General features: G+C 33.2%; 87 protein-coding genes (2 of these 87 only partly in view). 43 read left to right on the top strand and 44 right to left on the bottom strand.

Translation table 11 applies throughout. The features are described 5' to 3' along the window. The 14 genes in view from D1818_RS23300 to D1818_RS23240 are tightly spaced (at most 47 nt apart) and all read right to left on the bottom strand, a layout consistent with a single transcriptional unit that may run on beyond the window. A protein-coding gene (locus D1818_RS23300) for a hypothetical protein (protein WP_118462386.1) crosses the window boundary here: on the bottom strand, positions 1-3491 show its 5' portion. The gene continues 250 nt to the left of window position 1, outside the view; only the first 3491 of its 3741 coding nucleotides appear in the window; its start codon is at positions 3489-3491; the stop codon falls past the left edge of the window. 10 nt (positions 3492-3501) lie between these two features. After that, on the bottom strand, positions 3502-8220 hold the full coding sequence (locus D1818_RS23295) for a hypothetical protein (RefSeq protein WP_118462384.1): 4719 nt from the start codon (positions 8218-8220) through the stop codon (positions 3502-3504). 13 nt (positions 8221-8233) lie between these two features. After that, on the bottom strand, positions 8234-11485 hold the full coding sequence (locus D1818_RS23290; protein ID WP_118462382.1) for a baseplate J/gp47 family protein: 3252 nt from the start codon (positions 11483-11485) through the stop codon (positions 8234-8236). Further along, positions 11482-11916 carry a GPW/gp25 family protein gene (locus D1818_RS23285; protein ID WP_233558581.1) on the bottom strand — a complete coding sequence of 145 codons (435 nt, stop codon included), beginning with the start codon at positions 11914-11916 and terminating at the stop codon, positions 11482-11484. The genes D1818_RS23290 and D1818_RS23285 overlap by 4 nt, the downstream gene beginning before the upstream one ends. A 3-nt stretch (positions 11917-11919) precedes the next feature. After that, a complete protein-coding gene (locus tag D1818_RS23280; protein ID WP_118464063.1) occupies positions 11920-12198 on the bottom strand; it encodes a PAAR domain-containing protein in 279 nt (92 codons plus the stop codon). 5 nt (positions 12199-12203) lie between these two features. Further along, entirely contained in the window at positions 12204-13955 is a 1752-nt protein-coding gene (gene vgrG / locus D1818_RS23275) for a type VI secretion system tip protein VgrG (protein ID WP_118462380.1), read from the bottom strand. Next, complete coding sequence (locus tag D1818_RS23270) at positions 13956-14666, bottom strand: LysM peptidoglycan-binding domain-containing protein (protein ID WP_118462378.1); 711 nt, start codon at positions 14664-14666, stop codon at positions 13956-13958. Further along, on the bottom strand, positions 14666-14836 hold the full coding sequence (locus D1818_RS25545; protein ID WP_158596964.1) for a DUF5908 family protein: 171 nt from the start codon (positions 14834-14836) through the stop codon (positions 14666-14668). The genes D1818_RS23270 and D1818_RS25545 overlap by 1 nt, the downstream gene beginning before the upstream one ends. Before the next feature lie 11 nt (positions 14837-14847). After that, positions 14848-15297 (bottom strand): phage tail protein, encoded by a 450-nt coding sequence (locus tag D1818_RS23265; RefSeq protein WP_118462376.1) that lies wholly within the window; start codon positions 15295-15297, stop codon positions 14848-14850. Positions 15298-15302: 5 nt separating this feature from the next. Next, positions 15303-15737: a phage tail protein gene (locus tag D1818_RS23260; protein WP_233558580.1), complete on the bottom strand. Its 435-nt coding sequence runs from the start codon at positions 15735-15737 to the stop codon at positions 15303-15305. Between the two features lie 47 nt (positions 15738-15784). Beyond that, the gene (locus D1818_RS23255) at positions 15785-17218 is read right to left on the bottom strand and encodes a phage tail sheath C-terminal domain-containing protein (protein ID WP_118462374.1); all 1434 of its coding nucleotides are present in this window, start codon (positions 17216-17218) and stop codon (positions 15785-15787) included. 25 nt (positions 17219-17243) lie between these two features. Continuing rightward, positions 17244-19091, bottom strand: a complete 1848-nt coding sequence (locus D1818_RS23250; protein ID WP_118462372.1) for a phage tail sheath C-terminal domain-containing protein — start codon at positions 19089-19091, stop codon at positions 17244-17246. Positions 19092-19105: 14 nt separating this feature from the next. Continuing rightward, complete coding sequence (locus tag D1818_RS23245) at positions 19106-20242, bottom strand: hypothetical protein (RefSeq protein WP_118462370.1); 1137 nt, start codon at positions 20240-20242, stop codon at positions 19106-19108. Further along, positions 20239-20847: a DUF4255 domain-containing protein gene (locus D1818_RS23240; protein WP_118462368.1), complete on the bottom strand. Its 609-nt coding sequence runs from the start codon at positions 20845-20847 to the stop codon at positions 20239-20241. The genes D1818_RS23245 and D1818_RS23240 overlap by 4 nt, the downstream gene beginning before the upstream one ends. A gap of 462 nt (positions 20848-21309) precedes the next feature. Between D1818_RS23240 and D1818_RS23235 the strand changes: the two genes are divergently transcribed. Beyond that, positions 21310-21879, top strand: a complete 570-nt coding sequence (locus tag D1818_RS23235; RefSeq protein WP_118462366.1) for a toxin-antitoxin system YwqK family antitoxin — start codon at positions 21310-21312, stop codon at positions 21877-21879. 24 nt (positions 21880-21903) lie between these two features. After that, positions 21904-22254, top strand: coding sequence for a hypothetical protein (locus D1818_RS23230; RefSeq protein ID WP_118462364.1), 351 nt, complete (start codon positions 21904-21906; stop codon positions 22252-22254). Positions 22255-22568: 314 nt separating this feature from the next. Here the strand turns inward: D1818_RS23230 and D1818_RS23225 are convergent, their stop codons facing one another. Both D1818_RS23225 and D1818_RS23220 read right to left on the bottom strand, forming a co-directional pair. Further along, positions 22569-24107 (bottom strand): YifB family Mg chelatase-like AAA ATPase, encoded by a 1539-nt coding sequence (locus tag D1818_RS23225; protein ID WP_118462362.1) that lies wholly within the window; start codon positions 24105-24107, stop codon positions 22569-22571. Between the two features lie 608 nt (positions 24108-24715). Continuing rightward, positions 24716-26047: an aspartate kinase gene (locus D1818_RS23220; RefSeq protein ID WP_118462359.1), complete on the bottom strand. Its 1332-nt coding sequence runs from the start codon at positions 26045-26047 to the stop codon at positions 24716-24718. Between the two features lie 104 nt (positions 26048-26151). Between D1818_RS23220 and D1818_RS23215 the strand changes: the two genes are divergently transcribed. Continuing rightward, complete coding sequence (locus D1818_RS23215; protein ID WP_118462357.1) at positions 26152-26796, top strand: hypothetical protein; 645 nt, start codon at positions 26152-26154, stop codon at positions 26794-26796. 63 nt (positions 26797-26859) lie between these two features. Here the strand turns inward: D1818_RS23215 and D1818_RS23210 are convergent, their stop codons facing one another. The 4 genes from D1818_RS23210 to D1818_RS23195 form a co-directional block, all read right to left on the bottom strand. Further along, complete coding sequence (locus tag D1818_RS23210) at positions 26860-28932, bottom strand: M13 family metallopeptidase (RefSeq protein ID WP_118464057.1); 2073 nt, start codon at positions 28930-28932, stop codon at positions 26860-26862. A 316-nt stretch (positions 28933-29248) separates the two neighbouring features. Further along, positions 29249-29704: an RES family NAD+ phosphorylase gene (locus D1818_RS23205; RefSeq protein ID WP_118462355.1), complete on the bottom strand. Its 456-nt coding sequence runs from the start codon at positions 29702-29704 to the stop codon at positions 29249-29251. After that, entirely contained in the window at positions 29704-30156 is a 453-nt protein-coding gene (locus D1818_RS23200) for an antitoxin Xre-like helix-turn-helix domain-containing protein (RefSeq protein WP_118462353.1), read from the bottom strand. Before D1818_RS23200 ends, D1818_RS23205 begins: the two co-directional genes overlap by 1 nt. Positions 30157-30208: 52 nt before the next feature. Beyond that, positions 30209-32533: a hypothetical protein gene (locus D1818_RS23195; RefSeq protein ID WP_118462350.1), complete on the bottom strand. Its 2325-nt coding sequence runs from the start codon at positions 32531-32533 to the stop codon at positions 30209-30211. A 357-nt stretch (positions 32534-32890) separates the two neighbouring features. Here D1818_RS23195 and D1818_RS23190 point away from each other — a divergent pair, with 357 nt between their 5' ends. The 11 genes from D1818_RS23190 to D1818_RS23140 all read left to right on the top strand — a co-directional run bounded on the left by D1818_RS23190 (position 32891) and on the right by D1818_RS23140 (position 43166). Continuing rightward, entirely contained in the window at positions 32891-33424 is a 534-nt protein-coding gene (locus D1818_RS23190) for a hypothetical protein (RefSeq protein ID WP_118462348.1), read from the top strand. 146 nt (positions 33425-33570) lie between these two features. Continuing rightward, entirely contained in the window at positions 33571-34746 is a 1176-nt protein-coding gene (gene glp / locus D1818_RS23185) for a gephyrin-like molybdotransferase Glp (RefSeq protein ID WP_118462346.1), read from the top strand. A 141-nt stretch (positions 34747-34887) separates the two neighbouring features. Next, positions 34888-35220, top strand: coding sequence for a winged helix-turn-helix domain-containing protein (locus tag D1818_RS23180; protein ID WP_118462343.1), 333 nt, complete (start codon positions 34888-34890; stop codon positions 35218-35220). After that, complete coding sequence (locus tag D1818_RS23175; RefSeq protein ID WP_118462341.1) at positions 35217-35789, top strand: molybdenum cofactor guanylyltransferase; 573 nt, start codon at positions 35217-35219, stop codon at positions 35787-35789. The genes D1818_RS23180 and D1818_RS23175 overlap by 4 nt, the downstream gene beginning before the upstream one ends. Continuing rightward, positions 35780-36019 (top strand): MoaD/ThiS family protein, encoded by a 240-nt coding sequence (locus D1818_RS23170; RefSeq protein ID WP_118462339.1) that lies wholly within the window; start codon positions 35780-35782, stop codon positions 36017-36019. The genes D1818_RS23175 and D1818_RS23170 overlap by 10 nt, the downstream gene beginning before the upstream one ends. An 11-nt stretch (positions 36020-36030) precedes the next feature. Beyond that, a complete protein-coding gene (locus D1818_RS23165; RefSeq protein ID WP_118462337.1) occupies positions 36031-36471 on the top strand; it encodes a molybdenum cofactor biosynthesis protein MoaE in 441 nt (146 codons plus the stop codon). Between the two features lie 64 nt (positions 36472-36535). Then, entirely contained in the window at positions 36536-37450 is a 915-nt protein-coding gene (gene moaCB, locus D1818_RS23160) for a bifunctional molybdenum cofactor biosynthesis protein MoaC/MoaB (protein WP_118462335.1), read from the top strand. 32 nt (positions 37451-37482) lie between these two features. Next, positions 37483-38469 (top strand): GTP 3',8-cyclase MoaA, encoded by a 987-nt coding sequence (gene moaA / locus D1818_RS23155; protein WP_118462333.1) that lies wholly within the window; start codon positions 37483-37485, stop codon positions 38467-38469. 127 nt (positions 38470-38596) lie between these two features. After that, entirely contained in the window at positions 38597-40000 is a 1404-nt protein-coding gene (locus D1818_RS23150; protein ID WP_118462331.1) for an ATP-binding protein, read from the top strand. A 232-nt stretch (positions 40001-40232) separates the two neighbouring features. Beyond that, complete coding sequence (locus tag D1818_RS23145) at positions 40233-41540, top strand: carboxypeptidase-like regulatory domain-containing protein (RefSeq protein ID WP_118462329.1); 1308 nt, start codon at positions 40233-40235, stop codon at positions 41538-41540. A gap of 174 nt (positions 41541-41714) precedes the next feature. Then, positions 41715-43166 (top strand): S41 family peptidase, encoded by a 1452-nt coding sequence (locus D1818_RS23140; protein ID WP_118462327.1) that lies wholly within the window; start codon positions 41715-41717, stop codon positions 43164-43166. Between the two features lie 3 nt (positions 43167-43169). On the opposite strand, the gene D1818_RS23135 is transcribed toward D1818_RS23140, so the two are convergent. Then, positions 43170-43643, bottom strand: coding sequence for a hypothetical protein (locus D1818_RS23135; RefSeq protein WP_118462325.1), 474 nt, complete (start codon positions 43641-43643; stop codon positions 43170-43172). A 218-nt stretch (positions 43644-43861) separates the two neighbouring features. Here D1818_RS23135 and D1818_RS23130 point away from each other — a divergent pair, with 218 nt between their 5' ends. Beyond that, entirely contained in the window at positions 43862-44380 is a 519-nt protein-coding gene (locus tag D1818_RS23130) for a lipocalin family protein (protein WP_118462323.1), read from the top strand. Positions 44381-44403: 23 nt separating this feature from the next. Here the strand turns inward: D1818_RS23130 and D1818_RS23125 are convergent, their stop codons facing one another. Continuing rightward, on the bottom strand, positions 44404-45840 hold the full coding sequence (locus tag D1818_RS23125) for a rubredoxin (RefSeq protein WP_118462321.1): 1437 nt from the start codon (positions 45838-45840) through the stop codon (positions 44404-44406). Positions 45841-45842: 2 nt separating this feature from the next. Next, entirely contained in the window at positions 45843-49361 is a 3519-nt protein-coding gene (locus tag D1818_RS23120) for a nitrate reductase (protein ID WP_118462319.1), read from the bottom strand. 583 nt (positions 49362-49944) lie between these two features. Here D1818_RS23120 and D1818_RS23115 point away from each other — a divergent pair. The 8 genes from D1818_RS23115 (at position 49945) to D1818_RS23080 (ending at position 57190) form a co-directional block, all read left to right on the top strand. Beyond that, positions 49945-50373, top strand: coding sequence for a globin family protein (locus D1818_RS23115; RefSeq protein WP_118462317.1), 429 nt, complete (start codon positions 49945-49947; stop codon positions 50371-50373). Positions 50374-50411: 38 nt separating this feature from the next. Then, positions 50412-51278 carry a DUF3365 domain-containing protein gene (locus D1818_RS23110; protein WP_118462315.1) on the top strand — a complete coding sequence of 289 codons (867 nt, stop codon included), beginning with the start codon at positions 50412-50414 and terminating at the stop codon, positions 51276-51278. 20 nt (positions 51279-51298) lie between these two features. Beyond that, positions 51299-51778 carry a hypothetical protein gene (locus D1818_RS23105; protein WP_118462312.1) on the top strand — a complete coding sequence of 160 codons (480 nt, stop codon included), beginning with the start codon at positions 51299-51301 and terminating at the stop codon, positions 51776-51778. A gap of 13 nt (positions 51779-51791) precedes the next feature. Continuing rightward, entirely contained in the window at positions 51792-52832 is a 1041-nt protein-coding gene (locus D1818_RS23100) for a ferredoxin--NADP reductase (protein WP_118462310.1), read from the top strand. A 6-nt stretch (positions 52833-52838) separates the two neighbouring features. Further along, positions 52839-53558, top strand: coding sequence for a cytochrome c3 family protein (locus tag D1818_RS23095; protein WP_118462308.1), 720 nt, complete (start codon positions 52839-52841; stop codon positions 53556-53558). A gap of 32 nt (positions 53559-53590) precedes the next feature. Beyond that, on the top strand, positions 53591-53959 hold the full coding sequence (locus D1818_RS23090; protein ID WP_118462305.1) for a hypothetical protein: 369 nt from the start codon (positions 53591-53593) through the stop codon (positions 53957-53959). 70 nt (positions 53960-54029) lie between these two features. Then, positions 54030-55415 (top strand): cytochrome c biogenesis protein ResB, encoded by a 1386-nt coding sequence (locus D1818_RS23085; RefSeq protein ID WP_233558608.1) that lies wholly within the window; start codon positions 54030-54032, stop codon positions 55413-55415. Then, positions 55412-57190 (top strand): cytochrome c biogenesis protein, encoded by a 1779-nt coding sequence (locus D1818_RS23080; protein ID WP_233558609.1) that lies wholly within the window; start codon positions 55412-55414, stop codon positions 57188-57190. The genes D1818_RS23085 and D1818_RS23080 overlap by 4 nt, the downstream gene beginning before the upstream one ends. Positions 57191-57487: 297 nt before the next feature. Here the strand turns inward: D1818_RS23080 and D1818_RS23075 are convergent, their stop codons facing one another. The 7 genes from D1818_RS23075 to D1818_RS23045 form a co-directional block, all read right to left on the bottom strand. Next, complete coding sequence (locus D1818_RS23075) at positions 57488-57814, bottom strand: hypothetical protein (RefSeq protein ID WP_118462301.1); 327 nt, start codon at positions 57812-57814, stop codon at positions 57488-57490. An 89-nt stretch (positions 57815-57903) separates the two neighbouring features. Continuing rightward, on the bottom strand, positions 57904-58233 hold the full coding sequence (locus tag D1818_RS23070; protein ID WP_118462298.1) for a hypothetical protein: 330 nt from the start codon (positions 58231-58233) through the stop codon (positions 57904-57906). 561 nt (positions 58234-58794) lie between these two features. Next, positions 58795-59619: an ABC transporter ATP-binding protein gene (locus D1818_RS23065; RefSeq protein ID WP_118462296.1), complete on the bottom strand. Its 825-nt coding sequence runs from the start codon at positions 59617-59619 to the stop codon at positions 58795-58797. Between the two features lie 11 nt (positions 59620-59630). Continuing rightward, positions 59631-60494 carry an ABC transporter ATP-binding protein gene (locus D1818_RS23060; protein WP_199726294.1) on the bottom strand — a complete coding sequence of 288 codons (864 nt, stop codon included), beginning with the start codon at positions 60492-60494 and terminating at the stop codon, positions 59631-59633. Positions 60495-60504: 10 nt separating this feature from the next. Further along, positions 60505-61602 (bottom strand): ABC transporter permease, encoded by a 1098-nt coding sequence (locus D1818_RS23055; protein WP_118462292.1) that lies wholly within the window; start codon positions 61600-61602, stop codon positions 60505-60507. Between the two features lie 123 nt (positions 61603-61725). Beyond that, a complete protein-coding gene (locus D1818_RS23050; protein WP_118462290.1) occupies positions 61726-63132 on the bottom strand; it encodes a CmpA/NrtA family ABC transporter substrate-binding protein in 1407 nt (468 codons plus the stop codon). Positions 63133-63591: 459 nt separating this feature from the next. After that, positions 63592-64992 (bottom strand): MFS transporter, encoded by a 1401-nt coding sequence (locus D1818_RS23045; protein WP_118462288.1) that lies wholly within the window; start codon positions 64990-64992, stop codon positions 63592-63594. A gap of 438 nt (positions 64993-65430) precedes the next feature. Here D1818_RS23045 and D1818_RS23040 point away from each other — a divergent pair, with 438 nt between their 5' ends. Then, positions 65431-66264 (top strand): type IV pili methyl-accepting chemotaxis transducer N-terminal domain-containing protein, encoded by an 834-nt coding sequence (locus tag D1818_RS23040; protein WP_118462286.1) that lies wholly within the window; start codon positions 65431-65433, stop codon positions 66262-66264. Positions 66265-66278: 14 nt separating this feature from the next. Here D1818_RS23040 and D1818_RS23035 read toward each other — a convergent pair whose 3' ends face one another. Further along, positions 66279-66965, bottom strand: a complete 687-nt coding sequence (locus D1818_RS23035) for a response regulator transcription factor (protein ID WP_118462284.1) — start codon at positions 66963-66965, stop codon at positions 66279-66281. A gap of 250 nt (positions 66966-67215) precedes the next feature. On the opposite strand from D1818_RS23035, the gene D1818_RS23030 reads away from it, so the two are divergent. The 6 genes from D1818_RS23030 (at position 67216) to D1818_RS23005 (ending at position 74519) form a co-directional block, all read left to right on the top strand. Then, positions 67216-68550 carry an alginate export family protein gene (locus tag D1818_RS23030; RefSeq protein ID WP_118462282.1) on the top strand — a complete coding sequence of 445 codons (1335 nt, stop codon included), beginning with the start codon at positions 67216-67218 and terminating at the stop codon, positions 68548-68550. Positions 68551-68709: 159 nt separating this feature from the next. Next, positions 68710-71229, top strand: a complete 2520-nt coding sequence (gene nirB, locus D1818_RS23025; protein WP_118462280.1) for a nitrite reductase large subunit NirB — start codon at positions 68710-68712, stop codon at positions 71227-71229. Positions 71230-71255: 26 nt separating this feature from the next. Next, a complete protein-coding gene (gene nirD / locus D1818_RS23020) occupies positions 71256-71633 on the top strand; it encodes a nitrite reductase small subunit NirD (protein ID WP_118462277.1) in 378 nt (125 codons plus the stop codon). Between the two features lie 56 nt (positions 71634-71689). Then, entirely contained in the window at positions 71690-72274 is a 585-nt protein-coding gene (locus D1818_RS23015) for a DUF4202 domain-containing protein (RefSeq protein WP_118462274.1), read from the top strand. Between the two features lie 10 nt (positions 72275-72284). Further along, the gene (locus D1818_RS23010) at positions 72285-74096 is read left to right on the top strand and encodes an ATP-binding protein (RefSeq protein ID WP_158596936.1); all 1812 of its coding nucleotides are present in this window, start codon (positions 72285-72287) and stop codon (positions 74094-74096) included. A 48-nt stretch (positions 74097-74144) separates the two neighbouring features. Then, positions 74145-74519 carry a hypothetical protein gene (locus tag D1818_RS23005; protein ID WP_118462270.1) on the top strand — a complete coding sequence of 125 codons (375 nt, stop codon included), beginning with the start codon at positions 74145-74147 and terminating at the stop codon, positions 74517-74519. A gap of 29 nt (positions 74520-74548) precedes the next feature. On the opposite strand, the gene D1818_RS23000 is transcribed toward D1818_RS23005, so the two are convergent. The 3 genes from D1818_RS23000 to pfkA all read right to left on the bottom strand — a co-directional run bounded on the left by D1818_RS23000 (position 74549) and on the right by pfkA (position 77541). After that, the gene (locus tag D1818_RS23000) at positions 74549-75418 is read right to left on the bottom strand and encodes a BadF/BadG/BcrA/BcrD ATPase family protein (RefSeq protein ID WP_118462268.1); all 870 of its coding nucleotides are present in this window, start codon (positions 75416-75418) and stop codon (positions 74549-74551) included. A 90-nt stretch (positions 75419-75508) separates the two neighbouring features. Then, positions 75509-76510 (bottom strand): type I glyceraldehyde-3-phosphate dehydrogenase, encoded by a 1002-nt coding sequence (gap, locus tag D1818_RS22995; RefSeq protein ID WP_118462266.1) that lies wholly within the window; start codon positions 76508-76510, stop codon positions 75509-75511. A gap of 44 nt (positions 76511-76554) precedes the next feature. Beyond that, positions 76555-77541 carry a 6-phosphofructokinase gene (gene pfkA / locus D1818_RS22990; RefSeq protein WP_118462264.1) on the bottom strand — a complete coding sequence of 329 codons (987 nt, stop codon included), beginning with the start codon at positions 77539-77541 and terminating at the stop codon, positions 76555-76557. Between the two features lie 304 nt (positions 77542-77845). On the opposite strand from pfkA, the gene D1818_RS22985 reads away from it, so the two are divergent. Then, on the top strand, positions 77846-81037 hold the full coding sequence (locus D1818_RS22985) for an Ig-like domain-containing protein (RefSeq protein WP_118462262.1): 3192 nt from the start codon (positions 77846-77848) through the stop codon (positions 81035-81037). Between the two features lie 87 nt (positions 81038-81124). Here the strand turns inward: D1818_RS22985 and D1818_RS22980 are convergent, their stop codons facing one another. The 6 genes from D1818_RS22980 to D1818_RS22955 all read right to left on the bottom strand — a co-directional run bounded on the left by D1818_RS22980 (position 81125) and on the right by D1818_RS22955 (position 90061). Next, positions 81125-82510 carry an alpha-amylase family glycosyl hydrolase gene (locus D1818_RS22980; protein ID WP_118462260.1) on the bottom strand — a complete coding sequence of 462 codons (1386 nt, stop codon included), beginning with the start codon at positions 82508-82510 and terminating at the stop codon, positions 81125-81127. A gap of 23 nt (positions 82511-82533) precedes the next feature. Next, on the bottom strand, positions 82534-84396 hold the full coding sequence (locus D1818_RS22975) for a glycoside hydrolase family 13 protein (RefSeq protein WP_118462258.1): 1863 nt from the start codon (positions 84394-84396) through the stop codon (positions 82534-82536). A gap of 92 nt (positions 84397-84488) precedes the next feature. Further along, positions 84489-86795, bottom strand: a complete 2307-nt coding sequence (locus tag D1818_RS22970; RefSeq protein WP_118462256.1) for a glycoside hydrolase family 65 protein — start codon at positions 86793-86795, stop codon at positions 84489-84491. Positions 86796-86881: 86 nt separating this feature from the next. Then, positions 86882-87547: a beta-phosphoglucomutase gene (gene pgmB / locus D1818_RS22965; protein ID WP_118462254.1), complete on the bottom strand. Its 666-nt coding sequence runs from the start codon at positions 87545-87547 to the stop codon at positions 86882-86884. Between the two features lie 4 nt (positions 87548-87551). Then, positions 87552-88907 carry an MFS transporter gene (locus D1818_RS22960; RefSeq protein ID WP_118462252.1) on the bottom strand — a complete coding sequence of 452 codons (1356 nt, stop codon included), beginning with the start codon at positions 88905-88907 and terminating at the stop codon, positions 87552-87554. Positions 88908-89038: 131 nt separating this feature from the next. Further along, the gene (locus D1818_RS22955) at positions 89039-90061 is read right to left on the bottom strand and encodes a LacI family DNA-binding transcriptional regulator (protein WP_118462250.1); all 1023 of its coding nucleotides are present in this window, start codon (positions 90059-90061) and stop codon (positions 89039-89041) included. A gap of 225 nt (positions 90062-90286) precedes the next feature. On the opposite strand from D1818_RS22955, the gene D1818_RS22950 reads away from it, so the two are divergent. From D1818_RS22950 to D1818_RS22895, 12 genes are all read left to right on the top strand, one after another. Then, complete coding sequence (locus tag D1818_RS22950) at positions 90287-93223, top strand: SusC/RagA family TonB-linked outer membrane protein (RefSeq protein WP_118462248.1); 2937 nt, start codon at positions 90287-90289, stop codon at positions 93221-93223. Positions 93224-93227: 4 nt separating this feature from the next. After that, complete coding sequence (locus D1818_RS22945; protein ID WP_118462245.1) at positions 93228-94841, top strand: RagB/SusD family nutrient uptake outer membrane protein; 1614 nt, start codon at positions 93228-93230, stop codon at positions 94839-94841. A 39-nt stretch (positions 94842-94880) separates the two neighbouring features. After that, positions 94881-96095 carry a SusE domain-containing protein gene (locus tag D1818_RS22940; RefSeq protein ID WP_118462243.1) on the top strand — a complete coding sequence of 405 codons (1215 nt, stop codon included), beginning with the start codon at positions 94881-94883 and terminating at the stop codon, positions 96093-96095. Between the two features lie 66 nt (positions 96096-96161). Next, positions 96162-98948 carry an alpha-amylase family glycosyl hydrolase gene (locus tag D1818_RS22935; protein ID WP_233558538.1) on the top strand — a complete coding sequence of 929 codons (2787 nt, stop codon included), beginning with the start codon at positions 96162-96164 and terminating at the stop codon, positions 98946-98948. Between the two features lie 207 nt (positions 98949-99155). Beyond that, positions 99156-99803: a DapH/DapD/GlmU-related protein gene (locus tag D1818_RS22930; RefSeq protein WP_118462239.1), complete on the top strand. Its 648-nt coding sequence runs from the start codon at positions 99156-99158 to the stop codon at positions 99801-99803. A 146-nt stretch (positions 99804-99949) separates the two neighbouring features. Then, the gene (locus tag D1818_RS22925; protein WP_118462237.1) at positions 99950-100183 is read left to right on the top strand and encodes a hypothetical protein; all 234 of its coding nucleotides are present in this window, start codon (positions 99950-99952) and stop codon (positions 100181-100183) included. Positions 100184-100277: 94 nt separating this feature from the next. Beyond that, complete coding sequence (locus D1818_RS22920) at positions 100278-101555, top strand: DUF6734 family protein (protein WP_118462235.1); 1278 nt, start codon at positions 100278-100280, stop codon at positions 101553-101555. A 493-nt stretch (positions 101556-102048) separates the two neighbouring features. Beyond that, complete coding sequence (locus tag D1818_RS22915; RefSeq protein WP_118462233.1) at positions 102049-102270, top strand: hypothetical protein; 222 nt, start codon at positions 102049-102051, stop codon at positions 102268-102270. A gap of 19 nt (positions 102271-102289) precedes the next feature. Next, positions 102290-103573 carry a DUF6734 family protein gene (locus D1818_RS22910; protein WP_118462231.1) on the top strand — a complete coding sequence of 428 codons (1284 nt, stop codon included), beginning with the start codon at positions 102290-102292 and terminating at the stop codon, positions 103571-103573. A 50-nt stretch (positions 103574-103623) separates the two neighbouring features. Further along, positions 103624-105213, top strand: coding sequence for a vitamin K epoxide reductase family protein (locus D1818_RS22905; RefSeq protein ID WP_118462229.1), 1590 nt, complete (start codon positions 103624-103626; stop codon positions 105211-105213). 8 nt (positions 105214-105221) lie between these two features. Beyond that, positions 105222-107426, top strand: a complete 2205-nt coding sequence (locus tag D1818_RS22900; RefSeq protein WP_118462226.1) for a peptidase domain-containing ABC transporter — start codon at positions 105222-105224, stop codon at positions 107424-107426. 76 nt (positions 107427-107502) lie between these two features. Further along, a complete protein-coding gene (locus D1818_RS22895; protein WP_118462224.1) occupies positions 107503-108801 on the top strand; it encodes an HlyD family secretion protein in 1299 nt (432 codons plus the stop codon). A gap of 2 nt (positions 108802-108803) precedes the next feature. On the opposite strand, the gene D1818_RS22890 is transcribed toward D1818_RS22895, so the two are convergent. From D1818_RS22890 to D1818_RS22875, 4 genes are all read right to left on the bottom strand, one after another. Further along, positions 108804-110780: a tetratricopeptide repeat-containing sensor histidine kinase gene (locus tag D1818_RS22890; protein WP_118462222.1), complete on the bottom strand. Its 1977-nt coding sequence runs from the start codon at positions 110778-110780 to the stop codon at positions 108804-108806. A gap of 207 nt (positions 110781-110987) precedes the next feature. Continuing rightward, positions 110988-112856: a DUF885 family protein gene (locus D1818_RS22885; protein ID WP_118462220.1), complete on the bottom strand. Its 1869-nt coding sequence runs from the start codon at positions 112854-112856 to the stop codon at positions 110988-110990. A 31-nt stretch (positions 112857-112887) separates the two neighbouring features. Continuing rightward, entirely contained in the window at positions 112888-114792 is a 1905-nt protein-coding gene (locus D1818_RS22880; protein WP_118462218.1) for a CocE/NonD family hydrolase, read from the bottom strand. A gap of 177 nt (positions 114793-114969) precedes the next feature. After that, positions 114970-115343, bottom strand: the 3' portion of a protein-coding gene (locus D1818_RS22875) for a spondin domain-containing protein (RefSeq protein WP_118462216.1). The gene runs 1999 nt beyond the window's last position; the window shows 374 of its 2373 coding nt (coding positions 2000-2373); its start codon lies beyond the right edge, outside the window; the stop codon is at positions 114970-114972.

Below are 115343 nucleotides of genomic sequence, written 5' to 3'. Positions count from 1 at the left end.
GCTAACTTTATTTCTGCCAATAAACTATCTCTGGTCTTAGAGAAAACTGTATTCATTTTAGTAACAGTTAGACTACTATCCTTGGAGAACATAGAAAGTGTTTCTTCTACTTTAATTAAAGAAGATCGACGATCTCCTTCTTTCTCTATTAGTCCTTTTATCTTTTCTTTATTAGCAAGATCAGTTGTTCTAAAATCATTTATCAAGTTGATAGTGCTTTCGGCATTAACATCTGCCTCAATAACAGTAATAAAATCTGTAAAAATTGGCGTAAAGATTATAATTGGAACTAACTCTACAGTAACAAATGGAATATTGTTATTAATAGTTACCGGAATTGTCTTAGGAAAATATCCATTAGCAAAAACGGTAATATCATGTGTCCCATTCGGAAGAACATTAGATAATGTAGTAATCGAAAAATCGCCATTCCCTATAGAGGATGTTTTAAGATCTGGAAATTTATCGAATGCTATTGTAGCTTCTGCAATCCCAATCAAAACACCATCTGATCTGGTAATAACTCTTCCTGTTACTCCAACTTTTATTCCTTGCGTTCTAATTTCTATTATAGGAACTAAAATAGTGATCACAGAGGAGTCAATTACTTCACCGGTTTGTTGATGAATAATTTCATAGGTAAATTCGTCTATTAAATAAGCATCTTCAGAACTGTTTGCTGCGGCTGCAACTTTATTTATATCAACAACATAGTTTAGATATTGAATATTTACATTTGTGTTTAAATCAGAAGGAGTATATTCTATGGTTGCATCACCATATTTTGCCTCAGCTGTAAGATTTACCTTATACCGATCTACTTCATACACCTCATGAAACAATTTTTCTTTTACAATATTATATTCAAAAAACTCTATACCATTAGTAGGATCAGTATCAACTTGTCGTATTGGCACTGTTTCGATAATCGGAGGAGCAAAAGGATCTAATTGAGCAGGTTTCGTATCTATCTGATCACAAGGAGAACAACACAGATATGGTAGTTGAAAATCGCCTAATACCTTACCTAAATTTTCTTTATCTATCTGATCGATTTGTCTTATAATCTCACTGCTAACTTCTTGCTTTTCTAGATACGCTTCTATTTTAGGAAGTATAGACTCTCTATACTTATCCGAGAATTCTGTTTGGTATAGTAATATAAATGTCTGCCCTTGAGGGGTTCCTGCTTTATGTACAGTACCAGGATTTTGTTTTATGAAATTTGAAAACTCATTTGATTCATTATACGTATCAATTTTAACCTTTAGTGTATTATATAAAATACGAATATCTATATATGGAAAAATTGCAAGATTTCTTATAAGTCCGTGCAACTGACAAAACAATAAAAAATACGTATTTAACTGAACATTTACTTGACCTCTTTGATATCTTGTACTTAATAGTTTTAGTATTTCTACATATATGTTTAAAGGACATTTATACAGTTCGAGCCATTTTTCAAAATCAAATGATTGAAAGTCTTCAGGTGTGTTTTCTCTCAATTGAATCATACAATTTTCTAATTCCTGAAAAAGACCTGAAATGGTCTGTCTACCCACTGCTACTGAAACCAAGTTTAGGTTTTCAGACACTCTATTTATATTTTCTCGTTTATTTAAAGAAGAGGTTTTATGCAATACTTCTTCGACTACCATGGACCAATTATCCCTATTAACTTTGGCGCTAAAATTTTTAATTGTATTCAAATCATCCTTTGAGAAAGCTGCTCTTCTAGCTTGAGTAGTTTCGGCAGCATCATTAGTCGTTACAAGACTATCTCCATTGGTTGCTGCAAACCTGGAAATGTCGGTTAGTTTAGATAAACCAACCAGGCAATAAATAAATTTATTTCTCCAGATTTCATAAATAGGTTGTAAATCATTGTAAATACAATTTGGTCGAATTTTATAGTCTTCTTCTAATACATCTCCAATATGAACAACTCGTACATCGTAAGACAAGTTTTTAAGTCTTTTTATTTTTTGAGTAAAACTATATGCATTACTAATCTCTTTACCTAAAAGCCCTTCAATCCTTAAAAAATTAAATTGATCTATATCAAAATCTAAAGGAGTGGTCAACGGAGTAATATAGGACTCCTGAATCTTATTGTTATCATAAGATACATTGAGAGCATTATTCTCTTTGTCTTCTATCTGACACTGTTTATAGTTCCTTTCATAACTCCATTCTAGTTCAAGGTTTTCTAATTTCTCAAATGTACTTTTGCTTTTGGAATCATAATAAAATGGAATGCTTCTTAATGATAGTTTTGATTTCTTTTCGCAACTTGGCGTAACCTTCATTTCCAATTTCTCTGCATTCGACAATTTCTCAAAAGAGAACTTTTCTAACATTAATACTATTCTTTTATGTAATGAAATTGTCTTGGCTAATAAATAATTTTGATGATTATAGATAGGCGGTTGCGTAAAACTGTGCCTATAAATATCTATTTCACATTTATCTCTTTGCTCTGCAATTGCTTTACCTAACATTAAATGACGAGGAAACCTTGTCATATCCGGACAACACTGTAGCATCAAATCATATGCACAATCTTTAAATTCTTTATATGCTAAAATAAGATCCTTAAAAAAATCGTATAGGTATTGCATTCCCCTCCAGACAGGTTTGAAACCTCCGTCAAAATATTCCTCAAACATTTTATAAACATCTTGTATGATGGATGATTCAAATGGATTCTCATCATAAACATCTTTTAAAATTGGTTCGTAAACCACATAGGTTTCATTTAATAATTTACCCAATTCTGGGCCAATTTCATCTATAGCTTTTCTATAGGAATTGGCAAGTGGTAAATAATGTAAGGTATTTATGTTATCAAAAAATACTCTGGGCAGACTTATATCTTTGAGGTTATATTTTTCAATAAATAAATCATCTTGTCTACCTCCGTTTGATCGTTTGTTTACTTTATCAAGATCAGTAACATTTATTAATAGTTTTCTTAAAGTAAATATCCTATCCATACCCAATTCGTCACAACTCTTTCCCAAACAAGATTTTAGGTCTTTATCCAGGCATTCCAGAAATAACAGAACTACTTTATCTTTTAAAAATTCTTCTGTAAGAGGTACTAATATATCTTGCTCATCAGTTTCGGCATTAGCTGTAAGTAATTCATGAAGCTCAATATCTTGCACAAATAATTCATCCTGAAATGGCGTATATACTATATCATTAGGTAATGTATATGGACGATATTGAACGGTGGTACAGGATCTTGATTCTGGACACAGTTTTATTAAAAAACCTTCAGAACTAATACCAATTCCTTCTTTAATAGTTATACCTTCTGTACTTACGTCCAGATCCAGTCCGCAGGCGATTCCCATACCTATTAAGCAAGAACGAGTAAGTCTAGTTTGCTCATCAAGATATTTATTTAATTGATTAAGTTGCCCACTGGTGAGTACCTGGTTGTCTTCGAAAATTGGATAGTTGTTTATTAGAATACTCATGATTTTATTTTTAGGTTCCTAAGACGGAATTATTTAATATAATAGCGCTTTCTAGTGATTCATCTTCATCACAACTATGTAAAGTACCGGTTGGGTATATATTTCTACTAGCTGTTAACGCTTCTATAAATTCGTTTAATGCAATGGATAAATTAGGTTTATTCCATATTGGTTTATTGATTTCAAAAAGCCATGCTTTATATTTTTGTTCAAAAGTTTCCATTTGTTCACAATTGATCCAACATATATTAAGCATCACATGAGCTGGAGCTTCTAGTCTGATTGTTTTCTCTATAAATTTTCTAAAATCTAGATTTATAAAACGATCCGCCCAATACGGTATAATAACTGTGGCAATACAAGAATAAACATCACTTAACTGGCAAGATTTGCAGTCCTGATCTAAATAAACAGGTAATAAATCATCTTGTACCCATTGTAATTTGGACATCAATCTTATATCATAATTGAGATCATTTTCTTTAATCGTTTTAACAATAAAAGTCCCATCATTTTCTTTGTTTTCAGGATTTTTAACGATCACCTCATCCCCCACTTTGATTGCTAATACTTGTGCATCGCTTACGGTTATAGTATTCGTTACAGGCTTGATTTTCACAAGATCTATTTGGCTACCATATCTTACGGATCCATTGTCGAATGGAAGGTTTGGCAAATTAAACTTCAAATCTTCGTTTAAGTGAATTCTTGATTTCCCTGCTTGTGTTGTGATCTTTTTAATTGTAAACTCTTGACCGTTATAAGGTCCTTCTTCGACATGTATAGTATCTCCAATAATTTCTGCTTTAATATTATCTGAAACTAATATGGTATTGTTATCAGAATTAGCACTTAGGATTTCAGTTCGTTTCGGAAAAACTAATTGAGCAGAACTACCTCCTAAAGACACCAAATGTCTTGGCGCTAAATCAACAAACAACTCTTCATTAATCCTTGGTCTAAGTAAGGTATGTTCTATTAAATGCATACCTTCTTTTTTGATGAACTTATCTGTAACAAAATCAATTAATTGCTGAATGGCTTTTTCATCTTCTCCTCCTTTTACGGTTACTACATTAAGATTAACGGCAATCATTTCGAAAATATGCTGGTCTACAATTTCTCCATCTGTTTCATCAGTAGGAATAGGTTCCCAAAATCTTAATATCGTTTTCCCTCCATCATTATCAATACTTCTTATTGTATATAAACCATCATTACTTGTAGAATTTCTTATTTCGAATATATCATTCACTAAAAAATTAGTACTAATATCCGAAGTGGCTTTTACCCATCTTTTTTCTACATTTATTTCCTGAATATCAAAAGTTTCTTCCCAAATAGCTTTCCCATCAAATATTGGAGAAGGTATATTATTAGTTAATTCAAGTTCGATATTGGGACCTTTAGCTTCTGCATTGTTAATGGTATAATTTCCATCATTAGCGGTAGATTCAATTATCTGAAGGGTGTTAGCACTACTAGTCTTAATTTGATCTGCCAATATTACATTGAAGTTTTCAGCAACACTACTACCTATCACTTGTCCTTTCGAACTACATAATTGAAAACGATATGGAGTTAGGTTTACATCCAATAGATACTGACGTCTGTCTATAGCGTTATATATAATCTCCCAAAATAATTTTTGGATTTTAGCCTCTCCTTTTTTTAGTACTTGTTCTTCTGTTAATGGCAGTGTTTCGGTTTCCTCCAATACAATTTCTTCGGTAATTTCGCCTTCCAGGATTTTGAATTCATCCGTAAATTGAAACGCTTTGGAATACATCACATACTTAAAGGTATATGTTGGTAAATCCGGAGCAACCGGTGTAATGTCAGCAGCTAACTCATAAGTGAAGTAATTCTTAAACGGACAAGACAAATTCTTTCTATTCGACTCGTGGTTATCAAAATACTCTCTTTTTAAAACTTTAATTAGTTCAAGAATTGCGGTATCGGCATCTCCTCCTATTATATCGGAATTATAATCGACTTTTGAACTAACAGCTAATATTTCGTCTTCACAAATTAATCGAAAAGAAAAATCACCGGTTTCTTCTACAATTGTTTCATAATTACTTCTACATAAACCAGTCATTATGATACGCTCCAGTAATTCTTTTACCTCAATATCACTTTCTAGATTGTCTTTTTGTACGAGTAACGGAACACTTAAATCATCCTGTATTGTAAAACCCGCTATCACAGGATCAATTAAAAAGTTATCACTAAAATTAAGAGTCGAAACTTCTCTCTCTTCCATTCCTGTTAAAAACGAAACACGTTGTTCTACTCCTGAAACATTGTGGATATGCCACTGATAGCAATCTTGTAAATAATTAAATCCTTTTCCTCTTTCTGCACTAATAGCTGGATAGCGATCTAAAAATTGCAGTTTATCTTCAATAAGATCTAGTCCTGCTTTTTCTTTATCAATCTTATGAGCGAGTATTGCATAATCGGTAAAAGTTTCTGCAAATCTGCCTAACAAATGATCTAAAAATTTATTTCTTCTTTGTATGTAAAGGCTCTCATCCTCCACTATTTTTTTTAGACTTACTAAATGTCCCGCCTGATCAACATATAATTCTGAACCGTTAGGAATTACATCATACAATACTTTTGAAAAATACGTATGATCAATTTTGTATTCTCCAAATTCATTTTTCTCTCCATTCATAGAAAAGAGATCCTTCACCATATTTAATTGCGCTAATTCATTAGCAATCAATTGATCAAAAAAGGTAAGAAAGCCTTTTAGTTGTTTTACTTTTCCTTCGCGTTCAGCTTTTTTCAATCCTTCTAAAGAAGATAAATCTGGAATACCAGAAGAACCTACTCCATAGATATCCGGAAACTCTTCCTGTAATGAGACATAGTTTTCGATATCTTTAAATTCTCCTAATGGCGGATCAATATTCATTTTAGGATACCGAATTTTTTGTGGTCTATCGGTTGCTTCAAGTGCTTCAATTAATGTATTAACCTCATCATCATCAGCCAAAAATGGCAATTGGTCTTTATAGTAAGTGATCTTTGAGTCACTTAAATTCAATCTAGGAACGTACTTATACTTCCAGGCAAGTTCTAAGCACCATTTTACACTTTTTTCATCAATACCATCATCATTATCTTGTGGTCTATTAGCTATCTGTATATTACGTACAGCTTTAACTCCTTTGATATCCATGATAATTCTGATCAAATCAGAAACATGAATAACTTTAGTAAGTTGTGCAGCTTCGAGCTCTTTCTCATCAATAAACCCATGTTTTAATTTGGGACCTTCAAAAATTTCATCAACTGTTTTACAAAGGTTTTCATCTATTCTCCCTACAAATAAGATAGTATCTTCTGAGAAAGTAGCTGAAGTGATTTCTTCGTCTATATGAATATCCGTAAAAGCAGGATTAAGATCATTTTCTTTTATACACTTAACCGTATATTCTCCAGAAATAGTTTCATCACCCGAAATAGAAACAGTGTCTTCACTACCTACATCTTCAATTAACTTCGTATTTATTGTTATTATTTTTTCTCCTAGACTGATTGCTTCAATAGTATATTTGTTTTCAATAGCACACTTATTCAGCATTTCGTCTAAGGTGTAGAAATATACTGTGGGAGAAAGAAAATTAGAAATTGCATAAAAAATTGCAGCTTCAGTCTCTTCTACATCTGCTTGATTATCCAGTTCTATATCAGTACACAGAATAATATCTTCAACTTTTAACGCACTAAAACGGAAAAAATCGTCACATAAGTTTCTGTTTTTGTGTAATTGAGTTTTTACCTCTTCTACTATTTGATGAATAATAGTAATCTTCTCTACATATTTTACAATTAACCCTTCAATAGGATCATACATAAAATTGTTTATTTGAGTGATCAGATTTGCTAAATCCGGAACAGGTTTAGAATTCGCATTTTCTACAAGAATTACTCTTTTGTCATTGGATACGTCATAATTAAAATCATAACTGTCTGCTACATTCAAAAATTTTAGAGTAACATCACTCACAGAATCACGTACTTCATCATAATTAGACCAATCAATATCATCATCCCAATTTGGAAATGTAATCTCGATCGCAATTTTCAATCCTTGTAACTCTTCTAACGCAGGGAATTCATATAAAACAAAATCTCCTTCGATTGTATTTTCATTTAAATCTCCATACTTTTCATTTTTATCAAACTCTAATAACACATCGTATAGCGTTTTTACATAAAACATATCTTCTTCAGAAGAATTGGGCACTGGAGATAGACTCAATTCACTTTTCTTCTTGTTTACATAGATCGCATGTTCTGCATCTGGAGACTTATCTATCCAAGCATTTTTTACGCCATAGTATTGTACTTCTTCTTCTGTATCATCTACTATTTCTACGTCTATCATAATCTCCCGAAAATCATTAAAAGTCACGGGGCAAACAGGTAATATTTCGCAAGCAGTATAGAAGTTCTTAATATCATAATAATCTGGACTCCCTAGTTTCTGTGCTAGAATATCTTTTATATCATAGTTGATTCTATATCCGATATCTGTTAACATATAGCTTAGCACTTCTAAAATGGTAATTCCAGGATCATGTGTATTATAATCTGTCCATAATGTACCCGCCAGCTCCTGAATACGTTGAATTCCTAATTCTCGCAACGTTTCATATTGCATGCTCTTTAAAACAGGTAATTGTTTCGATATGGTTTGTGATTCATTCATTCAAACATTATTTTTAGCAATTATCAATAGCTGTCAACTCTTCTGTACTTAATATGATATTATCATCGCATTTACACTGATCAGCTTCACTCGCAGCAATTTCTTCTATAGTATGGGTTCTTGCAGAACCAATAATGGATACAGAGGTTTGTGCTAAGGCTTCATCTACTTCCTTGATAGATATATTAGATTCGTCATTTATGATGTGAAACATTTTAAAACACGTTACATAATCTACATAGGATCTTTCTTCTACAAAGTTTAGAATCACGGATTTGTGTATCCTCCCACCAAAAACAATATCAGTGGCACAGTCAGAAGCCCAGGGAGAAAGAAAATGTTTAATTTCTTCTCTTAGTTTAGATGTATAATAGCCCGCATCAATACCTTTATTAAATTTCACTTTAAAATCTACTTTTATTTCTTCATAAATTGGATTCTTAACATGCAGTATCACGCAAGGAAGTTTTATCTTGTCTATAAAAGATGTAATCTCACTAAGTTGATCTAAACTAGCTAATGGACGTAATGGATCAACTGCATTTTTATTTTGAACATTAGCAATTACAACTACAGAAACATGTCCAGGTGCAGTCTCACTATAATCTGTTATGGTGCCATCAAAACTTGTATGATTAACACATTTTACTTTATAAACTTTTGGAAATTTTTCTAAGATTAAATGTTCATAATCCCAGATAGTTATAGCTCTATTTTTATGTCGTAAACGTTCACTAACTCGTGTATAAAATGCTTTCTCCTTTTCTGGAGGTTTACCATCAGACGAAGCATAAGGTTGCTCTATTTTTTTTACAGAGGCATCTGCGTTTAAAAGCTTAGAAATGGTTCCAGCTTCTAATGCATTCTCAAGAAATTTTGGATCATTATGCTGATCTACAAAAGAAGCGCTAATTGCCTGTGCTTTTATATCAATAATATCACAAACTGCATCAGAATCTTTAGCTACACTAGCCTTTAGCCAATATAAATCTGGAGATAACCGAGAATTACCAATCGAAATATTACGTTGAATATCTAGTTTAATAATTCCGGAAGTGAGTAAACCATTTGTACCATCACTCAATAAAGTATATTGGTCAAACGGTAACCAATTATTCTCTGATAAATAATGCCATGTTACTTCTTGCTTTTCTTTTTTGGGGTTTGCGCTTCCCTCAGCTACCTGAATTAATAGTGAAAGTGTTTGTGGAGGATTTAAATTATCAATACCTATAAACAAACTTCCTTCTTCTTCTATTAAGGAAAATATAGTGTTGGAAGCTTTCGTTCTATCTACCTCATAATTTCCAAAAGGTTCCAGGTGAAAAAATTGCTCAACAATATCATTCTCTTCTGTATTAGTGGTAGTACTATTAAGATTAAAAGATACAGAAGACTTATAATAAATTGATAAATTTTCTATCATTGGAAGATATGGCGCATTCGGAAGTGCAGCATCTGCTGATGGATTTTCCTTAGCAAGTTCAATAGCTTGAGCCGAAAAGTCTTTTGGAAAGGTTTTATTACCAAAATCAACTTCGCGAAGAGCAAATCGAATAAACCCTTTATCAAGATTATTATCATATTCTTGAGCTAAAGGCATATCTACATCTCTTTCTAAATTAGAAAATGAGGAACTACTTAATGCCATTTTACTCTGTTCTGTGGCCGTAGGAAGTGTCGTATCGGTATCTATCGGAGACCCGTCCGAATTTCTGAACAAGTATCTCCAATTAAATACATTATTCCATTTTTTTTGATCTAAAACCGCCGTATTGATTGTGAAAGCTGCATTTTTTCTTAGGTTAGCTGGAGAATACTTCTTATAATAATCCACAAAACCACCCGCATCTATGGGTAAATCAATCCATTGATGTTTTAGAGTAATATAACTCAAGTTTTTTTGAAATATCTCCCAACTCCCGATGTAAAATTTACTACCAACACGAGGTTGACTTCCAAAAATAGGCATCGGTTTAGATACATCTAAAATACTATCATCATTCTGAACGATTAGGTTTTGAATACCCGGTATATTATCTGTTTCTCCATCAATTTCTACAGTAAGATTTATAGTATCTACTGAAACGTTAATTAGATCTTTATAGAGGGATTCTTCTGTGGGATCTTCTGAGTTGATCAGTAACTTGAGAACAGGCCATTTAGTACTGATATTTTCTTCAAAAACTTCATTATCATAGGCTAAAACAGCGGGTTGATCTACTTTTAAATGCGTTGTAATTTGCATTTTCCAAACCCCATCAATAAATTTTATTACCGCCTTATCACTTGGTAAAAATGTTGTTTCAATCCATTCTTCTTCCCCGGATAACAATATCAGAATCTTGTTCTGGATATTTATTTCTTTATTTTTATCACCATTAAAATCTATGGATACATCTAAATCAATTTTTCTTTGTCCTTCTGCCAAAAACAAAATTGGGCTGGCAATGGCGAAACCAATTTCACCTTGTTTGCGATCGGCAATTTTTAATCCTGTAGGATCATCTTCATTGTTGATAAATGAAGGGCGTCCAAAAACTCTCCAATCTTTTTCTTCAGTTTGTATTTCCTCACCAAGACCATCCGCAGAGTTTGCAATTGGTGAACTATAGACGCTATGATTCGTTTTTGGATATTTTGTTTCACTTGCCCATTGGTCTTCTAAATTTGTAAACCGAGCTTTAATCTCTACTACCTGTGCCTTATTTATTACAGTATCTTCATTAAGTTTATAAGTTACATTTACTCCTGTATTATCTTTTCCTGCCTTTAAAGGAGTTCCTGCTTTTAGCAAATGACTCTCTATGTGTTTAGCTAATTCGAAAATAATAGAAATCTTATCTGACTCTGCAGCTTTCTCTTCTAATTGTAATACTTCTTTATAATAAAAATCCAGATGTCTCTCTGTGATCGTATTTATGTCATCCTGAACCACTTTAAACATGTATAAGAAACCAAAGAAAAGTGCTAAATGTGGTTTTGTGAATTGGTCAATTTTCAATTGTTCCAAATATGTTTCTAACGAAAAAGAGGCCCAGTCTTCGTCTGTGATTTTAAAGAAATCTGCCCAGTGACTATCAATTGAATTCGCGTCATCATAAAATCGAATTTCTTCTCCAAAGGTGTGAACAAATTCCATCAGATCTTTCATACTTCTTTCATCGACTGCAACATAAGATGGAAGCAACGTATTTAACGTTCGTTGCTGCTGGCTAGTGCCGTCTCTTCTCAATGGGTTACTATGTAAACAGTTTTCGCTCATTTTATAATGTTTGTTCCTTCATTTATGTAGAATGGAAATACCAAATTGGATCTGGTATTACTAGAAATAATAGTATAATCAATAGATACTTTTAAAGTGCCATTTAACGATTCCTGAACAGCTTCAACTTTATCTACAAAAACTCTTGGTTCATGTATTAAAATTGACTTCTTAATTTCTTCTGATATATACGTGGCTGTATTTGTATCAAGGGGTTCAAAAATCAGAGTTCTAACGCTTGTACCATAACTAGGTCGCAAAAGTCTACTTCCTCTAATCGTGGTTAACAGAATAATGAGACTTTCTTTTATGTCTTCTTCATGCTGTACCAGTGACACACTATTATTACCTCTGGTAAACTGAACAGGAAATTTCCATCCTCTTCCAAGAAATCCTTTATTATCAATTGTATTGTTATTTTCTTTAGTCATAATTTATCCTATTAAAACTGTTGGCTCTCCGACCACTGCAGAAGCTCCACAGATACATGTATCACCAACTCTAATTGCAGGCTTACCTCCCAGTAAAACTGTTGTACTTCCCATAGGAAAAGGAGACACTGTAGGTTGATGTGAAACTGGTGGTAGTACACAAGCGTGATTATCACCAAGCACGGCAGCTGGCATACCACCTATTAATACTGTAGGTTCTCCAGGACCGATAATGGTTCCTCCATGATTGGTAGTGTCTAATATTCTTGCTGCTGCTGCCATAATCATTAATTTATTTGAACTATTGAACCTTTTATTACTGTTGAAGCACTTGAGGATACTTCTGCTCCAGAAGATCCTTCTGCTTTAAAAGCTGATTGTGCTTTAATATTTATATTAGCTCCTTCGATATTAACATCTCCACTTGCTTTTATATTTACATCTCCTTTACTATCTAATAAAATTCCGTCACCATCCAGTGTCACTTTATGACCATTTTCGTCCTCGATCTGAATAGCAGCTTCGTCTTCGGAGAGTAAAACTTTATTGCCATTTGGGGTTTCTAAAAGAATGTGATTTTTACCATCATCAAAAACTAATTTCATTTCACTTCTGGTAACAATTCCTTTTTCATCATTCTCTTCTGTTGCCTCAAAGGGAGCGGGGTTAGCACTGCTATGTACCATTCCTATTATTATTGGATTTCTGGGATCATCGTTCAAGAAACCAACGATAACCTCATCATCAATTTCAGGCAGAAAGAAACTTCCTCTATTCTCGCTGGCATCCAGAGTTGCTATCCTCGCCCACGTTCCTTCATCTTCTGTGCTAATTAGTGGTAGTTTTATTTTGATTCGATTTTCTCCCAAAGGGTCGTCATGAATAGCACTCACTTTGGCTATATGCAAACCACTAATAGCAGGTAATAATGATGAAGATGGGATTGCCTGTACATCGTCATAACATTCAGTTAAAAACTTCTGACTTAATCCTATCTGTAAATGCGTATTCCAATTGGAAGCAAAAGAATGGCTTACACTTGCCACGAAAGCTGTTCCGTTAAAACGCTCTCCTAAGCCATCTATAGTAATCAGGTTTCCTGGTTTAATTTGATTATTTCCTAAAATTTTGACTCTTCCTATAATTTTTGACAATTGACTCCTAAGCATTCTTGCATTTGTCCAAGATTGAAGTTCTTCGGGGTTTAACAAACCTGTATGCTGAAAATTTAAAGGATCTAACCCTATAGTATCTGAAAGATCTGAAGATGTTATATTTCCTAATTCCGTTATATCTTGAGGTTTATTACTACTTGTTATTACCTCTTGATTACTAATATCCCAAGATCTCGTTTCAATTGTCGAGAACTGATTTCTCGCATCCATTTCGAAATCAAATTCTAAAATATTGTGACCATATGCTAAGCTTGCTACCGGTTCTTGAGCATAATCAGGAGCACTTGTTTTTATAGTAGCATCATCGACCATAATAAGATGCCCATTTGCTTCTGCGCGTGTAACTAAAAAATCCCAATCCGAACAATAATATTGGACCATCTGTTCTTGTGTATTAGTAGTTGCTTCTATTTCTATAGATAGATCACTATAATCTCCTAAAATTGTTTCTATCATTTCACTATCGGTAACCTCAGAAAAATATCTGTTTTTCCTCCCTATAGTGGTTTTTATTGCAAGGTCTTTGGCTTCAATTATTAATAATGAGTTGGCATTTGTTCCCAGTGTTTTAATTCCATGTTTTATAATAATCCCTTTAAAAACAGTTTCTTCATCTCCTTGATATCCCATTTTAATTTCCATTTCATTTCCGGGAATTAGGATGTCCTCATTACTGGATGTAAAATCTGCCGCAGCCACACTACCATCAAGTAGTTCTATGTGAGCTGTTGGAATCTTATTGATCGCTTTAGTGGTAGCTATACTTCTTACAGTAAACGCTCCCTCTAACTCAGTTCCATCTACTAAGATTCTATACGTCGCTAACTCAGTACCCTGTGGAGTATTTAGATCAATTAATGCCATTTAATTATTTTGTTTTTCGACAGGAGGTAATATTATTTCTTGTCCTGGTTTAATGTTTCTAAAATTCAATAAGTTATTTGCTTTAGCTATCTGGATATAATAGGATGGATCGCCATATACTTTATTAGCAATTAAAGGAAGGGTTTCTCCAGCCTTTACAATATGCACTTTAGTTAAATCAGATGAAAACAGCTTACTGAGTGCTGCTCTAAGTATTCTAAATTCGTGTCCAATAAATGTTGCGGTGACTGTTGCCCTTAAGGGTCTTCCTACAGAACTAAACAAAGTATAGTTTACCTGGGCACTTTTTAATTTACAATTAAAAATGAATGTCCCCCAAACCAAAGTCAAAACTCTTGGTTTGTGTTCTTCGGGATCCGGATTCATCAATTCTAAAAACAACTCTATTTCCAGGTCGACTCCTCCAATAGCTTTTGCTACTTCTCCATTTATTGAATTTATCGACGTTCCTGTAGCATCAAAAAAGAATTCGAAAGTTACTTCACCACTTTGATTACTATGATAACTCTGTTCCTGACCATTGTCTCCCGGTACACATTGTGATTGATAATTTACTGAAACGTTTTTAGAGAATTTTTCTGGGTTATACATCACAGGATATGGTATCGGAATACCCTTCGGCAATCCATTATCATCTGCATGAAAAGAAAAGATCATCATCTTTAATAATATGCCATCTAATAATCCCATTATCTCTCGTTTTTATTTTTTATCATTCGTAACACTTCATCTAACTGTACTTGATTACTCTCTGAAGGTGAAGGAGCAGAACAATCTTCACTAGAGGAGTTATTTCCTTCAGGTTCATTTTGATTATCAATAGTAGTTCTAATGATTAATACTTTTATCTCGACCGGCATAATGATTCTATTTAACTTGCTTCTAATCTTCTAAAATATTGAAAGCTCAATTCGATCGTTTCAATAACAATTTCGTTTTGTTGTGCATTAAAACTGGATACAGACCATTTTACTGGATAGGCTTTCACAAAGCTCCAAGATTCTAATGGTTCATGGTCTGCATTTAGCAGAGTGACCATTACATCTTTAGGGTCGAATGAAAAGGACTCAACTGCATCTTTAAACCATGCTATTAGTTTTGATCCTATTAATAGACCTCTTTTTAGAATAAGCTTCTCATAAGTAACTCGATCTGCTAACCTGTGAACGAATCGATTTTCTCCTCCTTCATTATAGGTGAATTCACCAACACTCGCATTTAATCCAGATACTTCCTGAAAACGAATATCAATTCCGTCTGAAGTAATTCCATCAATATCAACACGGAAATGAAAACCGACTGGTGGATAATAATCAGCCATAATTTCTATACAAATTCTACATTAAGACCTTCATGACATAACTCTATAGTTTCTACGGATACTTCATTGCCTGTAGAATTAAGAGATGGACCTTCTACTTTACACGGCCACGCCGATTTTATTTTCCAAACAGTAACTGGTTCGTGATCTTCGTTTAATAAGCTTACTGTAATATCTCTTCTATCAATAGAATTAAGAGAAACTGTATTAAGCCATTGAAAGAATTCGTTATCATCTCTAAACATTCCTCTTTTTAGCGTAATGTTAGAGAATTGTGGTATACCTGGCATTTTTGTTACTTGATATTCTGCTGCATTACCTTCTCTATAATCTATAGATTGTAATTCTACAGTTAAACCAGATACTTCTGTAAATCCAATACGTGTTCCGCCCCATTCTACCTGAAAATGAAAAACCGAAACGGGATAGTTAATTGCCATAATATGTATTTTTTAAAAGTTAATTTTATATGATTATTTTATATGAATTAAGATTCTTGAAGTTTATGAGAAAACTTAAGGATGATGAACTCTGCGGGTCTAACTGCAGCTAAACCAATCTCTACATTCATTCTTCCTTCTAAAATATCTTGTGCAGTCATAGTTTCTCCTAAACCTACTCTCACAAAAAATGCTTGTTCTGGCTTTGCTCCAGCTAGTGCACCATCTCGCCATAGTCCAGTAAGGAAATTTTCGATCATAGCTTTTGTTCGTACCCAGGTTAATTTACTATTGGGTTCAAAAACCACAAATTCTGTTGCTTTCTTAATAGATTCTTCTACAAAAATGTATAATCTTCTTACGGGAACATATCGCCATTCATTGTCATTACCTGCTAATGTTCTAGCGCCCCAAATCAGAATACCTTTACCCGAAAAAGCCCGGATCGCATTAATAGATTTACCAGTAGACGGATCGACATTAAGGTTATCCTGCATTTCATTAGTAACCATTACTGTAGGTGCTAATACAGAGTTCAATCCTACATTTGCCGGTGCTTTCCAAACACCTCTATCTGCATCTACCCTTGCATATGCCCCTGCCACTGCTGGAGAAGCCGGAAGATCTACATACACTTTTCCTATTTCTGCGATAATAGATCGGTATACACTAGGGTTAGTGGTATTTATAGTATCAATATCTACTGCATTAAATGCTGGAGCTGGTGGGGCTGTACCACCACTATTAGTATGTGTCACTGTTACTGTAGCATTGTCATAACCATAATTTAAAGTAGTCTTTAATTCTGGACCATAGCTCGCTCCATACTTTAGATTATTCATACCTAATTCAGAACGGTAATTTAACACATCTGCATTATCCGTAATATCTCCATTAAAATCAGCAATCGTGAATCGGTCTTGTACTTTAGCACAAGATGTTAATGCAGCTACTACTACCGAACCATAATCACTTTGATTCGTAAATTTACTAGCCTCTGGGAAAAGTATTAAAGTGGGTTCATCCACTTTTTCGATAGCCAAGATACCACCTGTTAGACCTCCAGCTATAGAACTCATAGAGCCATCACCCACTTCTAAAGGATCACTATCACTCCCTACTGAAACAATATAACACGGTCCTCCTCCATTAGCAAAATATAGGCTTAAGCTATGATAAAGAATATAATCAGATGCTGTTGCCGTTGCACTGTACTCTCTGGTCAATAAATCATCATCTACATTATAAGTATCTACAATCGAAACTGCGATTGCATCATTTTTTGCTCCTCCGAATAATTCTACGTATTCTAACATAGAAGTTATTCTTTGAGGTTTAAATTTTAGATCAACTCCATCTTCATCAGCGGTCAATTTGGTATAACCGATAAATGCGGGTATAGCGGTTGCAACTGGTGCAACGGAGGCTGGTAGTGTTGAAATTTCTTCTATATAGACTCCTGGTGTATTATATGTTGGCATAACGTATATTTTTAAAGATTATGTATTATGATTCTTGTAACTTATGTGAGAATTTAAGAATGATAAACTCTGCAGGACGCACAGCTGCAACTCCTATTTCAACATTCATTCTCCCTTCTAATATATCTAGTGCTGTCATCGTTTCTCCAAGGCCTATTTTCACAAAAAAAGCTTGTTCTGGTTTCGCACCTGCTAACGCTCCATCCCTCCATAATTGAGTAAGGAAATTTTCTATCATAGCTTTGGTTCTCACCCAAGTAGGTTTACTATTAGGTTCAAAAACAACAAACTCGGTAGCTTTCTTTATAGATTCTTCCATAAAATTGTAAAATCTTCTTACCGGAACGTATCTCCATTCATTATCATTTCCAGCTAGTGTCCTAGCACCCCAAACAATAGTACCCTTTCCGCTAAATAATCGGATCGCATTGATAGATTTTCCTGTAGTTGCATCTACATTTAAATTCGCTTGTTCTTCTCTGGTTATTGGAATACTTGGCTCATTGACCAAATTCACACTTACATTGGCAGGTGCTTTCCATACTCCTCTATCTCTATCAACGGATGCATAAATGCCGGCGATTGCTCCACATGGGTATAGGGTCACTTTATGTTTTTTTATTTCTTTCTGAATTCGATTATAGAGGTTGGTATCTATATATCTATCAATACCCCCACTTAGTTCGGAACCTGAAACTATGGCACCAATATCAGCTCCAGAAGCAGTATACTGGATTGCTATCCCATTACCTGCCGCTCCATCTGCAATTGCTGAAAGGGTAAGTACATTATCAACTCTTACAGCAGTTACACCTGTGCTTACCAATGCATTAATCGCGACCCTTAAGTTTTCGGCAGAATCGTCCTCATTAGCACCTGCAGAAAATTCATTAGGGTTTGCCGGTGCTGCTGCTACTGTTAACGTCTCAGGACCAATCAAAAAAGTATCCCCATTACTAATGTTAACAGGTTCGATTGTAATTGTTGCAGATGCATTTACAGAAATATCTGCTCCAGCTAAAGTTTGGCCAGTATTAATTGCTCCTAGCCTTTGGGTATCCCATATAGCAGCATGAATCCCAGTAGTCGTATCCTCTATTATAACGCTACTATCTATAAACGAATATTCGATTTTAGTTTCTAATGAAGGATAATAAGCTGCTCCATACTTTAAATAATCCGGACCGATATTATCATTTCTAAAATCGTTCCCATCATCAAAAACTGTAGATGATTCATCGGCTTGTACATCCATTACGGCAAACCGATCTTGCAACTTATTACATTGAATAAGCATATTATCATATATTGTTTTTCTATTCGAGTCGCTGAGTAAAATAGCTTCGGGAACAGTTAGAATAGTAATTTCATCTATTTCTTCGCAGACTGATAGACCCGCATCCAATGCATTAACATCAATATCCACTGTTGCAGTAGGAATATCTCCATCTGCAGGAAAAGTTGCAGGATCATTATCATCATCATTATATGTCCCTACCGAAACAACATAACAAGTTCCCCCTCCATTGGCATAGAACATTCTCACCTGATAATAAAGGTGATAAGGAGATTCCACCGGAACAGTACCAATACTAGTAATTATTATTTGTGGATCAATATCACTAATTGGTGAATCGGAAAGAGTAGCTCTATAATATTCCTGAAACGGTCCTCCAAAATGATCCACAAAATCAAGCATAGATGTGATTCTTACTGGAATTCTATTGATTGAAGGATCAATTGTCTCATTATCTACAATTGCTTTTTCTGTATATCCAACAAAAGCTGGTACTGCTGTAGCTACAGGAGCTACTGATGCTGGAAGCGTATTTATCTCTTCGATGTATACGCCTGGTGTTTTGTAATCTGCCATGATCTTTTTTCTCTTTATATGAATACAAATATTTCTTTCTCTATATCTCCACCATTTTCTTTTTCTACTGTATTGAATGGAGGGTTAGGAAGGTGGTCTACTAATACTTTATCTTCTGGTTGTAATCGTAACGCTACGTTAAGTTTAGGTTCTTCGAAAATCGGAATGGTATCATCTGATTTAAAAATTACAGTATCATATCCCTTAATTTTAGTTGTTAAGTGAGGTTCATCACCTTCTCTAATGAAATTAACATTAACATAAGCCGTTCCTCCACCTGAGATAGAGTCTTCAATACTTAGACTTGTAGCGGGAATCGAAAGATCAATATTGTTGGATTTATTGATTATAAAATATTTCCAAAAAGTACTTTTCCTATCGAATTGTAGTCTGTAAAATTCAGTATCTCCATACATATGATTAGAAGCTGTATTATATTTAATATCTAAAACTCCCAGTACACCTTGGTTAATAGCTTCATTATCTATCAATACAGTCTCTTCTCGCAATGGGGGAATATCACCAGCCATATTTTTAATAATAATCTTATAAATTCCAGCTGGTTTGTTTCTTAAATCAATTTGCTGATTAAATACTTTTAAATCCTCTCTGGTTAGCTCTATTGTTGTTGGCAAATCATTACCATCAGTATCTTTTCCTATAGAAACTAATTGGCCTTGATCATTTTCAACCTCTAATTTTGTTTTTGTATGATTTGTAGATAGAGAAAAAGAATATGTAAATAACTTTCCAAATGCTTTATCAACAAGTATATGATTCAGTATTTCTGGTGCATTTTTATCAGATGAAGCCATTGTAGGATCATTTGAGAAATAAACTTTGTTCCCAGCCACGTACTTGTTACTAGTATCTAATTTTGTAATATTTAGAAATTCATCGCTTCTCTCAACGGTTATATAGAATCTAAAATTAACATCCTTTCCTAGATCTATAAAAGGGGAAATATTATCACTCGCTGCTTTATATAATACAATAAAGCTATTACCAAGTGTTTTGAATAATAATTTCCCATTAGCCAAGAGTTCTTTGGTTTTAGAATCAGGTTTCAATTTTACATCCTCATTTATACCATTTTTATAGTATTCATGGGTTATTGAAAGGTTAAACAATCTGTTATATTTAATATTCACAACTCTTTGGTTTTTGATAATAAATCAATCTCTTCTATAGGTAAAGCATCACTAATCAATTCTTCTTCCTGTATTTTTAATAGTCTTACTTTATATAAAACTGATGGGAGGTATTTGGTTCCCAACACACTCCAGAAATTATACATTTGCTCAAATGAATAAGAATACAATTCTAATATCAGTTTTTTGATATTTGGATCTTCACTAGCCATAGCAGGGGTATTATCATTGGTAAATACATTCTTGGATTGAAAGAGTGAAATGACATACGATAGCTGTTTTAATCCTTCATAATAATCATCAGAAGGGTCATCTATATCCTTATTCTGATAGTTTGCAGAAATCAAAACATATAAGTTCAATTTTAGTTCTGGATTTCTATATTCTACCGAACCATTTGCATTAATGAATGCAGTATTTTGTTCTTTAAATATCTTTTCTTCTTCAATATTAACCAAAGACAACCCAAGTGATTTATCAGGAATTGCAACACCAGATTCATCTGAAACATGTGTAAGGAATATTTTATTTTCATCAAGACCATTTTTCATACTTAAATAATCGTTGATGGTTCTAGTTAAAAACCTAAGAGATGAATGAATCATAATTCAGTAGTTAATTTTTTTCGCTAATCCTCAAATAATATATGTTACTTAAACACTTCAGAACTAGCTGCCTGCTTAATACAAATTGCTTATATCTAATAATCATTCCTATTTAAAAAGGAACTTAAAAATTATAATGGGGAGTGATTTTTTTAATCTATTAAAAGGGAAATAATATCTTAGATTAAGATGATATAAAGTTATGTCTTAGACATCTAATTTGGTATAGCTAAAACACCGATTCTATGCAGGAAAATAGCTTTTGGATAAAGGGTTAAATACCCCTAAGAGATTACTGTTTTATTGTACTGCTATTGAAAAGAAGTTATAAATAATGTGAACTATAGGTTTCCCCAGTTTCATTCCCTGAAAACAGTGAATGTATTTTCACTATAAGAGGTGTACTAAAAATCTGGTTTATTACGAATCTTTGTAAGGAATAAAATCAAAAGCACTTTTATTATGAAAAAAATACTCTTCACACTGTTATCATTTCTAAATTTATTTTTCTTTATCAAAACTAACGCTCAGGAATTATTAATTCCAACTAATAAAATTATAGATAGTACTTATTCAAATACGAGAACACAGAAAAACATTCAGAATACATTGTACTATAATAATGGTTCAATTAAAGAAATAAGGGAGACAAAGGGTAACAAACTAAACGGATCATGGAAACTCTTTCACGCTAACGGAAAATTAAAAAAGGAAGGAGCGTTCAAAAATGATAAAACTGAGGGGCAATGGAAAATCTATAATAAAAATGGAATCTTGACTTTTATTGAAAACTATAATGATGGTAAAGAACACGGTACTTGGAAAGCCTTTCATTCTGACGGTAGGATAAAAATTGAAGGAACCTTTGTGAAAGGTAAACGACAAGGTCCGTGGAAAGTATATAATGAATTAGGAACGTTAGAGAAAATTGTAACGTTTGAAAATGATATAGAAAAAAGTGAATTAATTTTAGATCACCAACAAATGGATTTAAACTTCTTTTCTGTGAGTCAATCTATAGGTAATTACTAAGATATCCATGAACTTCACATAATCATGATAGCAGTTATTTTATTGATTATACTCATTTTTATTATAGTAGTATACTATCAATCTTACTGGGCAAAAATTGAGCGACATTATGAATGTATCAATTATGAAAATTATTCTCTGATTAAGGAATCCCCTTTTTCCAAAGAATGCAGCACTTATGAAATTTTACAGAAAGAAAACGAGATCTGGTTTAAAAGAGATGGATATTCGTTGTTTTATATTCATTTAACGTCAAAAGATTCAAGAAATGTAGAATTAATTGGACTTGATGGTTATGGTATTCGGAATATGGAGTTTAAAAAATACGTTTGTAAACTGGTGCAAAAAATAAAAATTAAACATAATAACTCGTAAAATAAAAGCTTCTAATTTGGATAAGAACTTGTTTTCAGGACAAAAGCATAAACCGTCTTTGATTACAAAAAGGTATCTGATTTATTTTTCTAAAAACGATAAGGTTAAAAGTTTAGTTCCCGTTATTTTATCCTTCAATTTGTTGAACTTTTCTTTGTCAGTTTTTTACTAACTGTTTGTATACATCTATTTTCTAAGATATTAAACGAATAATTTAAGACAACTTCCAGAAATAATTCTTTCTTTTTTATTGGTCTAACATTAAAATAATTATCTATTTCGAGTTCAGAAGGTGCCTAAATTTCAAGGTTTATTCACCCCAACCATCCATCACGATCTAAACTGCGATACTGTATTGCTTCGGAAATATGATTTCCTTTAATGGATTCTGCTCCTTCTAGATCAGCGATTGTTCTGGAAACTTTTAGAATTCTATCATAGGCTCTAGCAGAAAGATTTAATCGTTCCATAGCTGTTTTTAATAACTCTTTAGATGCATCATCTAATGCACAATATTTTCGGATTTGTTTAACTCCCATCTGAGCATTGTAGTGAATTTTTTGAGATTCAGAAAATCGAGCAGTTTGAATATCTCTAGCTATAGTTACTCTTTTTCTAATGTCCACACTACTTTCGCCTCTTCTTTCTTCACTCAATTTATCAAAAGGTACAGGAGTTACTTCGATATGAATATCAATACGGTCTAATAACGGCCCAGAAATCTTGCTAAGATATCGTTGCATCTCTGCTGGAGACGAGGTAACTGGTGCATCTGGATCATTAAAATATCCTCCTGGACTAGGATTCATGCTGGCTACTAACATAAAACTAGATGGATAGGTTACCGTAAACTTTGCTCTGGAGATCGTTACTTCTCGGTCCTCTAATGGTTGACGCATCACTTCCAGTACTTCTCTTTTAAATTCTGGTAGCTCATCCAGAAACAAAACTCCGTTATGAGATAATGAGATTTCTCCTGGTTGCGGATAACTACCTCCACCAACTAATGCAACATTAGATATTGTATGATGCGGACTTCGAAATGGTCTTTGAGCCATAAGTCCTACATTATCTTTAATTCTCCCAACGACACTATGAATCTTGGTAGTTTCTAATGCTTCTTGTAAAGACATTGGTGGTAAAATACTAGGTAATCGTTTGCTAAGCATGGTTTTACCACTTCCGGGTGGTCCTACTAAAATGATATTATGTCCTCCAGCTGCAGCAATCTCCATACACCTTTTTATACTTTCCTGTCCTTTTACATCTGCAAAATCAAACTCGGGATTATCTAATTCCTTAAAGAATTCTTCTCGGGTATCCACAATCGTTTGTTCCAGTGTTCCTTTTCCATCAAAAAAGTCAATTACTTCTTTGATATTTTCCACTCCATACACCTGAAGATTATCCACTATCGCTGCTTCCTTCGCATTTTGTTTAGGTAAAATGAAACCTTTAAACCCTTCTTCTCTCCCTTTGATAGCAATTGGCAATGCTCCTTTTATAGGCTGAAGACTTCCGTCCAAAGAAAGTTCTCCCATGATTAGATAATCAGCAATATCCTCTCCTTTAATCTGCGAGCTCGCAGCCAGAATTCCTAAAGCTAATGTTAAGTCATATGCGGATCCTTCTTTTCTAAGATCAGCAGGAGCCATATTAATCGTGATTTTCTTGCCTGGAAGTTTATATCCGTTATTCTGCAATGCTGCTGCAATCCGAAAACTGCTTTCTTTAATTGCATTATCTGGTAAACCCACCAAATGATATCCTATTCCTTTATCTATATTAACCTCTACTGTAATTGTTGTCGCCTCAACACCAAAAACTGCACTTCCAAAGACTTTAATAAGCATATTCTATATTTTGATTAAAGCTGTAGCATTATCTTTTTTTTATCTAATACTACTGTCATTAGTACGTGTTTATAATTGGATAGATGTTACCCCTAAATACGTGGTTTTTTAAATAAATTTTAAAAACCCTTTAAAAAAGGACATCATTACTTTATCATTTCTATAGCACAGAATAAACATAAAAAAATAACTATCAGTAGGTTACAAATAGCTGCTGGAGATTAGAAATGAATAACGGGAAAGAAAATATGAATCAAGAAAAAAACATTAACTGGTGGTAGCATCAAAAGATTTTATTGAACCACAAAAAGTTTAATAAAGACAACTGCAATGATCGAATAAAAAACAAACAAAACAATTTCTAATCGATATTTTTCAACAATTCTCTTTAACATGATAATGGGTTTATATTTCTTGTTTCTATATATAAAACAGTTAATTAATGAAATACCCTATAATTCTTTAAAAAATCCCAACATGTTTATCTGCTGGGATTTAGTAAAAATAAGAATTTTAATCCAAGTGGAGTTCTTTTACTGGCTATAGAAATCGATATAGACCGCTAAGCACTCTCACTTTTTACTCATCATGCATACATAACAAACAATTTAAAGAACAGCTTCTTGATGAGTAAGAAACAATTTCTCATTTAAAAACCTAAGGGTTGGTATTTTGTCTTTCGTTTCTACAAGAATGGAAATATTATTATTACTTCCTCCATAAGAAATCATTCTAACCGGTATATAATTTAATATTTCAAAAAGTTTATGGGAGTTTTTATCATTAATAACGGATTCACCTACAACACAGATGATACTATGATTTTGCTCTACAGTTACTTCTGCATATCCTTCTATTTCTTTTACAATTTCATCTATATACGTAGTATTATCTATTGTCAAAGAAATGGCAATTTCTGAAGTAGTAATCATATCGATTGATGTATGATAATTATCAAACACTTCAAAAATTCTTCTAAGGTATCCATGCGCCATTAACATCCTGTTTGATTTAATCTTAATGGCTGTAATACCGTCTTTGGCAGAAATTGCTTTTAAACCTTTTCTATATGTTTTATTTGAAATAACGGTACCAGAAGCTTCTGGGTCAAATGTGTTTTTTAATAATACAGGAATATCCATATCTACTACAGGAGATACTGTTTGTGGATGTAAAATTTTAGCTCCAAAATAAGCTAATTCTGCTGCCTCATTGTAAGTAAGGTGAGATATTGGATTTGTGCCTTCAACATATCTAGGATCATTATTATGTAATCCATCAATATCAGTCCAAATCTGTATCTCATTTGCATTTAATGCCGCACCAATTATAGTTGCCGTATAATCGCTTCCTCCTCTTTTTAATGTACTTAATTGATTTAAATGATCTTTACAAACAAATCCTTGAGTAATATATATATCAGCAGGATTGGTATCCAAAATTTCGTTAAGTTTTTCAGAAACTTTCTGAATATTAGGATTATCTGCATTATCCACATTCATGAACTCCTTAGCGCTAATCAACTTATTAGTAACTCCAGTAGCATTTAAAAAGTTTGAAAAAATATAAGTTAACAGTGTTTCTCCAAAAGTTAATACTGTGGCGTCTAAAACTTCAGAATATTCCTGATTTGATAGTTCTAACATCTCAGTGATCATGGACGATACTCCATCCTTAAGGTTATTTCTTAATTCAGTATCTTCGATCAATTCATCGATAACTTCTATGTGCTTACTTTCTAATTTATGCAGATTTCTGGTAATTGCCTCCGCATCCTTTAATTTGATATAAGCCACCAAATTTACTAATTGATCCGTTACTCCAGACATTGCAGAACATACTACAATCTTTTGATCATTATCACTAATAAGAATATCTTTTACTCTGTATAAATTCACTACAGATCCAACAGAAGTTCCTCCAAATTTTAAAATCTTCATCGCATTATCTTTTTGACAGTACATAATTAAACAATAGCACATAAAAAATAAATATTTTCATCAAAAAAGTATATATTTACACAATGTGTTAAATATCTAACAAAATGAAAACTATAACAGATTGTGTTCACAATATACTTAGGCATCAACCATTTTTAGAAGATGCATTATCTAGAGATATCATTAATTTTAGTTCTCTTGCTACGGACTTATTACCTCAGGTAGAAAAAGAAATGCGAAAACCTGTAAAACCAGGATCTATCGTAATGGCATTACGTAGATATCATCCCAAAAGGATTAAACATTCTGAGAACCTAGGTAGTTTAGGAGATATAGTAGTACGATCCGGGATTACTGAATATACTTTTCTGAATTCGAATACTATTCTTACAAGTCAATCTAATCTATTAAATACTGTAAAGGATAAAACAAAAACTTATTTCACGTATTCTAGCAATTTCCAAGAAAGTAATATACTAGTATCCTCGTCTTTAAAAGAAATTGTAGAGGATCATTTTAAGGATGAAACCTGTATTTCTGTCGCCGACAATTTATCTTCTATGTCCATTGCACTTCCAGATGATAGTGCTAGATCTATTGGACTATACTTTTATATATTTAAGCTTCTAGCGTATGAAGGTATTCCGGTTTTTGAAATTATATCTACTTCTAATTATTTTACTTTATTTCTAGAAAAAGAATATGTGAATGATGCTTTTTTATTGATGAATGAAATAAAAGAAAATTAAGACTATATAAAAAAAAGCCCTGAAAACAGGGCTTTTTTTTATTATTCTTAGCATATTGGTTATTTACCAAATATTCACTCGTTTCTCAGGAGCTAAATACATCTTATCCCCTTCTTTAATATCAAAAGCATCATAAAATGCCTGAACGTTTAATAAAGGCTGTATCGCTCTAGTTGTTCCTGGAGAATGAGGATCTGTCTTAATCTGCGTTCTTAATGCATCTTCTCTAATCTTAGTTCTCCACACAGTAGCCCAAGACATAAAGAATCGTTGCTCTGGAGTAAACCCATCTATATCTTCAGGTCGACCATTTTCAGTTAAATGCATTTGTAGTCCATCATAAGCTCCTAATACTCCACCTAGGTCTCCAATATTTTCTCCAAGAGTGAACTTACCATTAATAAATACACTATCTAGTACTTCTATAGCGCTATATTGCTCTGCAAGTGCTCCTCCTCTTTCTGTAAACTGTTTAAGATCATTATCTGTCCACCAGTTAGAAAGATTACCTTCTGCGTCAAAACGCGCACCAGAATCATCAAAAGCATGTGATATTTCATGACCTATTACTGCTCCAATTCCGCCATAATTAACTGCTTCGTCTGCAGTATAGTTATAGAACGGAGGTTGTAAAATTGCAGCCGGGAATACAATCTCATTAAACAATGGATTAAAATACGCATTTACTGTTTGAGGAGACATTCCCCATTCAGTTTTATCAACAGGTTCTCCAATTTCATTTATATTTTTCTTGAATCCCCATTCTGAAACTGCCATCATATTTTCAAAATATGAGTTTCCATCCTTCACATCAAGAGTAGAATAATCTTCCCACTCATCTGGATATCCAATTTTTACTGTAAATTTATCTAATTTCTGAATAGCTTTGGTTTTCGTACTATCACTCATCCAATCCAGCACTTCGATTCTTTTCTGGTATGCTTTAATTACATTACCAATCATCTTCTCAGCTTTTGCTTTCGCTTCTGGCGGAAACTTAGCATCTACATATAATTGTCCGATTGCTTCTCCTACAGAACCGTTAACTCTTGCTAGAGCTCTTTCTTCCATAGGTCTTTGTTTAATTGCACCATTAAGTGTTTTGCTATAAAAATCCCAGTTTGCTTTTTCTATTTCTGTAGAAAGTGCTCCTGCAGCATCATTTAATGTAGACCAACGCATTACTGTTTTAAGATCTTCAATACTTGTTCCTTTAAGAACGTTTTGTAGTTCTTTCATGTATTTAGGTTGCATCACAATTACTGAATCTAATTGCTTTTTCACACCTATATCTTTCATCAATTTATTCCAATCAATAGACGAAGTCATTTCTGAAAGTTGCTCCATTGATCTCGGGTTATTAAAGTTTCTAGTATCTCTACTCTGAACTTTGTCTAATCGCGGTTCTGCTAACTTAGTCTCTATTGCTAAAATAGTTTCTGCATTTTTACGAGCCTGTTTCTCAGTTTCTCCTATATACTGAAGCATTCTAGTAATATGATCAACATATTGAGTTCTGATTTCGATAGATTTTTCATCTTGATCTAAATAATAATCACGATCCGGTAACCCTAATCCTCCGGTAGCTATATATGGAGCATTGATCTCACTGTTACTTAGGTTAGGAAAAGAAACTAATCCTGCAAATGGAGCTGAAGCTCCTATTTCTGTAGCCAAAACTGTTTGTAGGTCACTTAAATTCTTTATGCCTGCTATTTTATCCAAAGTAGGCTGTAATGGGGTCACACCTGCTTTATCTCTGCCCACAGTATCCATAATAGATTCATAAATCAATAAAGCTTTATATTGATCTGTTCCTGCAGCATATTTACCACTAGACTTTGCTTTTTCCAGAATCTCGAGTACATCATAGTCTGTCTTTTTTCTTAATACACCAAAACCTCCCCATCGAGTTCTATCTTCTGGAATTTCTGTATTTTTCATCCAACTACCGTTAACGTAGTTGTAAAAATCTTCTTTTGGACTAATACTTGTATCCATATTATCCAAAACAATACCTGGTATTTTTTCTACCTCTGCTATTGTTTCCTGTTGATTTTCACCATCTTTCTTGGCTTCATTCTTGCAACTTGCGAAAGCAATTATGAATACTGCCAAAAAATACACTTTTCTCATTTTTTTAATCATTTTATTAGTAAATTAAGTTTAGTTCTTTTGAATATGACGTATAAATTGAGGATTCGTTACTCATATCGAACCCGGCAAGATATATAAATTGTAAAAATGTAGGAAATTCTTTATAAAAATTTAACTTATAACAACACAGAAAACAAACACAAGCTATTGACTAACAACACTTAGTGCTCATCAAAACTTTGTTTATTAACAAAATATTAAGTTTAAATCATCAGAATTACAAGGAGATTCTATTCTAAAAGCTGATATTCATTAGCTTAATTAAAAACATTGTACGATCAATACATCCCTAAATCTACTTTAACAAACGAGTATCAAAACTAAAGGGTTCTATTTCGATCAGTTTTACTAAATTAAAATCCGGATGCAAAGGATTAATAAGAAGATTTTGTTCTCTAGGCACAATAATACTAGGGACCTTTAATCCTAATTGAATATTCTCTGATATCCAATTCATTGCAAAATGTTGAATTCCTGTAGATGGAGGGATTTTATTCCAGTCCTTAGGTAATTCCTTAATATCTATGGTAGAAGTCAATTCATCAGGTAATTCTATCGTAGCAATTGCCATATTATCAGGAAAATATGCTGCCGGGAGGTGAGCCAGTACTTCGAGAACAGAAAGAGCAACAGTAGTACTTGTATATAAAACTGCAACTCCTTTGGGATTCCATCTACCACCAACGGTTTTTGCTCCAATACCAGTTAAGTCTTTTATATACTTTTGTTTTGCAATTCTATATACCAGCATTATGCAAAAATTCCGTGCTCTATACGAACTAACTCTTCATTTAATAATTGAAATCCAAATGTAGTATCCAGAAGTTCTTTGGGTTTTTTAGTTGCTAATGCTATATTAGGATGTTCCATCCATCTCTTAAAACGATCCAAATCACCAAAAATATTCTCTCCTCTAGCATAAAGCTTAGCTAATTGTAGTGCTTTGGCACTTGCCTCCGTACTCAATTTCTTATTTAATTCATAGCGTTGTATAGTACGTTCAGATAAATGCAAAACATGTGCTAATTCACTTAGGTCGAAATCAATCGTTTTTGCAAGATGTACCAATGCTCTTTTATCTATCCCATTACGAGATAATTCTATAAAATCGTAAATATTATGTAGAGGAATATCCAAATTAAGATACCTTAACAAACCTTCACTTTCTAAACCATCGTAATCTAATGGGGTTACTGCGCTCATAATACAAATGAATTTATCACGACAAAAATACAAAAAAAAATGACAAATGGCTTTATTCTTCTATAATTAAATCCAATTCTTTACTAACTTCATCTAATCGAGCCTCCATAGACCGAATTGCAATGGTAGATAAATAACGTCCAAGAGGTAAAACCGGTTTTATAGTTAATTTTTCTTTATCCATATCATTAGATAATAGCGACATAGAAGGCGGCGTTATCTTAGTTTGTTTTAGATTAATAATATAATCACTTTCTAATCTCTTCAAAATTTCCTGAGTATGTCCATATCGTACATTTCTTAATGTAGTTAATGGAGCTTCAAATTGTGTACTTGTTTTAGCGATTTTACGTTCTTCTTCATTGGCTATAACCAAATGTTTAATTTTCACTTTTTCCTTTAGAGAAGGAAAGGAATCATTCAATACTGTTTTTAATACCTCTTCTATACCTCTAGATACTCTACCTCCAATATTGTCATAATATCCAGCATCCGCATATTGATCAGACTTTGATTCATCCGTTTCCATAATCTTTCTAACTTCACCTACTGGGGTTATATAGGGGAAACTGGCATTAATACGCATAGCCGTAGAAAGTGCGATAGAATTGTTAGGATAACTGGATTGCATATTATCCAAAAAATCATTCATCCCAGTCAATGGTCTTAAATGAGAATATCTTACTGGACTTATAATATTATAATTTCCGGTTTGTGTATGCGTCGTATTAATTAATAACAATGGTGGAATTTGCTTATTGGTAGTATCCATATTATCACTTATAATATTTTGATAAAATGATAAAAACTCTTTATCAAGAATATTTCGCCCTTTTTGATCATGAAAATACTTTTCATGAGTCTGGATCCATTGTTCTTCTAATAACTGTCCTCTATTTTTAAAGCTAAAAAGGCTAGTAACCTCTTTAAATAAATCTCGTCCTAGTAAAGAAAGTAGTGCTACTGATAGATAGTTTTCTTTATATATAATACTAGCTTTATATTTCAGATCAGGGTATTCTGTATCTTCAGTAATCTTAAAATTAGACTTTTTACCATTGAGGCTGGTATTTCTTGCTTCTGCAAAAAACATAGAATTGCCTACACTTCCTCCCGAAGCACCTGTTAATGAAAGTAAATTTTCTTCGAAATAGATTCCATTAGACTTTTCATATAAATAACTATGCACCAAAAATGACCAAAGCCCAGCTCTAGATCCTCCTCCTTCTGCAGAAACCATGATAATTGGAAAAGCTTTGTCATTATTTTTAATAATCTCTTCCCTACTCTTTAGCCAATGATAAATATAAGTGTCTAACGGCAGTCTAAGGGCTGTAGTTTCTTTTAAGTTGAGTTGATAATGATCCGACGTATCCGAAAAAAACCTAGCAGAAAAAACACAAAATACAGTAACAATAGAAAGAAGTGGCAACTTAATCTTTTTCCCCATTAAAATTAATACAAAACAAATCATAAAAAGACTTAACAAAGAAAGAATCAAGATAGATAAAGGATTAACTCCAGTCGCTAGATTAGGGTAGAAATTTAGAATTAAAAATATAACCAACAATATAAATCCAGATGATATAATCATCCCATAAAACAGTTTCTTAGGAAAACCATTAAGAAATCTATAACTATTAAACGATAAGGAAGAAAACAAAAGTGCCAAAGCACAATTAGAAAGAAACAGATTGCCTAAATCTTTCTCAGCCTGTGTATTTAAGGTTCCTAATGATATAATTAAAAGCATTAATCCAATAGATACACCAAAAAAAACAATCGTTGTTTTAGAACTCTGATTAAGAAAACCTTTTAGTACTTTATACAATTTAGGTTCAGATAACAATAACAATAAAAATATAATCAGAATTAAAGTATTTGTTGGGTCTAGAAACTTTGTATAGGTATTTTCCAAACCAAATAACTCCATTGCATTAAGAATACTAAGTGCTGATATTGCTAATAATAGAATAGCAAGAATTCTTGGAACTGTTTTTCTCATATGAATTCTGGTCATATAAGGATAACTAGCGGACTCACTTCTATCCTGAAATTTATAATGTTGATTAGGAATAAAACCTATGAGATTAGAAAGAGAAATGTCTTTATAATTATGAAAATAAAAGTATTTAGGAGCATTCCATATTAAGAAAGCGGCGGTTATAAGTAAAGCAAAATATAAAGGAACTTCTAACAAAAAAGTATCTGCTTGATTAAGAATCAACAATAGGTCTACCGTTTGAGGAAAATGCCATAGTGCTAGATAAACAGCCCCAATAAAAAAAATACTAATCATATTATTAGTTAATTCTCTTAAAAGGTTTTTAAACCAAACACTGAATCCTTGGAAAAATAATAATAGTTTGATGATCATTATAATCAAATTTAGAATTAAATATCCTTAAATCATTCTTCAATTTAAAAATAACAACAAAAAAAATAGATCACTACTATTTTTGTGATTTAGACCAAAAAAGCAACAAACTAACAATCAACATGTTAATTAAAATATAAAATTTAACATTTGTCTAAACACCCGTATTTATAGGTCTGACGAGATTTTTTGGAAAATCAATGCGATAAAAATCAATATTTAAATCAAAAAAATACGGTTTTAACATAAAAAAAATGTATCTTGTCGTTAAATATGTGTTTTACAACGATAAAAACACTCTTAATGTAAGATTTTACTTACTTTTTAAATTGCAGTTTAACCCAAAAACTGAACCTTATGAAAAAACTATTACCCCTATTAACATTACTTTTTGCAAGTGTAACATTTGCAAACGTAAAAATCGACATTTCATATAAATTAATGTCTGTGACTGAGAATACCGTAATCAACGGATTAGATGAAAATACTGAAGAAGGTGTTATTTTTATAACAGAAAGTTTACATCTCGAAAACGGTGTTCGTATAAAAATTAGAAATGCCTGTTTAATCATTCTAGGAGATATTTCTGGAAATGGAATTTTAGATGTTGATGAAACAGCAACCGTTACTTTAGAAGGAGAGAAAAAAGGAAGAGTTACCTTTATCGATAGATTTCTAGCAGACTCCACTTGTCAGCAAGATACTGGAAATAAAACCTTTAAGCACGTAAGAGAAATACCCACTGGCGTTAAATATAGCCTCTATACACTTTCTGGTAGATTATTAGATAGTGGTATAATTGATGAATATATCCATAATTATGTGGATCCCAAAACATATCTTATAAAAGTAGAAGGGTATAAACTAAGAAAAATAGTTTTTAAGAATTAAATCAATCATAAAAAGTAAGGTTTATATGATGATAACACGGCAACTTTAATTGCCGTGTTTTTTTTATGACACAAGTAAACTTTAAAATTCTCGAAATATAGGTTTCTTCCAAACAAAGCAATATTTTTGAAATAAAATAATTGTATATGATTTCTGTATCGATGGCTTTATCAATAATCTCTAAAACACCTTTTACTCCAAATCTAAGGACCCTTCTTTTAAAAGATGCAAATGGATTACTTCTTGCTGAGGATATCATCTCTAACATACACATGCCTCCCTTTAAACAATCCGCAATGGATGGTTATGCATTATTACTTCATAATAAAAATTCTTATCAGATTGTTGGCGAAGTAAAAGCTGGAGACGCAGTTAATTATTCTTTAGAACCCGGACAAGGTATTCGTATTTTCACTGGAGCCAGAGTTCCGGATAACGCAAATACAATAGTAATCCAGGAAAAAGTCAATAGATCAGAAAACACCATAACCATAGATAGCGAAATACATCTTAATCAAAATATTAGAGCGGTAGGAGAACAAATAAAAAAAGGAGACATTGCATTAACTAAAGGAACAAAATTAACCCCCGCCGGCATTGGATTTCTAGCTGGTTTAGGAGTAACTGAAGTAAAAGTTTACGTTCCTCCTACCGTAGCAATTATTACTACTGGTAATGAACTTATAACTCCTGGAGAAGAACTTAAGGAAGGAAAGATTTATGAAAGTAATTCTTTACAATTAGAAACTGTACTCCAACAATTACATATCAAACAGATTACTAATTATGTTGTACAGGATGAATATGAAAGTACTAAAGAGACAATACAGCAGGCTATAAACAATAATGATCTAGTATTAATCAGTGGTGGTATTTCTGTAGGAGATTATGATTTTGTAAAAGAAGCTTTATCGGAACTACATACAGAAGAATTATTTTATAAGATTAAACAAAAACCAGGAAAACCTTTATTTTTTGGAACTAATAATAAAACTATGATTTTTGCCTTACCTGGTAATCCTGCCTCTTCACTTACTTGTTTTTATATCTATGTGCTGCCAATTATCCAAAAAATGATGGGAATTACTGCTATAGGTCTTAACAGAACTACGAAGCTTATTACAAAGGACTTTGTTAAGAAAGGAGATAGAGCACAATTCCTTAAAGCAAAAGTATCTGGAGAGACTGTAGAAATTCTAGAAGGTCAAAGCTCAGCAATGTTATATACCTATGCCATTGCTAATGCACTAGTATATATCGCAGAAAATGTAGATAGTATTGAAAAGGGAAATACAGTTGAAACTATTTTATTACCTCAGTAACTTTTCTCTTTTTCAAAAAGAATACGTCATTAATTTCAGTTTAAATCATTACCATCTCTGATTTTTGAATAAATCATAAAAATTTCTGAAAGAATTTATTCTTCACTTTTTTCGTTATATCTTGCAAGAAACAACGCTTTCATGTATCATATAAAAAGTAGAATTTGGATAGAAGGAGAAGAAGGCGTTTTCCTTGGAGAAGGACGAATTAAAGTTTTGAAAGCAATTATGGTAGAAGGGTCTCTTTCCAAAGCTGCCAAATCTTTGGGAATGTCATATAAGAAAGCTTGGAATTTAGTTGATTCTATTAACAAAAATGCTTCAGCTCCTGTTATTATAACTAATACCGGTGGTAGTGGTGGTGGTGGAACAGAAATCACAGCATATGGAGTAAAAATGATTACTGCTTTCGAAAATATTAATAAAAATTGTTGGGATTTTCTGGATCAACAACTAAAAGAACTGAAGCTATGACTTTAGGAAAAGATCAACATATAACAGGAATTATACTCGCTGGAGGAAAAAGCAGCCGAATGGGTCAGGATAAAGGATTGAAACTTCATAATGGAAAGCCTTTTATACAGCATATAATACAGGCGATAGAAACGATTACTAATAAAATTCTAATCATTACCGGTAGTGCCGATTACCAAACACTTGGTTATCCATGTATAGCAGATATTATTCCTGATCAAGGTCCTGTTGGAGGTATTTATACAGGTCTCAAATATACTAAAACAACACAGAATTTAGTTCTGAGTTGCGATGTGCCCTTTGTAAAACCTGTTGTTCTTACTAATCTTATTTCAGAGTATGAGCCCAATTATGATGTCATAACATACGAAGATATCCCTCTTATTACCTTATATCATAAGTCGGTAGAAAGAACCTTTTTTGAAAGTATTCAAAAGCGACGTCTTAGTCTCAGAAAAACACTTTCAAAATTAAAAGTAAAAAGTATACCTATTGAAGAAAGTGTAGCTCCATACGTAAAAAACATTAATACACATCAACAGTATAAAGAAGCAAATCAATGGAATTAAAGGTTTTATATTTTGGAATGATTGCCGAAGCTACAGGTTGTAAGGAAGAAATTATTTTATTGCGATCCGGCACTACTATAGATCAACTAGAAAACCTGCTAAAAGATAAATATGAAAATTTACAACATTTGTCATTTAAAGTAGCAGTTGATAAAGAGATTACGGCTAATGACACTTTGCTGAATCCTAATAATGAAATCGCATTACTACCTCCTTTTTCTGGCGGTTAAAAAAATAAACAATGAATAAACGAAAAACAGTTTTTATAGAAGGCCCTATTACTCCTTCTTTTGTAGCGAATTCTATAGAAAAACATCAAACCAAAACTACAATCGGTGCTCACGATATATTTTTAGGCCAAGTACGAGCAGATAAAATCGATGGTAAAATTGTTCAAGCTATTGACTACTCTGCTTATAACGAGATGGCTGAGAATAAATTTCACGAAATTCGTGAAGCCACTTTTAATAAATATGACCTAACCTGTATGCACATATATCACAGCTTAGGTAAAGTAAAAGCCGGTGAAATTTGTCTTTTCGTATTTGTTTCTGCTCCACATAGAAAAGTTGCTTTTGAAGCACTAGAATTTTTAGTAGAAGAAATAAAAAAAGAAGTTCCTGTATTCGGAAAAGAAGTTTTTGACGATGAGACACATGTTTGGAAAGTAAACAAAGTTTAAAGTGGTTAGCAGTGGAATTGTTAAAAATTCCAATTAAGATCCTAGTAAACGATTAAACATTATAATGGTAGACATTACACATAAAAACAATACGCTTCGTACAGCAGTAGCGCAAGCGATCGTTAAGGTTGGAAGCACGGAAACCATAAAGGCTATTGTATCCAAAAACATCCCGAAAGGTGATGTTTTTGAAATGGCAAAAACTGCTGGATTATTTGCTGTAAAAAGAACCAGTGATATGATTCCGGATTGCCATCCATTACCTATTGAATTTACAGCCATAGATTATAAAATCAATAATCTCGAAATCACAATTGAGATTACTGTAAAAACAATCTATAAAACCGGTGTAGAAGTGGAAGCAATGCACGGAGCATCTGTTGTTGCACTGACGATGTATGATATGCTAAAACCTGTAGATAAAAACGTAGAAATACAACATATCAAACTACTACATAAGAAAGGTGGTAAATCCAGTTATAAGGACAGCGGAGAACCTTTTACTGCAGGAGTAATAGTCTGTTCGGATTCTATCTCGGCAGGTCATAAAGAAGATAAAGCTGGTAAAGCCATCATAACTAAGCTCGAAGAATGTGGAGTTACTATTAACACCTATACCATCATTCCCGATGAAACAGATCAGATCCAACAGCAAGTAAAACAATTGGAAAAAGCTGGTAACGATCTCATAATTTTTACTGGTGGTACAGGATTGTCGCCTCGTGATGTAACACCAGAAGCGATTCTACCATTAATAGAACGTCGAATCCCAGGAATCGAAGAAGCAATTCGTAATTATGGACAGAACCGTATGCCATATGCCATGCTCTCAAGAAGTGTAGCTGGAGTGATTGGAGAATCTGTAGTACTCGCATTACCAGGTTCTACAAATGGCGCCAGAGAATCCATGGAAGCTGTGTTCCCAGCTGTATTGCACACCTTCAGAATTCTGAAAGGTGCAAAACACGATGGAAGCTAAAAAACAATTATGTAAATATAAAAAACCAGCGCATGCTAACAGATAGTTTTGGTCGTAAACACACATATCTTAGGATTTCATTGACGGAAAAATGTAATCTTAGATGTACATATTGCATGCCTGCAAACGGGATTCCTTTAAGTCCAAGGGAACATCTGATGTCTGCAGATGAAATCCATACTATTGCCAAAGAGTTTGTAAGATTTGGAGTTAACAAAATTAGACTTACAGGCGGAGAACCTATGGTGCGAAAAGACTTCCCTTTGATATTAGAAAAACTAGCTAGTTTACCTGTAGAATTAGGTATTACAACCAACGGAGTATTAGCAGAACGTTTTATTCCGCTCTTGAAAGATAATGGAGTAAAGACTATTACAATTAGTATCGATTCACTTCATAAAGATAAGTTTGAAAAAATTACACGGCGTAATGAATTCGAAAAAGTTTGGAACACCATACAGCTTTTCCAAAAAGAAGGTTTTAAAGTAAAACTAAATATTGTTTTAATAAAAAACTTTAACGAAGATGAAATCATTGATTTCATTAATCTGACCAAAGATCGAAATCTAGTTGTTCGATTTATAGAGTTTATGCCATTTGATGGAAATCAATGGGATATGGATAAACTCGTAACACAACAAGAAATCTTAGATAAAGTAAATTATAACTTCCCTTTACAACTTAAACGTTTAGACGACGCCCCCAATGATACTTCTAGAAACTATAAAATAGCTGGATATATTGGTAGTTTTGCAATCATCAGTTCTGTTACCAATCCTTTTTGTGACACTTGCAATCGTATCCGTATCACGGCTGATGGTAAATTAAAAAATTGCTTGTTCTCTGGCAAGGAATTCTCATTATTAAAACCACTAAGAGCGGGACAACCTATATTACCTGTTATACAATCGGCATTAGAACATAAATTTGCCACTAGAGGAGGAATGGATACTCCAGAAAAACTAGAAAACCCTGAGTTACACTCTAAAAACAGGAGTATGACTAGTATTGGCGGTTAATTTCTGAATATTCTTTTAGCATACATTTCTAAAAAACCATTATATTTAGGCTTATATCCCAATAAGGCCCCAAAATAACCTTATCTGAAGATTAACTAACGTAAGATCTTAGCACAAAAAATAATCTATGAATCGAAAATCATGGTTAAAATCTGAAGCTGCCGCATATACATTATATGGAGTGTTATTTGGATGTGTGTTTCCTATTTTAGCCACTAGTATAGATATTGCCAAATTAGAATTAGATTTTTCATTAGAGTCTATATTATTTGTACAAAAACAATATCCAATTCATTATATTATTGATACCGCTCCCCTATTTCTTGGTTTGTTCGCTATGTTTGGAGGGCGTAACCTGGACAGACTTAAAGATAATAATGAGCAAATCCTGCAAGCCTCAAAATTTAAACAGGATTTCTTGGCTAATATGAGTCATGAAATTAGAACGCCTATGGTGGGTGTGATCGGTATGATTGATTTGCTTTTTAAAAATACTGAGTTAAATGATTTACAAAAAGAGTATGTTACAACAATTCATCATTCTTCTCAAAACTTATTAGATATTTTAAATCAAATTCTTGATTTATCTAAAATCGAAGCAGGTAAATTTACCCTATCCCCCAAAGGGATTAATCTTAAAAAGCTAATAGATCAAAATGTAGATCTATTTCTTGCGAATAGCAAAGCAAAAGGAATTAGTCTGGTTTCTGAATATCCGGATACATTGCCAAAACATATTTACGCAGATGATAATAGGTTGACACAAATATTATCCAATCTTATCGGTAATGCTATCAAATTTACTAATGAAGGTACCATTACTATAAAATCGTCTTTAGCTTCCAAAAAAAATGGAGAACTAACTATTAAAGTAGAAGTTATTGATTCTGGAATCGGTATTAGCAAACAAGATCAGGAATCCCTTTTTAATCGATTTAGTCAGGTACATAACGATGCTATCTTAATTGGAGAAGGAAGCGGACTAGGACTTACTATTAGTAAGAAATTAGTGGATTTAATGAATGGGAAGTTAGGCGTAAATAGTGAAGTAGGAAAAGGAAGTAATTTTTGGTTTACTTTCAAAACCAAAATATCTGATGCTGTCTCACCAACAATTGATAAAGTTTTTGATAAAAGTAAAGATCAAAAGTTCGATCTTCATGTTTTATTAGTAGAAGATTCTGAAACAAATATCCTTGTTTCTAAACAAATTCTTAAATATTTAGGCTGTACAGCTGATGTAGCCCAAGACGGAAGAAAAGCTTTAGAAATGTTTGAAGAAGATGTCTATGACCTTATCCTAATGGATATAAATCTTCCGGAATTAGATGGCGTAGAAACCTGTAAATTAATACGTAAAGGTTATAAAAAAGTACCTCCTGTTATTGCTATTACTTCTAACGCCTTACCTGGTGATGCAGAACGATTTATTGCAAAAGGACTGGATGATTATATAACCAAACCTTTTACCACAGAAATACTTAATATAAAACTTAGAAATTGGTTTGGTGATCACAGTGGTTATCATTAGAATTTGGAAAACCTTACTTCAGCATAAAAGAAAAAGCATATTACGGACATAATCGTTTTAAAACCTCTTATTAAGGAAGCATAATGTTTCTTTACAAGTTACCAAAAGACCTTAATATTAGTTCATTTTTAACTATTATATTCTAAAAATCATCTGTAATTTTAGTATCTTGTATAATCGACATTCTTCCACTAAAATTAAAGAATGTAATTATTAACTGAATGAATTTGATATGGACAAAAAAAGTATTTTTTTAAGTAAAAATGGTATCACATTTTTATTCTGTATATTTCTAATTATTGGATACTCTAATAGTTTGCACGCATTTAGCTTTTTTCAAGATACCGATATTCAGAATGGTATCAATTATGATGAATATAAAGGAATTGTAGTAGATAAAGACTCTAATGATCCAATAGTATCTGCAACAATTTTATTGAATGGAACCAACATCTCGACAATCACCAATCGTGAAGGTGAATTTTTGTTGAAAGTTCCGAAAACTGCTACAGATGATAAAATCACAGTGTCTTTTTTGGGATACAATGATACGGTGGTTTCACTTTCTTCGTTAAAAGGTGACGAAACCAAAATTAAATTAAGTGCGACAATAACGGAACTATCAGAAGTAAATATTGATCCCACAGACCCAGAAGCTCTGATCAAAGCGGTTATGAAACGACGCGGCGCAAACTATCAAAATGATAACACCATCATGACCGCTTTTTATCGCGAAACTATCAAAAGAAGGAGAACCTATGTATCTCTTTCTGAAGCTGTAGTTGACGTATATAAAAAACCTTATGTTTCTGGTAAAACCGATATTATTAAGTTATACAAGGCTCGGAAAAGTGCGGATTACAAAAAGCTGGACACACTTACCTTAAAACTTCAAGGTGGACCATCAAGTACATTATTTATTGATGTTATGAAAAACCCAGATCTTCTTTTTACAGAAGATATTCTAAAAATCTATGAGTTTAGTTTTGACACATCTACTAAAATTAATGATCGATATATTTACGTTCTTAATTTTAAGCAACGTCCTAATATAGAAGACCTTTATTATTATGGGAAATTATATATCGATTCTGAAACATTAGCATTAACAAAAGCCGTTTTTAGTTTAAATCTAGAAGACAGAGATAAGGCTAGTAAATTATTTGTTAGAAAAAAACCAACTAGAGCCAAGGTATATCCTACAGTAGCCACCTACAATATGAATTATAGAGAATCTAATGGAAAATGGTTCTATGGTTATGGAAAAATCGATTTAGTTTTTAAAGTGAATTGGAAAAAGAAATTATTTAATTCTACATATAAACTAAATATCGAAATGGCTATCACCGATTGGAAAAAGAACCCTAATAACGAAAATGTTAGGCCAAAGGACCGTTTAAAATCCTCTGTGGTCATAAGTGACGAAGCTTCAGGATTTTCTGATCCTGAATTTTGGGGAGAATATAATGTAATCGAACCCGATAAACCAATAGAATCTGCAATTCGCAAAATAAAGAAACAATTACGAAAATTGAATTGATCATATTTTCAATAAAAATTCAAAAAAACAGGTACTACGAAAAGTACCTGTTTTTTTGTTTTAAATAATAACTACTTACCGCTAATTTATTACATTTACATCTCAGAAAACAAGGGGGTTGTCACATCTTTTCTTATAAAAAGTCTTTATATATTATATATTAATAATTATCACATGAATCGCATTTTGTGTATTGTATTTTCGATCATCATATCCACTACGCTATTTGCTCAGAAAAATCTAACGCTGGAAAAGGCTCAGCAAGATTTTAAAATTTTTGAAAGCATTTTAAAAAAAGGGCACCCCTCTCTTTATGAATATATTAGTGAAAGTGATTTGGATTCTGTTTTGAGTGTTACCAAAGAATCATTTACAGAAGAGATTTCTGATATCGAACTATTTAAGAAGATGCAACAGGTAACTGACCAAATTAAAGATGGTCATTTATTGCTTTTTGCACCTAATACGTTAAATACTACGCAGTATTATTTCCCATTAATTCTTAAGATTATTCAGGCAGAATTTTACATAGATACTGATGATTTTGGAATACCTATTGGATCAAAAATCATCAGAATACAAGACAAACCAACAGCACAAATTCTGGAAGCTCTAAAAAAATATACTCCTACTGATGGCTATAATCTTACCAGAAAATACAGAGATATCGAACTAAAATTTGGTTTATTTTATACATATGAGTATGGTCTGCAAAAAGAATACACCATTGATTATATCGAACCAGATGGTACGGAGAAAACAATGACACTGGCAGCAGAATCTTTTGTGAATGCAAAACACCGAAATATCAACCGAAACTCTTATTTTTCTAAATATCATCAGGAAAAAGACAAAGTAGCCTTTTTTTCAAAACATATAAATACGAAAGAGCCTTTTGTATACTATAAAAAAGATCTTAAAACTGCGGTTTTGGTTGTTAACTCTTTTGGAGTAGATATAAGAGCATTTAAATCTCGTTTGATTAAACTCTTTAAGGAAATCAATAAAAAGAAAATGAAGCATCTCATTATTGACATACGAAACAATGATGGTGGTTTCAGACCTAATTCGGTACATCTTTTTTCTTTTATTACGAACAAATTGTATAGACAAAGAACCAGTGCTTTTGTTTCTTCACTAGAAGTTCCAGAACGAAAATATGTAACCAGAACATACGGCGAGAAAGAGTTTCTAAAAGATAAGTTCTATGATCATCCCAAATATGATGGATGGAAACTGGATTTTGATGATTTAGAAACCATGATGGTTCCTAATAGAGATAGATTTCAAGGTAAAGTATATGTATTAGCTGGCGGTGCTACTTTTTCTGCAGGTTCTGCTTTAGCACTATTGGCTAAAAACGATCCAGACATTCTTTTGGTAGGAGAAGAAACTGGAGGCGGTTATTATTTTCATACAGGCCAATTTCCGGTGTATTATGAGTTACCTAGCACTAAGATTATTATGGTAATGTCTATGGAAAAAATAACACATTATGTAAAAGACAAAACCGTTCCCAAAGGCTCTGGTGTTATTCCAGATCGCACAGTACAGCTTTCTGTAGAAGATCTGATGCTAGGAAAAGATAGTCAGCTGGATTATATTCTGAAATTGATTAAAGGGTAGAAACTATCCCAGAGCATCTAACATTTGCTCGTAATCATATTGTAGATCTTCGTGCAGAGTAATTATGGTTTTTTTAATACTAGCTATTTGACGTTCATAAATCCCTAACAATACGTTGTTATTTCTAATAGAAGGACGCATATTTTTTAATTCTGAGCAGAAATGAAGTAATATTTCAACCTCCGTTTCTTTTTTGCCAGAATACCTGATATACTTTTTACTAACACGTAGAATTTTGCGAACACTTTTTTTGATATAGTAATAACTACTAGTGTTAATAAGACTGAACTCCTTGGTGATTTCTTCTCGCACTTCTTCTATATAATTATCTTCATTGGATACTTCATAAAGCAAGTAGGTAAGTAATTCTTTATTTTCTTTTTTGAACTTAGATAATCGCAGACATAATGCTACCAATTCCTGTTGGGAACAATTGTTTAGTTCTAGTTTTAATTCTCTTACCGTAGCAGCTTTCATCGCAATGTAATAAGTTTATATGTATTGCGAACTTAGGGATAAATATTAAAAGATGTCAATGTTTGTATGACAAACAAATATCATTTTAGTTATAGTATACTGAGTAGTGTCAGCCCAATCCAAAAAAAACAGCGAGATAATACATTACCTTAACAATCTTTCAGCTTCCTTTAAGATGGGAACAATTTTTGATACTAACGAATCATTAATTTTACATTATGAAAAAACACTTTCCAACCTTGTTATTAGCTTTAGTTATTATTATAACATCTTCTTGCTCTAAGAGCAAGAAAGAACCTTATCAAATTCCTGAAAATGCTATTGAGCTTATTGCAGGAACATCCGGTAAAACCTGGAAAATAGCAAAACGACATAATGATGGCACAAGAATGAATATGGCTGGTTGTTTTTTATCCTACAGAACTACGTATAATCCCGATATGACTATGAAAGATAATAATGGTGAACAACACGATTGTGGTCCATCTCTTATTGCCAATTGGGAAATCACACAAAGTAAAAAAGGGCATTACTTCATCAAATTAAAAAGTGATCAACTACCTAAAATGATGAATATAGAAAAGAATTATAAGTCTTTTCAGATTACGTATCTAAGTAAAGACAGCCTACAATTACGCTACAGACATGCTCAGTTTTCTGGTCAGGTTCGTACTATCGTTGATTTATATGTTCAAGAAGATGTTGTAGCTCCTAATCGAGATTTTCATAATAAATAACAGGTTATAAAGAACAATAGTACTTAAACTATCTCTAAGGTCATTTTCTCAAAACTATCTTTAGAAGACTCACATAATGCACATTGATAAGTTTCTGGTAAATCTTCAAACTCTGTCCCTGCTAAAATATTTGATACCAGATCACCTATAGATGGATCATATATCGTTTGGCAATTTTTACATTGAAATACTTCGATCTCCGTTTTCTCATTTTTAACCGAAATCCCTGCAAAACTTTCTTCATCTCCTTCTCCCAAATTCTGAAAATAAGCTTTTGTTAATTCTAATAATATTGCAGGTAGATCCATTTGGTCTATATCCTGAGCATACACAATATAATTTCGTGTATTAGGATCAAATTTCTTGGCGTATAAAACATTATAGGTAGGCCTGATGACAAAATCTTTTATTGCCTCAGGTGCTTTGTTTTCTTCAATAACAACAGATGTGAAATATCTTTTTTGATTACGTCGAATACTTATGGTAAAAGTCATACCGTAGGTACTTATATCATTTTGGTCAAAATTCATGACCAAGAATTTTTTTAAGTCTAAAGCTTTCTGACTAGCCACTGGTAAATGCCAATTTAACTCTAACGCAGAATGACGAACATTAATCCCAAATTGACCCAAAAGTTTTTCTAGAGGCAATTTACATTCCTTCGGAATTCCCTTTATAACAAATGATTTCCAAGGAGTCAAACATATTTTACCTATTCGATATTCGATACAAAATTCACAAAGTGCTTTAAGGAATTTTAGATCATATTTATTATTTCTCCAATACAATCCTAACCAATACTGATTGATTCCCATTTTATTCATTCCTTCATAGTAAGGAAACGGTTTAAAACTAACATTTAGCGCTTTTTCTATTACACGATTATTAGTGTCAATACTTTCGTTGAGAAACTGAAAAAGTTCATCAACATTATTCACTTTTTGATATATTTTTTCGATTTCCTGAGCTACTTTTGCGATATCCCAGGTAAATATCAAGACTGGATAAAACACTTCTTCCCATCCTGGTAATTTTAGGAATAAATACCAATAATCTTCGTTTGTAGATGCAATAAAATTAAGATCTCCTGAGAATAAAGATACCATTTGTTGTTGTGGGTCAGAGATATTAATTTTTAGTTTTGGCTTATACCTAAACTGCTCTAAAATATATAAATATGTTGTCCCTCGTAACCAAACGGTAGAGTTAAAAATATCTATAGAAACGTAAGAACAGCTTATATTCTGTTCTGTTTCTGGAGCGAAAAAATCAGTATTGAATAATTGATGTTCGGAGACTACATTTCCTTTGGAATCTTTAGAAGGAAATATAATGTCCTGTCTTGATCCAAAATGAAAAGTTTCTAATCCTAGGTCCTCGGCATACATTATAATTCGTTGCAATTCGCTAGGTGATAAAATTCCACCTTTTATATTTATTCTATGCATAAATTCTTCCATACCTAAGCTAATTGCATTACATTATTCAATACTTCTTTTACTTCGGGTTTACAACTACCACAACCTAATCCTGCTCCTGTTTTAATACATAGTTCTGAGAAGTCTTCACAGCCAGATTTTATCGCTTCTTCTAGATTACCTTCACCCACTTGACTACAAGAACAAATCAGTTTACCAAGTACAGGTTCGTCTGGTTGTGACGATCTAAGTAATTCTTCTCTTTTTTCTGATAATTCTATTTTCTCTTCGATTAGTCTTTTAAAATCAGCGAACTCACTCTTATCACCCATCAAAATTGCACCTACCAGCCAATCATTTTTAACAATACATCTCTTGTAAAATCGTTTACCTACATCCATAAAAATAACTTCTTCATAAGTAGGATCATCTTTTGGCATATCAATATTACCAATACTACAAAGATCCAGATCTTCAAACTTCAGAATATTCATAAATACAGATCCTTTATAAATTGCACTAAAATCTCCTAAAAGATACTTTGCTACCACATCTGCTTGCTGTTCTGCAGCAGCTGTAATTCCGAATAAATTACCTTCGAATTCGGCAATCTCACCTACCGCAAAAATATCTGGATCACTAGATTGCAAATATTGATTTACTACAATTCCACGACGACAAGTAACACCTTCTGCTTTTGCCAAATCAATATTTGGGATGGTACCAATAGAATAAACTACAGCATTACAAGTAAATGATTTTCCTGATTTCAGGTTTACTAATAATGACCCAGAATCCTGATTAAATACCGTATCCACCTCATTGTCAAAATGAATCTGTATTCCTTTTTCGCGCACATCTTCTGCCAACAAACGACTAGCTACAATATCCAGCTGACGCTCCATCAATCGATTTCCTCGTTGAATAATAGTGATGTTCACTTCCTTTTTACGCAGTGCTGCTGCTAGTTCCAGACCTAATAGTCCACCTCCTACAATAGTTACATGTTGTTTATTTTCTGGCAAACCTGTATCATCGAGATATTTCTTTAGTTTATCTGCATCACCACGATCCCTCATAGTAAACCTTCCCGGTAAATGAATAGGTACTTCTTTTGGGACAAAAGCCCTACTACCTGTCGCCATTAGCACTACATCGTACTGATGTTTTTCTCCTTTGCTATCAATAAGGTATTTTTCCTCTCGGTTAATTTCCTCAATTGGATTGCTTGTAGATAAAGTTACCTTAAGAGATTCCATACTTCCTTCTCGCATCTTTTGCAATTGCTCCCAAGTAAGTTCTTCGCTTACGTATTCTGGTAGTAAAACACGATTATAAAAAGGATATGGTTCTTTAGAAAAAACAGTAATCTCATCTTCCATATTATGTTCTCTATACGTTTGTATAAAACGATAAGCGGCGGTACCCGCGCCAATGATACAAATCTTCTGTTTTTCTTTTACAAATTTTGAAACCTGTACAGCAGAGAACTTAAAGTCAGGTTCTTTGGAAATAGGATCAACAATACTGGTTGTTAGATTATTAGCTCTTCCGTAATCATTCCCTAAGACTTTACCCCAATGCATTGGTAAAAACACAACTCCTTTGCCAATAGCATCACTAACCTTAACCTTGACCTGTACTTTTCCTCGTTTACTCTCGATTACGGCTATATCGCCATCTTTTATCTTTCTCAGAAAAGCATCTACTTGGTTCATTTCTAGAAAAGGATGTGGAATATGGGTTAATAATCTATTTACCTTCCCTGTTTTGGTTCTGGTATGCCATTGATCACGAACTCTACCTGTTGTTAAAATCAACGGATGTTTCTCAGTTAATAGTTCTGAAGTTGGTTTAGTAAACCTTGGTACTACAAACTTTGCATTACCTGTATCTGTATAAAAACGTTTATCTTCAAATAAACGTGCAGTTCCTGAATGATTACTTTCTGGTACTGGCCACTGAAAACTACCTTCGTTTTTTAGTCGATCATAATTTAAACCAGTAATATCAATGTTCGTACCCTTAGTCAATCGACAATGTTCTTTGTATACCTCTTCTACTGATGTATAATCAAATCCACGATATCCCATACGCTGCGCAAACTTCCAAAGTATCTCTGAATCTGGTAATGCTTCTCCTGGAGGATTAACTACCTTATTCAAATATGTAATACGCCTCTCACTATTGGTCATTGTTCCTTCTTTTTCTGCCCAACCAGCAGCTGGCAAAACTAAATCAGCATACTCTAAGGTCTCCGAACGATATGAAATATCTTGAACAACAACAAACTTGGCATTTTGTAAAGCTTTTTCTACCTTATTGGCATTAGGAAGACTTACTAACGGGTTTGTACAAATAATCCATACAGCTTTTAGCTTTCCACTTTCTAATGCATCAAACATCTCTGTAGCTGTAAATCCCGGTTTCTCTGAAATTTCTTTTCCTCCCCAAAAATTAGCAACTTCTGTTCGATGTTCTTTATTACCTAAATCCTTGTGGGCTGCCAGCAGGTTAGCCATTCCTCCTACTTCTCTACCGCCCATTGCATTAGGCTGACCTGTTAATGAAAAGGGACCTGATCCAGGTTTTCCGATATGCCCCGTGAGTAGGGATAGATTTAAAAGCGCATTATTTTTATTTACTCCTATGGAACTCTGGTTTAATCCCATTGCCCAAAGCGTTATAAACCCTTTAGCATTGCTTATAAAGGAAGCTGCTTTCTTAATATCAGCGACAGTAATCCCGCATATTTTTGCAGCATCCGTTAATGAAGTGGATTGCAAAGATTCTTTTAACAATTCGTAATTATCTGTATGGTTTGCTATAAAATTTTTATCGATTTTTCTTCGATCGATTAATCGTTTAGCAATGGCATTATATAATACAACGTCTGTACCAGGTATGATTTGTAAATGTAAATCCGCAATATCGCAAGATTGCGTTTTTCTTGGATCAACTACAATAATTTTGGTATCCGGATTTTGTTCTTTATGCGCTTCAATTCTTCTGAATAAAATTGGGTGGCACCATGCAGGATTAGCTCCGGCAATCATAAAACAATCAGCTAATTCTATATCTTCATATGCAATGGGAACACTGTCTTCCCCTAACGCCTGTTTGTATCCCACAACTGCAGAACTCATACATAATCTAGAATTAGTATCTACGTTATTAGTCCCAATAAATCCTTTAGTCAGTTTGTTTACCAGGTAATATTCTTCGGTAAGACATTGTCCTGAAACATAAAATCCTACACTATCAGGACCATATTTATCAATAATAGTATTAAAAACTGCTGTTGCACGATCAAAAGCCTGATCCCAAGATACTCGCTGACGCTCATGTCCTTTACTCCATCGCATCTCTGGATACAAAATCCGATCACTCTTGTCTTGAACAACATGATGTAAGTTCATTCCTTTAGAACATAACATTCCTTTGTTCACAGGATGATCGGGATCTCCCTCTACAGTAATCACCCCCTTAGCATCTTTTTTAGCTATTATTCCACAACCAACACCACAATACGAACAGGTAGTCTTATAAGATTTAAATGCCATAAAAGAGTTTTGTTACGATTAAACACAATCACAAAATTAAGTATTATTACTTAAAACCAAACCAAATTATATGAGAAGACTTCAAATAGTGTTGTGATTTATGAAATCCATAAAAGAATATATCAAAAAAACATTTTTCAAAAAAAAGAGGCATACTGATTCTCTAATATTTAAAATTCAAACGAACTCAAAGTACTGTACTATATCTAAAAACGAGTGAATACAATCTTTCATCTAGGTTTAGCCACATGCATTCCACTAGGTCTATATACTGCATATAATTGTCATTTTTGCAAAAAAAGAACAGAATAAAACGATTATCACAAAACGTGTAAATTAAGTTCAAATACGTATTTTTAAGAGTCATGTAATATCAATAATTTAAAATTAATTTATTTTCAAATAAAAAGTTAAATAAATCAATTATATATAGAATATAAGCTTTTTATGAATAAAAAATAGACATAAAAACGTTTTTATTAAATATTTGATATTTGTGTTTTACTAGTCATTCGAATATATTTGAAACAAAATTAAGTAGTTATACTTAATTTTTATTGTTTCACTTTAAAAAAACGTAATTATGGAAAAACGCACAATTGAATTGGTACAAACATCTTTTAGTAAAGTTGCACCCATTGCGGAAGCTGCCGCAGGAATTTTTTACGATAAACTTTTCGAATTAGATCCTGAGTTAAAAAAGATATTCCCAGCTAACGATGCAGAAGCTATGAAAGGACAAGGAAACAAATTAATGACTATGCTTTCTTCTGCAGTAGCTGGACTAAGCAATATAGATAGACTTATACCAATATTACAAGATTTAGGAAAAAGACATGTCGATTACAAAGTGGAATCTTCGCATTATGATACAGTAGGCGCTGCATTACTAAGTACTTTGGAAACTGGACTTGGAGAAGATTTCACACCAGAAGTAGAAACAGCTTGGGCTGACACTTATGGTGTTATGGCATCTGTTATGAAAACTGCCGCATACGGAGAAGTGGCATAGAAATATTAGTAAAAGTAATTAACATAAAACACAACAAAATGAATCATCTAAAAGCAAAGGGAATATTTTTCTTACTAGTAACAGGATATTCTGTTATTCTTCAATCCTGTGGCGGGGTACCAGAAGAAACCGCATCAAATGAATCATCAGACAAAGTACTAGCGGTTGCAGACGTACTTACCTTAGTTGCTGAAGAAAATGATATCACTAGAACATTGTACACTAAAGGAATTGTAGGAGCCGGAAAAAAACAAGGATTAAAATTCGACGAGGACTGGCAAGATGACGAAGTAGAAGCAGGTCCACTTCCCGCACTATTCTTAAGAGGAATTTCTTCTGATATTCGAAAAAGTGATGTGCCGCTAGGGTTATACTTAGGTTCTGACTTCCCTATTAATGCTTCAAACAAATTTCAGGGAAAACAAGCAGAACTATTTGCTAAAATAAAGACGGATCAAAAACCACAACATTTCTATGAAGAAGATCAGAAATTATACACTTCTATGTTTGCAGATCTCGCTGTAGCAGCTCCTTGTGTTAACTGCCACAACGATCATAAAAGCACTACAAAAACTGATTGGAAACTAGGTGATGTTATGGGTGCAACTACCTGGCAATATCCTTCTGACTCTTTATCATACAAAGAAGCCATAGGAGTTATAAATGCATACAGAAATGGCACAAAAGCTATCTACAATGCATATCTCGAAGAAATAGCTGCTTTTAAAAACGATAGCACAAAACCACAAATTGGTAATAAATGGCCTTCTAAAGGCTTCTACCTACCAACAGCAGAAGTATTTATTGACAGCGTAAGGAAATTAGCTTCCTATCATAGTCTTGAAAAATTGTTACTGGCCGAGAACCAAAAAACAACTAAGACAAAAGGCTTAGCTTCTAATTAAGAACAAATACTTCGGATAGAGTGAAAAAATCATATAGTTTTTTGTTTATTGGATTTAGTTTATTCACATTCTATATCCTACAATACCTTTTAGATCTAAAGTGGCAATGGCTATATGATCTACAACTCGATGAAGAATACAAAAGATGGTCTGGAGTATTTGTTGGAGCATTCATACTGTTTCAATGGATACTTACCTTGACCAGAGTGTCCAAAAAATTAAAAAAACACGCCATCCGTTTTACAAGCTTGCACAAGTGGATTGGAGTAGTTTCGCCAATATTTTTTTACATACACGCACTAGAATTTGGATATGGATACTTGGCACTATTATCCTATATATTTTTCATTAATATGATTTTAGGCACTATCAATCTTGATATTATTAAAAATCAAAAAGAATGGATATTCAAATCCTGGATGATTACCCATGTACTGCTCTCTGTAGTTATTACATTTTTAGTAGTTTTTCATATTGGTGTTGTGTTTTATTACAAATAAAAAACTAAGTATTATGCTGTTAACCGTCAAAGAGATAATTCACGAAACCGAAGATGCCGTTAGTGTTATTCTTAACAAAGGAGGATTCTTTAACAAAATCAAATACAAACCAGGACAATTTCTTACTGTAAAAATTCCTATTAAAAATAAAATTGAAAAAAGGGCTTATTCGTTTAGCAGCAGTCCATTCACAGATAAATTCCTACGAATCACTGTCAAGAAAGTACAGAAAGGATTAGTTTCTAATTATATCTGTGAAAACTTAACCGCAGGTCAAAAAATAGAGATTGAAAAACCCGCTGGTAGTTTTTACATAGAACCTGATAAAAAGGCAAAACACAACTATATTTTTTTCGCAGGAGGAAGTGGTATAACACCTATATTTTCTATTATTAAAACTGTTTTAGAAAAAGAGCCTTTATCTAAAATCGTTTTGATTTATGCAAATAAAAATGAGGAATCCATCATATTTAAAAAAGCACTTGAAGATCTTGAAGAAAAGTATCCAAACCGTTTAAGCACCCAACATATACTGGAAAAAAACATCTCTAACAAACTAAACTACCATCAAGATTTATTAAATGAAGAACTGGTTACAGAAATTATGGAAACACACATGTTAGAGTATCACGATGGTAAATATATGATGTGTGGCCCACAAGGTTTTATGAATAAAGCTAAAGAAATATTGGCAAATAATGGTATTACTAGGAATCAAATTAAACTAGAAGCATTTAGTTCCAATTTTATAACATCTAGTGATGCTAAAGATCTAATAAGCAATGTAATTATCTATCAAGAAAAAAAGAAGCATGAAATAAGCGTTTCGGGAGACAAAACGATCCTGCAAGCGGCAATGTCAGAAAACATCATGCTACCCTACTCCTGCAGATCAGGCATGTGTAGTAGTTGTAAAGCTAAATGTATAAAAGGAAAAGTAAAAATGATTGATGGTCACTTTTTATCAGAGGAAGAAGTTGCAAACGGAGATATTTTAACCTGTATAAGTTTCCCAGCTTCTAATAATGTTAGCATTAGCTTTCTAAACGATTAAAACTGTATGTTTAGTAAAAATCCACTAAGAAAAAGGCAACGGATTGGCTCTATAATTGGAATCATTATAGGTATCATCATATATATTATTTTACCTCTAAAACAATCAGAAGACTTTTTAAGTCTAGGACCACTTAATACAGGACACGAAGGCTTGTCTTGTAACGCTTGCCATACGGATGCAAAGGGAAACTTAATACAACAATTACAATCTAATATAGCTTACACATTTGGAATGCGTGAAACCAAAGCTGATTTTGGAACTGAAAATGTAGATAACAAAAAATGTTTGGAATGCCACGATAGGCCTAATGACCGTCATCCTACGCATCGTTTTCTAGAACCTAGATTTAAAGAAGCAATCGCAAATATAAACGCTACAGAGTGCGAAACTTGCCATAGAGAACACAATGATACCAGAATAGTTCTTAAAGATGCTGCATTCTGTGTGAATTGTCACTATGATTTAGAGGTGAAAAATGACCCTATCGACACCCCTCATGAAGAACTGATCGCTAATAAACAATGGAATACTTGCCTACAATGCCACGATTTTCATGGCAACCATATTTATAAAGTAGCTGAGAAAATGAAAGACACCATTCCGTTAGAAAAAATTCAGGAATACCTAAAAGGAGGAGCAGATCCTTTTTCGGACAAAAAGAAATATCAACCATTAAGTGAAGAAGAATGGTTAAAAATGAAAAAGAAATATTCCGTCAAATGACACCTTAAACATTTGAATAAAAAAAACTGATCATGAACTCTACTACAATAATAAAGCTAATATTCTTACTAATACTATTCATCAATTTTACATCCTGCAACGGAGAACCAAAACCACAGTGTGACATCCCTCAAAATATAACTTATAACGATCAGGTAGCATCACTAATAGAAATTCACTGTTTTAAATGCCACGCCCAGGATGTATATAAAGAAAAAGCATCAAGACATAAAATTTTTGATTACACGAACTTAAAAAAATCCGGAGAAAGCGGGCAATTAATTGGATCCATCACTCACGCTCAGGGCTTCATTCCTATGCCTTACCGAAAAGGAGTTAAAATCGATAGTTGTGCAATTGAAGTGATCAAGAAATGGGTGGAATTAGGAATGCAAGAATAACCTCATTTATATTCAAAAAAAACAGAATACATAGAATAAAAGAGAGAGAATATTTAAAAAGGGAAAGCCATTGAAACACATATTAAAAATACTGTTTTCTAATCGCACAAGCGGAATACTATTACTTGTATTTGCTGTTACTATGGCTATTGCAACTTTTATCGAGAACGACTACGGAACTGAAACCTCCAAAGCACTCGTTTACAATGCGAAATGGTTCGAAATATTAGTACTTCTTCTTGCTTTCAATTTTCTGGGCAATATTGCCAAATACAATCTTTTTAGCTGGGAAAAAGCACCTGTTTTTTTATTTCATATAGCATTTATTATAATTATTCTAGGTTCTGGAATCACTAGATATAGAGGCTACGAAGCATTAATGACCATAAAAGAAGAGACTGCCAGTAACAGAATGATCTCTATAGATAGCTATCTCCAACTGGAGGCAGGTAACGGTTCAGTTAATAAGAATTTTTCTAGCAATCCAATTTTCATGAGCGAACTTGGACTCAATACTATTAGTGAGAATTACGATTTTGAAAATAAAAATATTAAGGTTAACCTAAAAAAATACATCCCTAGAGCACATTATCGTCTGAAAGATACTATTAAAGGGGCAACCTATCTACACATTGTAATTGCTGATAATGATGATAGAAAGGATTTTTACATCAAAAAAGGAGCACGAGAAACAATTTATGGAATCCCAATTGCTTTTGAAAGCTCACACAAATCAAAGAAAGATATTTTCATTACCAAAAACAATGACACTTGGTTAGCATCATTCCCAGAAGACACAAATTACTTTTCTATGATACTAAACAAAGCCAGTTTTTACCCCAAAGACACTCTTGTACCATTACAATTTAAAGCACTGAGTGAAATCAACAATGTACCCATAGTTTTTAACCAAATATCAGAAAACCACTATTTAGAAATCATTTCAAAGGAAAAAGATCCAGAAATTAAAAACCCAGAAGCCGCTATCATAATATCCTTAGAGTCGGGTAAAGAAACAAAAGAAATCACATTATTTGGAGGTCCAGGATACATGAACCCTTATAGCACTTTATTCATAAATGGCATTCATATAAACCTTCGATATGGCTCCAAACCAATTAAACTCCCTTTCTCTATCTTTTTAAAAGATTTTATACTAGAGCGATATCCAGGATCTAATAGTCCATCAGCTTTTTACAGCAATGTAGAAATTCAAGAAAAAAACAGGTTCTTTGACTACACTATTTTCATGAATAATGTCCTGAATCATAAAGGGTATCGCTTTTTTCAATCCGCATATCTTCCTGATGAAAGCGGCACTATTCTTTCTGTAAATCATGATTATTGGGGAACCTTCACCACCTATCTTGGTTATGCATTATTGGCACTTGGAATGTTATTAAGTCTATGTTGGAAAAGTTCTCATTTCGGATTAACACTAAAACTATTACGTTGAAAAAAAACATCCTATTTAGGGTTTTAAGCCTTCTATTGCTTTTTGCAAACCAAGTACAAGCGCAACAATTACATCACTTAGAACCTTATGAGTTAATTAGCAGACAACTTATTGACATTACTCATGCAAAGAAATTTGCCACTGTTCAGGTTCAAGACTTTCAAGGAAGAATAAAGCCAATTAGCACATTATCATTAGAATTGATCAGAAAAATTCATGGCAAAAGCAGCTTTAGTTATATTGACAAAGAAAACAAAAAGCAAAAACTTACCCCTACCCAAATATTCTTGGGTATGCAGTATAAGCCAGATTCATGGCAACTGATAGAATTCATTAAAATTGAAAAAAAAACAATTAATAGTCTAAAAGAATTAATTGACATCAACACCTTAGGACACACAAGTGCTTCACAATTTTTCGATTTCCAGGGTAACTATAAACTTGAATCTTTAGTTAATAAAGCCTATGCAAAAGCTCCGGGAAAACGTTCAGTTTTTGACAAAGATGTTATTAAAATCGATGAACGCATCAATATTATTTGGGGGATCTTTAATGGACAATTTCTTAAGATTTTTCCTAAAAAAGATGATGCATCTTTGAAATGGTATGCGCCAATAGATAAAGAAGTAACATTCAATGAAGATGATCAACTTTTTTATTCAAAAATCATACCTACCTACTTTACAAACCTTACCATTGGAACTAAAAATGGAGATTGGCAAAAATCAGATGAAACTATTGAGTTAATTAAAAGCTTCCAGAAAAATCAAGGAGCAACGGTGATCTTATCGGACACAAAAGTAAGTTTAGAGATATGGTTTAACAACAATCCAATATTTTTGTGGTGCCTAATCGGATATACGTGTCTAGGAATATTATTAGTACTCCTTAGTTTCCTAATAACATTTAAGCCAAACAACAATCCTTTAAAAAAAGTCATTGACGGCACCCTCTTTTTGATATTCATTCTATTCATCTTACAAGGCTTTGGCATTATATTGCGATGGTACATTTCGGGACATGCGCCATGGAGTAATGGTTACGAAGCAAGTATATTTATCGCGTGGATAGGAATGTTTGCAGGGCTCATTTTTCACAAAAAAAGCTCGTTTGCCCCTGCTGCCTCATCAATATTAGCTATCTGTTTGATTGGCATTGCTCACGGAAGCCTAATGAATCCAGAGATTACTAATTTAGTTCCTGTGCTAAAATCATACTGGTTATTAATTCACGTAGCGATCATAACTGGCAGCTATGGTTTTTTAGCCTTAGGATCTCTTCTTTCATTAATTTCGCTATTACTAATGTGCATTAATTCCTTTTCTAAGTATACAGAGACAGAAAATACAATAAAAAAACTTACTAATATCAATCAAATCACCAGTACAATTGGCCTATATATGCTAACTATCGGGACCTTTCTGGGAGGTATTTGGGCAAATGAATCCTGGGGAAGATATTGGGGTTGGGACCCTAAAGAGACTTGGGCTTTGATAAGTATTATCATCTATTCCTTTGTACTTCACATAAGAATTATAATTCCCAAAAACTACCTATATATTTACAATGTGTGTAGTTTATTCGCTTTAGGAAGCCTCATTATGACTTTTTTTGGAGTAAACTATTACTTATCAGGATTACATTCTTATGCAAAAGGAGATCCCTTTCCTATTCCTTACTGGATATACATCATCATCCCCATAGCCTGTATTATTTCGATAATACCTCTAGTAAAAAAAAGCACTCTAAAAAAAGCCGGTTACGACTTCTCGTAACCGGCAACACAAGAAACACTTAAAGCTACTAGTCTTTAAGGTTTCAAACACTAAATTATTTAGGATAAAACCCTATATGTTTTCATAAACACTAATGTAAACACTTTACTATCAAATAAGCAAAAGTAGTTTCTTTATAAAAATGCATAATTTATTATCTAATTGAGTTTAAAAAAACCATACCTAAAGAAACAAGCTCTGCTTGTTCAAATATTAGACTAAATATACCAATATTCAACAAACAGAGCTTATAACTTGTTCCTTTTTGGAAAAATTTATGAACTATAACGTTACAGTCTAGGCTGCTTTTTCAATTTTTCTCAATAAACCGATTTCTATATACTCTTTTATTTTATCAGCTTTTTTAATTTTCCCAGTATCAATTGGTATCCATCCATCAATTTTAATCATGTCATTAGGATTGCTACTAAAAAACATTTCATACTCATACGCATCCGAATTATTATTTACTCCATATGACTCTGGACTATTTTTGACTTTATTAGTAATACGTTTTTTTACGATTTCTATTTTAGATGCAAAATTCAGATTACCTGTATCTCTGCTTACTTCTACTTCTAAAAACTCTGTAATAGCTTCGGTAATTAATTCATTTACTTTCATTGTTCGTGTTATTTTTGGGTTAATACTTATCTAATTATGAAATTGACTTAGCAAAACATACTCTTAACAAAACCAATAACTAATGTTTGTTAGCTTAAAGAGCTTCCTATCCTCCTAAGCAATCCAATTTCTATATATTCGTCTATTTTATCAGCTTTTTCAATCCTACTAGTATCAATAGGTATCCATCCATCAATTTTAATCATGTCATTAGGATTACTACTAAAAAACATTTCATACTCATATCCTTCTACACCGTTAACCATACCATAAGCATCAGGGCTATTTTTGACTTTATTGGTAATACGCTTTTTTACGATTTCTATTTTGGAAGAGAAATCAAGATTTCCGGTATCCCGGTGTACCTCAACATCTAAAAATTCTGTAATTGATACCATTATCAACTCTTCTATATTCATACTCCTTTTTTTAAAAAATTCTTTCTCTAAACAACTATCCCTAATTTTTATAGGGTTATTTCATCAAAAAATGTAATTTATCATAAAGTAACCCTATAAAAACGATACAAATCTATACATAAAACACATAAAAAAGCAAATGACCCCTAAAAAATTAGAGGTTCATACTAAATTATTACATTTTAACAAAAAAACGTTTAGTTAAATTATTTTTTTTGCAATTTGAATTAGCGAAATTTTAATATTTAGTAAGTTTAATAGTTATAAAACAGTCTTATTTAACCCTATTTATGCATTAGAACCTCGTAATGAAGCTGGGAGATACAATAAATACAACAGTTTTCTTAATTTTAGCATAGCATCGCTATGGTTACATTAAAAAACTAAGCAAAGGCGATTGTATTTGAAGTAGTTCCCAGATATAATAGATTTTTTAATGCATAAACCGTGTTTAAGCAGTATTAACAAAAACCGATAAACAGAAACACCTTATACTGTCATTTATACCTAAACAACAATATAAGGTGTATACTAAGAATTGAATATTTCCTTTACAAAATTCTAATGCTCAAGAAAATTTATCAAATGTTCCCTGTATTTATAATAGTCGGGATGCTCCAAAACATCTTTTCTTAAACGAGGTCGTTCAAAATCGATTTCCAGTATATCTCCAACTTTTGCTCTTGGCCCACTTGTCATCATAATCACCCTATCTGCTAGAAAAATAGACTCGTCAACGTCGTGAGTAATCATGATAGCAGTAATTTTTTCTTGATTCCAAACCTCTATCAACACATCTTGCAATTCTCCTCTCGTAAGAGAATCTAACATTCCGAATGGCTCATCTAATAACAATACCTTTGGCTTCAGTGCAAATGCTCTAGCAATTCCAACACGTTGTTGCATCCCTTGAGACAATTCCTTTGCCTTCTTATACATGGCATCTTCCAAACCTACTTTTGATAGATAATATTTCACAATATCATCTCTATCTTTTTTCGTTCCGTGTCCAAATACCTGTTTAACACCCAACATCACATTATCATATGCGGTCATCCAGGGCAACAAACTAGGAGACTGGAATATAACTCCTCGATCAGGCCCAGGACCTCTAATTGTTTGATTATCCGCTACAATTGTTCCTCTAGAAATAGGATTAAGTCCAGCAATCATAGTGAGCAATGTAGATTTACCACAACCTGAGTGACCAATAATAGAGATAAACTCTTCATGTTTTACTTTTAAATCAAGATCGTCTAAAACTACATAATCTCCTTTAGGTGTTGGATAGATTTTAGTCAACTGAGAAATATCTAACATATACTTATCCTCAAACAATCCATTATGTATTCTTCTTACCTCTTTTAATTCTTTCAATGTTTCCATTTTACTATGTTTTAGCTAAAACTCATTCTCCCAAAAGGTGTAACTTTAACTCTGGGTTTGATATCAGGCAACACGTAATTGCTTTGTTTTTTAGAAGCTCTTTGCTCTCCTATTTGAATAAGATATTCCATAATACCATTACGGAGTTGCTTATAGTCTTCATTATGATTAAGCGCTGCTTTATCTCTGGGCCGCTCCAGATTGATTTTATACTCAGGTCCAAGTGTAGCTTTCGGACCAGGCTTCAATGGAATGATCCGATCTGCCATTAAAATCCCTTCATCAACATCATTAGTAATCAATAAGGCCGTCTTCTTATCCTTGTTCCAGATATTAAGAATTTCCTCTTGTAAGTTCCCTCTAGTTAAAGCATCTAATGCACTCAGCGGCTCATCCATCAAAATCACATCAGGACTCATTGATAAAGCTCTAGTAACAGATACGCGTTGTCGCATACCTCCTGAAAGTTCTTTAGGTAATTTACCAATAGCAGGCGAAAGATTTACCATCTCGACATAATCCTCTACACGTTTACTTCTATTTTTTTTGGACATTTTCTTAAATGCCTCCTTCACTGCCATACCTACATTATTACGAACATTCAACCAAGGTAATAGTGAGTAATTCTGAAAAATCACTCCTCTCTCGTGACTAGGCCCTGTAACCGGCTCTCCTTTAAATAAAACCTGACCTTCATCAGGCATTAACAAACCAGATATAAGATTTATTAACGTAGTTTTTCCACTACCAGTAAAACCAACAATGGCAACAAATTCTCCTTCTTCAATTTCCAAATTAATATTAGACAATACTTGTGTACGATCTTTTCCGGTTCCAAAAGATTTGGATACATTTCTTAATTCTATATATGCCATAATCTATGTTTTAAGCTGTTTCTTCTGTAAAAGTGACAAACTTTTGTATCGTTAACATGATGCGATCTAATAAAAACCCTATAATACCGATTACAAACATCGCTACGATAATTTTAGAGTTTGAGTCATTTGCTCCATTCTGAAATTCCTCCCAAACAAAAGAACCTAATCCCGGACTTTGTGCTAACAACTCTATAGCAATTAATACCATCCAAGCTACTGATAAAGTAATTCTCAAACCTGTAAATATTAAAGGAAATGAAGATGGTAAAATAATCTTAAACACTTTTTGCGCAACACTCAACTGAAGCACCTTAGCTACATTTATATAATCTTTATCAACTGAAGACACTCCCATACTTGTGTTCACCAGTGTTGCCCACATAGAACATAATCCAACACTTATAAATGAGATAATAAAGGAACTATCAGAGTCAGAACCACGAGTCAATGTTTTCACAATCATAAACACCAATAACAACCAAACAACTGGAGAAACCGGCTTAAATATCTGAATCAACCAGTTTACAGATGATCTGAGTGTCTTACTTAATCCTAACATAATTCCAATAGGAACCGCAATGAATAAGGCTAACAAAAATCCTGCAAACACTGTTTTAAGACTTGTAAATATTTGATCTACAAATGATGGCCTTCCGGTATATGTAATTTGCGCTAATCCTTGTGCTTCTCTTTGTGCGTTTGTTGTAGCTACTTTCTCCGCGAAAGCTGTCTTTTTATCGGATATAATCACATGATCTGCCAAAAGTGACTCATAAGCAGTCCAAACTTGGGCCGGTGATGGTAATGTATTAGGCTGACAACTTATATCACCTGATTCAATACACGTACGCATCTCTAACGCTGCAGCTTCTCCTTGATCCGTTAAGGCCTTTTCGATTCGAGCATCTTTTTCTAAATTATATAGATATGTAGCACCAGAATGCCATAACACCAAAAACAATCCTACTGACAATAATGGCAGTAATACTTTTTTAAATAAAGCAATTAAATTCTTCTTTATTTCCTCACCAGTAGCCAACCTTATGGCTGGTTCAAAAAAACCTAATCCTACAAAATTGAGAATATGTATAGACCTATCTTTCATTTTATTTCTTTTAAAACTTATTCTCTCCAGTCATTTAAAACACATCATTTTCTGCACTAGAGATATTAGATTACTTTGCTTGTTTTTCGCTAGAAGGAGAAACAAAAAGAGAATACTCTCTTTTTATTTCTCAATACTTGAAACACCTTCCGTATTTTCTTTATTTCCAATACCAAAACTATTGATGTACCCTATTGGATCTTTAGCATCATATTTATTTCCATCAATAAAATCAGTAGTTGCTGGTTTATAACCATCTGTTTTAGGTAACTCTGAAGCCTCAAGATGACCTTCATCAACTAAGAGTTTAGCCGCTTTTTTCCAAATATCAGGACGATAGATATCTTTAATCGTTTTATCATACCAAGCTGCAGGCTTACTATCAGGAATTTGTCCCCATCGTCTCATTTGAGTCAGAAACCATATACCATCAGAATAGAAAGGATATGTAGCATCGTGTCTATAGAATACATTAAAGTCCGGCATTTCTCTTTTATCTCCTTTTTCGAACTCAAAAGTACCTGTCATAGAATTTGCTAATACCACTTCATCTGCTCCAACATATTCTGGCATTGATAATATTTTCACTGCCTCTGGACGATTACCAGGAGTATCTAACCATTTACCTGCTCTAATCAATGCTTTAGTTACAGCAGTTGCAGTATTAGGATATTGCTCCACAAACTTCTTAGTCATTACAAACACTTTCTCCGGATTGTTTTTCCAGATATCATAATTAGTAACCACAGGAACACCAATTCCTTTAAAAACCGCTTGTTGATTCCAGGGCTCTCCCACGCAGTATCCATATATTGTACCAGCCTCTAGAGTTGCAGGCATTTGTGGTGGTGGAGTTACAGAAAGTAATACATCTGCATCAATTTGCCCTTGAATATTATCTTTAGAATACATACCAGGATTGATACCTGCTGCAGCTAACCAATATCTTATTTCATAGTTATGCGTAGATACCGGAAATACCATCCCCATTTTAAAAGCCTTTCCATCATTTTTATAAGATTCTATTACCGGCTTCAATGCGTCGGCGGAAATAGGATGAATTGGTTTTCCATCTTCACCTTTTGGAACATTAGACTTCATTTTAGACCAAACATCATTAGATACCGTTATACCATTACCGTTTAAATCCATGGAAAAAGGAGTTACTAATTCTGCTTGTCTACCAAAACCTGCCCCAGCTGCAATAGGCTGACCTGCTAACATATGAGAACCATCCAACTGTCCATCGATAACACGATCCAATACATTTTTCCAATTTGATTGAGCCTCTACAGAAACAAACAACCCTTCTTCTTCAAAAAAGCCTTTTTCTTTAGCTATTGCCAAAGGAGCCATATCTGTCAACTTTATAAAACCAAAAGTTAATTGTGGTTTCTCTATAGTTAACTTTGATGTCTCTTCTTCTAGACTTGCATCACTTGATGCAATTTCTTTTTTCTTTTCTCCTGCACAGGACATCAATGTAAAAACCGTGAGTACTGCTATAATTTTAAAATTAAGTTTTATCATAATTTACTTTTTTTATTATTCAGCTAATAGAATAAAACAAAATTAAGTATTTATACTTAATTATACATATACAAATACGTATTTAACTAAGTATTTTTGATTTATAAAAAATAGTAGGCAAATATTATTTTGTAGAAAAAATTAACCACTTATTTTTAAGAGAATGACAATACCCAAGAAAAAAAAACAACAAAGCTCTTAAAAATCAGCACTCTAAAAACATAAATAATCAAGAAAAGAATCAAAAAACGACCAATATTATTCAATAGACTTTACTATAAATAACTAAAATGTTTTTTTACAATTACCTATAAACTACGTACTAAATGAATTCTGATTCCACATTTATTCAACCGATATGAATTTAATTTACCCTTAACAAAACAAAAAGGCTTTTATATAGATTGTTTTCTCATCTATATAAAAGCCTTTTTGTTTTAATATAAACTGTATAAAACCTTAGCTTGTCACAGCAACACCTTTTATCTCATGCTCTATAGCTTTTTCATCTTCCGTAGAAAATTTTATTGTTAATGAAACAATTGCCGTTAGAACTACAAAACCTCCTATTAAAAAATATCCTTCAGACACCGCTTCTGAAGAAGCAATAGCCTGAGCCGCATCCATCGCTTCTTGTCCTAGATTCTGATTCTTTGAAATAGCCATTTTCTCAGCTACTGCGGATTTAGACTTCAATACCATTGCAGCCACAAAAGCCCCTACATTTCCTCCAGCTCCTACAATTCCAGAAATAGACCCTATTGCCTTTTTATTAATAAAAGGAACAACAGAAAACGTAGCTCCCTCGGCCATCTGAACAGTTAAACTAAAACCTACCAAAAAGACAATTCCAAACGCTAATCCACTCATTCCTGAAAATAAAGAGAGCATAAGCCCTTCTACTGCAAGAATGACTGCTAAAAACAACACACGACCTCGCAATCCCTTTAGTTTTCCGAATTTATCTCCAAAAAAACCACCTAGTGTTCTTGCGAAAATATTCATTAAAGCAAAGGAAAGAACTAAATTACCCGCTGTAGCCCTCTCCAAACCAAACGTATTCTGAAGATAATCATCCATAGTACCATAAACAGTTAACTCCATACCAAAACAAGCAGCATACACTACAAAAAGAATCCAAACTCTATAATCCTTAATAGCGGACAAAAAACTAATTTCATCTTTTTTTGATTGAGGCAAAGCTCCTTTAGCTTTTAATTCTTTATAATTTCCGTTTGGAGTGTCCTGTGTAAAAAAGTAATACACAATCCCCATTAAAAAACAAACGATACCAGCAACCACCATACAATATCTCCAGGCTTCCGTCTCTGCCATACCAAAACTCACCACTGCAGCTGCTATAAGAGGCATACCTAACCTATTTGCTCCACCACCAAGATTACCCCATCCGGCAGAAGTTGCATTAGCTGTACCCACTATATTCGAAGCAAACATAATAGATGTGTGAAATTGTGTTATTACAAATGACGCACCTATAAACCCAATAAAAAGTCTACACAGAATAAACTGTAACGGAGTCTGAACCAAGCCTAACAAGATTACAGGGATAGCACCAAACATCAATAACCAAGTATAGCATATACGAGGTCCATATTTATCACATAATTTACCTATTAAAAGTCTAGCGAAAACTGTTCCTGTAACAGCTACAATTATAGAGTTCCATTTTTGATCTGGTGTCAAACCTAAATCCCTAATCACATCAGGCATAAAAGGAACAATACCAAACCAAGCAAAAAAGCATAAGAAAAAAGCTATTGAAGTTATCCAGAAAGTTCGAATTGGCAGACTCTTTAAGTTTAAAAGATTTAATGTTGTAGATCTTCCTAAGACATCCATAGTACAAATTGTTTTGATGTTAAAATTTTAGTTAATTCATAAATAACATGTCAAAACTAAGTATAAACACTTATTAAAAATAAATTTTAATCAAAAAAATAAGTATTTAAAACTTTAATTACGTATTTGTTAATTTTAAAACCTGATAATTACAAGATTAATAATAAAACTCTCTTAGATCCCGATTTTCATCTTAAACAATTATTAAACAGACCAATAACTTTTTAAACACACTATGATTATGGCTTTACCATAAATCGATTAAAAGTCAAAAAACCTCGTTCTAAAACTAAGTATCAAATATTTGGTTTTGTCAAAAAAAAGTAAGTATTTTGAAGAAAAGACCCCTATTAAGCGTAGATATTTTCCCTCATAATGAATTAGTATTAATCCCAATTTAATACATACAATCCCTATAAATAATTTAAAAACTTACTTATGAAAAAGAAGAAAACAAACACTTTACTAATTATTTCTGTAATCCTTTTTACGTGTAATATTATATCTTCTCAGTCAAACAATTTCGGCGCCATTACTTATGGAAAAGCAATAAATATATCTGGAAAACAACGAATGTTATCTCAGAAAATGTCTAAAGCCTATTTATTACTTGCGAAAGGAATAAGTGATGCTGCTATAAAGAAAGAGTTAAATTCTAGTAAATTTATTTTTGAAAAGCAGTTACAAATATTAACGAAAAATGCATCCAGCTCATCAGTTAAGTTATCCATAAAAAAGGTAGAGCAATTATGGAGTGTTTTCAAAGAAGTTATTACAAGTACACCAAACCCTCAAAATTGTCTAAGAATAATGAAAATGAATACATCGTTGCTAAAAGCATGTAATGATGTCGTTGTCAGTATTGAAAACAACTTCAGTTATAACAACCAATTTTTCCAAAACAAAAATAAAGAATTGGTAAACACAATAAATGTATCAGGAAAACAACGAATGCTTTCTCAAAGACTATGTTTATATTACACAGCCTCTACAATGTTCACAGAAGAAAGTGATGAATACAGAAAAGTTTTAACTAGTGTATACACAGAGTTCGACACTGTAATCGGAAACTTATTAATTAGTAGTTATAACAGTACTGAAATCGAAGAAGAACTAGGGTCCATTATGGGGTTATGGGAGAAATTCCAAACAAATCCGAAAGGCTTATTCAATGGAGAATTTCAATTACAAGAAATATTTTCAACCACTAATCAGTTAACCAAATCATTTAATAAAATTACTGGCCTTTACGAAAGTATTTCTAATGATTAGGTAAAAAAATAAGGTCAGGAAATCATATTATATTTTCTGGCCTTATTACTAAGTTCCAGCACATTTTTAACTCCCATTTTTTTCATCAAATTAAAGCGATGCACTTCTGTAGTCCTTTTGCTTATATCCAGTTCTGCTGCGATATCCTTATTAGTCATACCCGAAACAGCCAACTTTAGTATTTGATTTTCTCTTTTTGTAAGATCAAACGGATTATTATTTAAGCTCACACTCTCTTTGGTTAATTGAACTACTTCCTTCACTTTAGTCTCATTCTCTTCACCTTTAAGTAAATTTTTAACCAATATTGAAGACACATCTCCACTAAAATACTTATTTCCTTTACTTACTGTTGATAACGCTTTAAGAAACTCTTCTTTACTGGCATCCTTCAACAAATATCCGTCAGCTCCAGCATTTATAGATTGTAGAATATATTCATCAGAATCGTGCATCGATAACATAATGGTTTTAGCTGACACCGATAAAGCAGTAAGTTGCTCTACTGTCTCTATACCTGACATTTCGGGCATTCTTATATCACAGATAACAATATCTGGTTGCAGAGACTGAACTAAAGCTATAGCTTCGCGCCCATCAGATGCTTCACCAATCACCTCATATTGATTTTCATCTTCCAAAAGCGAGCGGATACCATCTCTTACCAAAAAATGATCATCTACCAATACAATACTTACCATATTTCTTAACAAATAATTAAACTGATCTTAACACCAAAGTCATCAAATATAGGAATAATTCAAAAATAGCTTTGCAAAATTAATGATCCTAAAATCATAACTAAGTATTTTTATTAAATAAAAATACAAAAAATAAGTATTAATACTTAGATTTGTTATTCAGTTAATGCATCAGCTAATAGGATTAATTGAAAAGAACATAGCAATAGTGTGCATAACGCACTTATGCAACAAACGAAAAACTTAAGAGATGAAAAACAAGTTACATTATGCTATACTACTATTATTAGTGTTAGTATTTAAGGGGAAAGCTCAGGAATTAAGTGTTGATTTAGATTTTAGAGATCGATTTGAATATCGTCACGGATTCAATAGTTTAGTTCCTCAAGGAGCTGATCCTGCAGCTTTTGTACAGCAGAGAGCCAGACTAAAATTCGGATATACTTCCGAAAAATTCAAAGCTCATTTTAGTGTTCAGGATGTTAGAGTATGGGGAGATACCAGACAGATTCTGGATAATGATGCTAATAATAATTTGCAAATTGCAGAAGCCTGGGCGTCTTTGGCTTTTGGAAAAGGTTGGTCTACTAAAGTAGGTCGACAAATGATATCATATGATGATCAGAGAATCTTAGGTGGTTTAGACTGGGCATTACAAGGTCGTTTTCATGATTTAGCTTTAATAAGATATGGAAACGAAAAGATTAAATTGGATCTTGGTTTTGCATTTAGTCAAAATGATCTAGATGCACTTCCTGGTAATCAAACAGGAACTATATATAATGTTACTGGTTTTTTTAGTTATAAAGCTATGGAGTATGCACACCTAACCTGGAAAGCTTCAGAAAAAGCAACGCTTAGCTTTTTAGCATTAAATAATACTTTTCAAAATGTGGTAAATGGAGCCGCTACAGATGGATTCTATCATACACATACATTTGGTACACACTCTAAGTTTAAATTTGGAGGAGTAGGTCTTGCTTTAAATGCTTATCTACAAGCAGGAGAAGGTCCTGACACTAGTGATCCTGCAAGTCCATCCACTGATCTTTCCGCATATTTAGTTGGACTAGAAGCCAATGGAAAAGTTGGTTCTGTTGGTATTGGAGGAGGTTTTGAAATCCAAAGCGGTACAGATCAAGACGAAACGGATGGAAAAAACTATTCTTTCTTTCCTCTTTATGGTACTAATCATAAGTTTAACGGATATATGGATTACTTTTATGTTGGAAACCACGCAAACTCTGTTGGTTTAACTGATATATATGCCAAAGCAAATTTTAAGCTTGGAAAATCCTCTAGCCTTCTTGTAAAAGGACATTACTTCTCATCCGCAGCTACTCTTATTAATGATACTGATGGATCAGAAGCTGACAAATACCTTGGAACTGAAATGGATATCGTATTTACACAAAAATTACTCCCTTATGCATCAGTAAAAGTTGGATATTCTCAAATGTTTGCTGCAGATGGAATGGAGTTTCTAAAAAATCAGCCTAATGCAAGTGGATTACAAAACTGGGGATGGGTTCAGTTAGTTATTAAACCTAATTTCCTTAAATGGAGCCCTAAACCAATACAATAAGTCTCCAATAATAAATTCATAAAAAATCTGCGAAACTAATTTCGCAGGTTTTTTTATGAATTATTTTAAAATTCTCAATTTCTAGCAGTCATAATTACGTAATTCTTATTAAATAAATACGTATTAATACTTAATTTTGAACATATAAATACGTAGCTCATGAAGAAGGTAGTAATAATAGGCAATGGAATGGTAGGTTATAAGTTTTGTGAGAAGTTTGTGGTCTCAGAAAAATTTACCGATTATAAACTTATAGTTTTTGGTGAAGAACCAAGACGTGCATATGACAGAGTACATCTAAGTGAATTTTATGATGGTAAAACTGCAGAAGATTTGAGCATGTCATCGGCTAACTGGTATAAAGACAATAACATTGACCTTCATACATCAGAAATGATTACGGAGATCAATAGAGAAAACAAAACTGTAGCTAATCATCGTGGAGACACATACACTTATGATTACTTAGTATTAGCTACAGGATCTTCTGCATTCGTACCTCCTATTCAGGGTGTTGACAAAGAGGGAGTTTTCGTTTATAGAACTATTGAAGATCTTGAAGCGACAGAAGCTTACGCTAAAAAACTAAAAGCACAAGGAAAAACTGAAGCAGCAGTTCTTGGAGGAGGATTATTAGGGTTAGAAGCTGCAAATGCAGTTAAAAATTTAGGATTAAACGCTCATGTTGTCGAATTCGCTCCAAGGCTTATGCCCAGACAACTGGATAAGGGTGCGAGTGATATGTTACAAGCCAAAATAGAGGACTTAGGTTTAAAAGTTCATCTTTCGAAACAAACACAATTTCTTCAAGGAGAAAAATCCATAGAAGGTTTACAATATGTTGACGATACAGAATTAAAAGTAGATATGCTCGTAGTATCTGCGGGTATTCGTCCTCGCGATGAAGTAGCAAAAGAATGTGGGTTAGAAGTTGGAACTCGCGGTGGTATTATTGTAAATCAAAAAATGCAAACTTCTGACGAAAACATTTATGCTATAGGAGAATGTGCATTGCTAAACAAAATGATATATGGTTTAGTCGCTCCGGGATATGATATGGCAGAAGTCGCTGTACAACAAATTACCGGTGGTAATGCTGAAATGCCGGAATCCATTGATATGTCAACTCAATTAAAACTAATTGGCACCGAAGTAGCAAGCTTTGGCGATGCACTTAATGAAGCAAAAGAAGTAATAGATGAAATTACCTATGAAAATAAACGTAAAGGCATTTATAAAAAAATAAATGTTTCCAAAGACGGTAAAAAACTTTTAGGTGGGATTTTAATTGGTGATTCATCAGATTATAACTCCTTATTCCAAATTTACATTAACGGAATAAAACTTCCGGAAGAACCAGAAGATCTTATATTAGGTAGTCGCGGTGGTGATGGAGGTGGGCTTCTTGGGAATGTTATGGATCTACCCGATGACGCTCAAATCTGTTCTTGTGAAAGTGTTACTAAAGGACAAATTTGTGGTGCTATTGAAAACGGAGAAGCTACAGATGTTGCCGGAGTAATTGGTTGCACAAAAGCTGGTACCGGATGTGGTGGTTGTAAACCTATGGTTACCGATTTAACTAATGCTACTCTAAAATCCTTAGGTATTGAAATAAAAGATGGGGTTTGTGAGCATTTTGAGCTAAGCAGACAGGATTTATATAAAATCATCCAAGTAAAAGGATACACCAAATTTGATGAAGTACTAGACAATCACGGAAACGGAGGTCACGGTTGCGAATTATGTAAACCGCTAATTGCCTCCTTAATGGCTACCATTAATGCAGATACAGCTAATAAAGAATATGCCATTCAGGATTCTAACGATCGCTTTTTGGCAAACATACAGCGAAATGGAACCTATTCTGTAGTACCTAGAGTTCCTGGAGGAGAAATTACACCTGATAAATTAATCGCATTAGGAGAAATTGCTAAAAAGTATGACTTATACACAAAAGTAACTGGTGGTGTCCGTATCGATTTATTTGGCGCAACATTAAATCAATTACCGTTAATATGGAAAGATTTAATTAACAATGGTTTTGAAAGTGGTCATGCGTACGGCAAATCTTTACGTACAGTAAAAACCTGCGTAGGATCAACTTGGTGTCGTTATGGTATGGATGAAAGCGTAAGTTTTGGTATAGAGCTTGAAAATAGATACAGAGGAATTCGTGCTCCTCATAAAATTAAAGGTGGAGTTTCTGGATGTATCCGTGAATGTGCCGAAGCAAGAGGAAAAGATTTTGGTTTAATCGCAGTAGAGGGTGGATGGAACCTATATGTAGGTGGAAACGGTGGAGCAACACCTAGGCATGCTGAATTGTTTGCTGAACAAATTGATAACGAAACCGTGATTAAATACTTAGACCGTTATTTAATGTTCTATATGCGTACTGCAAAACCGTTACAAAGAACAGCAGCTTGGCAAGAACGTCTGGAAGGTGGGTTAGATTATTTAAAAGAAGTAATTATTGACGATAAGTTAGGAATTGCTATGGATTTAGAAAATGAAATGAAAACTTTAGTCAACAAGTTTGAATGTGAATGGACTCAGGCTATCAATGACCCTGAAATAATGAAACGATTTAACCACTTTGTGAATAGTGACGAAGAGGATGACAACATTGTTTTTGTGCCTATGAGAGAACAGAAAATGCCAGAACCTTGGAAATAATAAAATAGCTTATAATTCAAAACAACATGGAAGAAATTCTAACAAAATATAAAACCACTAGATTGGAAGATGTAAAAGTTTGGTTTAAAGCTGCCTCAGTTAATGCTTTCCCAAAAGATGGAGGAGCATGCGTTAAATATAAAGACCTACAAATTGCTGTATTTAACTTTATCAGACTAAACAAATGGTATGCAACCCAAAACTTATCGCCTGAAAAAAATGAAATGGTACTTAGTAGAGGGATGATTGGAGACCATAATGGAGTACCTAAGGTTGCGTGTCCTCTTCATAAAAAAACATTTTCACTAGAAACTGGTGAAAATCTGAATGGAAATCTAACAGCTATTGCAACATATCCAGTAAAAATAGAAGATGATACCGTATTTATTGGTTTCGAAGAATAATATATTTTATTACTAAAAGCCTTACTTTAGCAGGTATTATAATATATATTACTTATATGCTAACCACAAAATTAACCGAAGCATTTTCTCTTTTTGACAATGAAAATGCAAAGGATCCTAATAAAGAAATCGTTAACGGAGAATCTATTTCGAAAGAATTGATCTATGGTCAACGAATGAGCCAAATTCTTAATACTTATACTTCTGAAGCGCCAGAAGTATTACAGTTAGCTGCTAGAGCTCAGCATTTATGCAGATGGGAAATTCCTCGTAACAACTATCCAATGGATCGAGTGGGTTACTTAAAATGGAGGGAAGAGTTAAAAAAGTTTCATGCAGAAAAAGCTTCAGAGATACTTCAAGAAGTAGGATATGAGAAAGAAATCATAGATAGAGTCTCTTTTCTTATACAAAAGAAAAAATTAAAAAAAGATGAGGATACTCAAATATTAGAGGATGTCATCTGCTTAGTATTTCTGGAATTTTATTACTCGGAATTCTACGAAAAACATACCGATGAAAAGGTGATTGATATTTTACAAAAAACCTGGAAAAAAATGTCGGAAAAAGGTCACCAAGCAGCACTAAATTTATCATATACAGAAAAAGGGTTAGATTTGATTAAGCAAGCTATTGCATAATTTATTTGCATTGAACAAGTTAACGTCATTAGATCATCAAACTTTTAATCGCCTAAGTAAGATTTATATTATTGCTTTAGGAGCTATTGCTGTATTTACCATTGGGGCACAATTTTTTATTCAACAATATCTCAGTTCCCAAATTGATGATTCTAAGATTATCAATATTTCTGGTAGACAACGAATGCTTAGTCAAAAATTATCTAAAGAAATTTTACTACTGTCATATATTAAAAACGACAAATCAAAAAAACGATATCTATCAGAATTAGAAACAACAATAGATCTTTGGAAAACATCCCACGAAAGACTTAAAAGATACAATGACTCTATACCTAAAGGAAAAAATGATAGCACAGAAATAAAACGAATGTTTTTGGTTCTACAACCTTATTTCGAAACCATATATGAAAATAGCCTGCAAATACTGTCAATAGCAAAAAAAGATTCCATTAATCCTGAAGTTCTACAACCTCATCTCGAGAGTGTGATTTTTAATGAACCCTTTTTTCTTAAACAAATGGATGCCATTGTGTTTAGATATGAAAAAGATGCTCAAGAAAAAATATCTAGGCTTAAAAAGATAGAATACATACTGTTTTGCTTAATTATTTTAATTCTGATTTTTGAATTTGTCCTTTTATTCAGGCCTGTGGCATTGAGTATCAAAAAAAACATATCTGATCTTCTTTCTTCGCAAAAAGAAGCTACGGATATGGCTTCTAATGCCGAAAAACTAAGAAAAATTCAAAATAAAAATGTACAAGAGTTATTATCACTCACCAAAGCTTTAGATCAGACTTTATTATATGCTCGAGTTAATGAACTAGGTATGGTAAAAAGTCTGGGAGAACGTTTCGGTAAAGTACTAGATATGAATCAAGGATACGATTCAAAAAACCTAGCTGAGCTTATGAATTTAAGTGAGCTGCAAACAAACAGGCTACTTCGACTTATTTCTCAAAATAAAGGAGGTGTTTTTAATGAAGAATTTGAATTTACCTCTAACGATGGCAAAAAGATGTGGTTAGACATTTCCATCCTTAATGTATTTAAAGAATCTGGTAATTCGGAAAGATTGGTGCTTTGCTCTGATATCTCCAAAAGAAAAGAGGCACAGCAAGAAATTGAACGATTAAATGATTTAGAATATCAACAAAAAGAGGAAATACAAAAGTCTAACGCAAGTATGATCGTTGAAGCTCAGGAAGAGGAAAGAAAACGAATTGCGAAAGAGATCCACGATAGCATCGGACAAATGCTCACTGCCTTAAAGTTTAATATTGAGTCGATTAATACTGACAACATTGAAAAGACAAATCAAAAAATTGAAGGGCTCAAAAAACTATCCAAAGATCTGATATTAGGTATCAGAACGGCCACATTTAATCTCACTCCTCCAGAATTAAAAGATTATGGAATTAGTATTGCCCTTCAGAAAATGGCAAAGGAGCTCTCTAAACTGACAGGTAAGAATATTGTTTTTGAAAACAAATCCGATACTGAACCTCGTTTTGATTCTTTAGTAGAAACAAACTTGTATCGAGTAACTCAAGAAGCAGTGAATAATGCCATTAAATATGCAACATCAGATTATATTCTAATTTCCATAAACAGCTCAGAATCAATTTTAAGCATTACCATAGATGATAATGGTCAAGGATTCGATCTTGACAATATTCCAACTAAGCCGAAAAATAATGCAGAAGGTGGAATGGGGCTGTTCTTTATGAAAGAACGTATGAATTATATAAATGGTAGAATCTTTATAAGCTCTACACCTGGAAAAGGCACAAGAATTACCTTAAATTACACCATATAATAAGTAAAATTATATATTTTTGCGCACTATATTCCCCAAAAAAGTAACGTGAAAATACATAAGGAAAATACAAAATACCTAATGAACTGGGATTCCAAAAAAATATGGAAAGAAGAAGTCATTAGTAATGAGTTTGTTAAATATCTCAAGGAGGCTGAAGTTGATAAACTTATATTAAACAAGGATACCCAATTAGGAATTATTTCGGAAAGAGATGTTATTGATTGGATTGAAAAAGAAGAAAATGAAAGTTTCTGGAACGACAGCATGAAACATCATATCTGCGAAAAAATCATCAAAGATGACGATGATTATTTCGTAGGTTGTGATTATGAAGATTTTAAAAGCGGATACTTTTTTGTGGCCAGTTTATGGAAAATGGAAAAAGGAGAAAATTTAATAATATTAGAACATTATCATTAATCACTCCTTTCTTTTCCTGGTATCTATGTCTATACGTTATTTGGTTTCTTTTTCAGCACATCATTTCTGTAGTAATCTATAATACCATCAATTGGTCTTCTTACAATATTTCCTACTGTTAAATGGTATGGCCATACTGCTGCTCTAATAATATCCTCACTAAAATGTGCTATAGACCCAATGAAGTGAACCGGAACATTTTGAGCTTCAGGAAAACACAATACTCTTGTTTCTACAAATTCTTGAATACCTTCTGTAATAATTTTATAAAAATATCCATTACGCTCACTGGTGAAAATAAACTCTGCAAAAGATGCTAGATACGTATTTGGATTTTCTTTTTTATACAAATTCTCTTTTATAGAATCAGAAGATAGATCAAAACGCTTCTCGAATTCTCCAGCAACTTCTGGAGGCATTCTTTTATAGTAGTAATCTCTTATTAACCGTTTTCCAAAATAATTACCACTTGCTTCGTCCATAAGGATATACCCTAAAGAGTCTACTGCCATATGAATATCATCTCCGTCATAATAACAACTATTGGATCCGGTACCCAAAATACAAACAATTCCAGGCTCTGTTGTAGCTGCATATACTGCTGCTACCATGTCTTCTCTAACAAGCACATCTGCATTGACAAAAAAGTCTTCAAATACTTTCTTTAACATAGCCGCTGGCTTTTCGGTGCCACATCCGGCTCCATAAAAGTGAACTGCATCAATTGTTGTGCTATGTGCCGTTAACTCTGCATTAGCACGAACTCTTTTTTCTAGTAAAGACTTCTCAAATACAGCAGGGTTTAATCCTTCTGTACGGGTTTTAAACACAATCTCGCCAGATTCATTTAGAAGAATCCAATCGCATTTAGTGGAACCACCGTCAGCTATTAAAATCATTTGAAAGTTTATTTGTTGTGTGTGTATGTTTGCTAAGAAAAAACCCCGGTTTTTTATCCCAACCGGGGCAATATAATTTATTACTCCTTATTATAGATTACCTACATAAGATGATAGGTCTACCAACTTAGAAGAATATCCATATTCATTATCATACCAAGATACTAACTTAAAGAAGTTATCATTTAATGCAATTCCTGCACCTGCATCAAAAGTAGAAGTATGATCTTCTCCTACAAAATCCTGAGATACTACAGGTTCTTCTGTATATGCTAAAACTCCTTTTAATTCATTTTCTGAGGCTTTTTTAACTACAGCCTTAAGCTCATCATAAGATACGGATTTCTTAGTTTTTACAGTAAGATCTACTACAGAAACATCTGCGGTAGGAACTCTAAATGCCATACCTGTAAGCTTACCATTCAATTCTGGTATCACTTTACCTACAGCCTTAGCAGCACCAGTAGATGAAGGTATAATATTATTTAGAGCAGAACGTCCACCTCTAAAATCCTTTTTTGATGGTGCATCTACTACTGCTTGTGTAGCTGTAGCTGCATGAACTGTAGTCATTAATCCTTCTTCGATTCCGAAGTTATCATTAATCACTTTAGCCAAAGGAGCTAAACAGTTTGTTGTACAAGACGCATTAGAAACAACAGTATCCGTAGCTTTAGCATCCGTATGATTTACTCCCATAACAAACATAGGTGCATCTGCTGATGGTGCAGAGATAACAACTTTTTTAGCACCTGCTTTAAGATGAGCACCTGCTTTGTCTAATGTTGTAAAAATACCTGTACAATCCATTACTACATCAACTCCAACTGCATCCCATTTTAATTCTTCAGGGTTTCTTTCTGCAGTAATACGGATTGCTTTGCCATCTACAACAAGACTTCCGTTTTCTACAGCTATTGTACCGTCATATTTTCCGTGTACGGAATCATACTCTAATAAATAAGCTAAATGATTTACATCTAACAAATCGTTAATAGCTACTATCTCTACATTCTCGCGTTTAGAAGCAATTCTAAAAGCGATTCTTCCAATTCTACCGAAACCGTTAATTCCAATTTTTAACGTACTCATATTTAATAATTTAGTTGTTTTTGATTTAAAAAACGTGGTTATATTTATACTGAAGTAATATCAGCAACTTTAATTAATCGATCGTGTTTGTGGGTTCTTTTCTCTAAAGCAGTAGTAAGAGGCACAATAGTCACTGTTTTATGAACAATTCCGATCATTACTTCACTTTTTCCTTCTAGTAAGGTTTCTACAGCACCCACGCCTAATTTACTAGCCAATACTCTATCATAACAGCTTGGAGCTCCTCCTCTTTGTATATGTCCTAATACGGACACTCTAACTTCATAATCCTCTAAGTTCTCTTCTACATACTCTCCTAATTCGAAAATATTCTTTCCAGATTTATCTCCTTCGGCAACAACAATAATACTTGAGGTTTTCCCTGTCTTCTTACTTTTTTTAAGAGATTCTATGAGTCTATCAACTCCCATATCTTCTTCAGGAATTAAAATCTCTTCTGCTCCTGCTCCAATTCCTGCATTTAAAGCAATATCTCCAGCATCACGGCCCATCACTTCTATAAGAAATAAACGGTTATGAGAACTTGCTGTATCTCTAATCTTATCTATAGCTTCTACTACTGTATTCAATGCAGTATCATAGCCTATTGTATAATCAGTACCATTAATATCATTATCAATTGTACCCGGTACTCCAACTACTAGAAAGTTAAACTCTTCAGAAAGTTTTAATGCTCCAGTAAAACTACCATCTCCTCCAATTACAATAAGAGCATCGATATTATTCTTTACTAAATTATCATAAGCTTTCTTTCTTCCTTCTTCCGTACGAAAATCTTTAGAACGAGCAGATTTAAGAAAAGTTCCTCCTTTATTTATAATATTTCTTACCGAACGCGCATTTAACTTTTCCATTTCATTATGAATAAGGCCTTCATAACCTTTATATACACCAAAACAATCTATTTCATAATAGCTACACGCACGAACTACTGCTCTTATAGCGGCATTCATTCCAGGAGCATCTCCTCCGGAGGTAAGCACAGCGATATTTTTAACTTTTTTTGTCATTGAAGTCAAATCTATTGTTATTGACCACAATAACCTAATTTACCCAAAATCTAAAACGTTTTCGGTTAATAAATTCAGTAATTACTGACAAAAAAGATATGATTTTAACACATTTTCATAAAATAAGTTAAGAAAAAAGTATTATCACAAAATAGTTTATTCCTGATTTTGGTATTCTCAAAACTTAGATTAACTACTTAACATTACCAAGATACTTCAGTATTAACACAAGCCTCATTCATATTTTGTATCTTTGCAGGTACAAAATCGTCATAAATTCACCCAAATTAATTTCATTACTGACATGAAAAAAAACACCCTAATCATTGCTTTGTTAATGGTAATTTTCATTTCATTCAAAGCTTTTTCTCAGAATCAAAATAACTTAATAGACGCTCCAGGTGATATTGCTTTTATAGCTTTTCATACGGATAATGGTGGCGCAGATCAAGAAGATGGATTTTCTTTTATCCTATTAGATGATGCTATTGATGGAACCACTATCACCTTCATAGATGAAGAATGGGATGGAACCCAATTTTCAACCGCAACGAATGAAGGAGATTTAATATGGACCAATAACACTGGTAACATGATTGATGCAGGAACAGTAATCAATATTACTGATGCGGATGGAGATATGGAAATGGCCTCGATAGGCACTGTTGACGAAATCAATGCGGGATTTAATTTAGCAGCTCCCGAGGATATTGTAGCAGTAACAGGAACAAGAGCTAATCCTGGTATTTTTCTTACAGCAATTGATGGAGATAATGGTTTTCCATTTAATAGCACTAATACAGGGTTATCAAGTGCTCAGATCTTACTAATCACCGACCAAGGTCTTTATACTGGACCTACTACTTGCAATAGTACAATAGGTGATTGCTTAATCCAAATATATGACTCCACAAACAATTGGAATTTTGGAAACTACACACATCCAGATGATGTAGTTGGCAATTTTACAGGAAATGCATTTTTAGGAGATATGATATCCCCAACAGTAAGTATTTCTCTTTCTGACGCTACCCTTACAGCAGGAGAAACTTCGACTATAACGTTTACATTTAGCGAAGTGCCTGTAGGATTTACTGAGACTGATGTAACCGTGCAGAATGGAACTCTAACCGGGTTTACAATCACAGCCGATTCAACTATATATACCGCAGTATTTACCCCTACTCCAAATATACAGGATGCTACAAACATTATTAGCGTAGGAACTGGGTATACTGATGCAGCTGGAAATATTGGAATTGCAGCAAATTCCGACAATTACACTATAAATACTTTTCCCTCTAATTCTGCTCCAAGCTTTTCTATACCTGCCAGTCCGAATCAAACGACCTTAGAAGATTCAGGAGCGCAGACGGTAAATGGATTTGCATCTAACATTGATGATGGTGATGGAAATACGCAAAACCTTACTTTTAATGTAACAAATGATAATAATGCACTATTCAGTAGTCAACCTGCTATTGATGAAGTTACTGGAAATCTAACCTACACTCCTATTTCAAACGTTTCTGGAAGTACAATCGTTACTATAAACCTTTCTGATGATGGAGGAACTGCCAATGGAGGAATTGATACTTCTGCAGATCAAACATTTATGATTACTATCAATGAAGTTAATGATGCTCCCAGCTTTTCTATACTTGTCAGTCCGGATCAAACGACCTTAGAAGATTCAGGAGCGCAGACGGTAAATGGATTTGCATCTAACATTGTTGATGGTGATGGAAATACGCAAAACCTTACTTTTAATGTTACAAATGATAATAATGCACTATTCAGTAGTCAACCTGCTATTAATGAAGTTACTGGAAACCTCACATATACTTCTGCCGCAAACGTTTCTGGAAGTACAATCGTTACTATAAACCTTTCTGATGATGGAGGGACTTCCAATGGAGGAATTGATACTTCTGCAGATCAAACATTTATGATTACTATTAATGAAGTCAATGATGCTCCCAGCTTTTCTATACTTGTCAGTCCGGATCAAACGACCTTAGAAGATTCAGGAGCGCAGACGGTAAATGGATTTGCATCTAACATTGATGATGGTGATGGAAATACGCAAAACCTTACTTTTAATGTTACAAATGATAATAATGCACTATTCAGTAGTCAACCTGCTATTAATGAAGTTACTGGAAACCTCACATATACTTCTGCCGCAAACGTTTCTGGAAGTACAATCGTTACTATAAACCTTTCTGATGATGGAGGAACTGCCAATGGAGGAATTGATACTTCTGCAGATCAAACATTTATGATTACTATCAATGAAGTCAATGATGCTCCAAGTTTTTCTATACCTGCCAGTCCTGATCAAACCATCTTAGAAGATTCAGGAGCGCAGACGGTAAATGGATTTGCATCTAGCATTGATGATGGTGATGGAAATACGCAAAACCTTACTTTTAATGTTACAAATGATAATAATGCACTATTCAGTAGTCAACCTGCTATTAATGAAGTTACTGGAAACCTCACATATACTTCTGCCGCAAACGTTTCTGGAAGTACAATCGTTACTATAAACCTTTCTGATGATGGAGGGACTTCCAATGGAGGAATTGATACTTCTGCAGATCAAACATTTATGATTACTATTAATGAAGTCAATGATGCTCCCAGCTTTTCTATACTTGTCAGTCCGGATCAAACGACCTTAGAAGATTCAGGAGCGCAGACGGTAAATGGATTTGCATCTAACATTGATGATGGTGATGGAAATACGCAAAACCTTACTTTTAATGTTACAAATGATAATAATGCACTATTCAGTAGTCAACCTGCTATTAATGAAGTTACTGGAAACCTCACATATACTTCTGCCGCAAACGTTTCTGGAAGCACAATCGTTACTATAAACCTTTCTGATGATGGAGGAACTGCCAATGGAGGAATTGACACTTCTGCAGATCAAACATTTACTATAACAATTACTAGCGCTAATGATGAACCAACTGTAGTCATTACTTCTACAGAAGGTTCTCCAACAGATGCTAATCCTATTCCTGTAACCATAACATTTTCCGAAAGTGTTCTAAATTTTGATATAAATGATATCTTAATTACAAATGGATCACTTACTAATTTTTCTGGTTCAGATGCTATGTATACTGTTGAAGTTATTCCTACTACAACAGGAGTAATCACGCTAAACATTGATGCAAACGTCGCTACTAGTGCATCTGGAGATGGGAATCTATCTGCTTTAGAGTTCAATATTATTTATGACGAATTACTTAGCACAGATGAATTTGATAATGATACATTTACTATATATCCAAATCCTACAAAGGGCAATGTATATATAAGCGTTCCAATAGATAAAGTGACAGTTTTTGATTATAGTGGCAAAAAAGTACTTGAAACAACCAAAAACACTTTTAACTTATCAGGATTAGAATCGGGTATTTATATAATTAATATACAAACCAAAGAAAAACAAATTACAAAGCGAGTTATCAAATTTTAATAGTAATCGTTTGTAATGAAATTTAAAAATTAAGAGGCCACTTTATAAGTGGCCTCTTTAAAATAGATCATTTATTATGATATATTATTATTGCTGAATCAAAATAAAATACTGCCAAGGATTTAGCTCATATTCCTGCCCTTTAGCACCATCAATATACTCACCTGAAAGATAATCTTTAAATTTCCCTTCATAATCTGCTGTAAACTTCACAGGTTCTTTTGTCATATTCGCAACGAAAACAACCTTATTATCTTCTTTTTCTCTTTTGAATACCAAAACTTTATCATCTATCGAAGTTTTAATACGACTATAGGAAGCAGCATTCTTACCGCCATGTAAAGCAGCATTCTCATTTTTAAGCTTTCCTAGTTTCTCATACAAGGGAAAGAATATTCCTTTATTCTTAATAATAGTATCTTTTTCGAAGAAAAGTAAACGCTTATCCATATCATATTCTTGTCCAGAATAAATCAATGGCATTCCAGGTACCATATAAGATAACGCTGCGAATAGTTCTTTAGAATCTCCCATTCTTTCTTGTACCGTTCCGTTCCAGGAATTTTCATCGTGATTAGAAGTAAAGTTCATTAAAATATCATCAGCTGCATACATTGAATCTACCTGAACCATTCTTTTATCCCAAGCAGCTACAGTATTTTCCCCTTTTGCAATATGATTCATTACGTGATGTGTATCCCATCCATATCCCATATCAAAAGCATTTTCCATTAATTCCGGTTCCCAACCTTCGGCCAACATAAAAACAGGCTTTATTTTCTTAAGTTCAGATACAGTAGTATCCCAAAAATCAACTGGCACCATTCCTGCTACGTCACATCGGAATCCATCCACCCCTTCTTCTTGCACCCAGTACTTCATTGCTTTAAGCATTTCGGCTCTCATTTCTTTATTATCATAATTAAGATCCGCTACATCTGTCCAATCAGTTCCTACGGTATGCGTAATTTCTCCTTTATCATTTTTGGTGTAGAATTCTGGATGTTCTTTTAACCAAACGTGATCCCATCCTGTATGATTAGCCACCCAATCTAATACTACATAAATTCCATTATCATGAGCCGTTTTTACTAATTCTCTGAAATCCTCTATGGTTCCGAATTCTGGATTTACTTTAGTATAATCAGAAATTGCATAATAACTACCTAACGACCCTTTACTTTTGGTAGTAGATATTGGATATATAGGCATCACCCAAAGCACTTTTACTCCAAGGCTTTTCAAAACAGGAATATCTTTGGTAAACGCTTTAAAAGATCCTTCTTCAGAATACTGACGAATATTTGCTTCGTAAATCACAGCATTTTCCATCATAGCCTCACTTACCGGAGCTAATTCATTACTTACTTCTTCGGTAACAGTTTCTACTTTTGCAACTGTTTCTTCTTTTTTTGTCTTTCCGCAGGAAAATACAACACCTGCTAAAGCAAGACAGAAAATTATTTTTTTCATTATTTTATAATTTAGTTTTTGGTTTATTGTAATGATATGATCATTGATGTTCTGGCAGGAATTGTAATATTTTCCGTAACATCAATTGTATTATCCGTAATGATATCTTTTCCTACTTTAGAATCTCTTAGTCCTTCTTTAAAACGATTAATATCAAGATCCTGATCTTCTGAGTTATTATTAATAACAACCATTACCTGTTCTTTTTCTGTATATCTAAAATATACGTATACATTATTAAGAGGTATATATTGCAATAATTTTCCGTTATGGATAGCATCACTATTCTTCCTCCAGTTCAGTACTTTTTTAGTAAATCCATGAAATGCTTCTTCATCTTTGGTTCTTCCACTAACTTTATCTGAAGCTCCTTCGGCAATAAAAGCACTTCTTTTGTCATCAGACCATCCTCCGGGAAAATCTCTACGAATATCTCCATCCCCTTTTTTATCACGATTCCCCAGCATTCCTATTTCGTCTCCATAATAGATTTGTGGAATTCCTCTCGTGGTAAATATCAAAGTCATTGCCATTTTATATTTATTGATATCGCTTTGGTAAATCTCATTAATCCTATTTGTATCGTGATTACCTGCAAACAATAATATATTATCGATATCCGGATACAAGAAATCATTTGTAAAATTCTCATAAGCTCTAATCATTCCTTTATCCCAAGAATTACCTTCCTCATTAAACATAACCATTACTGCATCATGCAGTGTAAAATCCATTACTGAAGGTAAATTCGAATTATAGTTATCAATAGCTCCAATTTTGCTGTCTTTTTGCCAGTATGCCATCTGTGCCTGGTCATGCATCCATACTTCTCCTACAATATTAAAATTTGGATATTCATCCATAATCGCCTTTGTCCATTTAGCAATTCCTTCTTTATCATTGTATGAGTATGTATCAACTCTAAAACCATCAAGATCTGCATATTCTATCCACCAGATTGCATTCTGTGTAATATAATTAAGGAGTAAAGGATTACTTTGATTCATATCAGGCATAGTAGTATCAAACCATCCATTCATACATCCTTTAGCATCCACAGCTGAAGCATTTGTATCGAATTGTGTTGTCATACGATAATTACTTCTTCTGAATCCTTCTGCCCACTGATGTATCCAGTCCTTTGTTGGCAAGTCTTTAATCATCCAATGCTTAGAACCCCAATGATTAGTTACATAATCCATAATTAGTTTCATATCTAATTTATGCATCTCTGAAGCTAATCTTTTATAATCCTCATTGGTACCATATCGAGGGTCTATCTTATAAAGATCGCTTTGCGCATACGTATGATAAGAATATACTGGTTCATTATCTTCTAACAATGGTGTACTCCAAAGTGCAGTAGCTCCTAAATCATTCAAATAATCCAAATGATCAATTACACCCTGAATGTCTCCACCGTGACGACCTCCAGGATTAGATCGATCCGCTTTTTCTACAGTATCTTTATGAGAATCATTAGTCGTATCTCCATTAGCAAAACGGTCTGGCATGATTAAGTACATAACATCACTACTATCAAATCCTTTTCTTTCTGCAGCCCCTTCTGTTCTGGTTTTAAACTCATATTCTTGCGAAAAGGCTACTTTATCATTCTTTTTAAAGTTAATGACCACCTTTCCTGGCTGAACATCTTTAGTATCAATGGTTACAAAAACGTAATTAGCATTCTCTGTCTTGGTAATATCATTAATTACTATACTATCTATTTCTATATCGTACTTGGCTATTTCCTTTCCATAACACATCAATTGTAATTGATTAGATTGCATTCCACTCCACCAAAATGGAGGTTCTATTTTATCTATCTGCCCAAAGGTTAGTGAAACGAATAACCCAAAAAGCACTGTAAACATACTCTTCATAGATCTAATTTTGATTTGTATAATCATATTGAATTAAACACCCCAAAAACAGAAGTTTTTGGGGTGTTTCAGTATTCCATTTATAAAATGAATTAAACAGTCATTAAGCTATTGGGTGAGATTGTAAATTCTTTACCATCTACATATATCAATAACTCGTTCTCTCCTTCTAAATTAAAGGTAGTTCCTTCCTGAGAAACATTCACCTTTAGTATATTATTTCGGAAGTTTACATTAAACGTATATCCTTTCCATTCTTTAGGAATTTTAGGAGTAAACGATAATGCATTATTTTTAACTCTCAAACCTCCAAAACCTTCTACAATACTCATCCAAGTTCCGGCCATACTAGTAATATGAAGACCTTCTTCTACTTCTTTATTATAATCGTCAAGATCCAATCTTGATGTTCTTAGATAAAAAGTATATGCCTGATCCATTCTGTCCAAAGTAGCCGCCTGGATACTATGCACACAAGGAGAAAGAGAAGATTCATGAACTGTAAATGGTTCATAAAAATCAAAATGTCGTTCTAATTCCTCTCTAGTGAATTGATCTTCGAACATATAGAAACCTTGTAAGGTATCTGCCTGTTTAATATAAGGAGATCTTAGGATTCTATCCCAGCTCCATTTTTGATTAATCGGACGTTGAGATTCGTCCAGTTTATCTACTTTAATTAGTTCTTTGTCTAAGAAACCATCTTGCTGAAGATATACCTGGTGTTTTTCTGAGTAAGGAAAATACATCTTTTCTGCTACCTCTAGCATTGTATTAATTTCTTTTTGATCCAGTTTCGTCTTTTCTATGATTCTATCATAATCAGTTTTATACTCTGACTTAACTTTTTCAATATTTTCAACACAATAATCGATACACCATTTTGCTAAATAGTTAGTATACCAGTTATTGTTAATATTGTTTTCATATTCATTAGGTCCAGTAACGCCTAGAATAACGTACTTTTCTTTGTCTGTAGAAAATGTTGCTCTTTGATGCCAAAAACGAGCAATAGCAATCATCACTTCTAATCCCATTTCTGGAATATAGCTATAATCACCAGTATAACGCAGATAATTATAAATGGCAAATGTCATCGCACCATTTCGGTGAATTTCTTCGAAGGTAATCTCCCATTCGTTATGACACTCCTCTCCATTCATAGTTACCATAGGGTACAATGCTGCTCCATTGGTAAATCCTAGTTTTTCAGCATTTTCTATTGCTTTCTCTAAGTGGTTATAACGATACTGCAATAAATTTCTCGCTACATTTTGATTTTTGGTAGCCATATAAAAAGGAATACAATATGCTTCGGTATCCCAATAAGTGCTTCCTCCATATTTCTCACCCGTAAATCCTTTTGGGCCAATATTTAATCTGGCATCTTTACCTAAATAGGTTTGATTTAATTGAAAAATATTAAAACGAATACCTTGTTGCGCCTTTACGTCTCCATCAATGGCTATATCTGCCATTTCCCAGATCTTAGACCAAGCTTTCTTTTGAAGATCCAATAATGCATCAAAACCTGATTCGGATGCTTGCTTTAATACGGCTGCGTTAGCAGATGCAATATCCTCTTGTTTATGGTTTAGTGAAACGGTGTATCCACCAAATTTATGAATTGCAGCAGTTTTACCTTTTGCAACTTCTACTTTGTAAGCAAGACCTGCATAGGTTTTGTTCGTTTCCACAGTTGGATAGACATCTTGTAATTTTTCATCAAGATATAATTGATTCAGCATTCCTGTACATACATGAAACTCTGTCTTCATGGTTTTAGAAGATATGTATGCCGAATTACCTTTATGAGATACTTCGTAAGTATCCCAGAATTTATCATCCCAATTGGTGTCTTCATTCGTAATTCCAGAATCTAAATATGGCGTAAATTGAACTACGGCATCTTTATTCACTGGAGTTACTTCATATTTAATAGCACCAACTTCATCTAAATCTAAACTTAAAAACCTTGTTGATTTAACAGCTACCTCGATGTTATTTTGCAAAATCGCATTAAAAGAACGCTGATACCAACCTTCTTTCATATTAAGTTCTCTGCGGAAACTCGATACTGTTTTACATTTATGCAAGTTTAATTTCTCTCCATTAACCTCTACATTGATTCCAATCCAATTCGGAGCATTCAATACTTTGGCGAAATACTCTGGATATCCATTTTTCCACCAACCTACTCTGGTTTTATCAGGATAATATACTCCTGCAATATAACTTCCCTGAAAAGTAGGGCCTGTATATGTCTCTTCAAAATTTGCACGCTGCCCCATTGCACCGTTACCTATACTAAAAAGACTTTCTGAGGACTTAACTCTTTCTACATCAAATCCTTCTTCAATTATAGACCAGTTATCTGGTTTAATATAATCCTGATTCATCGGTTCTCTTTTTTTTATTTTTAGTTGCTAAGAAGACTTTCCTAAATATCAAACACCGTATTTACTTAGGCAACCTCCTATTATTCTCAAACTTTTTTGGTTATAACTAATTGGTTAATAAATTCTTCTGTAATTTCTGTGAAATTACTAAATACATAATCTGCTTCGTGCAAAACGTCGGCATCGCCAATACCAATACTTACCATATTCGCAATATTAGCAGCCTGAACACCCGCTACAGAATCTTCAAAAACTATGCAATCTTTAGGAGCTACTCCTAATTTTTGTGCTCCGATTAAAAATACTTCGGGATCTGGTTTTGCTTTTGAAACGTCTGTCCCATCAACAATTTCGTGAAATTTCTCTTTCAGCAATACTTTATCCAAGATAATTCGAGCGTTTTTGCTGGCAGAACCTAATGCTATGGCTTGCTCTTTGGTTAAAAGATACTCTAATACTCTTGGTACATCCGGAAGAATTTCGGATGTATCCATAGTCTCAATATAATTTAGATATTCTTCATTTTTTTTAGTCATTAAGGAAGTAAATTCTTCCTCTGAGATGGTTTTATTACCCCATTCTAAAATTTTTTCTAAAGATCGTATTCGGCTAACTCCTTTTAGTTGTTCATTTTGTTCCTCAGAAAAAGATATACCAAGACCATTGGCTAAATTTTGCCAAGCTAAAAAATGGTATTTTGCTGTGTCTACTATAACACCATCTAGATCAAATATGAATGCTTTTTTTGTCATTCTATTAGTTAATTTTGTTTAATAAAGTCTTATCATCTGCATCTTTCACTCTAACAACCAATAAGGCCGCGATAATAAATGAAATACCACTAATCACTAGAGCATAAATAGGATTACCTCCATAAAAATATTTCACTACAGGTCCACCAATAATGGCATTAATAATTTGTGGAAGCACTATAAAGAAATTAAATATCCCCATATAAACTCCCATTTTTTTTGCTGGTATTGAACCTGCCAATATAGCATAAGGCATTGCCAGAATACTTGCCCAAGCAATTCCAATTCCTACCATAGATAGCATTAACCAATGTTCATTAGGTACTAAGTAAATTGATATAAGTCCCAATCCACCTATTACCAAAGAAACTGAATGTGTCAATTTTCTTCCTATTTTAAGAGCAATATAAGGAAGAAAGAATGCGAATACCGCAGATACGGCATTATACACACCAAATAATACACCTACCCAATCTCCTGCATTTTGATATGCCTCACTACTATGATCATCTAACGGCAATCCATATACATGATGTGCTATTGCTGGAGTAGAAAAAACCCACATACCAAACAATCCAAACCAAGAAAAGAATTGAACACCGCTTAACTGTTTCATAGTTAACGGCATTTTTCTGAAATCTGAAAAAATATTCATTAACGAAGACTTCTCTTCTTCTAAACTTTCCTCAGAATCCTCATCAAATTGGCTAAGTTCTTCAGGAGAATATTCTTTTGTTGTAAATACAGTAAGTAAGATGCTACTTACCAAAACAACAGCCCCTATAATAAATGACAATAACAAATGTAATGGTACTTCCCCTACTTGCGCTTCATTAGAAACATTAAACCAATTTGCAAGTACGTATGGTAACCAAGAACCAATAACAGCTCCAATTCCAATTAAAATAGTTTGAACACTAAAACCAAGTGTACGCTGATCAGAAGGTAAGTTATCTGCAACTAACGCGCGAAAAGGTTCCATTGCGACATTAAATGAAGCGTCCATTATCATAAGCATTCCTGCTCCTACCCACAATGATGGTAAAAACGCAGTAAACATATCTGCATTAGGCATTAATAAAAGTCCAATCGATGCAAGAATAGCTCCTGTAAGAAAAAATGGTCTTCTACGCCCTAAACGAGTCCAAGTTTTATCACTATAATATCCAATTATTGGCTGGACTATTAAACCAGTTAAGGGTGCAACAATCCAAAACCACGACAATTCATGAACATCTGCTCCAAAAATTTGTAGTATTCGACTAGCATTTGCATTTTGTAAAGCAAATCCCATTTGTATCCCTAGGAAACCGAAACTCATGTTCCATATTTCCCAGAAACTTAGCTTACGCTTGTTCATTAAGTAAATGTTTGATTATTACTTGATAAGCGCGTACACTCATCAAAACTTATTTTAGTAGAAAGTGAAAATATAAGTTCTGATAGGGGTCAAATATATTATATTATTTTAAATAAAATAATTTTAGTGTGTTATTTTTTTGTGGATTGCCTTTGGATCAAACTAGTATCTATGATCACTGTTTTATATTCTTCAGGGATATCCTCTTCTCCTTCTAACTTGTCTATAAGGAGCTTTGCGGCTCTTATCCCCATTTCTTCTCCATGCTGACTGATGGTGGTTAAACTAGGGATAAAATGTTTAGACAATATACCATCTGTAAACCCTACAATAGATACATCTTCAGGTACTTTTCTGCCCTGTTCATTTAAAACTCTTGCAGCAGTTACTGCAAACAGCTCATTTACTGCAAAAATTGCATCTACGTCCTTGTCTTTAAGGAAATCAGAAATTTCTGATTCACAATTATCAATATCTTCTATCTTTAGAATATAATCTTCACGAGCAGTAATATCATAAGCTCTTAATGCTCTTAAATAGCCATTTGTTCGAAGCTTACCAACACTTATGTAGTCTACCGTTGTAAGGATAGCGATCTTTTTACACCCTAAAGACAACAGATGATTCGTAGCAGTCTGGGCGCCTTTTCCGTCATCAATAATTACCTTATCACACACAAGTTCATCGATAATTCTATCAAAAAGCACAACAGGCATTCCCTGGCTCATAGTTTCCTCTATATGATGGTAATCCTTTTTTTGTTGCGTCTCTTTTGCTACGGATAAAATAAAACCATCAGCACTTCCGCTAGCTAACATTTCCAAGTTAATTACTTCTTTATCAAAAGAATTATTAGAAGAACATATGATTACATTATAGCCTTTTTCATTGGCTACTTTCTCAACACCGCCAATTACAGTAGTAAAAAAATGATGAACTATTTCAGGAATTATAACTCCAATTGTTTTGGTTTTCCTGTTTTTCAAGCTAAGTGCAATGTTGTTAGGCTTGTAATTATACAACTTAGCGAAAGCTTTTACCTTTTGTCGAGTATCCAGACTTATCTCCACACTATCTTTTAATGCTTTAGACACGGTTGAGATAGACACATCAAGCTCTTTTGCTATTTGTTTTAACGTAACTTTTTGTTTCATTTCCCTTGAATTTTTATTAAAAGTCAAATTTTAACGCGAAAATATGCGATATGATCACAATTACCCTTAAAATTTTAACAGAATTTCAAAAGTTATCCACACGCAAACGTTTGAGTAAGGTTACGGCTACACCGTAGCTCAAATTTAACATAGATTTTACATACTTTGGACTCCAGAAAGTGAAAATATAAGGCTAAAAACAATTAAAAACTAATTTAAATTTATATGAAAACATTTACTAAAAGCGCATTGTTTTTATTGTGGTTGATACCAATGAGCTTTTTTGCACAGTCGTCGGTCAGTGGTACTGTCACGGATGCTGGAAATGGTCAGCCGATTCCCGGTGTTAATATTATAATAAAGGGAACAACAAACGGAACTTCATCAGATTTTGATGGAAATTACGTTTTAAATGGGGTTAACGATGGAGACATTGTTGAGTTTTCTTACGTGGGTTTTCTGCCTCAGGAATTCACATATTCCGGAAATGAGAGAATCGATGTTGCATTACAAGAAGATGCAGCAGAACTAGAACAGGTAGTAGTCATTGGTTATGGTGCTGCCAGAAAGAAGGATTTAACAGGTTCTGTTAGCACAGTAACTGCTGACGATTTTAACAGTGGTAATATTGTGACGCCAGAAAATCTTTTAAATGGTCGTGTGGCTGGTTTAGTAATTAATACACCTGGAGATCCAGGAGCAAATTCTAACATTCGTATTCGAGGTGGAGGTTCACTAAATGCTTCTAATGATCCATTAATCGTAGTGGATGGTCTTCCGTTAAGTAATGAAAATGCAAAGGGAGCAAGATCTATACTCTCAACAATTAATCCAAATAACATTAAATCTTTTACGGTATTAAAAGATGCATCTGCAACTGCTATTTACGGAAATAGAGCTTCTGCAGGGGTTATTATTATTGAAACTATTAAAGGGAGTAAAGGATTAAAAGTAGATTACAACTTCCAGAGTGGTTTATTTACCTTGCCTAAAACTATCGATGTTTTTTCTGCGGATGAGTACCGAGCTTTAATAGCAGAAAGAAGACCTCAGGATATTGGGCTATTAGGTAATGCCAATACAGATTGGCAAGAAGAAATATATAAAAGCGTAGTTTCTACGGACAATAATCTATCTGTTAGAGGATCACTATTCGATGTTCTTCCTGTAAGATTATCTCTTGGTCATTTAAACCAACCAGGTTTACGATTAACGAGTGAGTTCGAAAGAAGTTCTGCTTCTTTGGTTTTAAACCCTACTTTACTTAACGGAAGTTTAAAAATAAATTTAAACGCGAATGCTTCTTGGGAGAAAAACAGATTTGCAGCTGGTCAGGAAACTGCAGCCATCCGTTTTAACCCAACACTACCTGTGTATGATCCAACTTCTCCTTTTGGAGGTTTTACAGAATATTTCACGGACGATGGTAGTGGCAATATAACTCCTCTTAATGGAACTAGAAACCCAGTTGCTGCTTTATTACAAAGAGAGAATCGTAGTGAAGTTCAACGAATTTATGGGAATTTCAAAGTAAGTTATGCGTTGCCTTCATTCCCAGAATTAACCGGTACTGTTAATGTTGGTTTTGACGAAACAGATAGCGAAGAATTTAATGAGTTGTCTACTGAAAGTATAGGTAGTATACGATTAGACGATGGTACGTTTGTAGGATCAAGAGTAGACGAAACACAATATAGAAAAAACACCCTTTTTGATGGGTATTTAAACTACAAGAAAGATTTAGGAAGTTTTGGTTTAGATCTAACTGGTGGTTATTCTTATCAAAAATTTGAAGTAGATAGATTCACTACCAATGAACAAAGAGACGATAATGAAAGTACCATTCCTGACTTTACTACAGATCCAAACCTAGTTCTTCTAGCATTTTTTGGTAGAGCAAATTTCTCTATTAATGAGAAGTATTTACTTACATTATCTTACAGAAGAGATGCTACTTCTAGGTTCAGCGAAGAAAACAGATGGGGTAATTTCCCGGCAGCAGCATTTGCCTGGAATATTTCTGATGAAAACTTTATGGCAGACTCCAACTTATTTAGTAATCTTAAATTAAGATTAGGATATGGTGTCACAGGACAGCAGGATATAGGTGGTAGTAAACTATCGTTCGCTTCTAGTGTGGTAAACGGTCAACCTACCTCTCAATACATTATTAATGGTCAATTAGTAACTGTTACAGTGCCTACTGGTATAAATCCCAATTTAACCTGGGAAACGGCAACTACTTATAATGCAGGTCTTGATTTTGGTTTTTTAAATGGACGAATAAATGGATCTATAGATGTATTTAAAAAAGAAACTAATGATCTTTTAGTAGATGCACCTGTTGCCGATGGTAGTAACTTTACGAATGCTATCGAACAAAACGTAGGAGACTTACAAACAGAAGGAATTGAATTCTCTGTAGATGCTGCAATTATTGACAGAAAAGATTTCTCTTGGAATATCAACTATAATGTTGCTTACCTTGACCAGGAAATAGAATCTTTGGCAGGTGCTGATATATTAGTTGGAGGAATAGACGGAGGAACTGGAGGTAACGCTCAAGTGCACCGTGAAGGTTTTGCTCCTAATTCATTTTTTGCATTCAAACAAGTGTATGATGCTAATGGAGCTCCAATAGAAGGTGCTTTTGTGGATCTAAATGGAGATAATGTAATCAACAATCTAGATAGATATATTTATAGAAACCCTGTTGCTGATGTTACTATGGGCTTTCAATCGAATTTAAATTATAAAGGTTTTGATTTTTCATTCAACCTAAGAGCGAGTTTAGGAAATTATTTATATAACAATGTTGATTCTGCATTTGGACAATTGAATTTATTAGCAGATGGCACTCAAATAGGTAATTTACCAACCTCGGTATTGGACAACAACTTTAATAGTACTTCGGGAAATAATATTGTATCAGACATATTTATAGAAAATGCTTCGTTTTTACGAATGGATAACATAACTATAGGATATACCTTCAATAAATTTTTAGGAGAGACATCTTCTTTTAGGCTATGGACAGGAGTACAAAATGTATTTGTAATAACAGAATACAGCGGTCTCGATCCTGAAGTATTTGATGGGATTGACAGTACAATCTACCCTAGACCAAGAACATTCCTAATGGGTGCTAATGTAAAATTTTAATGCTATGAAAATGAATTTTAAAACAAATTATTTTAGGTATCTTGTATTGATAGCGACTGTTATCTTTATGAATGCTTGTACAGATGATCTGAATCAGACATTATTAGATGATGATTCTTCTTCAATCGAAGAATTTTATGCAGATCCAGCATCTTATCAGCAAGCGCTAGCCGGTATATATGGAAACTTAACACTCACAGGTTCTAATGGACCTACATCTTCTAACCTCGATGGAGTTGATGCAGGTACGAGTCAATATGGACGTGGTTTAATGAATCTAAATACGTTTTCTACCGATGAAATCGTTTGGTCCTACATAAACGATGAAGCGGGAAATGTACACGAAATTCAGATACACAGATGGTCAGCACAAAACACACTGGTAAGAGGTTTCTTTAGTAGAGTGATGTTCTCAGTTGCGTTAGTAAATGATTATCTTAGACAAACTACCGATGCTCAATTAGATGCTAGAGGAGTTTCAAGTGAGCTAAAAGCTGAGATCGCAACCTTTAGAAGTGAAGCTAGATTATTAAGAGCACTTGCCTACTATCATATGTTAGACACTTTCGGAAAAGCACCGTTTATCACAGAAAATGATCCTATAGGAAACTTTGCTGCTCCGCAATATGATAACAACCAACTTTTCACATTTATAGAAGAGGAGTTAACTGAAATAGAACCTAGTTTACTGGAGCCAAGACAAAATGTAACCGGAAGATCTGATAAAGCTCTGGCTTGGATGATTCTTGCTAAAATGTACCTAAATTCAGAAGTATATATTTCTAGTAACCGTTATAGTGATTGCATCGCATATTGTGAGAGAATTATTGATGGTGGGTATACCTTAGCGGATGATTACAAAAACCTTTTTAGAGGAGATAACGATGCAAATCAAGCTGCTAACGAAATTATATTTTCAATTATTTCTGATGGACAGTTTGTTCAAAACTTCGGTCCAACCACGGTGATGACCAATGGTGCTGTAGGAAGCATCGAACAAAACGGTGATAACCTAGGTGTGGCAGCCGGAGGTTGGGGAGGAGCTATACGAATCTCTCCACAGTTTGCTGAAAAATTTGATGGTGATGATTTTACAAATGATGTAAGAAACACTATTATTAGAGATCGTAGAACTGCAAACATACTGGATGTAGAAGACAGAGACCAGGGCTATGTGCTAGAAAAATACTCTAATGTTACATCTACAGGAGGACCAGGGTCTGACCTTACGTTCTCAGATGTTGATTTTCCTATGTTTAGATTAGCTGATGTGTATCTAATGTATGCAGAAGCAACCCTTAGAGGTGGTGGAGGTAGTGACGTAACTGCGCTGGGTTACATCAATGACTTAAGAAATAGAGCAAATGCTCCAAATATTGCTTCGGGAGATATGACCTTAGATTTTATCATTGACGAAAGAGCAAGAGAATTATACTGGGAACTTCACAGAAGACAGGATTTAAGAAGATTCGGCCTTTACAGTGGAGGGGCATATAATTGGTCCTTAAAAGGTAATTCTCCAAGTGGAATTGCAATACCAGCGTTTAGAGAACTATATCCTATTCCTGCTACAAGTTTATCAGCAAATCCAAATCTTACCCAGAACGAAGGGTACTAATAACACATTATAAAAATCATAACGTAAAATAGTTACAAAATGAAAAAAATATCAATATTATTATTAGCTTTTGTTACTGTAATCAGTTTCAATGCTTGTACAGACGACGATCAATTAATATTCACTGCACAACCTGATCCAGAAGGAGTTAGTTTTGTTAACACATTTTCTTCTCAATATGTATTAACTGATGAAACCGCTAGTAATCTTGCAGAAAGGTTTGTTTGGGAATCTCCAGACTTTGGTGTAGATACACCTGTTACTTATGAATTACAAGGCTCTATCACTTCTACCTTTGACGACATTCAGGTTTTAGGGAGTACACAAGAAAACAACTTACCTATTACTGTATCTAGAATGATTGAATTTGCTAATTCGGCTGGATTAGATAACGATCCTGAAACATTTACTACAGATGAAAACGGAGACCCAGTATTAGATGCTGATGGAGAGCCAATTCCTAATAATGCTGGAGAACTTTTTGTTAGATTAAGAGCTACTGTTGGATCTCAAGGAGGACAAGAAATTCTTTCTGATATTCAGCCTGTTGTTGTTTCGCTACCAGAACCAGTAATAGAAGAAATAGAATTTCCAAAACTATATGTAGTTGGGAGCTTTTTAGAAGCAAGTGGATATGGTGCAAACTGGACTCCATCTGAAAATGCACCGGCAATTCAGGCTAGAGATGAAGAAGATACACAATATGAAGGTTTTGTATTCTTTAATGATGCAGGTGCTAATTATAAATTCTTACCTAGCACTACTAGTTTTGATGGAGCTTATGGTGATGCTGGAGCTAGTAATGGATCCTATTCTGAGCTTTTACTTGAAGGAGGTGGAGTAGATTGTGGGTTACCTGCAGGTTCTGTTGCTGGCTATTATTTAGTAAAAGCTGATCTTACTGATGCAGCTAACATTACATATAGTATAGAACCTTCAGAATGGGCCTTAGTTGGTGGTGCTACTCCACTAGGATGGCCAGCTGGAGGAACCGAAGGTGTGCCTGGAAACGATCACGATATGACATATGATGCAACAACGCAAGTATGGACAATTACCATTAATCTTAGTGCTGGAGAGTTTAAGTTTAGAGCAAATGATGATTGGGCATTAAACTTAGGAGGAGATGCTGGAAATGATGGGTCTATGGACTTTAACGGACCTAATTTATCTGTTGATGCCGATGGTACTTATTTGGTTACTCTTGATTTAAGTAACCCAAGAGGATATTCTTATTCCGCAGAGTTACAATAATCAAAAATAAATACAAAAGGGCTGTTATATTTAATAACAGCCCTTTTACTTTAAATACATAACGTCATGAAAAAATTTACTTTAGTATTTGTGTTCTTTCTGGGACTGATGATGTCCAATGCGCAACAACAAAATGCAACTTTCACAATTACACCATCTGCCTTTAACGAAGGTGATGAAATCACTATTACAGTATCTGGAGTGGACCTTAGTGTTTGGGGAACAACAGACCTATATCTATGGGCTTGGTACTTTGATAGCCCAACAACTACTGCTGCAATTAATTCCCCTAATAATGGAGATTGGACAGACTCATCGAATAGTGCTCAACCACAAATCTTTACTGACAATGGAAATGGCACGTACTCTATCACCCTAACACCCACAATCTTTTATGGTGCTACGGGAATTGATCGTATCGGGATGTTAGCAAAAGCTCAGGATGGTACCGGAGATAACAAAACCCAAGATAATATAGTCGAAGTTGGTATCTTTCAGCTCGCTTTAGATGCACCTACAGAATCTGTGAGCATCATTGATAGTGGAAATGACTTAACAATTACTGCAACTACAACCTTAAATGCAGACTTCGAACTTTTTGCGAACGGAGCTTCTGTGGATACACAAGCCGGAATAACGAACTACACTACTAATTATACTATTACCGAAGGTGTAAGTTTTGAACTTGTAGCAACAGAATCAGGAACTTCTAATTCATTATCAGAGACTTTCTCTGCCATTACAACTCCCGTTAATAATGAAGCACCTGTTCCAGCAGGAATGAAAGACGGACTAAATTTAGATGGAACTTCTGCTACTTTAGTACTATACGCACCAGGAAAAAACTTTGTTCATGTAAAAGGAAATTTTAATGGTAATGACTGGGCTCTTGATAATGCGTATCTATTAAATAAAGATAGTGCTCAAGATCGATTCTGGATTACATTAGATAACTTACCAAATAATGCAGACATATTATATCAATATGTAGTAGATGCTTCTATCTCTGTTGCTGACCCCTACTCTACATTGATATTATCTGAGTTTAATGATGGATTTATAGATGATACTACGTTTCCTAATTTACCTAGCTATCCAAATGGTAAAACCAATGATGCCGTATCCTGGTTTAAGACCGGTGAGGCTGAATATGTATGGCAGACGACTAATTTCCAAAGACCAGAAGTTACTGACTTAGTAATATATGAGTTATTGATTCGTGATTTTGATGCATTACATTCATTCGATGCGGTAAAATCAAGACTTGATTATTTACAAGATTTAGGTATTAATGCTATTGAATTAATGCCAGTTTCAGAATTTGATGGAAACAATAGTTGGGGTTACAACCCTTCTTTCCATATGGCATTGGATAAATATTATGGTACTCCTACTGCGTTTAAAGAATTCGTAGACGAATGTCATGCCAGAGGAATCGCAGTAATACTAGATGTGGTATACAACCATGCTACCGGTCAAAATCCATACTATAGAATGTGGAATGATTGTAACGGTTGTTACAATGGACAAGCAACTGCTGCAAATCCAATATTTAGAGAGACTGATTCTAATCCAACTTTTTCATTCTTTAATGACATTGATCACGAATCTACAGCTACAGAGGATTACATGGACAGATTGAATGAATATTGGTTAACCGAATACAATGTAGATGGATTTAGATTTGATTTTACTAAAGGATTTACAAATACCATCGGTGATGGAGGCGGTTTTGATCAGAGTCGTATTGATATATTAACCAGAATGAATACGGCTATACAAGCAGTAGATCCTAATGCTTATGTAATTTTAGAACATTTTGCTCCGAATACTGAAGAAACTTTATTAATAAATGAAGGTATGCTCGTTTGGGGAAATAGCAACTTTAATTATAATCAGGCCACTATGGGGTATGGAGATTCTAATTTCCAATCAGTATCCTATTTATCACGTGGTTGGACAACTCCATCTAATATTAGTTATATGGAAAGTCACGATGAAGAACGATTAATGTATAAAAATGTTCAGTTTGGTAATGACACCAACGCACCAACGTATGATGTGACAGATTTATCTACCGCATTAGATAGAGTAGAACTTGCAGGAGCTTTTTATTTTACTATTCCAGGTCCAAAAATGATCTGGCAATTTGGAGAACTAGGTTATGGTTTTAGTATCAATCGATGCGAGGATAGTACTATTGACGAATCGTGTAGAACTAACCCCAAACCTATTCGTTGGGATTATCTAAATGTTACTGATAGAACCGATATATATGATGCATATACCAAATTAATTAGATTAAAGTTGAATGAGAAGATATTTAAAACCGATAATTTCACATTATCTGTTGCTTCTGCCACATCTAAAAAAATTCAACTAACGGATGATTCAGCTACTGGAGATGAGCTTAAACATGTTACAATTATTGGTAACTTTGATGTAGAGCCTATTGATATTAATCCAACTTTCCAGGAAACGGGTACTTGGTATGATTTATTAAGTGAAACAGGTGAGACCATTACCGTAACAGATGTAAACGCTCTTATTACACTACAACCAGGTGAATTTAAGGTTTTTGGAAATCAGGAGTCAGTTACTTTAGGTGTTCAGGATTTTATTAACGGTAATAGTTTTGATGCGTATCCTAATCCAGCACAAACAGCTTTTAGTATTAATGAATCGGTACAAAAAGTATCTGTATACACCATTACAGGAGCATTAGCCAAAAAATTCGAAGGTGATTTCCAACCAGGAACAAGTTTTGACATTGGAGAATTATCCAGAGGATTGTACTTGGTACAAATCCAAAACGAAAAAGGAATAGCCACTACTAAACTTAGTTTGAATTAAATTTCAAGAACTATATTTAGTCTTATTTAAAAGGGAGTTTCTACGGAATGCTCCCTTTTTTTATGAATTTTGAACTATTCTATCGAAGAAATTACATTACACTACAACTCAAGAATTTCTTCTTAATAATAGACCAAAAATCTTTCTGTAAAAAAACACGTATCTATCAAGCATTTCCTCTCTCAAAAACGCAATATTATTAATCACATGATTAGAACTTTCAAAAAAATATTCGATAAAAAAACACACAACCCTATTCCACCAACTGATCTTATTGTTGGAAATAACAATATTATTGAAAAACAAAGTGATTACTTATTTCATCTTAATATCACCATAAATGGAAATAACAATAAGGTATTGATCAAAAAAGATTGTAATATCTCGAACATAGTAATCAATATTCAAGGAGACAATCATTACTTAGAAATAGGATCAGAATGTAGAATAAGTGGAGGGATGTTTTGGTTAGAACATACTAATTGCAAAATTATTATAGGAGCAAAAACTACTATTGAATGGGCTCATATAGCAGCTACAGAAGATGATAACAGTATTATTATTGGAGATGATTGTATGTTCTCTGACAACATTTCTATACGCACAAGCGATTCGCATAGCATAATTGATATGGAAAGTAACAAAAGGATTAATCAAGCAAAAAGCGTTAGCATTGGAGATCACGTATGGATTGGAGCACACGTCAAAGTTCTTAAAGGTGTTCACATCGGGAATCATAGTGTCATAAGCATGGGGGCAATAGTGACAAAAAATATTCCTAATAATTCAATTGCAGGAGGAATTCCTGCTAGAGTTATCAAAAAAAATACCAATTGGACGAGAGAACTACTGTAATTTTCTTAAAAAAATCATAAAGTGATATTTATTATCAACACTACAACGTTTAAGTGATATTTCCCCATATAACATATTACGGTTTAATCGTATTATAGAGTAATAGTATACTATACAAATCATTATTAATTTAAAACAATGTAATTATGAGAAAAGACATTTTGCAAAAAATCAAAGCGTCAGTTCTTTCTAAGAAAGAAACTAAAACTATTGTAGGAGGATATGACGGATCTTTTGGTGCAGGAAATTGTTCATTTATCATCTGTGGAGGTGATCAAAATAAAGCTGGACGCGCCTCCAAACCTGGTTGTCCTACATCTAATGGAAGCTGGAGTCTTTATGTGTACAGACCAAATCCGTCTTTATACTGTTGGGGATAATTAAAATGTATCAAAAAAACAAAGGCTCTTCTGTTGAAGGGTCTTTAGTTTTTTAAAAATAAAAACGCACAAGCATCAGTAAGAAAATAAAAAAATGAAGGTAATACAAAGTTTCTGGTCAAAACCAAGTAATAATAAATCTGAAGATCCTAACTCAAGATATAAAGGTGGATGGCTACATCAAAAACATGCCTTTTATAGTCAAGCTCTAAGTTGTCTTACTTTTAAACAATTTTATGACCAAGTAGAGTTATATACCGATGCAGACGGCAAACATTTGTTAATAGATATTTTAAATATTCCATATACCAATGTACACATAACTCTTGATCAAATAGATAAATACAATTCTAAACTATGGGCTTTAGGAAAAATATTTACATATGCCGAACAGAACGAACCTTTTATACATTGTGATTCTGATGTGTTTATTTGGAAAAAATTACCTGAACTTCTTACTACTTCTCCCCTATTTGCTCAAAATGCTGAAATAAATTTTCCAGCGTATGAGGAAGCACTCAATGATGTTTTTATCAATTTTGATTGGATCCCAACAGAACTAATTAATTCACTGTATAAAAATAAAGGAATACACGCCCTCAATGCAGGAATAATTGGAGGGCAAGAAACTCATTTTTTTAAAAAACTAAAAGAACAAGTCCTTGAGTTCATAGAAAAAAATGACCACCTACTTTATAAAATAGATATAGGGATTTTCAATACTATATTTGAACAGCAATTAGCGTTTGCTATAGCCGAAAAAAACAATATCCCCGTGTCTTATTATTTAGAAAATGTTGATTCCGATTTCTCCAAAGTTATTAATTTTCATACAGTTCCTTTTCAATCTCAATATGTACATTGTATTGGATATGCTAAAAAATCATTTTTCGCTTGTGAACAAGTTGAAGCAAGATTAAAATATCATTTCCCAGAATTTTACGATAAACTTAATAATAGACTCGCTAAGTACTTTGACGAAAACTCATTTCAGAGTGATATAACTCCTGAAAGAATGGATTTTCTATTTAACCTCTATGATTGGGTGTCTAATAAGTCAGTAGATGATATTAGTAATACAACTTTTAAACTGAATCCTTTATGTAAAATAATTGAAGAAAACGACTCTTACTTTTTAGAACATATAATACCGCAAACCAAGAATTTTCAACGACAAGAACTTAAAGATTGGAACATCATCTTGTTATACTTTGAAGAACCTACAACTATCAATCAGCTTTATGAAGGCTTGTCTGAAGATGAAACTTTTCTTAAAAACACTAATAAGGAAACATTGAAAGACAAACTTATTTCTTTTGTTATGGACAAAACAATGTTATTAGAAATCCTACAGCCCATAAGCACCCATTAATAAAGCTCTTTACCTTATAAAAACTCCGCAATACATCTATTATAAAACTGTTTAAAAATCCTAAAATATTAATTGGTGAGACCAAATCGTTCAGCACAGAAAAACGAGTCTTATTTGTTAAAATTTTGTGAATTGAATCTATTATAAACCAAAATTTATCAACACGAAAACGTAATAGTGAGGTGATGCCATAAAAAAAGCAAGTCATTCTTATATTTTTCTCATAATTTCAAATAACAAACAGAAAAAATCCCAGTTTTTATAAAACAATTACAGCACAATCCGTAATATTTTATGAATAAAATTAAATAATAATCATTTGTTATTCAATTTGGTTTGTAGTTGCAAATGCAAATTAATTCGAATAATAAATCTTTAGGTTGCGCAACCGCAGACCGATTGAGAGTTAATGTCTGAAAATTATGACTTCTCATCAAACAAAAAGCGGAAACCGAAAAGCTAATGAGTAGGTGAACAATTAAAATTTATCAAAATGAAAAAAGATTTTTTAAACAGGATTAAAGATGCCCAACTGTTGAGTAAAGAAGAAAGTAAAACTATTTCTGGAGGATATGGAGGATATGAACTTCCTACTTGTAATTTACCTCGATGTGTACACGGATGGTATCCTTTAACAGACTTGACTTGTGACTTTGCTCCTGCTTATATGGGATCAATTGGTGGAGGAAGATCTGGAAAGTGTCTTTCTTATTAAGTCAATATTTTAGACATTTATGAGCATAAAAATCATTCAAAGTTTTTGGTCTAAACCTTTTTTGGAACAAAATTATGACGAAAGTGCTAGATTTAAGGCGGGTTGGTCCAGTACCAACCTGTTTTTTTATAGCGCACTATTAAGCTGTTTGACTTTTAAAAAACAATATGGAAATGTAGTCATGTATACTGATGACTATGGAAATGAATTATTGAAAGAAAAACTACAAATCCCATATACATCAGTTAATACGGAGTTAGAACGCTTACATCATTATCCGGCTGGCCTATGGGCATTAGGTAAGGTTTTATCGTATTCGCTGCAGAATCAACCCTTTCTTCATGTCGATACCGATGTGTTTATATGGAACCGCTTTCCTGAATCATTTATTAGCAAAGATATTTGTTTTCAGAATTTGGAGTTTAATTTCCCAAGGTACAAGGAGGTATTGGATGTGATATTACGTGAATTTGTAAATGTACCAGACACCTTGAGTAAAGAATATCTAAAAAATGGAAACATCAATGCATTTAACGCAGGGGTAATTGGAGGGAACAATACTTCTTTCTTTAAAGAGCTAGCAAAAATAGTCTTCTCATTTATCGATGATAATCGGTCGAATTTGGATAAAATAGATCTCGGTATTTTTAATATGATTTATGAGCAAATGCTAGGAATGAATCTAGCTATAAAAAATAATCTAAGTACCAATGCTCTTTATAATGAAATGAATGCTTCTTTTTCTAAAGTAATGAGGTTTCAGCTTATCCCAGAAAAAGAATATTATATTCATACCGTAGGACACGGTAAGAAATCACCAGTAACCCAAGAACAAATCGAAGCAAGACTTCGGTATGAATTTCCAGATGAGTTTCATAAACTAACCGAATCCTTAAAAAGGAACGGGTTATTTGATAATGAATACAAAAGTATTAATGAAAAACGTTTCTGCTATCTGGAAAAGCACTTCGATTGGTTAAAAAATACTTCTTGGGATGAAAAAATGAACACTAAGTTTATCATAAATAATAATATTATCTGCAAAGAAGATGAAAATAACGATGTAGTACTATATTACAAATCTCCTCAAGATTTAAAAAACACCTCCATAAAAGTGGAAGATTGGGACTTTTTCCTTTTCTACTTCGAAGAAGAGAATACGATCAAAGATGCAGCGTCTGAAGCATACGCTGATGAATCTATATCTTCTCAAATGGATAAAAAACAGCTAGAAGAACGATTATTTTCTCTGGTTATGGATCGATGTATGTATAATGAAATTCTATTGTCTGAATTTGTATAACAACACTTAACTAAATTTCACAACCAATACTATTATAATTAATTCGTTTAATGAAAGATTCTGTTATATACTTACTGTACAAACTCCTAAAAAAGAACAAAATTGCTATAGATGAAGAAGAGGTTAAATTTCAACTATTAAGTCATCCCACCTACCCTAGTCTTCATTCAATTACTGGGGTTCTCGATCATTTTGCTATAGAAAACATTGCAGCCAAGGTTCCTACAGATAATGAAACATATTCCCAATTAGACTCCTATACTCTAATCCAAATTAGAAATGAAACCGGTGAGCATTTTGTTCTTTTCATCAAGAAAAAAGATACAATCAATCTCATTTTTAGTAGAGAGTATACTCAAATACTTTCTGTAGAAGAATTTCTAAAAATCTGGACTGGCGTTGTACTCATTATTGAACACAATGAAAATAGTGAAACCAATACCTCTCTCAAAAAGACTAAATATCGCACTACAGTAAACTTTTTTTTAGTATTCGTTTTACTAGGATCATTTCTTCTATTAAAACCCGAATTGACAACTTTTATACATTATTCGATGTCATTTTTCGGCCTACTATTTAGCGCATTAATAGTATCAAAGGAACTTGGTATACAATCCACCGTAATTGATAAATTCTGTAATAAGGAGCAAAAAAGCATCGATTGCAACGCTGTCTTAAATTCTAAAGGAGCTACTTTGTTTAATAAATTAAAACTTAGTGATGTTTCTATAGTATATTTTAGCACCCTACTTATATCTTCTTTACTAACATTACTAAATAATAGTAGTATTGACCTTATATATCTAATTTCTATTAGCGCAATACCATTTACAATTTATTCCATTTTTTATCAATACAAAATTGTAAAAAACTGGTGTTTATTATGTATAAGTATTGTCCTTATTTTATGGTTGCAGGCAATAACGATATATTTTGCGAATTTTGACATAAAAGAACTAAAATTTAATAGTTATTCTTTTGGTACTGTTTTAATATGTTTTTTGTTAATATCAACCGCTTGGTCTTATGTATTACCATTACTAAAAAACGAGATAACATCCAGAAAATTAAAAATAGAACATTTTAAGTTTAAACGAAATTATACTCTTTTTGACACGCTACTTTCTGAATCTCAAATACTACCAATTAAATCATTAGATAAAAAAGAAATAATTCTTGGTAATAAAACTGAAAAACCGGAACTATCAATTACAGTAATCACAAATCCTTTATGCGGTCATTGTAAAGAAGTACACGTATTAATTGATAACATATTGAAAAATTATAGAAAAGAAGTGCAAGTCATTGTGCGTTTTAATATACCGAACATTCATCCAGAGAATCAAAGCACAAAAATAGCTGCGCGTCTTACCGAATTGTTTAACGATGAAGGAGAAGAAAAATGTGAACTTGCTATGAGCAAGATTTACTCGTCTAGCACACCTAGTGATTGGCTAAAAATGTATGGAGATTTCAGTAATGACAATTACCTAAACTTACTTAAAAAACAGCATCAATGGTGCGTAAATTATGATAAAAATTTTACTCCTGAGATATTATTAAACGGGAAATCTTATCCTAATGCGTATAATAGAAAAGAATTACTTTTCTTTGTAGAAGATCTTATTACACAAAATTAAAACTCTGAATGCCAAAATTTCCTTTTTATAAACAAGCTGAATCCAAAGATTGCGGACCCACTTGTATTAAAATCATAGCTAAACATTACGGGAAAGTACTGAATACGCAGAAGCTTAGATCTCTAAGTGAAACCACCCGAGAAGGGAGTTCTTTACTTGGCCTAAGCGAAGCTGTAGAAAGTATTGGATTCAGATCGCTGGGTGTAAAACTATCTTTAAATCAATTATTAGAAGTTCCACTACCTTGTATTGTTCATTGGAACAAAGTACATTATGTCGTAGTTTATAAAATTAAGAACACCAGAAAAGGTGGCATGACGATCTATGTATCTGATCCCGCCCATGGTTTGATCACCTACACTAAAGAAGAATTTATAAAAGCTTGGATCGGTAACAATGCCGATCAAACTACTGAAGAGGGAGTTGCATTATTGGTAGAACCTACTCCAAAGTTCTATAATGACAATTTGGATGAAAAAGATGAAGAATTTGGGTTTAAATTTATCTCTAAGTACGTATTTAAATACAAAAAATTCATCTTTCAACTTATACTAGGTTTAACAGCTGGTAGTTTGTTACAGCTTATTACACCATTCCTAACCCAAAGTATTGTTGATGTAGGTATAGAAAACGAAGATATTGATTTTGTATATCTAGTATTAATTGCACAGCTATCATTGTTTGTAGGACGAACATTAATTGATGTTTTAAGAAGCTGGATTTTATTACATTTAAGTACCAGAATTAACATCTCCTTGATTTCAGATTTTTTTATCAAGTTAATGAACCTACCTATCTCCTACTTTGATGTAAAAATGACTGGAGATTTATTACAACGAATCAATGATCATAAAAGAATAGAGCAGATACTCACCATGTCTTCACTAAATGTGTTGTTTTCCATGGTAAACTTAATTGTGTTTAGCATTGTCCTTATCTACTACAGCTTCTCCATATTTACGGTTTTTGCCGTTGGTAGTGCTTTCTACTTTGCCTGGATTTTAATATTCTTCAAAAAACGTAAAAAGCTTGATTATAAGCGTTTCTCTCAGATCAGCGAAGAACAAAGTAAAGTTATTGAGTTGGTTAATGGTATGCAAGAAATTAAGCTCCATAACGCAGAAAAAAGAAAACGTTGGAATTGGGAGTTTGTGCAAGCTAAACTCTTTAAAATATCGATAGAAAACCTTGCTTTGGAGCAATATCAAAGTGTTGGCTCTGCTTTTATTAATGAACTAAAAAACATACTGATCACTGTTCTCTCTGCGGTACTCGTTATTGATGGAGAAATCACATTAGGTATGATGTTGGCTATTACATCTATTGTAGGACAACTAAATGCTCCTATAACACAATTGATTAATTTTCTAAGAGAATTGCAAGATGCGCAAATCTCATTAGAACGTCTAGGAGAGATTCATAATAAAGAAGACGAAGAAAAAACAGGTGATGAAAAGCTTAAGGATATCCCAGAAAATTCTGGTTTTGATATCAAAAAGCTTAGTTTTAGGTATGTAGGATCAGATAAGCCCGTGCTACAAAATTTGGACTTATTAATTCCTGCAAACAAAATCACAGCAGTTGTTGGTGTTAGTGGTAGTGGAAAAACTACCCTTATGAAACTCTTATTGAAGTTCTATGAACCTGATGAAGGACAAATATTCATTGGTTCTCATGATTTACAGAATGTATCACAAAAGGCTTGGAGAGATCAGTTTGGAGTAGTTATGCAAGAAGGATATATCTTTAATGACACCATAGCTAATAACATTGCAGTAGGAGAAGATTATGTTGATAAGAAAAAATTAGCACACGCAGTCGATGTGGCGAACATTAAAGAGTTTGTAGAGTCACTACCTTTATCTTATAATACAAAAATAGGAATGGAAGGTGTAGGACTTAGTACAGGTCAAAAACAACGATTGTTTATTGCTCGTGCGGTATATAAAAATCCTAAATTCTTATTTTTTGATGAAGCAACCTCAGCCTTGGATGCTAACAATGAAAAGGTAATTATGGAAAAATTAGACACCTTCTTCAAGGACAAAACCGTTATGGTGATAGCGCATAGATTAAGTACTGTAAAAAATGCCGATCAAATTGTGGTATTGGATAAAGGTGAAATCATAGAAGTTGGAAATCACGAATCGCTGATCAAAGAAAAAGGAAGTTATTATAATTTGGTTAAAAATCAATTAGAACTCGGAAAGTAGTGAGTAGTGAGTAGTTAAAATTAGATTATTTTATTAAAAAACTAACGGTAATTCATAATTCGTAATTACACAAAACATGCCAGATAATTTAGACGACATACAATTAAGAAGTGAAGAGGTTCAGGAAATTCTTACACGCGTACCGCATTGGATGATCCGATGGGGTAACCTATTGATATTAGGACTAATACTTTTATTATTGTTTCTTTCCTGGATGCTTAAATATCCGGATACAATTCCTGCGCAGGCAATCATAACAACAGATGTACCTTTGCAAAAAGAACAGGCAAATGTTAGTGAGAAGATAGAAGCAATTTTAGTAAAAGAAGGAGATACTGTTCCAGAAGGAACTCCTTTAGCAATTCTTCGAAATACAGCAAACTATCTTGATGTCTTTAGCCTTAAAAGAGTGGTTGACACTATCACCATTAATAACCGTAGTATTGAATTTCCGTTTAACCAAATGCCCCCAATTTTAGAACTGGGAGATATCCAAACAAGTTACGCTACTTTTGAGAATAGTTACATAGAATACACTTTAAATAGAGAGTTAAAACCCTTTTCTGATGAAAACATAGCTAATCAGATATCTTTATCGGAACTCTACAGAAGGCAAGAAGGAATTTTAAGTCAGAAAAAAATTGAAGGAAGTGCATTAAACTTTAAGAAAAAGGATTTTGCAAGACAGCAAGAGTTATATGATAAGGGTAGTATTTCTCAACAAGAATATGAACAAGCAAAAATTGAATATTTGCAGTTTGAGAATAATTATAAAAACTATGACACACAACTTTCTCAGATTAAGGAGAGTATTAGTAATGCACAGAAAACATCAAAAGGAACTGAATTTAATCAGCAAAGAGAAGAAATAAGCTTACGTAACAAAGTGATTCAGTCCTTTGATCAATTGAAAAAAAGTATAAAAGATTGGGAATTAAGATATCTGCTACAATCAGATATAGAAGGAAGAGTTTCTTTTTCTAATTATCGTTTTGAAAATGAAAATGTAACTGCCGGTGATATTGTTTTTATAGTAATCCCAATACAAGAATCTTCTTCTTACGTTGCTAAAATAAAGGCCCCAACCCAGAATTCGGGAAAAATAAAAATTGGGCAAAAAGCTAATATTAAATTGGAAAACTTTCCTGACAATGAATTTGGTATGCTACAAGGTACTGTAGATTATATATCAATGTTACCGGATAAAGATGGGCTATATCTTATAGATGTAAAACTACCTAAAAAACTGATTACGACATACAATAAAGAAATACCTTTTCAACAAGAAATGAGAGGCTCTGTAGAGATTATTACAGAAAATCTAAGGCTTATAGAAAGATTCTTTTATCAATTTAGAAGCTTGTTGGATAAATAAATTTATGCAGCCTTGGGCAAGGAAATATAAAAAGTGCTTCCTTTTCCAAGAGTGCTTTCTACCTTTATTTTTCCTTGATTGAGCTCTATTAACTCTTTACATATTTTTAGTCCTAGACCAGTACCTGTTTCATTTTCTGTTCCATTTGTTGTAAATGTATCTTCTGCAAATAATTTATTAAGATTAGAAGGGTCAATACCTACGCCAGTATCTTCAAAACAGATTTCGTAATGATTTTCTTTTTCTTTGGATATCAAGGCAATAGAATCTCCAGGGTTACAAAACTTAATGGCGTTGGCAATTAGATTCTGAGCCACAATCCCAAACATATCTTTATCTGCAAAAATCATAGTAGGATCTAGCTTATTTATTAGTTTAATATCTTTTTTCTCAGCTTTAGGCTTAAAAAAAGTAAATTTATTACTAATTACCTCTGTAATGTCAAATGTAGTGGGCTGAGCATTCAGCTCTTTCATTTGCGATTTTGACCAATTCAGTAAGTTATTCAATAAAATAGAAGTTTGATGGGTTCTATTAGCTAATAATGGGACTATTTCTTTGAACTCTTCTGTAGAAATCACATCTTCTTTCATCAAATTTAGGCTACCTTCCAATCCATGTATTTCATTTTTCAGATCGTGAGAAATAATAGAGAATAATTTATTTTTAACCTGGTTGGATTCGTTAAGCTCCTTTATATATCTCTTTCTCTCTTTTCTTGTTTTGATAATAAGAACCATAAAGACTAAGATTACTGCAATGACTGCCAAACTAATAAATGCTAATAACCTGTATCTAAATAATTCTTCTTTTGTTTTTTGTTCCCGCTTCTCTTTTTCATCTATCAGTTTAAGTTGTTTTAACTCGGCTTCATATCTAGATTTTGTATTTTCTACCTTTTTTGTGGTAATATCGTTCATTCTCTTATCAGAAAGTTCCTGATATTTTTTTTGCCAAGCTATAGCACTTAACAAATTACCTCGAGCCGAATCTAGTTTAAATGAATGTTTATAGTTTTTCAAAATTAATGATGTAACATTTGATTTAACTAAATCCTCTCTTGCTATTTCTAAATATTTCTCTGCTTTATCATATTCTTGTTGTTCAAGTGCGATAATACCTAATTGTTGTTTCGCATTTAAAACTATTATTTTGAAATTAGCTTGGGTACCAACGCACTGTGTGGTGTCATAGAATTTTTTAGCTTTTTCATATTCCTTTCCATACATTGCTACTTTAGCCATAATACTATATGACTGAGCCATATGCCTTAGATCATCTTCTGCTTTATTAATTACCAAAGCTTCTTCTAAAAGCTTTTGTGCCTCTTTAAGCTTCCCTCCTTCTGTGTATAACAAAGCTAAATTATTGATAACCAAACCTACACCATTGCTCTTCAATTTCTTACCCATATTCATTGACTTAAGGTAAAATTTTTCTGCATTCGGAATATCATTAAGCTCCTTATAAATGATTGCTAAATTATTGTATACAGCAGAAAGACCGACACTGTCTTTTAATTGTTCCCTATGCAATTTAGCATCTAATAGATGATTAGTAGCTTGTTCTATATTTCCTTTATTTCTCTCGATATTGTATCTATCATTACTTACCATTGCTAAACCGTTTTTATCATTAACTTTTTGAAAGTTAAGCACGGCTTTTTCAAAGCTTTCTTTAGAATCAATACTCTTATTCAGTTCGTTATTAATAACGCCTTTCAGCCTATACACTAAGCCTAATCCTTTAAAATACTTAATATCATGGCCAAGCTTAATAAGTTTATTAGCGATATCATCCGCTCGGTCTAATTGATCTTCATTGACATAATGCTGTAAATCATTTACCGCGCTATTAAATAACAAAGAATCTTTTACGTTTTCTATTTTAGAAAAATCAACTGCTGAAAATTGACTTTGCGAAAAACCAAGTAGGTTCATTGCGCAGAAAATCACAAAGGTTAAAATTGCTTTATTCATATGATCTATTTTGGGGCTAGAACCAGATTAAATACCAATTACACCAGCAAAGTACACAAAAATATCTTTAAATATATAATATTGTAGTAATATTCTTACTTAAATTTATAGATTTCCCGTAATTTAGATCAGTTTAGGTAAAAAAAAAGCCTTTCAGCGGATGAAAGGCTATAACTTATATGTAAAATATTCGTATTCAAATAAATATCAACTCGTTTCTTTAGTTTCTAATGTTTTACTCTTGGATGCTATCCATTCATTCACTAATTCTTCAAGTATTGTAAGTGGCACTGCTCCATTTGTCAACACCACATCATGAAACTCTCGTATATCAAATAAATCATTCCCTAATTTAGATCTTGCAGCTTCTCTTAATTCAAGAATCTTATTCATACCAATTTTATAAGCCGTAGCTTGACCGGGCATTACGATATGCCTTTCTACCATTTTTATTGCATCACTTTCTGCATTTGGAGTATTATCTGTATAATATTTTATTCCATCCTCTCTTGTCCATTTCTTTGCATGTATGCCAGTATCTACTACTAACCTACAAGCTCTCCATAACTCCATCGCTAATCTTCCAAAATTAGAATATGGATCATTATAAAGTCCTATTTCTTTTGGTAAGAATTCATTGTACAATCCCCATCCTTCTACATACGCGGTATATCCACCGAACTTTCTAAACTTTGGGATATTTTCTAATTCTTGCGCGATAGAAATTTGCATATGATGCCCAGGTATTCCTTCGTGGTATGCAAGAGCTTCCATTTGATATTTTGGCATTGCTTCCATATCATAAAGGTTCGCATAATAAGTTCCTGGTCTTGATCCATCAGGAGTTCCTCTTTGATAAAATGCTTTTCCAGCACTTTTTTCTCTAAAAGGTTCTACTGCTTTCACTATAATATCAGCTTTGGGTTTAGTGATAAAAAGTTCGTCCATTCTAGATTTCATGTTATCAATTAACCCCACTGCTCTTTTAAGGTATCCTTCTCTGCCCGCTTCGTCATTACTATAATAAAACCTTTCATCTTCTTTCATGAACTTAAAAAAGTCTTGCAACGTTCCTTCGTACTTAAGCTCTGTCATAATATCTTTCATTTCCTTATGAATTCTAGCCACCTCGTCTAGTCCAAGTTGATGAATTTCTTCTGCAGTCATATTGGTAGTAGTAGTGCGTCTTAATGCATTATTATAAAATGCATTACCTTTAGGAAATTTCCAGGCTCCATCTTCTGTAGTAGCTCTTTGTTGCTGATCTTGTAATAAGGCAATTAGTTGATTATAGGCAGTTTTCACATCTTTTTTCAAAGCTAACTCAGCTTTAAAAATCAAACTATCCTTTACTTCTTCTGAAATCTCTAATTTCTTTATTTTAGATTTGAAATCAGATAATAACGTACTTTCGTTATTCGAATCGTCAAACGGTTTACCTGTGATTAGATTACGACAATCATTAAGAACCTTGGCAAAAACGAACTTAGGAGGAACGATTCCATTTTTTTCTCTAATCTTAATATTTTCTATTTGTTGTTCAAATAGCTCATCTATTCCTTCTAACCTGGAGACGTATGCCTCAGCATCATTCTTGTTTTCTATTTTATGCATATTAATCAAAAATGCTGGAATTTCTGCTTGCATTCCGTGCATTTGATTTACAGGATAATCATAAAAACGATATTGAAAATCATCTATTTCATTTCTTAAATCTTCCTTCATCAATCGATAACTCAAAGTGGTAGCTTTGTTTAGTTTAGTAATATCAATTGAATCATTTAAGTATCTCAATCGTTTTTTAGCTTTATCTAAGTCTTTTACTTCTTTTTTAGAAGAAACATCATCCCATTTACTATAATCTTCCGTTTTTACTCCTAAATACGTTTGCATCATAGGAGATTCAGACACTTCTTCTTGAAACTGAGTCTCAAACCAATCATTAAGTTTTTTAGAATGTATCTTAATTTGTTCTTCATTAGTAATAATAACTTCGCTTTTTTTATTCTCATTTTTACAACTAAGAAATATAAAAAGAGAGAAAATAAATACGATACTTAATTTTACATTATTCATCTTTCAGGGTATTAAAGTTCGTTAGTTTAGTTTATTTCAAGACAGAAATTTCGATTGATGAATCATCAAATACCTTATGGGTTTGCTTCTTAAAATCAGATGCTTTAGCTTTAAAAATATTAGGAACAAATGTTTGTGGATTTAAATCTATATAAGGGAACCAAGTACTCTGCACCTGAATTTGGATTTTATGTCCTTTCATAAACGTATGGTGTACATCCTGAAGTTTAATAGTTACATCTGTTTTCTGATTTGCTACAAAAGGTTCTGGATTACTGAAACTATTTCTAAATCTCCCTCTTAGTACTTCACTTCGAACCATCATATGGTAATTGGACATTTTTAAATATGCTTGAGTTTCTTCGGTATCCTCTGCATCGGGAGGATACACATCGATTAATTTCACTACCCAATCCGCAGCTGTTCCCGTAGTAGCAACTTTTAATTTTGCCAAAACTTCACCAGAAAGCGTCATATCTTCTGTAAGTACAGAGGTTTCATACACTAATACATCAGGTCGACGCGCAGCAAAACGTTGATCATCTGTCATATACTTCCTCGGTGTAAACACCATTTTTATATCTTCCGAATATGGAACAGGTTTTTTAGGATCGCTAATAAATTCTGAAAATCCTTTCCCTGCACTTTCTGTTAAACCATCACCAGATAAATACATTGTTTTCTTTTCTGCATTTTTTGGTGGCCAACTATCATAAGTATTCCATTCCTTTTTTCCTGTATCAAAAATCTGAATTTCAGCAAGCCCTGTATTCTTTTCACCATTTCCTTTTAGGAAATGATTAAAGAATTTTGTTTCTATATTTTTTTGAAAATTGAGCGAAATATTGTCTCCAAAATATACGTTTCCAATCGCCTGACGTTTTTTATTTCTTGCCCAATCTCCATGACTCCATGGCCCAAAAACCATAATGTTATAATTCTCACTATTGTTTTCTATTTTCTCATACGTTTCGAAAGGCCCATATAAATCTTCTGCATCAAACAACCCTCCAACTACCATTACAGCTGGTTTAATATCTTTAAGATGTTGTATAATTCCTCTCTTTTGCCAAAAATCATCGTAATTAGGGTGCTCTTTTAATTGTGTCCAGAAAACGTTATCTTCCTTATAATATTGATCCAATGAACTAAGCGGAACAGCATCAAGGAAAAATTGATATTGATCCTTTGTTCCCAACTCCGGAAAGGAGTACCAACTTTCTTTTAATGGTTCTGTTTTTTCATACCCAAATACTGCTGTAGCTCTCCAATAGCTCAATAAATATGCTCCATTGTGATGAAAATCATCAAAAAAGAAATCTCCAATACAGGCTTGCGGAGAAACTGCCTTTAACGCAGGATGTGAATCTAATAAAGAATAGGTAGCATAAAAACCTGGGTACGAAATACCCCAAACTCCTACTTTCCCATTCGTATTTTCTACATTATTCACAAGCCATTCGATAGTATCATACGTATCGCTTGATTCATCAAATTGCTTATCCTTTTTATTAGGTATATAGGCTCTCATATTATCATAAACTCCTTCACTCATCCAGCGCCCACGCACATCTTGGTATACGATTATATTACCTTCCTTCATCAGAAACTCGTTTGGACCAATTTTAGATCGAAACTCTCCTTCTCCGTATGGACGAGAACTATAAGGAGTTCTTTGCATTAGGATAGGATACTTTTTACTGGTATCCTTAGGAGAATAAATTGTGGTATGGAGTTTAGTTCCATCTCTCATTACAATATCTACTTCCTGTTTAGAATAATGTTCTTTTACTTTGTAAGCATCTTTTTCTGTAGCGGTTCCTTCATCTGTTTTTTGAACTTCCGATTTGGTAGAGATTTCTTCTTTTTTAGCACAGGAAGTAAAAAAAATTAAAAAGCTAAAAAGAGATAATAATAGTATTCTAATTGATCGCATTTGCTTGAGTTTAGTTGAATGCTGAAGATAAAAAATGGAATGCTGACAAGCTTCCTTTTAAGGAGATTTTAACAATCTTCTCTAGATATAGTGTAAAACAAATGAACCTTCAGCGCTAACTGAAGGCTCATTGATGCTAAGAACTTATATCCCCAAATATATCAAGTTCTTAGTTATTTATTGCGGTAGAATATTAATCTCTATCATATTATATCCTCCTCTGGAATCTCCAGACCAAGTTACACCTGGAGGGCTACTGATCACTCCTTTTCCAAATTGTACATCTTCTAGGTTCGATACTCTTCTGATCGTAGTATTTGCATCTGTATTACCAATATTTGCTCCCGATTGATTCATCACCTGATCCATACCGAATCCTACTGGTTGATCTTCTTCTGTTCCTGCATCATACAAATAAGTTTTAGTACTTAGATCTGTACCTGAATATGGTGTAATTCCATCCTCCCCGAACAACGGTAATCCAGCGTTATTATAACTTAAAAACCAGTCATTAGATTTTACGAACATAGTTCCAAACCCAAACTTATAAT

It is taken from the genome of Aquimarina sp. BL5, assembly GCF_003443675.1.
Classification (GTDB): domain Bacteria; phylum Bacteroidota; class Bacteroidia; order Flavobacteriales; family Flavobacteriaceae; genus Aquimarina.
This window is presented reverse-complemented; position numbering and strand designations above follow the sequence as displayed.

Coding starts and splice junctions, on each gene's coding strand:
- D1818_RS23270 (WP_118462378.1), bottom strand. CDS start 14,666: ATGGGATTATTAGATGGCATATTATTAAAGATGATGATCTTTTCTTTT.
- D1818_RS23225 (WP_118462362.1), bottom strand. CDS start 24,107: ATGCTTATTAAAGTCTTTGGAAGTGCAGTTTTTGGTGTTGAGGCGACA.
- D1818_RS23230 (WP_118462364.1), top strand. CDS start 21,904: ATGATAGCAGTTATTTTATTGATTATACTCATTTTTATTATAGTAGTA.
- D1818_RS23195 (WP_118462350.1), bottom strand. CDS start 32,533: ATGATCATCAAACTATTATTATTTTTCCAAGGATTCAGTGTTTGGTTT.
- D1818_RS23120 (WP_118462319.1), bottom strand. CDS start 49,361: ATGGCATTTAAATCTTATAAGACTACCTGTTCGTATTGTGGTGTTGGT.
- D1818_RS23180 (WP_118462343.1), top strand. CDS start 34,888: ATGTATCATATAAAAAGTAGAATTTGGATAGAAGGAGAAGAAGGCGTT.
- D1818_RS22935 (WP_233558538.1), top strand. CDS start 96,162: ATGAAAAAATTTACTTTAGTATTTGTGTTCTTTCTGGGACTGATGATG.
- D1818_RS23100 (WP_118462310.1), top strand. CDS start 51,792: ATGCTGTTAACCGTCAAAGAGATAATTCACGAAACCGAAGATGCCGTT.
- gap (WP_118462266.1), bottom strand. CDS start 76,510: ATGAGTACGTTAAAAATTGGAATTAACGGTTTCGGTAGAATTGGAAGA.
- D1818_RS23065 (WP_118462296.1), bottom strand. CDS start 59,619: ATGGAAACATTGAAAGAATTAAAAGAGGTAAGAAGAATACATAATGGA.
- D1818_RS23165 (WP_118462337.1), top strand. CDS start 36,031: ATGAATAAACGAAAAACAGTTTTTATAGAAGGCCCTATTACTCCTTCT.
- D1818_RS23045 (WP_118462288.1), bottom strand. CDS start 64,992: ATGGATGTCTTAGGAAGATCTACAACATTAAATCTTTTAAACTTAAAG.
- D1818_RS23050 (WP_118462290.1), bottom strand. CDS start 63,132: ATGATAAAACTTAATTTTAAAATTATAGCAGTACTCACGGTTTTTACA.
- D1818_RS23140 (WP_118462327.1), top strand. CDS start 41,715: ATGAATCGCATTTTGTGTATTGTATTTTCGATCATCATATCCACTACG.
- D1818_RS22930 (WP_118462239.1), top strand. CDS start 99,156: ATGATTAGAACTTTCAAAAAAATATTCGATAAAAAAACACACAACCCT.
- D1818_RS22895 (WP_118462224.1), top strand. CDS start 107,503: ATGCCAGATAATTTAGACGACATACAATTAAGAAGTGAAGAGGTTCAG.
- D1818_RS22980 (WP_118462260.1), bottom strand. CDS start 82,510: ATGAAAAAAATAATTTTCTGTCTTGCTTTAGCAGGTGTTGTATTTTCC.
- D1818_RS23110 (WP_118462315.1), top strand. CDS start 50,412: ATGAATCATCTAAAAGCAAAGGGAATATTTTTCTTACTAGTAACAGGA.
- D1818_RS23240 (WP_118462368.1), bottom strand. CDS start 20,847: ATGATTCATTCATCTCTTAGGTTTTTAACTAGAACCATCAACGATTAT.
- D1818_RS23220 (WP_118462359.1), bottom strand. CDS start 26,047: ATGAAGATTTTAAAATTTGGAGGAACTTCTGTTGGATCTGTAGTGAAT.
- D1818_RS23000 (WP_118462268.1), bottom strand. CDS start 75,418: ATGATTTTAATAGCTGACGGTGGTTCCACTAAATGCGATTGGATTCTT.
- D1818_RS22920 (WP_118462235.1), top strand. CDS start 100,278: ATGAAGGTAATACAAAGTTTCTGGTCAAAACCAAGTAATAATAAATCT.
- D1818_RS23290 (WP_118462382.1), bottom strand. CDS start 11,485: ATGAGCGAAAACTGTTTACATAGTAACCCATTGAGAAGAGACGGCACT.
- D1818_RS22960 (WP_118462252.1), bottom strand. CDS start 88,907: ATGAACAAGCGTAAGCTAAGTTTCTGGGAAATATGGAACATGAGTTTC.
- nirD (WP_118462277.1), top strand. CDS start 71,256: ATGGAAGAAATTCTAACAAAATATAAAACCACTAGATTGGAAGATGTA.
- D1818_RS22890 (WP_118462222.1), bottom strand. CDS start 110,780: ATGAATAAAGCAATTTTAACCTTTGTGATTTTCTGCGCAATGAACCTA.
- D1818_RS23235 (WP_118462366.1), top strand. CDS start 21,310: ATGAAAAAAATACTCTTCACACTGTTATCATTTCTAAATTTATTTTTC.
- D1818_RS22905 (WP_118462229.1), top strand. CDS start 103,624: ATGAAAGATTCTGTTATATACTTACTGTACAAACTCCTAAAAAAGAAC.
- D1818_RS22910 (WP_118462231.1), top strand. CDS start 102,290: ATGAGCATAAAAATCATTCAAAGTTTTTGGTCTAAACCTTTTTTGGAA.
- D1818_RS22985 (WP_118462262.1), top strand. CDS start 77,846: ATGAAAAAAAACACCCTAATCATTGCTTTGTTAATGGTAATTTTCATT.
- D1818_RS23215 (WP_118462357.1), top strand. CDS start 26,152: ATGAAAACTATAACAGATTGTGTTCACAATATACTTAGGCATCAACCA.
- D1818_RS22915 (WP_118462233.1), top strand. CDS start 102,049: ATGAAAAAAGATTTTTTAAACAGGATTAAAGATGCCCAACTGTTGAGT.
- D1818_RS22975 (WP_118462258.1), bottom strand. CDS start 84,396: ATGAAGAGTATGTTTACAGTGCTTTTTGGGTTATTCGTTTCACTAACC.
- D1818_RS22955 (WP_118462250.1), bottom strand. CDS start 90,061: ATGAAACAAAAAGTTACGTTAAAACAAATAGCAAAAGAGCTTGATGTG.
- D1818_RS22880 (WP_118462218.1), bottom strand. CDS start 114,792: ATGCGATCAATTAGAATACTATTATTATCTCTTTTTAGCTTTTTAATT.
- D1818_RS23055 (WP_118462292.1), bottom strand. CDS start 61,602: ATGAAAGATAGGTCTATACATATTCTCAATTTTGTAGGATTAGGTTTT.
- D1818_RS23075 (WP_118462301.1), bottom strand. CDS start 57,814: ATGAAAGTAAATGAATTAATTACCGAAGCTATTACAGAGTTTTTAGAA.
- D1818_RS23205 (WP_118462355.1), bottom strand. CDS start 29,704: ATGCTGGTATATAGAATTGCAAAACAAAAGTATATAAAAGACTTAACT.
- D1818_RS23210 (WP_118464057.1), bottom strand. CDS start 28,932: ATGAGAAAAGTGTATTTTTTGGCAGTATTCATAATTGCTTTCGCAAGT.
- D1818_RS23250 (WP_118462372.1), bottom strand. CDS start 19,091: ATGGCAGATTACAAAACACCAGGCGTATACATCGAAGAGATAAATACG.
- moaCB (WP_118462335.1), top strand. CDS start 36,536: ATGGTAGACATTACACATAAAAACAATACGCTTCGTACAGCAGTAGCG.
- D1818_RS23285 (WP_233558581.1), bottom strand. CDS start 11,916: ATGACTAAAGAAAATAACAATACAATTGATAATAAAGGATTTCTTGGA.
- pgmB (WP_118462254.1), bottom strand. CDS start 87,547: ATGACAAAAAAAGCATTCATATTTGATCTAGATGGTGTTATAGTAGAC.
- D1818_RS23255 (WP_118462374.1), bottom strand. CDS start 17,218: ATGCCAACATATAATACACCAGGAGTCTATATAGAAGAAATTTCAACA.
- vgrG (WP_118462380.1), bottom strand. CDS start 13,955: ATGGCATTAATTGATCTAAATACTCCACAGGGTACTGAGTTAGCGACG.
- D1818_RS23125 (WP_118462321.1), bottom strand. CDS start 45,840: ATGGAAGAATTTATGCATAGAATAAATATAAAAGGTGGAATTTTATCA.
- D1818_RS23015 (WP_118462274.1), top strand. CDS start 71,690: ATGCTAACCACAAAATTAACCGAAGCATTTTCTCTTTTTGACAATGAA.
- D1818_RS23280 (WP_118464063.1), bottom strand. CDS start 12,198: ATGGCAGCAGCAGCAAGAATATTAGACACTACCAATCATGGAGGAACC.
- glp (WP_118462346.1), top strand. CDS start 33,571: ATGATTTCTGTATCGATGGCTTTATCAATAATCTCTAAAACACCTTTT.
- D1818_RS22950 (WP_118462248.1), top strand. CDS start 90,287: ATGAAAACATTTACTAAAAGCGCATTGTTTTTATTGTGGTTGATACCA.
- D1818_RS23170 (WP_118462339.1), top strand. CDS start 35,780: ATGGAATTAAAGGTTTTATATTTTGGAATGATTGCCGAAGCTACAGGT.
- D1818_RS22925 (WP_118462237.1), top strand. CDS start 99,950: ATGAGAAAAGACATTTTGCAAAAAATCAAAGCGTCAGTTCTTTCTAAG.
- D1818_RS23030 (WP_118462282.1), top strand. CDS start 67,216: ATGAAAAACAAGTTACATTATGCTATACTACTATTATTAGTGTTAGTA.
- D1818_RS23145 (WP_118462329.1), top strand. CDS start 40,233: ATGGACAAAAAAAGTATTTTTTTAAGTAAAAATGGTATCACATTTTTA.
- D1818_RS22900 (WP_118462226.1), top strand. CDS start 105,222: ATGCCAAAATTTCCTTTTTATAAACAAGCTGAATCCAAAGATTGCGGA.
- D1818_RS23200 (WP_118462353.1), bottom strand. CDS start 30,156: ATGAGCGCAGTAACCCCATTAGATTACGATGGTTTAGAAAGTGAAGGT.
- nirB (WP_118462280.1), top strand. CDS start 68,710: ATGAAGAAGGTAGTAATAATAGGCAATGGAATGGTAGGTTATAAGTTT.
- D1818_RS23150 (WP_118462331.1), top strand. CDS start 38,597: ATGAATCGAAAATCATGGTTAAAATCTGAAGCTGCCGCATATACATTA.
- D1818_RS22885 (WP_118462220.1), bottom strand. CDS start 112,856: ATGAATAATGTAAAATTAAGTATCGTATTTATTTTCTCTCTTTTTATA.
- D1818_RS23265 (WP_118462376.1), bottom strand. CDS start 15,297: ATGGCTGATTATTATCCACCAGTCGGTTTTCATTTCCGTGTTGATATT.
- pfkA (WP_118462264.1), bottom strand. CDS start 77,541: ATGACAAAAAAAGTTAAAAATATCGCTGTGCTTACCTCCGGAGGAGAT.
- D1818_RS23070 (WP_118462298.1), bottom strand. CDS start 58,233: ATGAATATAGAAGAGTTGATAATGGTATCAATTACAGAATTTTTAGAT.
- D1818_RS23190 (WP_118462348.1), top strand. CDS start 32,891: ATGAAAAAACTATTACCCCTATTAACATTACTTTTTGCAAGTGTAACA.
- D1818_RS23260 (WP_233558580.1), bottom strand. CDS start 15,737: ATGGCAATTAACTATCCCGTTTCGGTTTTTCATTTTCAGGTAGAATGG.
- D1818_RS23040 (WP_118462286.1), top strand. CDS start 65,431: ATGAAAAAGAAGAAAACAAACACTTTACTAATTATTTCTGTAATCCTT.
- D1818_RS22940 (WP_118462243.1), top strand. CDS start 94,881: ATGAAAAAAATATCAATATTATTATTAGCTTTTGTTACTGTAATCAGT.
- D1818_RS23090 (WP_118462305.1), top strand. CDS start 53,591: ATGAACTCTACTACAATAATAAAGCTAATATTCTTACTAATACTATTC.
- D1818_RS25545 (WP_158596964.1), bottom strand. CDS start 14,836: ATGCCGGTCGAGATAAAAGTATTAATCATTAGAACTACTATTGATAAT.
- D1818_RS23130 (WP_118462323.1), top strand. CDS start 43,862: ATGAAAAAACACTTTCCAACCTTGTTATTAGCTTTAGTTATTATTATA.
- D1818_RS23095 (WP_118462308.1), top strand. CDS start 52,839: ATGTTTAGTAAAAATCCACTAAGAAAAAGGCAACGGATTGGCTCTATA.
- D1818_RS23115 (WP_118462317.1), top strand. CDS start 49,945: ATGGAAAAACGCACAATTGAATTGGTACAAACATCTTTTAGTAAAGTT.
- D1818_RS23135 (WP_118462325.1), bottom strand. CDS start 43,643: ATGAAAGCTGCTACGGTAAGAGAATTAAAACTAGAACTAAACAATTGT.
- D1818_RS23060 (WP_199726294.1), bottom strand. CDS start 60,494: ATGGCATATATAGAATTAAGAAATGTATCCAAATCTTTTGGAACCGGA.
- D1818_RS23175 (WP_118462341.1), top strand. CDS start 35,217: ATGACTTTAGGAAAAGATCAACATATAACAGGAATTATACTCGCTGGA.
- D1818_RS23035 (WP_118462284.1), bottom strand. CDS start 66,965: ATGGTAAGTATTGTATTGGTAGATGATCATTTTTTGGTAAGAGATGGT.
- moaA (WP_118462333.1), top strand. CDS start 37,483: ATGCTAACAGATAGTTTTGGTCGTAAACACACATATCTTAGGATTTCA.
- D1818_RS22970 (WP_118462256.1), bottom strand. CDS start 86,795: ATGAATCAGGATTATATTAAACCAGATAACTGGTCTATAATTGAAGAA.
- D1818_RS22945 (WP_118462245.1), top strand. CDS start 93,228: ATGAAAATGAATTTTAAAACAAATTATTTTAGGTATCTTGTATTGATA.
- D1818_RS23295 (WP_118462384.1), bottom strand. CDS start 8,220: ATGAATGAATCACAAACCATATCGAAACAATTACCTGTTTTAAAGAGC.